This window comes from Kribbella sp. CWNU-51 (genome assembly GCF_054073265.1).
In genome coordinates, this window is the sequence record NZ_JBSXMZ010000059.1 from 55,716 (window position 1) to 165,960 (window position 110,245).

Annotated in this window: 116 protein-coding genes and 1 pseudogene (2 of these 117 only partly in view); 52 read left to right on the top strand and 65 right to left on the bottom strand. The window is 68.4% G+C overall.

The features are described from left to right. Both mshA and ACXC9Q_RS39995 read right to left on the bottom strand, forming a co-directional pair. Nucleotides 1-805: the 5' portion of a D-inositol-3-phosphate glycosyltransferase gene (gene mshA, locus ACXC9Q_RS39990; RefSeq protein WP_457062080.1), read on the bottom strand. The gene continues 488 nt to the left of window position 1, outside the view; the window shows 805 of its 1,293 coding nt (coding positions 1-805); it begins with the start codon at nucleotides 803-805; its stop codon lies beyond the left edge, outside the window. Nucleotides 806-809: 4 nt separating this feature from the next. After that, on the bottom strand, nucleotides 810-1,715 hold the full coding sequence (locus tag ACXC9Q_RS39995) for a helix-turn-helix domain-containing protein (RefSeq protein ID WP_457062082.1): 906 nt from the start codon (nucleotides 1,713-1,715) through the stop codon (nucleotides 810-812). 131 nt (nucleotides 1,716-1,846) lie between these two features. On the opposite strand from ACXC9Q_RS39995, the gene ACXC9Q_RS40000 reads away from it, so the two are divergent. Next, nucleotides 1,847-2,596: an SDR family oxidoreductase gene (locus ACXC9Q_RS40000; protein ID WP_457062083.1), complete on the top strand. Its 750-nt coding sequence runs from the start codon at nucleotides 1,847-1,849 to the stop codon at nucleotides 2,594-2,596. On the opposite strand, the gene ACXC9Q_RS40005 is transcribed toward ACXC9Q_RS40000, so the two are convergent. Continuing rightward, complete coding sequence (locus tag ACXC9Q_RS40005; protein ID WP_457062085.1) at nucleotides 2,593-3,762, bottom strand: amidohydrolase family protein; 1,170 nt, start codon at nucleotides 3,760-3,762, stop codon at nucleotides 2,593-2,595. The two genes, ACXC9Q_RS40000 and ACXC9Q_RS40005, sit on opposite strands and share 4 nt — an antisense overlap. Nucleotides 3,763-3,823: 61 nt before the next feature. Here ACXC9Q_RS40005 and ACXC9Q_RS40010 point away from each other — a divergent pair, with 61 nt between their 5' ends. Beyond that, nucleotides 3,824-4,570 (top strand): SDR family NAD(P)-dependent oxidoreductase, encoded by a 747-nt coding sequence (locus ACXC9Q_RS40010; RefSeq protein WP_328524184.1) that lies wholly within the window; start codon nucleotides 3,824-3,826, stop codon nucleotides 4,568-4,570. Nucleotides 4,571-4,760: 190 nt separating this feature from the next. On the opposite strand, the gene ACXC9Q_RS40015 is transcribed toward ACXC9Q_RS40010, so the two are convergent. Then, nucleotides 4,761-5,396, bottom strand: coding sequence for a TetR/AcrR family transcriptional regulator (locus tag ACXC9Q_RS40015; RefSeq protein WP_457062086.1), 636 nt, complete (start codon nucleotides 5,394-5,396; stop codon nucleotides 4,761-4,763). A gap of 280 nt (nucleotides 5,397-5,676) precedes the next feature. Between ACXC9Q_RS40015 and typA the strand changes: the two genes are divergently transcribed. Continuing rightward, nucleotides 5,677-7,539, top strand: a complete 1,863-nt coding sequence (gene typA, locus ACXC9Q_RS40020; RefSeq protein ID WP_457062087.1) for a translational GTPase TypA — start codon at nucleotides 5,677-5,679, stop codon at nucleotides 7,537-7,539. Between the two features lie 200 nt (nucleotides 7,540-7,739). Then, nucleotides 7,740-8,300, top strand: a complete 561-nt coding sequence (locus ACXC9Q_RS40025) for a L,D-transpeptidase (RefSeq protein ID WP_457062089.1) — start codon at nucleotides 7,740-7,742, stop codon at nucleotides 8,298-8,300. A 29-nt stretch (nucleotides 8,301-8,329) separates the two neighbouring features. Here the strand turns inward: ACXC9Q_RS40025 and ACXC9Q_RS40030 are convergent, their stop codons facing one another. Then, the gene (locus ACXC9Q_RS40030; protein WP_457062090.1) at nucleotides 8,330-8,833 is read right to left on the bottom strand and encodes a macro domain-containing protein; all 504 of its coding nucleotides are present in this window, start codon (nucleotides 8,831-8,833) and stop codon (nucleotides 8,330-8,332) included. Nucleotides 8,834-8,921: 88 nt separating this feature from the next. On the opposite strand from ACXC9Q_RS40030, the gene ACXC9Q_RS40035 reads away from it, so the two are divergent. Next, nucleotides 8,922-9,713, top strand: a complete 792-nt coding sequence (locus tag ACXC9Q_RS40035; protein WP_457062091.1) for a L,D-transpeptidase family protein — start codon at nucleotides 8,922-8,924, stop codon at nucleotides 9,711-9,713. Between the two features lie 27 nt (nucleotides 9,714-9,740). Here ACXC9Q_RS40035 and ACXC9Q_RS40040 read toward each other — a convergent pair whose 3' ends face one another. The 5 genes from ACXC9Q_RS40040 to ygfZ form a co-directional block, all read right to left on the bottom strand. Next, nucleotides 9,741-10,091, bottom strand: coding sequence for a DUF2516 family protein (locus tag ACXC9Q_RS40040; RefSeq protein WP_405071045.1), 351 nt, complete (start codon nucleotides 10,089-10,091; stop codon nucleotides 9,741-9,743). A gap of 103 nt (nucleotides 10,092-10,194) precedes the next feature. Continuing rightward, complete coding sequence (locus ACXC9Q_RS40045; protein ID WP_457062092.1) at nucleotides 10,195-10,716, bottom strand: hypothetical protein; 522 nt, start codon at nucleotides 10,714-10,716, stop codon at nucleotides 10,195-10,197. 33 nt (nucleotides 10,717-10,749) lie between these two features. After that, a complete protein-coding gene (locus tag ACXC9Q_RS40050; protein WP_457062094.1) occupies nucleotides 10,750-11,214 on the bottom strand; it encodes a helix-turn-helix domain-containing protein in 465 nt (154 codons plus the stop codon). Nucleotides 11,215-11,287: 73 nt separating this feature from the next. Continuing rightward, on the bottom strand, nucleotides 11,288-12,244 hold the full coding sequence (locus ACXC9Q_RS40055) for an asparaginase (protein WP_457062095.1): 957 nt from the start codon (nucleotides 12,242-12,244) through the stop codon (nucleotides 11,288-11,290). Between the two features lie 46 nt (nucleotides 12,245-12,290). Beyond that, nucleotides 12,291-13,286, bottom strand: a complete 996-nt coding sequence (ygfZ, locus tag ACXC9Q_RS40060) for a CAF17-like 4Fe-4S cluster assembly/insertion protein YgfZ (RefSeq protein WP_457062097.1) — start codon at nucleotides 13,284-13,286, stop codon at nucleotides 12,291-12,293. 110 nt (nucleotides 13,287-13,396) lie between these two features. Between ygfZ and ACXC9Q_RS40065 the strand changes: the two genes are divergently transcribed. Next, nucleotides 13,397-14,218, top strand: a complete 822-nt coding sequence (locus ACXC9Q_RS40065; protein ID WP_457062099.1) for an LLM class flavin-dependent oxidoreductase — start codon at nucleotides 13,397-13,399, stop codon at nucleotides 14,216-14,218. Between the two features lie 204 nt (nucleotides 14,219-14,422). Here the strand turns inward: ACXC9Q_RS40065 and ACXC9Q_RS40070 are convergent. Then, nucleotides 14,423-15,789, bottom strand: a pseudogene (locus tag ACXC9Q_RS40070) (cation:dicarboxylate symporter family transporter). 109 nt (nucleotides 15,790-15,898) lie between these two features. On the opposite strand from ACXC9Q_RS40070, the gene ACXC9Q_RS40075 reads away from it, so the two are divergent. Further along, nucleotides 15,899-17,155, top strand: coding sequence for a sensor histidine kinase (locus ACXC9Q_RS40075; RefSeq protein WP_457062101.1), 1,257 nt, complete (start codon nucleotides 15,899-15,901; stop codon nucleotides 17,153-17,155). Next, nucleotides 17,148-17,825, top strand: coding sequence for a response regulator (locus tag ACXC9Q_RS40080; protein WP_457062102.1), 678 nt, complete (start codon nucleotides 17,148-17,150; stop codon nucleotides 17,823-17,825). The genes ACXC9Q_RS40075 and ACXC9Q_RS40080 overlap by 8 nt, the downstream gene beginning before the upstream one ends. A gap of 4 nt (nucleotides 17,826-17,829) precedes the next feature. Here the strand turns inward: ACXC9Q_RS40080 and ACXC9Q_RS40085 are convergent, their stop codons facing one another. Beyond that, nucleotides 17,830-18,324, bottom strand: a complete 495-nt coding sequence (locus ACXC9Q_RS40085) for an FABP family protein (RefSeq protein WP_329484047.1) — start codon at nucleotides 18,322-18,324, stop codon at nucleotides 17,830-17,832. A gap of 166 nt (nucleotides 18,325-18,490) precedes the next feature. Between ACXC9Q_RS40085 and ACXC9Q_RS40090 the strand changes: the two genes are divergently transcribed. After that, nucleotides 18,491-18,853: a DsrE family protein gene (locus ACXC9Q_RS40090; RefSeq protein ID WP_457062104.1), complete on the top strand. Its 363-nt coding sequence runs from the start codon at nucleotides 18,491-18,493 to the stop codon at nucleotides 18,851-18,853. A gap of 73 nt (nucleotides 18,854-18,926) precedes the next feature. Here ACXC9Q_RS40090 and ACXC9Q_RS40095 read toward each other — a convergent pair whose 3' ends face one another. Then, nucleotides 18,927-20,459, bottom strand: a complete 1,533-nt coding sequence (locus ACXC9Q_RS40095) for a hypothetical protein (protein WP_457062106.1) — start codon at nucleotides 20,457-20,459, stop codon at nucleotides 18,927-18,929. Next, a complete protein-coding gene (locus ACXC9Q_RS40100) occupies nucleotides 20,459-21,016 on the bottom strand; it encodes a hypothetical protein (protein WP_329484044.1) in 558 nt (185 codons plus the stop codon). The genes ACXC9Q_RS40095 and ACXC9Q_RS40100 overlap by 1 nt, the downstream gene beginning before the upstream one ends. Before the next feature lie 279 nt (nucleotides 21,017-21,295). On the opposite strand from ACXC9Q_RS40100, the gene ACXC9Q_RS40105 reads away from it, so the two are divergent. After that, a complete protein-coding gene (locus tag ACXC9Q_RS40105; RefSeq protein WP_457062108.1) occupies nucleotides 21,296-21,436 on the top strand; it encodes a hypothetical protein in 141 nt (46 codons plus the stop codon). Between the two features lie 104 nt (nucleotides 21,437-21,540). Here ACXC9Q_RS40105 and ACXC9Q_RS40110 read toward each other — a convergent pair whose 3' ends face one another. Further along, nucleotides 21,541-22,371, bottom strand: a complete 831-nt coding sequence (locus tag ACXC9Q_RS40110; protein WP_405071031.1) for a BKACE family enzyme — start codon at nucleotides 22,369-22,371, stop codon at nucleotides 21,541-21,543. Nucleotides 22,372-22,465: 94 nt separating this feature from the next. On the opposite strand from ACXC9Q_RS40110, the gene dtd reads away from it, so the two are divergent. Further along, complete coding sequence (gene dtd / locus ACXC9Q_RS40115; RefSeq protein ID WP_457062110.1) at nucleotides 22,466-22,891, top strand: D-aminoacyl-tRNA deacylase; 426 nt, start codon at nucleotides 22,466-22,468, stop codon at nucleotides 22,889-22,891. Nucleotides 22,892-22,986: 95 nt separating this feature from the next. Here the strand turns inward: dtd and ACXC9Q_RS40120 are convergent, their stop codons facing one another. The 6 genes from ACXC9Q_RS40120 to ACXC9Q_RS40145 all read right to left on the bottom strand — a co-directional run bounded on the left by ACXC9Q_RS40120 (nucleotide 22,987) and on the right by ACXC9Q_RS40145 (nucleotide 27,819). Then, the gene (locus tag ACXC9Q_RS40120) at nucleotides 22,987-24,213 is read right to left on the bottom strand and encodes a choice-of-anchor P family protein (RefSeq protein WP_457062112.1); all 1,227 of its coding nucleotides are present in this window, start codon (nucleotides 24,211-24,213) and stop codon (nucleotides 22,987-22,989) included. 302 nt (nucleotides 24,214-24,515) lie between these two features. Then, a complete protein-coding gene (locus ACXC9Q_RS40125) occupies nucleotides 24,516-24,812 on the bottom strand; it encodes a DUF1416 domain-containing protein (RefSeq protein WP_329484038.1) in 297 nt (98 codons plus the stop codon). A gap of 1 nt (nucleotide 24,813) precedes the next feature. After that, the gene (locus ACXC9Q_RS40130; RefSeq protein WP_457062114.1) at nucleotides 24,814-25,662 is read right to left on the bottom strand and encodes a sulfurtransferase; all 849 of its coding nucleotides are present in this window, start codon (nucleotides 25,660-25,662) and stop codon (nucleotides 24,814-24,816) included. A gap of 12 nt (nucleotides 25,663-25,674) precedes the next feature. Next, nucleotides 25,675-26,139 (bottom strand): DUF4395 domain-containing protein, encoded by a 465-nt coding sequence (locus tag ACXC9Q_RS40135; RefSeq protein WP_457062116.1) that lies wholly within the window; start codon nucleotides 26,137-26,139, stop codon nucleotides 25,675-25,677. 273 nt (nucleotides 26,140-26,412) lie between these two features. After that, the gene (locus ACXC9Q_RS40140) at nucleotides 26,413-27,309 is read right to left on the bottom strand and encodes an RDD family protein (protein ID WP_457062117.1); all 897 of its coding nucleotides are present in this window, start codon (nucleotides 27,307-27,309) and stop codon (nucleotides 26,413-26,415) included. Nucleotides 27,310-27,390: 81 nt separating this feature from the next. Continuing rightward, complete coding sequence (locus ACXC9Q_RS40145) at nucleotides 27,391-27,819, bottom strand: TlpA family protein disulfide reductase (protein WP_328524213.1); 429 nt, start codon at nucleotides 27,817-27,819, stop codon at nucleotides 27,391-27,393. 64 nt (nucleotides 27,820-27,883) lie between these two features. Between ACXC9Q_RS40145 and arfB the strand changes: the two genes are divergently transcribed. Continuing rightward, complete coding sequence (gene arfB, locus ACXC9Q_RS40150) at nucleotides 27,884-28,318, top strand: alternative ribosome rescue aminoacyl-tRNA hydrolase ArfB (protein WP_457062119.1); 435 nt, start codon at nucleotides 27,884-27,886, stop codon at nucleotides 28,316-28,318. Nucleotides 28,319-28,388: 70 nt separating this feature from the next. Here arfB and ACXC9Q_RS40155 read toward each other — a convergent pair whose 3' ends face one another. Continuing rightward, nucleotides 28,389-29,099 carry a winged helix-turn-helix domain-containing protein gene (locus ACXC9Q_RS40155; RefSeq protein ID WP_457062121.1) on the bottom strand — a complete coding sequence of 237 codons (711 nt, stop codon included), beginning with the start codon at nucleotides 29,097-29,099 and terminating at the stop codon, nucleotides 28,389-28,391. A gap of 163 nt (nucleotides 29,100-29,262) precedes the next feature. Here ACXC9Q_RS40155 and ACXC9Q_RS40160 point away from each other — a divergent pair, with 163 nt between their 5' ends. After that, on the top strand, nucleotides 29,263-29,502 hold the full coding sequence (locus ACXC9Q_RS40160) for a MoaD/ThiS family protein (RefSeq protein ID WP_328524216.1): 240 nt from the start codon (nucleotides 29,263-29,265) through the stop codon (nucleotides 29,500-29,502). Between the two features lie 43 nt (nucleotides 29,503-29,545). On the opposite strand, the gene ACXC9Q_RS40165 is transcribed toward ACXC9Q_RS40160, so the two are convergent. Together ACXC9Q_RS40165 and ACXC9Q_RS40170 are read right to left on the bottom strand one after the other, a co-directional pair. After that, nucleotides 29,546-29,854 carry a hypothetical protein gene (locus ACXC9Q_RS40165; protein ID WP_328524217.1) on the bottom strand — a complete coding sequence of 103 codons (309 nt, stop codon included), beginning with the start codon at nucleotides 29,852-29,854 and terminating at the stop codon, nucleotides 29,546-29,548. A gap of 252 nt (nucleotides 29,855-30,106) precedes the next feature. Further along, complete coding sequence (locus ACXC9Q_RS40170; RefSeq protein WP_457062123.1) at nucleotides 30,107-31,885, bottom strand: bifunctional metallophosphatase/5'-nucleotidase; 1,779 nt, start codon at nucleotides 31,883-31,885, stop codon at nucleotides 30,107-30,109. Nucleotides 31,886-32,023: 138 nt separating this feature from the next. Here ACXC9Q_RS40170 and mshD point away from each other — a divergent pair, with 138 nt between their 5' ends. From mshD to ACXC9Q_RS40185, 3 genes are all read left to right on the top strand, one after another. Further along, nucleotides 32,024-32,941 (top strand): mycothiol synthase, encoded by a 918-nt coding sequence (gene mshD / locus ACXC9Q_RS40175; protein WP_457062125.1) that lies wholly within the window; start codon nucleotides 32,024-32,026, stop codon nucleotides 32,939-32,941. A gap of 206 nt (nucleotides 32,942-33,147) precedes the next feature. Further along, the gene (locus ACXC9Q_RS40180; protein ID WP_457062268.1) at nucleotides 33,148-33,759 is read left to right on the top strand and encodes a DUF6318 family protein; all 612 of its coding nucleotides are present in this window, start codon (nucleotides 33,148-33,150) and stop codon (nucleotides 33,757-33,759) included. Next, nucleotides 33,756-34,688, top strand: a complete 933-nt coding sequence (locus ACXC9Q_RS40185; protein ID WP_457062127.1) for a PKD domain-containing protein — start codon at nucleotides 33,756-33,758, stop codon at nucleotides 34,686-34,688. The genes ACXC9Q_RS40180 and ACXC9Q_RS40185 overlap by 4 nt, the downstream gene beginning before the upstream one ends. Before the next feature lie 165 nt (nucleotides 34,689-34,853). Here ACXC9Q_RS40185 and ACXC9Q_RS40190 read toward each other — a convergent pair whose 3' ends face one another. Together ACXC9Q_RS40190 and ACXC9Q_RS40195 are read right to left on the bottom strand one after the other, a co-directional pair. Continuing rightward, nucleotides 34,854-36,263, bottom strand: a complete 1,410-nt coding sequence (locus tag ACXC9Q_RS40190) for an IS1380 family transposase (RefSeq protein WP_457062129.1) — start codon at nucleotides 36,261-36,263, stop codon at nucleotides 34,854-34,856. A gap of 110 nt (nucleotides 36,264-36,373) precedes the next feature. After that, complete coding sequence (locus ACXC9Q_RS40195; RefSeq protein WP_457062131.1) at nucleotides 36,374-37,429, bottom strand: alpha/beta hydrolase; 1,056 nt, start codon at nucleotides 37,427-37,429, stop codon at nucleotides 36,374-36,376. Nucleotides 37,430-37,536: 107 nt separating this feature from the next. Between ACXC9Q_RS40195 and ACXC9Q_RS40200 the strand changes: the two genes are divergently transcribed. From ACXC9Q_RS40200 to ACXC9Q_RS40240, 9 genes are all read left to right on the top strand, one after another. Next, entirely contained in the window at nucleotides 37,537-39,696 is a 2,160-nt protein-coding gene (locus tag ACXC9Q_RS40200; RefSeq protein WP_457062133.1) for an RNA degradosome polyphosphate kinase, read from the top strand. 9 nt (nucleotides 39,697-39,705) lie between these two features. Further along, the gene (locus ACXC9Q_RS40205) at nucleotides 39,706-40,584 is read left to right on the top strand and encodes an NUDIX hydrolase (protein ID WP_457062135.1); all 879 of its coding nucleotides are present in this window, start codon (nucleotides 39,706-39,708) and stop codon (nucleotides 40,582-40,584) included. Between the two features lie 128 nt (nucleotides 40,585-40,712). Beyond that, nucleotides 40,713-41,186: a bifunctional nuclease family protein gene (locus ACXC9Q_RS40210; protein ID WP_457062137.1), complete on the top strand. Its 474-nt coding sequence runs from the start codon at nucleotides 40,713-40,715 to the stop codon at nucleotides 41,184-41,186. Between the two features lie 280 nt (nucleotides 41,187-41,466). Further along, the gene (locus tag ACXC9Q_RS40215; protein ID WP_457062139.1) at nucleotides 41,467-41,712 is read left to right on the top strand and encodes a hypothetical protein; all 246 of its coding nucleotides are present in this window, start codon (nucleotides 41,467-41,469) and stop codon (nucleotides 41,710-41,712) included. A gap of 218 nt (nucleotides 41,713-41,930) precedes the next feature. Beyond that, nucleotides 41,931-43,067, top strand: coding sequence for a phosphate ABC transporter substrate-binding protein PstS (pstS, locus tag ACXC9Q_RS40220; protein ID WP_457062140.1), 1,137 nt, complete (start codon nucleotides 41,931-41,933; stop codon nucleotides 43,065-43,067). A 413-nt stretch (nucleotides 43,068-43,480) separates the two neighbouring features. After that, on the top strand, nucleotides 43,481-44,548 hold the full coding sequence (gene pstC, locus ACXC9Q_RS40225) for a phosphate ABC transporter permease subunit PstC (RefSeq protein ID WP_457062270.1): 1,068 nt from the start codon (nucleotides 43,481-43,483) through the stop codon (nucleotides 44,546-44,548). After that, complete coding sequence (pstA, locus tag ACXC9Q_RS40230; protein ID WP_457062141.1) at nucleotides 44,545-45,465, top strand: phosphate ABC transporter permease PstA; 921 nt, start codon at nucleotides 44,545-44,547, stop codon at nucleotides 45,463-45,465. Before pstC ends, pstA begins: the two co-directional genes overlap by 4 nt. Before the next feature lie 22 nt (nucleotides 45,466-45,487). Then, nucleotides 45,488-46,264, top strand: a complete 777-nt coding sequence (gene pstB, locus ACXC9Q_RS40235; protein ID WP_457062143.1) for a phosphate ABC transporter ATP-binding protein PstB — start codon at nucleotides 45,488-45,490, stop codon at nucleotides 46,262-46,264. Nucleotides 46,265-46,446: 182 nt separating this feature from the next. Then, nucleotides 46,447-47,058 carry a DUF4190 domain-containing protein gene (locus ACXC9Q_RS40240; RefSeq protein ID WP_457062145.1) on the top strand — a complete coding sequence of 204 codons (612 nt, stop codon included), beginning with the start codon at nucleotides 46,447-46,449 and terminating at the stop codon, nucleotides 47,056-47,058. A 1-nt stretch (nucleotide 47,059) separates the two neighbouring features. Here ACXC9Q_RS40240 and ACXC9Q_RS40245 read toward each other — a convergent pair whose 3' ends face one another. Then, a complete protein-coding gene (locus ACXC9Q_RS40245; RefSeq protein ID WP_405071013.1) occupies nucleotides 47,060-47,500 on the bottom strand; it encodes a DUF2752 domain-containing protein in 441 nt (146 codons plus the stop codon). Between the two features lie 103 nt (nucleotides 47,501-47,603). On the opposite strand from ACXC9Q_RS40245, the gene ACXC9Q_RS40250 reads away from it, so the two are divergent. Beyond that, complete coding sequence (locus tag ACXC9Q_RS40250) at nucleotides 47,604-48,374, top strand: RDD family protein (protein WP_457062147.1); 771 nt, start codon at nucleotides 47,604-47,606, stop codon at nucleotides 48,372-48,374. An 81-nt stretch (nucleotides 48,375-48,455) separates the two neighbouring features. Continuing rightward, nucleotides 48,456-49,007: an RDD family protein gene (locus ACXC9Q_RS40255; protein WP_457062149.1), complete on the top strand. Its 552-nt coding sequence runs from the start codon at nucleotides 48,456-48,458 to the stop codon at nucleotides 49,005-49,007. On the opposite strand, the gene ACXC9Q_RS40260 is transcribed toward ACXC9Q_RS40255, so the two are convergent. From ACXC9Q_RS40260 to thiC, 3 genes are all read right to left on the bottom strand, one after another. Continuing rightward, nucleotides 49,004-49,558: a hypothetical protein gene (locus ACXC9Q_RS40260; protein WP_457062150.1), complete on the bottom strand. Its 555-nt coding sequence runs from the start codon at nucleotides 49,556-49,558 to the stop codon at nucleotides 49,004-49,006. The genes ACXC9Q_RS40255 and ACXC9Q_RS40260 overlap by 4 nt on opposite strands. Then, nucleotides 49,555-50,112, bottom strand: coding sequence for a transposase (locus tag ACXC9Q_RS40265; protein ID WP_329484013.1), 558 nt, complete (start codon nucleotides 50,110-50,112; stop codon nucleotides 49,555-49,557). Before ACXC9Q_RS40265 ends, ACXC9Q_RS40260 begins: the two co-directional genes overlap by 4 nt. 276 nt (nucleotides 50,113-50,388) lie before the next feature. Continuing rightward, a complete protein-coding gene (gene thiC / locus ACXC9Q_RS40270) occupies nucleotides 50,389-52,005 on the bottom strand; it encodes a phosphomethylpyrimidine synthase ThiC (protein ID WP_457062151.1) in 1,617 nt (538 codons plus the stop codon). Nucleotides 52,006-52,170: 165 nt separating this feature from the next. Between thiC and ACXC9Q_RS40275 the strand changes: the two genes are divergently transcribed. Next, on the top strand, nucleotides 52,171-52,929 hold the full coding sequence (locus ACXC9Q_RS40275; RefSeq protein WP_457062153.1) for a lysophospholipid acyltransferase family protein: 759 nt from the start codon (nucleotides 52,171-52,173) through the stop codon (nucleotides 52,927-52,929). Nucleotides 52,930-53,136: 207 nt separating this feature from the next. Then, the gene (locus ACXC9Q_RS40280; protein WP_457062155.1) at nucleotides 53,137-53,598 is read left to right on the top strand and encodes a hypothetical protein; all 462 of its coding nucleotides are present in this window, start codon (nucleotides 53,137-53,139) and stop codon (nucleotides 53,596-53,598) included. 49 nt (nucleotides 53,599-53,647) lie between these two features. Here ACXC9Q_RS40280 and ACXC9Q_RS40285 read toward each other — a convergent pair whose 3' ends face one another. The 9 genes from ACXC9Q_RS40285 to ACXC9Q_RS40325 all read right to left on the bottom strand — a co-directional run bounded on the left by ACXC9Q_RS40285 (nucleotide 53,648) and on the right by ACXC9Q_RS40325 (nucleotide 60,155). Further along, on the bottom strand, nucleotides 53,648-53,881 hold the full coding sequence (locus tag ACXC9Q_RS40285; RefSeq protein WP_457062156.1) for a hypothetical protein: 234 nt from the start codon (nucleotides 53,879-53,881) through the stop codon (nucleotides 53,648-53,650). A 13-nt stretch (nucleotides 53,882-53,894) separates the two neighbouring features. Next, complete coding sequence (locus ACXC9Q_RS40290) at nucleotides 53,895-55,028, bottom strand: anion permease (protein ID WP_457062158.1); 1,134 nt, start codon at nucleotides 55,026-55,028, stop codon at nucleotides 53,895-53,897. Nucleotides 55,029-55,118: 90 nt separating this feature from the next. After that, nucleotides 55,119-56,117, bottom strand: coding sequence for an anion permease (locus tag ACXC9Q_RS40295; RefSeq protein WP_457062160.1), 999 nt, complete (start codon nucleotides 56,115-56,117; stop codon nucleotides 55,119-55,121). A 2-nt stretch (nucleotides 56,118-56,119) separates the two neighbouring features. Beyond that, complete coding sequence (locus tag ACXC9Q_RS40300; protein ID WP_457062161.1) at nucleotides 56,120-56,752, bottom strand: DUF47 domain-containing protein; 633 nt, start codon at nucleotides 56,750-56,752, stop codon at nucleotides 56,120-56,122. Between the two features lie 139 nt (nucleotides 56,753-56,891). Beyond that, nucleotides 56,892-57,200, bottom strand: coding sequence for a DUF202 domain-containing protein (locus ACXC9Q_RS40305; protein ID WP_457062162.1), 309 nt, complete (start codon nucleotides 57,198-57,200; stop codon nucleotides 56,892-56,894). After that, on the bottom strand, nucleotides 57,197-57,532 hold the full coding sequence (locus ACXC9Q_RS40310; RefSeq protein ID WP_457062163.1) for a YidH family protein: 336 nt from the start codon (nucleotides 57,530-57,532) through the stop codon (nucleotides 57,197-57,199). Before ACXC9Q_RS40310 ends, ACXC9Q_RS40305 begins: the two co-directional genes overlap by 4 nt. Next, a complete protein-coding gene (locus ACXC9Q_RS40315) occupies nucleotides 57,529-58,764 on the bottom strand; it encodes a glycoside hydrolase family 3 N-terminal domain-containing protein (protein ID WP_457062164.1) in 1,236 nt (411 codons plus the stop codon). Before ACXC9Q_RS40315 ends, ACXC9Q_RS40310 begins: the two co-directional genes overlap by 4 nt. A 1-nt stretch (nucleotide 58,765) precedes the next feature. Further along, complete coding sequence (locus tag ACXC9Q_RS40320; RefSeq protein WP_457062165.1) at nucleotides 58,766-59,179, bottom strand: MarR family winged helix-turn-helix transcriptional regulator; 414 nt, start codon at nucleotides 59,177-59,179, stop codon at nucleotides 58,766-58,768. Then, nucleotides 59,067-60,155, bottom strand: a complete 1,089-nt coding sequence (locus tag ACXC9Q_RS40325; protein ID WP_457062166.1) for a DMT family transporter — start codon at nucleotides 60,153-60,155, stop codon at nucleotides 59,067-59,069. Before ACXC9Q_RS40325 ends, ACXC9Q_RS40320 begins: the two co-directional genes overlap by 113 nt. Before the next feature lie 37 nt (nucleotides 60,156-60,192). Here ACXC9Q_RS40325 and ACXC9Q_RS40330 point away from each other — a divergent pair, with 37 nt between their 5' ends. Then, nucleotides 60,193-60,813, top strand: a complete 621-nt coding sequence (locus ACXC9Q_RS40330) for a TetR/AcrR family transcriptional regulator (RefSeq protein WP_457062167.1) — start codon at nucleotides 60,193-60,195, stop codon at nucleotides 60,811-60,813. On the opposite strand, the gene ACXC9Q_RS40335 is transcribed toward ACXC9Q_RS40330, so the two are convergent. Together ACXC9Q_RS40335 and ACXC9Q_RS40340 are read right to left on the bottom strand one after the other, a co-directional pair. Next, the gene (locus ACXC9Q_RS40335) at nucleotides 60,810-61,475 is read right to left on the bottom strand and encodes a potassium channel family protein (protein WP_457062168.1); all 666 of its coding nucleotides are present in this window, start codon (nucleotides 61,473-61,475) and stop codon (nucleotides 60,810-60,812) included. The genes ACXC9Q_RS40330 and ACXC9Q_RS40335 overlap by 4 nt on opposite strands. Next, nucleotides 61,472-62,068, bottom strand: coding sequence for an acyl-CoA thioesterase (locus ACXC9Q_RS40340; protein WP_457062170.1), 597 nt, complete (start codon nucleotides 62,066-62,068; stop codon nucleotides 61,472-61,474). The genes ACXC9Q_RS40335 and ACXC9Q_RS40340 overlap by 4 nt, the downstream gene beginning before the upstream one ends. Before the next feature lie 127 nt (nucleotides 62,069-62,195). Between ACXC9Q_RS40340 and ACXC9Q_RS40345 the strand changes: the two genes are divergently transcribed. Then, nucleotides 62,196-63,188, top strand: coding sequence for a hypothetical protein (locus tag ACXC9Q_RS40345; protein WP_457062172.1), 993 nt, complete (start codon nucleotides 62,196-62,198; stop codon nucleotides 63,186-63,188). Nucleotides 63,189-63,612: 424 nt separating this feature from the next. Beyond that, nucleotides 63,613-64,479 carry a phosphotransferase family protein gene (locus ACXC9Q_RS40350; RefSeq protein ID WP_457062174.1) on the top strand — a complete coding sequence of 289 codons (867 nt, stop codon included), beginning with the start codon at nucleotides 63,613-63,615 and terminating at the stop codon, nucleotides 64,477-64,479. Nucleotides 64,480-64,619: 140 nt separating this feature from the next. Here the strand turns inward: ACXC9Q_RS40350 and ACXC9Q_RS40355 are convergent, their stop codons facing one another. Then, nucleotides 64,620-65,243 (bottom strand): flavin reductase family protein, encoded by a 624-nt coding sequence (locus ACXC9Q_RS40355; protein WP_329483997.1) that lies wholly within the window; start codon nucleotides 65,241-65,243, stop codon nucleotides 64,620-64,622. An 88-nt stretch (nucleotides 65,244-65,331) separates the two neighbouring features. On the opposite strand from ACXC9Q_RS40355, the gene ACXC9Q_RS40360 reads away from it, so the two are divergent. Continuing rightward, a complete protein-coding gene (locus tag ACXC9Q_RS40360; RefSeq protein WP_457062176.1) occupies nucleotides 65,332-66,297 on the top strand; it encodes a phosphotransferase family protein in 966 nt (321 codons plus the stop codon). A 99-nt stretch (nucleotides 66,298-66,396) separates the two neighbouring features. Continuing rightward, nucleotides 66,397-67,431, top strand: a complete 1,035-nt coding sequence (gene mgrA / locus ACXC9Q_RS40365) for an L-glyceraldehyde 3-phosphate reductase (RefSeq protein WP_457062177.1) — start codon at nucleotides 66,397-66,399, stop codon at nucleotides 67,429-67,431. Between the two features lie 3 nt (nucleotides 67,432-67,434). On the opposite strand, the gene ACXC9Q_RS40370 is transcribed toward mgrA, so the two are convergent. The 3 genes from ACXC9Q_RS40370 to ACXC9Q_RS40380 form a co-directional block, all read right to left on the bottom strand. After that, entirely contained in the window at nucleotides 67,435-67,614 is a 180-nt protein-coding gene (locus tag ACXC9Q_RS40370) for a hypothetical protein (protein ID WP_457062179.1), read from the bottom strand. 322 nt (nucleotides 67,615-67,936) lie between these two features. Next, nucleotides 67,937-68,914, bottom strand: coding sequence for a TAXI family TRAP transporter solute-binding subunit (locus ACXC9Q_RS40375; protein WP_457062180.1), 978 nt, complete (start codon nucleotides 68,912-68,914; stop codon nucleotides 67,937-67,939). After that, nucleotides 68,911-70,950 carry a TRAP transporter permease gene (locus ACXC9Q_RS40380; RefSeq protein WP_457062181.1) on the bottom strand — a complete coding sequence of 680 codons (2,040 nt, stop codon included), beginning with the start codon at nucleotides 70,948-70,950 and terminating at the stop codon, nucleotides 68,911-68,913. The genes ACXC9Q_RS40375 and ACXC9Q_RS40380 overlap by 4 nt, the downstream gene beginning before the upstream one ends. A 118-nt stretch (nucleotides 70,951-71,068) precedes the next feature. Between ACXC9Q_RS40380 and ACXC9Q_RS40385 the strand changes: the two genes are divergently transcribed. Together ACXC9Q_RS40385 and ACXC9Q_RS40390 are read left to right on the top strand one after the other, a co-directional pair. Then, on the top strand, nucleotides 71,069-71,734 hold the full coding sequence (locus ACXC9Q_RS40385; protein ID WP_012918592.1) for a response regulator transcription factor: 666 nt from the start codon (nucleotides 71,069-71,071) through the stop codon (nucleotides 71,732-71,734). A 36-nt stretch (nucleotides 71,735-71,770) separates the two neighbouring features. Next, the gene (locus ACXC9Q_RS40390; protein WP_457062182.1) at nucleotides 71,771-73,111 is read left to right on the top strand and encodes a sensor histidine kinase; all 1,341 of its coding nucleotides are present in this window, start codon (nucleotides 71,771-71,773) and stop codon (nucleotides 73,109-73,111) included. A gap of 35 nt (nucleotides 73,112-73,146) precedes the next feature. Here ACXC9Q_RS40390 and ACXC9Q_RS40395 read toward each other — a convergent pair whose 3' ends face one another. Then, nucleotides 73,147-74,193, bottom strand: coding sequence for a TAXI family TRAP transporter solute-binding subunit (locus ACXC9Q_RS40395; protein WP_457062183.1), 1,047 nt, complete (start codon nucleotides 74,191-74,193; stop codon nucleotides 73,147-73,149). 304 nt (nucleotides 74,194-74,497) lie between these two features. Here ACXC9Q_RS40395 and ACXC9Q_RS40400 point away from each other — a divergent pair, with 304 nt between their 5' ends. Continuing rightward, nucleotides 74,498-77,512, top strand: a complete 3,015-nt coding sequence (locus ACXC9Q_RS40400; protein ID WP_457062184.1) for an alpha-mannosidase — start codon at nucleotides 74,498-74,500, stop codon at nucleotides 77,510-77,512. Nucleotides 77,513-77,596: 84 nt separating this feature from the next. Beyond that, nucleotides 77,597-78,922, top strand: coding sequence for a cytochrome P450 (locus ACXC9Q_RS40405; protein ID WP_457062185.1), 1,326 nt, complete (start codon nucleotides 77,597-77,599; stop codon nucleotides 78,920-78,922). Between the two features lie 3 nt (nucleotides 78,923-78,925). On the opposite strand, the gene ACXC9Q_RS40410 is transcribed toward ACXC9Q_RS40405, so the two are convergent. After that, nucleotides 78,926-79,429: a DUF5709 domain-containing protein gene (locus ACXC9Q_RS40410; RefSeq protein WP_328524265.1), complete on the bottom strand. Its 504-nt coding sequence runs from the start codon at nucleotides 79,427-79,429 to the stop codon at nucleotides 78,926-78,928. 57 nt (nucleotides 79,430-79,486) lie between these two features. Between ACXC9Q_RS40410 and ACXC9Q_RS40415 the strand changes: the two genes are divergently transcribed. After that, nucleotides 79,487-80,650: an FUSC family protein gene (locus ACXC9Q_RS40415; protein ID WP_457062187.1), complete on the top strand. Its 1,164-nt coding sequence runs from the start codon at nucleotides 79,487-79,489 to the stop codon at nucleotides 80,648-80,650. 61 nt (nucleotides 80,651-80,711) lie between these two features. Then, nucleotides 80,712-80,837: a hypothetical protein gene (locus ACXC9Q_RS40420; protein WP_329483986.1), complete on the top strand. Its 126-nt coding sequence runs from the start codon at nucleotides 80,712-80,714 to the stop codon at nucleotides 80,835-80,837. A 229-nt stretch (nucleotides 80,838-81,066) separates the two neighbouring features. On the opposite strand, the gene ACXC9Q_RS40425 is transcribed toward ACXC9Q_RS40420, so the two are convergent. Together ACXC9Q_RS40425 and ACXC9Q_RS40430 are read right to left on the bottom strand one after the other, a co-directional pair. Beyond that, nucleotides 81,067-81,516, bottom strand: coding sequence for an OsmC family protein (locus tag ACXC9Q_RS40425; RefSeq protein ID WP_457062189.1), 450 nt, complete (start codon nucleotides 81,514-81,516; stop codon nucleotides 81,067-81,069). A 7-nt stretch (nucleotides 81,517-81,523) separates the two neighbouring features. Further along, nucleotides 81,524-82,672, bottom strand: coding sequence for a phosphatidylinositol-specific phospholipase C1-like protein (locus ACXC9Q_RS40430; protein WP_457062190.1), 1,149 nt, complete (start codon nucleotides 82,670-82,672; stop codon nucleotides 81,524-81,526). 92 nt (nucleotides 82,673-82,764) lie between these two features. Between ACXC9Q_RS40430 and ACXC9Q_RS40435 the strand changes: the two genes are divergently transcribed. Beyond that, nucleotides 82,765-83,382, top strand: coding sequence for a TetR/AcrR family transcriptional regulator (locus ACXC9Q_RS40435; protein ID WP_457062191.1), 618 nt, complete (start codon nucleotides 82,765-82,767; stop codon nucleotides 83,380-83,382). An 80-nt stretch (nucleotides 83,383-83,462) separates the two neighbouring features. On the opposite strand, the gene ACXC9Q_RS40440 is transcribed toward ACXC9Q_RS40435, so the two are convergent. Both ACXC9Q_RS40440 and ACXC9Q_RS40445 read right to left on the bottom strand, forming a co-directional pair. After that, nucleotides 83,463-83,870, bottom strand: coding sequence for a DUF3592 domain-containing protein (locus tag ACXC9Q_RS40440; RefSeq protein ID WP_329483982.1), 408 nt, complete (start codon nucleotides 83,868-83,870; stop codon nucleotides 83,463-83,465). Between the two features lie 135 nt (nucleotides 83,871-84,005). Beyond that, nucleotides 84,006-85,889 carry a DUF5107 domain-containing protein gene (locus tag ACXC9Q_RS40445; protein ID WP_457062192.1) on the bottom strand — a complete coding sequence of 628 codons (1,884 nt, stop codon included), beginning with the start codon at nucleotides 85,887-85,889 and terminating at the stop codon, nucleotides 84,006-84,008. A gap of 28 nt (nucleotides 85,890-85,917) precedes the next feature. On the opposite strand from ACXC9Q_RS40445, the gene ACXC9Q_RS40450 reads away from it, so the two are divergent. Both ACXC9Q_RS40450 and ACXC9Q_RS40455 read left to right on the top strand, forming a co-directional pair. Next, the gene (locus ACXC9Q_RS40450) at nucleotides 85,918-87,573 is read left to right on the top strand and encodes an FAD-binding dehydrogenase (protein WP_457062193.1); all 1,656 of its coding nucleotides are present in this window, start codon (nucleotides 85,918-85,920) and stop codon (nucleotides 87,571-87,573) included. Then, entirely contained in the window at nucleotides 87,570-88,661 is a 1,092-nt protein-coding gene (locus ACXC9Q_RS40455; protein ID WP_457062194.1) for an alpha/beta hydrolase family protein, read from the top strand. Before ACXC9Q_RS40450 ends, ACXC9Q_RS40455 begins: the two co-directional genes overlap by 4 nt. On the opposite strand, the gene ACXC9Q_RS40460 is transcribed toward ACXC9Q_RS40455, so the two are convergent. The 3 genes from ACXC9Q_RS40460 to ACXC9Q_RS40470 all read right to left on the bottom strand — a co-directional run bounded on the left by ACXC9Q_RS40460 (nucleotide 88,645) and on the right by ACXC9Q_RS40470 (nucleotide 91,920). After that, nucleotides 88,645-89,580 carry a serine protein kinase RIO gene (locus tag ACXC9Q_RS40460; RefSeq protein WP_329483978.1) on the bottom strand — a complete coding sequence of 312 codons (936 nt, stop codon included), beginning with the start codon at nucleotides 89,578-89,580 and terminating at the stop codon, nucleotides 88,645-88,647. The genes ACXC9Q_RS40455 and ACXC9Q_RS40460 overlap by 17 nt on opposite strands. Nucleotides 89,581-89,729: 149 nt before the next feature. Continuing rightward, on the bottom strand, nucleotides 89,730-90,455 hold the full coding sequence (locus ACXC9Q_RS40465) for an NIPSNAP family protein (protein WP_457062195.1): 726 nt from the start codon (nucleotides 90,453-90,455) through the stop codon (nucleotides 89,730-89,732). 43 nt (nucleotides 90,456-90,498) lie between these two features. Further along, complete coding sequence (locus ACXC9Q_RS40470) at nucleotides 90,499-91,920, bottom strand: aminotransferase-like domain-containing protein (RefSeq protein WP_457062196.1); 1,422 nt, start codon at nucleotides 91,918-91,920, stop codon at nucleotides 90,499-90,501. Here ACXC9Q_RS40470 and ACXC9Q_RS40475 point away from each other — a divergent pair. The 4 genes from ACXC9Q_RS40475 (at nucleotide 91,919) to ku (ending at nucleotide 95,544) form a co-directional block, all read left to right on the top strand. Further along, a complete protein-coding gene (locus ACXC9Q_RS40475) occupies nucleotides 91,919-92,833 on the top strand; it encodes a DMT family transporter (RefSeq protein WP_457062197.1) in 915 nt (304 codons plus the stop codon). The two genes, ACXC9Q_RS40470 and ACXC9Q_RS40475, sit on opposite strands and share 2 nt — an antisense overlap. Nucleotides 92,834-92,934: 101 nt before the next feature. Then, entirely contained in the window at nucleotides 92,935-93,738 is an 804-nt protein-coding gene (locus ACXC9Q_RS40480; protein WP_457062198.1) for a sigma-70 family RNA polymerase sigma factor, read from the top strand. A gap of 45 nt (nucleotides 93,739-93,783) precedes the next feature. Next, entirely contained in the window at nucleotides 93,784-94,650 is an 867-nt protein-coding gene (locus tag ACXC9Q_RS40485; RefSeq protein WP_457062199.1) for a hypothetical protein, read from the top strand. Nucleotides 94,651-94,689: 39 nt separating this feature from the next. After that, complete coding sequence (ku, locus tag ACXC9Q_RS40490) at nucleotides 94,690-95,544, top strand: non-homologous end joining protein Ku (protein ID WP_457062201.1); 855 nt, start codon at nucleotides 94,690-94,692, stop codon at nucleotides 95,542-95,544. A gap of 8 nt (nucleotides 95,545-95,552) precedes the next feature. Here ku and ACXC9Q_RS40495 read toward each other — a convergent pair whose 3' ends face one another. Further along, complete coding sequence (locus ACXC9Q_RS40495; RefSeq protein WP_457062203.1) at nucleotides 95,553-96,215, bottom strand: hypothetical protein; 663 nt, start codon at nucleotides 96,213-96,215, stop codon at nucleotides 95,553-95,555. 140 nt (nucleotides 96,216-96,355) lie between these two features. On the opposite strand from ACXC9Q_RS40495, the gene ACXC9Q_RS40500 reads away from it, so the two are divergent. Further along, nucleotides 96,356-98,527 (top strand): thiamine pyrophosphate-dependent enzyme, encoded by a 2,172-nt coding sequence (locus ACXC9Q_RS40500; RefSeq protein WP_457062205.1) that lies wholly within the window; start codon nucleotides 96,356-96,358, stop codon nucleotides 98,525-98,527. On the opposite strand, the gene ACXC9Q_RS40505 is transcribed toward ACXC9Q_RS40500, so the two are convergent. Continuing rightward, the gene (locus ACXC9Q_RS40505) at nucleotides 98,520-98,999 is read right to left on the bottom strand and encodes a DnaJ family domain-containing protein (RefSeq protein ID WP_457062206.1); all 480 of its coding nucleotides are present in this window, start codon (nucleotides 98,997-98,999) and stop codon (nucleotides 98,520-98,522) included. The two genes, ACXC9Q_RS40500 and ACXC9Q_RS40505, sit on opposite strands and share 8 nt — an antisense overlap. A gap of 88 nt (nucleotides 99,000-99,087) precedes the next feature. On the opposite strand from ACXC9Q_RS40505, the gene ACXC9Q_RS40510 reads away from it, so the two are divergent. The 3 genes from ACXC9Q_RS40510 to ACXC9Q_RS40520 are packed head-to-tail and all read left to right on the top strand — an operon-like array spanning nucleotide 99,088 to nucleotide 102,429. Beyond that, nucleotides 99,088-99,669, top strand: a complete 582-nt coding sequence (locus ACXC9Q_RS40510) for a hypothetical protein (protein WP_457062207.1) — start codon at nucleotides 99,088-99,090, stop codon at nucleotides 99,667-99,669. A gap of 32 nt (nucleotides 99,670-99,701) precedes the next feature. Further along, entirely contained in the window at nucleotides 99,702-101,246 is a 1,545-nt protein-coding gene (locus ACXC9Q_RS40515) for an aldehyde dehydrogenase family protein (RefSeq protein WP_457062209.1), read from the top strand. Between the two features lie 25 nt (nucleotides 101,247-101,271). After that, nucleotides 101,272-102,429, top strand: a complete 1,158-nt coding sequence (locus tag ACXC9Q_RS40520; protein ID WP_457062210.1) for an NAD(P)/FAD-dependent oxidoreductase — start codon at nucleotides 101,272-101,274, stop codon at nucleotides 102,427-102,429. Between the two features lie 61 nt (nucleotides 102,430-102,490). Here the strand turns inward: ACXC9Q_RS40520 and ACXC9Q_RS40525 are convergent, their stop codons facing one another. From ACXC9Q_RS40525 to ACXC9Q_RS40565, 9 genes are all read right to left on the bottom strand, one after another. Then, on the bottom strand, nucleotides 102,491-103,246 hold the full coding sequence (locus ACXC9Q_RS40525; protein WP_457062211.1) for an SDR family NAD(P)-dependent oxidoreductase: 756 nt from the start codon (nucleotides 103,244-103,246) through the stop codon (nucleotides 102,491-102,493). Further along, the gene (locus ACXC9Q_RS40530) at nucleotides 103,243-103,731 is read right to left on the bottom strand and encodes an SRPBCC domain-containing protein (RefSeq protein WP_457062213.1); all 489 of its coding nucleotides are present in this window, start codon (nucleotides 103,729-103,731) and stop codon (nucleotides 103,243-103,245) included. The genes ACXC9Q_RS40525 and ACXC9Q_RS40530 overlap by 4 nt, the downstream gene beginning before the upstream one ends. Continuing rightward, complete coding sequence (locus tag ACXC9Q_RS40535) at nucleotides 103,728-104,072, bottom strand: ArsR/SmtB family transcription factor (protein WP_457062215.1); 345 nt, start codon at nucleotides 104,070-104,072, stop codon at nucleotides 103,728-103,730. Before ACXC9Q_RS40535 ends, ACXC9Q_RS40530 begins: the two co-directional genes overlap by 4 nt. Nucleotides 104,073-104,124: 52 nt before the next feature. Continuing rightward, on the bottom strand, nucleotides 104,125-104,778 hold the full coding sequence (locus tag ACXC9Q_RS40540) for a hypothetical protein (protein ID WP_457062217.1): 654 nt from the start codon (nucleotides 104,776-104,778) through the stop codon (nucleotides 104,125-104,127). 189 nt (nucleotides 104,779-104,967) lie between these two features. Beyond that, nucleotides 104,968-106,323 (bottom strand): aromatic amino acid lyase, encoded by a 1,356-nt coding sequence (locus ACXC9Q_RS40545; RefSeq protein WP_457062219.1) that lies wholly within the window; start codon nucleotides 106,321-106,323, stop codon nucleotides 104,968-104,970. Beyond that, complete coding sequence (locus tag ACXC9Q_RS40550) at nucleotides 106,323-107,336, bottom strand: ornithine cyclodeaminase family protein (protein WP_457062221.1); 1,014 nt, start codon at nucleotides 107,334-107,336, stop codon at nucleotides 106,323-106,325. The genes ACXC9Q_RS40545 and ACXC9Q_RS40550 overlap by 1 nt, the downstream gene beginning before the upstream one ends. A 138-nt stretch (nucleotides 107,337-107,474) precedes the next feature. Continuing rightward, nucleotides 107,475-107,861 (bottom strand): pilus assembly protein CpaE, encoded by a 387-nt coding sequence (locus ACXC9Q_RS40555; protein WP_329483959.1) that lies wholly within the window; start codon nucleotides 107,859-107,861, stop codon nucleotides 107,475-107,477. A gap of 74 nt (nucleotides 107,862-107,935) precedes the next feature. Beyond that, entirely contained in the window at nucleotides 107,936-108,307 is a 372-nt protein-coding gene (locus ACXC9Q_RS40560; RefSeq protein ID WP_457062224.1) for a hypothetical protein, read from the bottom strand. A gap of 24 nt (nucleotides 108,308-108,331) precedes the next feature. Beyond that, a complete protein-coding gene (locus ACXC9Q_RS40565; RefSeq protein WP_457062226.1) occupies nucleotides 108,332-109,027 on the bottom strand; it encodes a M15 family metallopeptidase in 696 nt (231 codons plus the stop codon). A gap of 180 nt (nucleotides 109,028-109,207) precedes the next feature. Between ACXC9Q_RS40565 and ACXC9Q_RS40570 the strand changes: the two genes are divergently transcribed. After that, nucleotides 109,208-110,245, top strand: the 5' portion of a protein-coding gene (locus ACXC9Q_RS40570; protein WP_457062272.1) for a sensor histidine kinase. Its footprint extends 321 nt past the window's final position; 1,038 of the gene's 1,359 nt are visible here — the first part of the coding sequence; its start codon is at nucleotides 109,208-109,210; its stop codon lies off the right edge, out of view.

The following is a 110,245-nucleotide window of genomic DNA, read 5'->3' on the forward strand; positions in this document are numbered from 1 at the left end:
CGATCAACCGCTCCCGCAGCGACGGGTCGCGCTCGAGCATCCGCGCGGCCGCCCGGATCAGCAGATCGGGCGCCTTCAACGGCTGGATCCGCCCGACGAACGCCAGTACGACGGCGTCCGCCGGCACCCCGAGCGTGTGCCGGGCCGAGGCCTGATCACCGGGGCTGAACATGTCCAGATCCACGCCGGGGTTGACCACCTCGACCTTCGCGGGCTGAGCGCCGTACAGCGTGATCAGCTCCTGCGCCTCGTCGTCGGTGTTGGCCAGGAGGCGATCCGCGGACTCGACCACCTGCTCCTCGCCGATCAGGCGCGCCGGCGGCTCGGGTACGTCGTCCTCGGCCAGGCTGGCGTTCTTCACCTTGGCCATCGTGTGCATGGTGTGGACGAGCGGGACGGCCCAGCGGTCGCGGGCGAGCAGACCGACCTGCCCCGACAACCAATAGTGCGAGTGGATCACGTCGTACCAGCCGGGCTCGTGGATCGCCTCGGCCCGCAGGACAGCCCGGGCGAACGTGCACAGCTGGGCGGGCAGTTCGTGCTTGGTGAGTCCCTCGTACGGCCCGGCCGCGACGTTGCGAACCATCACTCCAGGCATCAGCTCGACCCGGGCGGGCAGCGCGGACGACGTCGCCCGGGTGAAGATGTCGACCTCGATCCCCAGGCCGGCGAGCCGCTTGGACAGCTCCACCACGTAGACGTTCATGCCGCCCGCGTCCCCGGTGCCCGGCTGGTCGAGCGGTGAGGTGTGCAGGCTGATCATCGCGACCCGCCGCGGTGGACGGTCTGCGGACGATTCGGTCACGTGGTCAGGGTAGCTCCGGCGTCTGCGTCGGGAATCGGGACTTCTCCCTATCCGCCGGGCCGCCCACCTCGTGCTCCGGCGCCGCCCAGCTCGCGAGCAGCCGCAGATTCTGCTCGGACGCCGACGCGGGCTCGACGGTGTAGGTGACCAGCAGCTGATCCGGGTCGCCGGGCAGTTGCAGGGTCTCGTACCGCACGCTGATCTCGCCGACCAGCTGATGGTGCAGGACCTTCGTCCCGAAGCTCTTGTCCTTCACGTCGTGCCGGGCCCAGTGCTCGCGGAACTCGGGGCTGTGGATCGACAGCTCACCGACCAGTTCGGCCAGCTCCGGGTCGTCCGGGTAGCGGCCGGCGTACATCCGCAGGTAGTCGACGCTCTCGGCCGCGACCGCGTCCCACTCCGGGTAGAAGTCGCGCGAGGCCGGATCCAGGAACACCATCCGCGGCACGTTCCGCTCCTTCGGAGACAGGCTCGCGAAGTCCGCGATCAGGGCAGCGGCCAGCCGGTTCCACCCGAGCACGTCCATCCGGCGGCCGAGCACGAACGCGGGTACGTCGTCCATCGAGTCCAGCAGCCGCTGCATTCCGGGCCTGATCCGTTGCGTCGCCGCACGGCGCCTCGTCGTACGACGGACCGGTTTCGCCAGCCGGGCCAGGTGCTTGCGCTCGTCCACGGTCAGGCCGAGCACGTCCGCGACCGCGTCGAGGATCTCCTGCGAGACGTTGTCGGTGCGGCCCTGCTCGAGCCGGACGTAGTAGTCGGCGCTGACCCCGGCCGCCTGGGCGAGCTCCTCACGACGCAGCCCCGGCACGCGGCGACGGCCGCCGAACACCTTGAGTCCGAGGTCCTCGGGCTGCACCCGGGCCCTCCGTGACTTCAGGAACTCGGTCAGCTCCACACGGCGATCCATGACTCCAGTATCCAGATCGGCCGGGTCCGGAGCCTGGTCCTGCCAGAACCAGGTTCAGCAGACATCTGGGTAGCGTCCGGCGATCGCCACAGGATCGTGTCATCAACCTTCGCAACCACTTGGAGAACACGATGACGAACCTTCCGCTGGCCGGCCGTAACGCTGTCGTCACGGGCGCCGCGAGCGGTATCGGCGCCGCGATCGCCGAGCGGCTGGCGGCCGACGGCGCCGCGGTCGCACTGGTGTCGCGGCGGCAGGACCGGCTGGACGACCTGGCCGGCAAGCTCGGCCCGCAGGCCTTCGGAGTCGGGCTGGACGTGACCTCACAGGACTCGGTCGATGCCGGGGTGGGCCGGATCCACGAGCGGCTGGGCCAGGTCGACCTGCTGGTGAACGCCGCCGGGGTGATGCTCGCGGCCCCGGTCGAGCAGGTCCGGCTGGACGACTGGACCCGGATGATCGACACCAACCTGACCGGTGCGCTGCGCTTGATCGGCGCGTTCACGCCGGACCTGATCGCGGCCGGTTCTCAGGGCCGGACCGCCGACCTGGTGAACATCTCGTCGATCGGCGCACACCTGGTCTTCCCCGGGTACGGCGTCTACAGCGCGACCAAGGCCGCCCTGACCCATCTGTCCACGTCCCTGCGGGCGGACCTTTCGCCGTACGACGTGCGCGTCACCAACATCGAGCCCGGGCTGACGGACACGGAACTGGCCACTCACCTCGACGCCGACGGTCAGGACCTGATCGCCGAGATGAACGACCAGATCGGCGCACTTACCGCGACCGACATCGCCGACGTCGTCACGTTCGCGGTCAGCCGCCGTCGCGAGCTCAACCTCCGCCAGATCATCGCCCTCCCGACCCGCCAGGCCTAAGCCTCGCGACCACCCAGATAAACCGCGACCGGGCCGGCCAACGCCGTGATGTCCTCGGTCGGGTCACCATCGACGAGCAGGAGGTCCGCGTCGGCCCCGGGCCGGATCCGCCCTTTGCGAGCGCCGAGACCGAGCACGTCGGCGGCGACGGCCGTGGCGGTGGTGAGTGCCACGATCGCCGGAAGGCCCGACTGCACGTACTCGGCGAGGGTCGCCGGCAGGAGCCCGTGGGGTTTGGCCCGCCCGATGCCGCCGTCTGACCCGGCGACCAGGCGGACTCCGCCGTCGTACAAGCGGTGAACGACCTGCTGCAACGCGGCCTCGGTGATTCCGGCCCGGGCGGACACGGCCAGGATCTCCGGCGGTACGACGACCGATCTGTCCGACCCGAGCGTTCCGCAGACCGCGATCCCGGAGGCGGCGAGTGCGGCGAGTAGGTCGTCATCGATCGTCACGCCGCCGGCCGCCAGACAGGTGCAGTGCTCGATCCCGTCCACACCGGCGGTCACAGCCTGACGTACGGCGGCCAGCGCGTGTGCGTGTGCGGTGATCGGAAGGCCGACCGCGTGGGCCTCCGACACGGCTGCCGCCAGCTCGATCGGGGTGAATTGCGGGCTCAGCGCGTCGCTGCCGGGCGTCACCGGACCGCCGCTGCCCATGATCTTGATGACATCGGCACCCTTCTCGGCGCGACGGCGTACGGCCGCGCGGATCTGCTCCGGGCCGGCCACCTCACCACCCAGCCACCAGCAGTGCCCGCCCACGCTGGTGAGTGGGGCGCCGGCCGCGATGACCGTCGGCAGCCCGCTGACGCCGCGGTTCCGCCAGTCCAGGACGGCGTCGTTCGAGTCACCGAGGTCACGGACAGTGGTGACCCCGGCGTCGAGGTGGATCCGCAACGACTGCTCGATGGTGGCGAAGATCGTGCCTTCGGTCGCGTCGCGCAGCCGGTCGAGGGCGCCCGGGCCACTGTCGCCGGTGAGGTGCACGTGGGCGTCGAGCAGTCCGGGCAGGATGGTGCCGCCCGGCAGTTCGCGGATCGGCCAGTCGCGCGGCGCCTCCCGGTCGGTGTCCGTGATCCGGCCGTCCTCGACGAGAACGACCCGGTCGTCCAGCATCCGCTCGCCGTCGAAGATCCGGTCTGCCCACAGCGCGATCCTGGTCATGTCGGCAGTTTGTCCTGAGACGCGGTTCAGCGTCAGGTCACGTGAGTGGAAGACTTGGCGCATGACTTCCGACCGTCCTCTTGCCGTGGTGACCGGAGCGAGCAGTGGGATCGGGGCCGCGTCGGCGCGGTACCTGGCCCGCGAGGGTTTCGAGGTGATCTGCGCCGCGCGGCGGCTGGATCGGATCGAGGCGCTGGCCAAGGAGATCGACGGGCGCGCGGTGCGGTGCGACGTCACGTCGGCCGACGACGTGGCCGCGCTGGCCGCCGCCGTCGGTGACCGGCTGGCGGTGCTGGTGAACAACGCCGGCGGCGCCTTCGGGTTCGAGCCCGTCGCCGAGGCGGATCTGGACGCCTGGCGGCAGATGTTCGAGGTGAACGTGATCGGCGTCGCGGCCGTCACCAAGTCGTTGCTCCCGGCCCTCATCGCCGGCCACGGCACGATCATCGTGATGGGCTCGACCGCCGGCCAGGTCGCCTACGAGGGCGGCGGCGGGTACGTCGCCGCCAAGCACGGCGCCAAGGCGGTCGTCGACACGCTGCGGCTGGAGCTGTTCGACCAGCCGGTGCGGGTCTGCGAGATCGCGCCCGGCATGGTCCGCAGCGAAGGCTTCGCGCTGACCCGGTTCGACGGCGACCAGGCCAAGGCCGACGCCGTGTACGCCGGAGTCGCCGAGCCCCTCACCGCCGACGACATCGCCGACATCGTCGCCTGGATCGCCACCCGCCCGTCCCACGTCAACATCGACCGCCTGACCGTCCGCCCCCGAGCCCAAGCCGCCCAGCACAAGGTCCACCGCGTTCAGTAGGGCCGCACTCCGACCTGGATAGAGGTGTCACACAATCGGGGTCGTCGTACGAGCCGGATGGAGTGGAGTGCACCGGGGAGCCTCCAAGCCGCCGTCCGGGACTGCCGAGCGCGCTTCGCCCACGTCGGCCCTCGCGCTCGAAGTTGCGGGGAAACAAATGTGCACCAGGTGACGATTAGTTTCCCCGCTACTACTTCGCACGGAGTCGGTCCACCGGCGGGGACGAGACGGGGAGTGGACTGGTGGGCTCCGGCAGGTTGTAGCCGGCGTACAGGCGGCGGCGGATGTCTTCGACGGGGAAGGTCTCGCAGTAGATCGCGAGCTTGACCGTCACGCCCTCCAAGGTTGCTCTGAGCAACATTTCCTCGACGGCGGGGTCGGCCGCGCCGCGGGCGGTGAAGATGGCACGGATCGCGTCCTCGACCAGGGCCAGGCGGTCCGACTTGGCGGTCTCGACCCGGGCGAACACGTCGTGCGTGCCAGGCTGCATCATCAAGCTGATCGCGAGCCGCTGGATCGGGAGCGTGGTGGCGGCCGCCATCAAGCCGCCGTCGATGATGCCGGCGAGGCGTTCGTCAGGCGTCCCCGGAATGGTGAGGATCGCGGCGATGCCGTCCAGCCAGCGGTCGAGCAACTCGGCGGCGAGTTCTTCCTTGGTGGCGAAGTAGTACGCGACCAGGCCGCGGGAAACGCCTGCCCGGGCGGTGATCTCCGAGATGGACGCGGCCTCGTAGCCCTTGGCCGCGAAGACCTCCAGCGCGGCGGCCAGGATGCGCTCCCGGGAGCGCTCTCGCAGCTCCTGGTTGACGGTGGCCGACCGCGGCACGATCCCTTTCCTTCGGTCAAGGCCCTGAAGCGCCGGACAATCCCCGTCTTTAGCCCGGCGCTCCCGGGCTGACCCCCCGTTATTTCAGGCCCCTCCCCAGGCGCCTTCTATAGACTGGACGTCCGGTCAACAAAAGTCAAAGGGGCTTCCGATTCGTGGACACGAACGGTCACCGGTAGGATGAAGGGGCTGCGCCCTGCGTCGAGTGGCCTTCTCGAGCGACACAACACGCCGTAGCCACCGCCTGACACTCAGTCCTATCTGCTTGGAGCGCTTCCCCATGCCTGTCCGTAACGACCTGCGCAATGTCGCGATCGTGGCCCACGTCGACCACGGGAAGACGACCCTCGTCGACGCGATGCTCTGGCAGTCCGGCGCGTTCGGCGCACACCAGCACGTGGACGAGCGAGCGATGGACTCCGGCGACCTGGAACGTGAGAAGGGCATCACGATCCTCGCCAAGAACACCGCCGTACGGCACAAGATGGCCAACGGCGAGCAGATGACGCTGAACATCATCGACACCCCCGGCCACGCCGACTTCGGTGGTGAGGTCGAGCGCGGCCTGTCGATGGTGGACGCGATCGTGCTGCTGGTGGACGCCTCCGAGGGTCCGCTGCCGCAGACCCGGTTCGTGCTGCGCAAGGCGCTGGCGCGGCAGATGCCCGTCATCCTGGTGGTGAACAAGGTGGACCGCCCGGACGCGCGGATCGCCGAGGTCGTCGACGAGACCTACGAACTGTTCCTCGACCTGCTCGACCACGACGCCGACCAGTCCGCCCTCGACTTCCCGATCGTCTACGCCTCGGCCCGGGCCGGCCGCGCCTCGCTGAACGCGCCGGCCGACGGCGGGCTGCCGGACTCCGAGGACCTCGAGCCGCTGTTCGAGGCGATCCTGGCCAACGTGCCGGCCCCGGAGTACACCGAGGGCGCGCCGCTGCAGGCGCACGTCACCAACCTGGACGCCTCGCCGTTCCTCGGCCGGCTCGCGCTGGTCCGGGTGCACGAAGGCACCCTGAAGAAGGGCGCCCAGGTCGCGTGGTGCAAGCACGACGGCACGATCCAGAAGGTCAAGATCACCGAACTGCTGATCACCGAGGCGCTCGAGCGGGTGCCCGGCGACTCGGCCGGACCGGGTGACATCGTCGCGATCGCCGGTATCCCGGAGATCATGATCGGCGACACCCTGGCCGACCCGGACGATCCCAAGCCGCTGCCGTTCATCACCGTGGACGAGCCGGCCATCTCGATGACCATCGGTACGAACAGCTCGCCGCTGGCCGGACGGGTCAAGGGCACCAAGGTCACCGCCCGCCTGGTCAAGGACCGGCTCGACCGCGAGCTCGTCGGCAACGTGTCGCTCAAGGTGCTGCCGACCGAGCGTCCCGACACCTGGGAGGTGCAGGGCCGTGGTGAGCTGGCGCTGGCCATCCTGGTCGAGCAGATGCGCCGCGAGGGGTACGAGCTGACCGTCGGCAAGCCGCAGGTCGTCACCCGCGAGATCGACGGCAAGCGGCACGAGCCGGTCGAGCGGCTGACGATCGACTGCCCCGAGGAGTACCTCGGCACGGTCACCCAGCTCCTCGCGGTCCGCAAGGGCCGGATGGAGCAGATGACCAACCACGGCACCGGCTGGGTCCGGATGGAGTTCCTGGTGCCGGCCCGCGGCCTGATCGGCTTCCGCACCGAGTTCCTCACCGACACCCGCGGTACGGGCATCGCGCACCACGTGTTCGAGGGATACGAGCCGTGGTTCGGCGAGCTCCGCACCCGGCCGTCCGGGTCGCTGGTGTCGGACCGGTCCGGCGCCGCCACGTCGTACGCGATGATCAACCTGCAGGAGCGCGGCACCATGTTCGTGGAGCCGACCACCGAGGTTTACGAGGGCATGATCGTCGGCGAGAACTCGCGCTCCGACGACATGGACGTCAACATCACCAAGGAAAAGAAGATGACGAACGTCCGCTCCAACGCGGACGAGTTCGAGAAGCTGGTCCCGGCCCGCAAGCTGTCCCTCGAGCAGTCGCTGGAGTTCTGCCGCGAGGACGAGTGCGTCGAGGTCACCCCCGACGCGATCCGGATGCGCAAGGTCGCCCTCACCCAGCTCGAGCGGTCGAAGCTCGGGCGCAAGAGCAAGAGCTGAAGGGCTGCTAGAGCACGAACTGGAAACGGTCGCCGGAACAGCGCGAACCGAAAGACATCGGTGTGATACACCATTCTTCGGCCGGTCGCGGGGGCTGCGTCGGTCGCGGGTGAGGAAGTTCCGGATCGTTACCAACCAGACGTCAGTCGATGACGTCTGTCTTTGTGCAAGCAACTCTGTTGGGGGAAGGACAAGGAAACATGGGCATTCTGCGTAAGCTCGGCGCTACTCTGACGGCCGCCGCGTTCGTGGGCGTCGGCGCACTTTCCGCCACCACGACGGCCGATGCCGTCACGGTCGCACCGAAGGTTGCGCCCCAGGTCGTGGTCGCGCCGCAGAAGGCGGCCACGGCGGCGTCGTCCAGCGCGGTGGTGGGCAAGTACCGCCTGGACAAGCGTTGTCTGACGAAGGGCCGGGTGCTCTGCATCAACAAGAAGACCCGGAAACTGGTGTACGTCGTGAACGGCAAGGCGGTCCAGGTCGCGGACGCCCGCTTCGGCGCCCGCAAGACGCCGACCCGCAACGGCGTCTTCAAGGTCTACCGCAAGTCGAAGAACCACGTGTCGTCCCTGTACCACTCGAAGATGCCGTACGCGATGTTCTTCAGCGGTGGCCAGGCAGTGCACTACTCCTCGGACTTCAAGGCCCGTGGCTACAACGGCGCCTCGCACGGCTGCGTGAACATCCGGGACAAGAAGAAGATCGCCTGGATCTTCGCCCGCATCAAGGTCGGCGACAAGGTCGTCGTCTACAGCGGCTGATCAGCAAGCGCTCGACAGCGGCCGGGGAGTCACTCCCCGGCCGCTGTCGCGTTCTGGAAGGCCTTGTAGAGCCGCGGTTCCACCAGACAGAAGGTCGCTGTGGCAACGCCGGTCGCCGTCCGGCGCAGCGTCTGTACGGCGATGTCCGCGGCGAACCCGGCCGGCCAGCCGTAGATCCCGGCCGACACCGCCGGCAGGGTGAGCGTCTTCACGTCGAGCTCGTCCGCGACCCGCAAGGCGTTGCGGTAGCAGGACTCGAGCAGCGCCGGATCCCGTTGGCCCGCGGTGTAGTTCGGCCCGACCACGTGGATCACGTACGACGCGGGCAGCGAGCCGGCTGTGGTCCAGACCGCCGTACCGGTCGGGGTGCCGTTCGGGTACCGCTCGATCAGCTCCGCGAGGATCTCCGGACCGCCCGCGTGATGGATCGCGCCGTCCACGCCACCACCGCCGCGCAGGGCGTGATGGGCCGCGTTCACGATCGCATCGGCCGGCACCGTGGTGATGTCGTTGGTGCTGAGAACGATCTCCATGCGGAGTTCCTCCGGTACGCTGAGCCAACCGAAAGACCGGTGAGGACGTCCCACAAGTGTAGGGACGGGTCGATCAGAGGGGTGTCCGATGCGTGGGCTGATCATTCGCAACGTACTGACCGGACTGGTCACGGGCGCCATCTTTGCTGCCCTCCTCAGTTCCGGAACGAGTGCGACGGCGAGCCCGAACGACCTCAAGACGGTGCCGTTCGAGGTCAGCGGTGAGCTGCCGATCTACCCGAAGGCGCTGTGGAAGAACGGCTCCACCGGGACCAACGTGCGCAAGGTCGAGGCGCGGCTGGTGCAGCTCAAGCTGCTGGAGAAGCGCTATCAGGACGACGAGTTCGGGACGATGACCCGGTCCGCGGTGAAGAAGTTCCAGCAGTCCAAGGGCATTCCCCAGCTCGGATACATCGACCAGAACACGTTGACCAAGCTGGCCGCGGTCACCCACGAGCCGACGCAGACCGAGCTCTTCCCGCCGGCGCCGGTGGTGAGCGGCAAGAAGCTCGACCCGCGCTGCGCGACCGGCGCGGTGATGTGCATCGACAAGTCCACCCGCAAGCTGCGGTACGTCGTCGACGGTGTCGTGAAGATGCAGCTGGACGTGCGGTTCGGGGCGGTGAAGACGGCAACCCGCGAGGGCAGCTTCACGGTCGGCTGGAAGAGCCGGAACCACGTCTCCAAGCTGTACGACTCGGCGATGCCGTTCGCGATGTTCTTCAGCGGCGGCCAGGCGGTGCACTACTCGTCCGACTTCGCGGCCCGCGGCTACAACGGCGCCTCGCACGGCTGCGTGAACGTCCGTGACCTGGGCAAGATCAAGGTCCTGTTCAGCGAGATCAAGGTTGGCGACAAGGTGATCGTCTACCGGTCGTAGTACGGCGTCGCCGTACGGCGGGGTGGGTCAGAGTGGGCGTGGGCCCCGGCGGCGGCGGATGCCCCAGCCGCCTCGGCCGCGGCCGGCGGCGGCACGCAGGGCCGGGCGGGCGTCGACCAGGTAGACGGCGGACGCGACGATGCCGATCAGGCCGAAGAAGCTGAGCCAGCCCTGGAAGATCTGACTGAGCGTGAACACGATCAGGATCAGCATCCACCCGGGCTTGGTGAGCTTGTCCGCAGCGACGAACACCGCCCGTGGCCGGAAGCCGGCGTCGATCAGGGCGACCAGCTTGAGGCCGAGCAGCACCCACCAGATGATCTCGAGCGGACCTGCGAACCCGGGAAAGAGGTTCGGGAACGTAGCGAGTGGGAGCATGCCTACGAGCCTAACCGAAAGACCGGGTGGCCCACCTCTGCTCGGTCGCAGATCGGGGCCACCCGGCCGGAGGATTCACCCACAGGTGGGCTGATCGTTACCGTCAGTCGCCAAGCTTGGCGGCGCCGTCGGCGGCGGCCTTGGACGCGGTCTTCGCGGTCTTGCGGGCGCTGGTCGCGGTCGCCTTGACGTTGCGGGTCGCGCTGTCCGCGGTCTTCTTGGCGGTGGTCCGGGTCGCCTTGGCCTTGCTCACCGTGGTCTTGGCCTGGGTGACGAAGTCCTCGGTGGCCTTCTGGGTGCGGATCCGCTCCACCAGGTCCTTGCCGCGGCCGGCCAGGTCCTCGTAGGTCTCCTCGGCCTGGCCGAGCACGGTGGTGAAACCGTGCTGCGCGACGGCCGGCAGCTCACGCAGCTTGGCCGGGGCGGTCCGCGCGTCGGCGACGAGGGTCTCGAAGCGCTTGGCGAACTCGGTCTGAGCCTTGGTCAGCTCGGTCTGCAGGGTCTTCTGGTCCAGCTTGGCGAACCGGGCGGTGACGTCCTCGCTGACCGCGCGGAACTTCTCCACCGCGAGGTCGCCGGCGCCGGCGATCGCGTAGAACGGGGTGACAGGCGTACGGGTAGCCATCAGGCTTCTCCTCGGATTTTCAGCAGGAAACAGTTACTTGGTGGTGCGCTTGCTTGCAGGGGTCTTCTTGGCCGTGGTCTTCGCAGCCGGTCTGGCAGGAGCCGGCTCGTCGGTCTCGTCAGGGGACGTGTTCTCACGGACGAAGGACGCGTAGACGTCCAGCAGGACACGCTTCTGCCGCTCGTTCAGCGCGGGGTCGAGCAGGACGGCGTCGACCACGCCCGCGGCCCGCCGGCTGTCCGAGCTGTCGTCCGGATCGAGGATGCCGGCCCGTACGTACAGGGTCTCCGCGGAGATCCGCAACGCCTTCGCGAGCTGCTGCAGCACATCGGCCGACGGTTTCCGCAGGCCGCGCTCGATCTGGCTCAGATACGGGTTCGACACACCGGCCAGGTCCGACAGCTGCCGCAACGACAACTGCGCATGCCGCCGCTGCTCGGCGAGGTACTCCCCGAGGGAGCCCACCGCCCCAGCCGCACGATCACTCAACTTGGCCATGCGTCCATTGTGCTAGCAACCTGCTTGCAATTGCAAGCAGGCCCACCGTGAGCCCGCTCACGCGGGCCGTGAACTAGCTGAAAGCCGAAGGGTGGGGCTGGACGGCGCCGACCTGGACGCCGCCGCCGAGGAGGGGGAAGTGGAGGTGGCGCTCGATGGTGTCGTTGGTGATGCCGAGGCGTTGCAGGGTCGCGGCCATGACGACCTTGCGAGCGCGGGCCTGGCCGTCCTCGAGTTTCAGGGCGATGCCACGGCCGTCCGCGAGGCCGACGGCGTACACGCCTTCGGCGCCGGCCTTGCAGAACAGGCCGTCGACGGCGCGCATCAGCTCGGCCTCGTCGCGCGTACTCCCGCTGGCGTACTCGGGGTGTGCGCGGAAGGCTTTGACGACGCGTGCCTCCAGGGTCTCCGGGGCCGCGGCGGCGAACAGGCCGAAGGAGCGGGCCAGGCCGGACAGCGTGAGGGCGAAGATCGGCGCACCACAGCCGTCGACGGCGATGTACGAGGCCTTCTCGCCCGCGGAGTCCTCGATCGCGGTCCGGATCTCCTTCTGCAGTGGGTGATCCGGCGAGCGGTAGTCGTCCAGCGGCCAGTCGTTGACGTGACAGGTCAGGATCATCGCGGCGTGCTTGCCCGAGCAGTTCATCGTGATCGGCTCGGGGCCGTGGCCCGCGCGTACCCAGGCGTCCCGGGCCGCGTCGTCCAGCGGATACTGCACCGGCGTCCGCAACGCCGACTCGTCCAGACCGGCCTTCGCCAGGATCCGGCGTACGCCGTCCAGGTGGAACTGCTCGCCGGAGTGCGACGCGCCCGCGAGCGCGAGCAGCTCGCCGTCCAGGTCCAGGCCGTTACGAAGCATGCCGAGCGCCTGCATCGGCTTGTTCGACGAGCGGGGGAACATCGGCTGGTCGACGATGCCGGCCGACCAGGCCACACTGCCGTCGGGGTTCGTCACCACGACGGAGCCACGATGATGGCCCTCGACGAAGTCGCTGCGGACGACGTCGGCCAGGATCACAGGTTCGGTCACGGCTGAACTGTACAGGTGCAAAACGCGGTGTTGCGAATGATCCGGCTCACAGCCGGGCGCGCACGTGCAGCCCTGCCTCGGGGTCGACCAGGATCTCCTGCGTCGCGGTCACGGTCGGCTGATCCTCGGCCACGACCTCCAGTACGGCGTCCGGGTCCACGTTCCGCTTCACCATCGCCAGTGCGATCGGGCCCAGCTCGTGATGCCGGGCCGCCGACCCCACGAACCCGACCTGCTTCTCCCCCGCGCGTACGGCGTACCCGTGCGCCGGCAGGTGGTCGACCGAACCGTCCAGATGCAGCCGCACCAGCCGCCGCGGCGGACGGCCGAGGTTGTGCACCCGGGCGACCGTCTCCTGACCGCGATAGCAGCCCTTGTTCAGGTGTACGCCGACTCCGAGCCAGCCCACCTCGTTCGGGATCGCGCGCTCGTCGGTGTCGAGGCCGAACCGCGGGTTGCCGGCCTCGATCCGGAGCGCCTCGTACGCCCAGATCCCGGCCGCCGGCCCCTCGAGTCCAGCCAGCTCCGCCCGCGGCAGGAACACCTCGTGGCCGCCGAGCGAATCCGCACCACTGCGGGTCAGATGCTCGTTGGCCGCGGCCGGTCCAGGCCGCCAGACGATCGCATAGTCGTCGGTCACGTCCGCGATCTCCACCCGGGACATGAACACCATCTTCTGCAGCCAGTCGACCATCGCCGCGGCCGCGCCCGGCTCGGTGTGCAGCCAGAACGTCTCGCCGTCGTCGACGCCGTACATCACGTGCTCGATGTGGCCGGTCGGCGACAGCAGCAGCGCGGTCGTCGACGTACCGGGCTTGAGGCCCTCGAAGTACTGCGTGGTCAGCGCGTGCAGCCAGGTCAGCCGGTCCGGGCCGGTGATCGTGACCACGTCGCGGTGCGACAGGTCGACGAACGCCTGGCCGGCGACCAGGGCCCGCTGCTCGCGCAGATCCGACCCGTAGTGGGCGGCGACGCCGGCGTCGAGTCCGTTGCCCTCGACTGCGCCGGGCCGGTCCAGCAGTGGGCTGCGGTTTCGTGACATGTCACCAGAGTACGTCGAGCGGCGTACGGCGATCGCCTCCCGGGGTGGGATGTGGACAACCTCGGGTCGCGGCCACCCTTGAGGTATCAGAATCCGAAGGGAGCATGGCGATGAGCGACCGGCGATTCCGGTTCGGTGTGGTGGGCAGCCCGACGACCGGCGACGAGTGGATCAAGACCGTCCGCCGAGCGGCGGACCTGGGATATTCGACCGTACTGATGCCCGACGGGCTCCAACTGCCGTCGCCGTTTCCTTCGCTGGCGATGGCCGCCGCGGTCGCGGACATCCGAGTCGGCACATTCGTGGCGGCGGCACCGCTCCGGACGCCGCGGGCAGCCGCGTGGGAGGCGCACACGCTGACCGTCCTGACCGACGGGCGGTTCGAGTTCGGCATCGGGACCGGGCGGCCGGCGGTCGAGCAGCAGGTGGAGGAGATCGGTCTGCGCTTCGGCTCGGCCAAGGAGCGACGTGACCAGGTCCGCGAGACCCTCGACCACCTGGTGCGGCTCGACGGCGACCGCCGTACGCCGATCATGCTCGCGGCCGGCGGACCACGGGCGCTCGCACTGGCCGCGTCCCGGGCCGACATCGTCTCGCTGGCGAAGGACGCGATGACGCCACGGGCCGAGATCACTCAGCTGGTCCGGGACCTGCGTGAGCTGGCCGGATCGCGCGCGGACGAGATCGAGCTGGCGATGAACCTGTTCGCGGCCGGGACGCGCGAGCTGCCGCCGTGGACGAAGCGGGCGGCCGGCGTCGAACCCGAGGAGCTGGAGGCCAGCGACTCGCTGATGATGCTCCGCGGTACGCCGCAACAGATGGCCGACGAGCTGCAACGACGGCGGGACGAGTTCGGTACGACGTACATCAGCGTCAACTCGACGTACCTCGAGGACCTCGCGCCTGTCGTCGAGATGCTGACCGGCCGATGACGCATCCGCCACCCCGGTCACACAACCGTTCCACTTCAGTCGCACAACCGCTTCATTTCAGGGGTTAACGCCCGAGTTGAAGGGTTGCCCCATCAAATTCCGTGGGGGCAACCCTCCACTTGAGGGGTTGACCCCTGAAGTGGAGACGCAGCACTGCCCGCCGGTCTGCGAGCCGGCGGGCAGTGCATGGGAGGGGGAAGGTGGCTAGCGGGCTGGGCTTTCGGAAGCGGTGACTTCGGGGACGTCGCCGGCGTGGGTGTCGCCGGCGGCGAACGCGGCCTCGTCGAACGGGTCCTCACCGGCGAAGACCTGCCGGGCCTGCGCCTTGTCGAACTCCCCGACCCAGTGCCCGACCAGGACGGTGGCGACCGCGTTGCCGGCGAAGTTCGTCAGCGCCCGGGCCTCGGACATGAACCGGTCGATGCCGACGATCAGGCCGACGCCGTCGACCAGGTCCGGGCGGTGCGACTGCAGACCGCCGGCCAGCGTGGCCAGGCCGGCGCCGGTGACTCCGGCGGCGCCCTTCGAGGCCACGATCATGAACAGCAGCAGGGAGATCTGCTGACCGATGGAGAACGGCTCGTTCATCGCCTCGGCGATGAACAGCGACGCCATCGTCAGATAGATCGCCGTACCGTCCAGGTTGAACGAGTAGCCGGTCGGAACGGTGATACCGACCACGGACTTGTCCACACCGAGGTGTTCCATCTTGCCGATCAGCCGGGGCAGGGCGGTCTCCGACGACGACGTCGACACGATCAGCAGGAACTCGCGACCCAGATAGCGCAGCAACTGGAAGATCGAGATCCCGGTCACCGCGCGGAGCAGGGTGCCGAGGACGACAATCACGAAGAGCAGGCAGGTGACGTAGAACGCGAGCATGATCTTGCCGAGGCTGACCAGCGCGTCCAGGCCGGTGGCGCCGACGACGGCCGCGATCGCGCCGAACGCGCCGATCGGGGCGGCCCACATGATCATCGACAGCACCTTAACACCAGCCGCTGGATGTGCCCGATGGCGCCGAGGATCGGCTGGCCCTTCGAGCCCATCGCCTGCAGCGCGAAGCCGATCAGCAGCGCGACGAAAACGGTCTGCAGCACTTCGCCCTCGGTCAGCGCGGACAGCATCGACTTCGGGATGATGCCGAGGAGGAAGTCCGTCGTACCCTCATGCGCCCCGGCGGCCTGCTTCTGGCCGGTCTCGCGGAGCTTGTCGGTCAGGTTCAGACCGGAGCCGGGCTGGACGAGGTTGCCGACCACCAGGCCGATGGCGAGTGCGACCGTCGACATCACCAGGAAGTAGACGAGCGCGAGACCGCCGACCTTGCCGACACTGGCGGCCTGGCGGACCGAGCCGATACCGAGTACCAGCGTGCAGAAGATGATCGGGCTGATCAGCATCTTGATCAGGTTCACGAACCCGGTGCCGAGCGGTTTCAGCTCGACCGCGAAGTCCGGGAACAGGAATCCGACACCGATGCCGAGCAGGACGGCGACGATGACGGCGATGTAGAGGAAATGGGTCCGGTCGTTGCGGACCGGCGTCGGTCGGGGTTCGGTCGGGCTCGACATGTGGGGACTCCCTGGATCGGCCGGGCGGGCTGGTCTGGAGTAACTGTGACGTGACGCACAGGCGAACTGCTCATTTCGTTCATATCGTTCTCAGTGCACACTGTCCGTTGTGAAACACCGGCCGTGGGAATTGCGCCGCCAGGTGCTCTGGCTGCAGACGGTCACGGTCACCGTCCTGATCGCGATGGCCTGGATCACGCTGATCAGCCGGTCCCGGGCCCAGGCCGCGCGGGACGCGGCGGCTGCGGGCATCGCCACGCCGGGCTGGTGGGAGCTGATCCGGCTCGATGTCCGCTCGATGCTCGGCATCGCCAGTCTGATGCTCGGCGTCGCGATCGCCGGCAACGCTCTCGTCTCCTGGCGGGTACGGCGGGCCACGCGTGGCATGGGCACCCAGTCACTGGCCCGGATGCTCGACTTCTACGAAGGCGTCCTGCACGCCGCCCGGGAGGGCCTGATCCTTTTGGACGCGGACGGTCGCGTCCAGCTCGCCAACGATGAGGCGCTGCAACTCCTCGGCCTGCACGAGGTGACCCCGGGCACACCGATCGACGAGCTGCACCTCGGGTCGACTCTCGCGGAGTTGCTCCAGGGCGGGAGAACGGCGTACGACGAACTGCATCTCGGGGCGCACGGGGTCGTGGTGGTGAACCAGCAGCCGGCCTCGTCCGGACGGATCGTGACACTGCGGGACCACACCCAACTGCAACGGTTGCTCGGCGAACTGGACGCCGTACGCAGCCTGGCCGAGTCGCTGGAGGCGCAGAACCACGAGGCGTCGAACCGTTTGCACACGGTCGTCAGCCTGATCGAGATCGGCAAGCCGGAACGTGCTCGTGAGTTCGCGGTGTCCGAATTGCAGTTCGCCCAGGCGATGACGGACCGGGTGGTCGGGACGGTCGGCGATCCGGTGCTGGCGTCCCTGCTGCTCGCGAAGCTGTCGCAGGCTCAGGAGCGTGGCGTCGTACTGACGCTGGAGCTTGGTTCCGAGGCTTTGAACACGCGGCTCCCGGCCCAGGACGTCGTGACCGTCGTAGGCAACCTGCTCGACAACGCGATCGAGGCCGCGCGCGGCGGACCGGCTCCGCGCCGGGTCGAGCTGCGCGCCGGTACGACGCCGGACGCGATCGACCTGATCGTCACGAACACCGGTGCCGAGTTGGGCGCGGCGGAGCTGGCGCACATGTTCGAGCGCGGCTGGTCGACGAAGGCCGAACCGGGGCACGGCCTCGGTCTCGTGCTGGTGCGGAGCACGGTCGAGCGGTGGCAGGGCACGCTGATGGTCGACCCGGATTCCGAGCTCGATGACGTACCGGCGCTGACCGTCCGGGTCCGGCTGCCGCGGGCGGTGAGCGCCAGTGCCTGAGCTGCGGGTGCTGGTCGTCGAGGACGACCCGGTCGCCGCCGAGGCGCATCGCACGTACGTCGAACGCCTGCCAGGCTTCACGTGTCTCGGTGTCGCGGGTACGGCGGCTCGCGCGCTGCAGGTGCTCGCCCGTGGTGACGTGGATCTGGTGCTGCTGGACATGCACCTACCGGACGGGCACGGGCTGGAGGTGGTCCGCCGGATGCGGGCCTTGGGCAACCAAACCGATGTGGTCGCGGTGACGTCGGCGCGGGAGGTGGCGGCGGTGCAGGAGGCCGCGCGGATCGGCGTGGTGCAGTACGTCCTGAAACCCTTTGCCTTCGAGACGTTACGGGACCGGTTGACGGCGTACGCGCGGCAACGGCGGGCAGCCTCGCTGGGTGAAGTGGTCGCGGATCAGGACGAGGTGGACCGGTTGTTGCATCCGGCAACCGTCTCGTCGGTGCCGAAGGGGCTGGCCGGAGCCGTGCTCGACCGCGTCGTCCAGCTGCTCGGGAACCGCGAGGGCTGGACCGCGGAGGAGGTCGTGGCGTCGCTGGGCACGTCCAGAATCACGGCCCGCCGGTATCTGGAGCACCTCGCCGATCAGGGCCAGGCGCTACGCACTCAACGCTACGACGGCCGCAGCGGCCGCCCCAAAGTCGAGTACTCCTGGGTCGCGGAGAGCTAACGGATCAGGTGCGGACGAGGGTTGCCCAGAGGTGGGGCTGGAGGGCCTGGCCCTCGGCGGCCATGTCGTAGGCCCAGAGCAGCTCGCCGTTGACCAGGCCGTACAGGCGGTGGCCGGCGGTGACCTCCTTGGCGGTCACGGTGCGGGCGACGACGTCGGTTCGCAGCTCGATCTTGGCGCCGTCGATCTCGCCGTACCAGATCTCCGCGATGCCGGTCGGGTGGGCGAGGATGACCTCGACCTTGTTGTCCGGCTTCGGACGCCAGAAGCCGGTCTCGACGGCCAGTGGGCGCTCCTTGGTGCCGTCCTCCCCGACCACGTAGGTCTGGCTGACGTAGTGCAGGTAGGGCTTGCCGTTGTGGCTGAAGTCGATCTGCTGGCCGAACTCGAACTTCTCGATCGTCGGGTAGTCGCCGTGCCCGCGACCTTCCCAGCGGCCCAGCAGCCAGGCCAGCGGCACCAGGTCGGGGTGCAGGTCCTGCGGGATCTCGAACGCCATCTGTCACTCAGCTCGCGTTGCGGCCGCGGTACAGCCGATAGACGACGAACGCCGAGAACCAGGCCATGAACACACAGACCAGGATCAGCAGCGTGGTGAAGATGACGTGCAGCACGTTGGCCAGTCTAGGGGATGCGCCTGCCGAGGCTTCGGCTACCGTGGCGTGATGTCCCGCACGCTGGTGATCAAGCTGACCGCAGGCGCCGAGGAACCCGAGCGCGCCAACCAAGCCTTCACCGTCGCCGCCACCGCGATCGCCGCCGGCGCCGACGTCTCCCTCTGGCTCACCGGCGAAGCCGTCTGGTTCGCCGTCCCCGGCCGGGCCGAGTCCTTCGATCTGCCCCACGCGGCGCCATTGGCCGATCTGCTGGCGGCGGTGCTCGAGGGTGGACGCCTCACGGTCTGCACCCAATGCGCCAAACGCCGCGACCTCACGGAGACCGAGCTGTTGCCCGGTACACGCGTCGCCGGCGCCCCCGCCTTCACCGAAGAGATCCTTACCGACAACGCCCAGGCCATCGTGTACTGACAGCCCTGCCCGCCCGGGTCGTCGTGTCTTGGGTAACCAGGGCGGGGTCGTTGCCCGCAGGCGCAGTCAGTGATCAGCCGCCCAGAGCGGGGCCGTCGTTGCTCGGGCCGGTGCGGCCGGCGCTCTGCTTGTGCAGCTCGCCAGGAGTCCGTCCACCGCGACCATTGCCTGCCAGCTGAGCCGGGTCGGGCGGACTGGCGGCACCCGCCGCGGGCGGGTTTCCGTCGGTGTACACCGAGTGGCTCTTGGCCATCTCGTCCTGGGACATCGTGCTCTGGCCCGTGCCCTGCCGCTGACCGGCCTGCTGGTTCTGAGCCCGGGTCTGGGCCAGCACCTGGTTCACCGACCGGTCTCGGTTCGCAGCATCCTGCCTGACCTGCTGCCCGTTCTGCCCCTCCTGCTGCCCGTCCTGGCCGTTCTGTCCGAACTGCGCGCTCTGGTCCACGGCCGGCTGGGCATCCTGGCCAACCTGCTCGGCATTCGCACCGTTCTGCTGCGCCGCACGGTTGGCATCCGCCCGATCCTGGGCCGTAGGCAACGCCGGCTGCGCCCCGGCATCGCCTTGCTCCTGCTCAGCCCGTAGACCTTGCTCCTGCCCCTGCTCAGCCTGCAGACCTTGCTGCTGCCTTTGCTCAGGTCCCTGCTCCCCAGCCGCCCGAATCACACCATCGTCACCGATCTCCGGCGCCTGCTCGCCCTCTGGCGAATCCAGATCCCGATCCTGCCGCTCCGGTGACTCTTCACCAGCCGCCCGGATCACACCATCGTCACCAAGCTCCGGCCCCCGCTCAACCTCCGGCCCATCCTGATCAACCTCGGGCGCTCCCTCATCCAAACCCCGCCCAGGCTCCTCACCAGCCGCCCGAACCACACCGTCATCACCAAGCTCCGGCCCCTGCTCAACCTCCGGCGCGTCTTGATCAACCTCCGGCGCACCCTGCCCCTGAGCATCCTCGGCGCGCTCTTCCAGCCGCTCGGCTTCTTCGGCCGCGCCCAGCGCCGCACCAGCGGCAGCGCCCTCCACCACACCGGCGTCGACGCCGGGATCAGCAGCCTCGCGCTGGTCCGCCCTCGCCCGCTCTTCCCGCCGCGTCTCGGCCTCGGCATCCTCGCGCTGCTGATCCCGGCGGGCGTCATCCGTCTCCGCCTGCTGTGCCCGTTCACCGGCGTCGTCCACCTCGGCCTCTGCGCGGTCGAGCCGGCCGTCGTGGTCGACGTCGCCGTCGAACTCCCGGACCTCCGGGATTCCATTGTCGTTGGGGTCGGTGAGCCGCTGCTCGGTGTCCTGCTCCTGCTGCGCCTCCCGCAGATCCACTTCGGCCGCGTCGACCTGCTGCTGGAGCTGGTCGCGGAGCCGGCGTTGCTCCTCGACCTGCTGCTCCAGCATGGCCGTCCGTTCGGCGGGGTCCATCCCCCGCACCTGCTCGTCGAAATCCTGGTCGAACCTCTGCCGGTTCAGGAGCTGCTCCATCGCGGCCCGCCGCTCCCTGTTCGCCCCCATCCGCTGGAGGGAGTTGTAGAGCTGACGCAGCCGCGTGTACAGACGCTGGATCTCGGCGACCACCGACTGCACGACCTCGTGCGCCGGGTCATCGTGAATCGCCATCACGCCACCTCACTTGCATAGACGGAGTAGGCAAAGCCGGCCGCGGTGTCCTCGGGCCCGGGTTGGGTCGCGTACAGGTGGAACTCGGCGCCCGGCTTCAGCCAGACGGCCAGGTGACGTCGGCGGCCCCGCCACTCCGGCGGAATGCGCGCATCCGATCCCGGCCCGACGAAGACCGGTGCGCCCCAGTGCTGGCGAGCCAACTGGAGCTGAGCGGGCCAGTGCGCATCCAGCCCTTCCTCGGCGTCAGGCAACTCGGCCGGTCCGATCTCGTACGCCGACCAGCCACTGCGCGGGCTCTCCGGCAGTACGGCGTCCGGCAGCACGAGCATCACGGTCTCGCGCGGGGTGACCAGCCCCCAGGTGTAGCGGTCTGGGTCGATGTTGCCTGGGGCCCACGGACGCCAGCCGGTGGCGGCGGTGACGCGGGAGACCAGCGCGCGGATGGCATCCACGCCGGTGCCCTGCGGTCCCCAGATCGATCTCCAGTCGGAGACCTCGGCCAGATCCGCCATGGCACGCTCGTCATCGCTCGACGACCGCTGCTGCGTCTTCACCCCGCCACACTCCTCTCCTCAGTCCGCCCAGCCTAAGCCTCCGCCGGTGCCACCACCTCCCGGATGACGCACACCTGTGGACAACGGATCCCTCGCCCCTCGCGTACCGAAGGACGGGAGGTAGTCGACCTTCCCCGGGGACCCACCGCCCGCCGCCGACCAGTCTTGTGTCACTACCTCCCGTCCTCAGGTACGTCGTTCGCGAGCAGCAAGCGATGGACAACGTACGCACGTCTCGAACTGGGTTGTAGTGGAAACAAGAAGCTCCCGGCCCCGCCGATGCCGCTGACGCTGACCGTCGGCTGGCTCGTCACTCGGTGGTCCACCGGGCCGGATCGGCATCGGGCCGTCGGCGCCGTACGGACCACCTTGTTGTACGTCGGTCTCACTACGCTGATCGCGATCCCGCTGCTCGTGTGACAGGGCAAAGGCGTCAACCCGACCGTGCTCCCGCGGGACTACCTCCGCGACTGGCTATTGCTTGAGGCAACGATTGTGGCGGCCGGTGCGGTGGTCTTCGTGGTTCAGCGGTCCCGCTTCACGTTCAGCAGGTCGCGGGCCTCGTCCGGCGACATCGGCGGGCGCTGAGCCAGCGTCGCGAGTGCGGCGGCCCGCTCGACCAGCTCGGCGTTGTGGTTCACCGGCTGACCCTTCGCCAGCGTGAGCGTGTCCTCCATGCCGACGCGCAGGTTCCCGCCCTTCGACAACGCGGCCAGCGCGACCGGGAGCGCCGTACGCCCGATGCCCGTTGCCGACCACGAGGTCACCGCGGCGGGGAGCGCGTTGACGGCTGCCACCAGGGCGTCGGCCGTACCAGGCATGCCGCCCGGGACGCCCATCACCAGGTCGCAGTGCACGCGTCCGCCGTACGGCAGGCCGAACTTGTCCAGCAACCGGTGCAGCGCGGCCACATGCCCGAGGTCGAACAGCTCGAACTCCGGCACCACCTCGCGCTCCTGCGTCAGCTGGTAGAGCTCGGTGACGAACGGCCACGGGTTCATGAACACGTCGTCGCCGAAGTTGACTGTGCCCATCGTCAGCGAACACGAGTCGGGTACGGCGTCGAGCACGCGGAGCCGGTGGTCGTACGGATCGGTGACCGCGCCGCCCGTGGACAGCTGCACGATCAGCGCCGTGTTCGCCCGGATCGCGGCGACCGTGTCGGTCAGCCGGCCGAGGTCCAGTGTCGGCTTGTGCTCGCCGTCGCGGATGTGGATGTGGATCATCGCCGCCCCCGCGGCCTCGCACCGCTTCGCGGTCTCGACCAGCTCGTCGAGCGTGGTCGGCAGCGCCGGGCAGTCCGCCTTCGCGGTCTCCGCACCGGTGGGAGCAACTGTGATCAGAGTCGACGCCATGGACGAATCCTGCCAGATGTCCGCCCGCAACGAGATATTTGCCGGTGAACGGGTTCGATCACCGGACGATCTCCGGCACGGCAGGATGTTCTCCATGAGAGCCGTCGTACAGCGAGTCAGCCAGGCATCGGTCACCGTCGAGGGCGAGGTGGTCGGCGCGATCGACGGCCCCGGCCTGCTGGTCCTCCTCGGCGTCACCCACGACGACACCCCCGAGAAGGCCGCCGCCCTGGCCGCGAAGATCTGGACCCTCCGCATCCTCCACGACGAACGCTCCGCCGCCGACGAACAGGCCCCGATCCTCGCGATCAGCCAGTTCACCCTGTACGCCGACACCCGCAAAGGCCGCCGCCCGTCCTGGAACGCCGCCGCTCCCGGTCCCGTCTCCGAACCCCTCTACAACTCCTTCTGCACCGCCCTCGAATCCCTCGGCGCCAAAGTGGAACGAGGCCGCTTCGGAGCCCACATGGACGTCTCCCTGACCAACGACGGCCCAGTAACCCTCATCCTCGACGCCTGACCACAACAAACCGGCCCCCGGATCCATCGGATCCGGGGGCCGGTGTTTGGTTCTGGGTCGGTGAGGTTCGACTCAGAGGGGCGCGTCGAGCTGGATCAGCTGACGACGCCGGCGGCCGAGTGGCCGACGATGACCTTGGTGTTCAGGCTGTAGACGTCGATCACCAGAGCGTTCACCGAGATGTAGCGGTACTGCTTCAGGACCTGGTTGAAGGTCAGCCGGGCGACACCCGGGATGTCCAGGGTCTGGTTCACACCGGTCTTGACCGGGTAGGTCTTGTTGCCGACCTTGATCGAGGCGATGCTCGAGGACGAGCTCACGCCACCCTTGCCGTCCTTGGTCTTCCACGCGGAGGCGGAGGACTCGATGGCGCCGATGGACAGGTTGCCCACCTTCACACCCGCGACGTGCGAGGTGAAGTTGATGTAGGACTTGTTCTCGCCGATGGCGCCGTTCTTGGTGGTGTAGACCCCACCGACGTAGGCGACCTTCGGGATGTTCACCTCGCCGACCGCGACCTTGACCGTCTTGCCCTCAGTCCCCTGGCAGGTGGTCTGAAGCGACGTCGGACCGGACACGACCAGCTTGTCGGCGTTGGCCTTGGTGCCGTACGCGTCACCGATCACCAGCGCGGTGGCCGGCTTCGAGATCTCCGCGCGGGTCTTCAGCACCGCGACGTCGACGCCCTCCGGAACGAACTGGTTCTTCACGTTCGCGTGGATCACGACGGCCTGCGCGTACGAGTAGATGCCGGAGCTGGTCTTCACGCCACCGACACGGTTCAGCACGATGTAGCCGAGGCCCGGTACGGCGACCTTGGTGTTCCACTTCGGCGCGAGCAGCGACGGCACCGAGACGGCGCCGATCTTCACACCGGCGAACGTGGTGTTGCCCGTGTAGGACAGCTTGCCCTTGTAGTACCGCGCCGTGGTGGTGGTCTTCACACCCGTCAGCGTCAGCAGGTTGCCGACCTTGATGTCGACCGCGGTGGCGTTGCTGGTCACGCCGGTGCCGCTCTTGTCGTTGAACGCGTGCGTGTCGGTGCGCACCGTGCGCGCGATCGCCTGGTTGTTCACGTTCGCCGTGGCGATGTCGTTCTTGTCGGCCTTGGTCGGGTCCGTGGTGCAACCGAACTTGCTGACGACCTGCGGGCCGCTGTTCGCCAGCCCGGATTCAACGTCGGTCCCGTACGAGTAGCCGCTGTATCCGAAAACCGGCGAGGCGGACGCAGAACCCGAAGTCAGCGCGATCGTAGAAGCCACGCCGACAACCGCCGCAACACCGACGGCAGCGAGCTTCTTGTATCCGATGCGGGGTCGCATTGACCCCTCCTCCCTGAGTGATGACGTGACCCGAAGTGCGGGTCAGGACACAGACACAACTCAGCCGATTGCGGTAGGTGACGAGCAGAATGCGCTCCGAGACCAAACCGTTACATTCGTGCTCGTTCCGCAAGATTCGGCCGCCGGCCCGTAACTCCGAAGCGATGACCGCAAACCCCAGTCCCGCAGGCGTTTCCGGACATGCCGAAGGGCCCGGACGCGCAAGGTCCGGGCCCTTCGGGGCTACCTTCAGGGTGGGCCACCTTCGGGTGGTGGTGGCACCATCAGTAACGAACGACAGGTCAGACGGTGACGGCCACTTCCGCGACCTCGCCGTACTGCGCGACCACCTGGCGGTCGACCGGGTCGGCCTTCGGCGCCAGCGTGCGCAGCGTCCAGCTGCCCGGCGCCGCGAAGAACCGGAAGTGCCCGGTCGCCGACGTCGGCACCTCGGCGGTGAACTCACCCGTTGCGTCGAGCAACCGCACGTACGCGCCGCCGACCGGCTCCTCGCCGCGCAGCACCTGGCCCTGGATCACTGCTTCCTTGTCGACGTCGACGCCCTTGAGGTCGAGGCCGCCCTTCTTGGCTCCGCACATGTCAGGCCTCCCCGGGCTCGTCGCCGAGTGCCACGGGTACGCCGACCAGCGAACCCCACTCGGTCCAGGAACCGTCGTAGTTCTTCACGTTCGGCTGGCCGAGGATCTCGTGCAGCACGAACCAGGTGTGCGCCGAACGCTCGCCGATCCGGCAGTACGCGATGGTGTCCTTACCGAAATCCACGCCGGCGTCGGCGTACAGCGTCTTCAGCTCGTCGTCGGAGCGGAACGTGCCGTCGTCGTTGGCCGCCTTGCTCCACGGGATGTTCGCCGCGGTCGGGATGTGACCCGCGCGCTGCGCCTGCTCCTGCGGGAGGTGGGCCGGGGCGAGCAGCCGGCCGGCGTACTCGTCGGGGCTGCGAACGTCGACCAGGTTCTTCACGCCGATCGCGTCGCCCACCTCGTCGCGGAAGGCGCGGATGGCCAGGTCCGGCTCCTGCGCGGTGTACTCGGTGGCCTCGCGCTTGACGACCTCGTCGGTCAGCTCGCGACTGTCCAGCTCCCAGCGCTTGCGGCCGCCGTCGAGCAGCCGGACGTCGCCGTGCCCGTACAGCTTGAAGTACCAGTACGCGTACGCCGCGAACCAGTTGTTGTTGCCGCCGTACAGCACGACCGTGTCGTCGGTCTTCACCCCGCGGTCGGACAGCAGCGCCTCGAACTGCTGCTTGTTGACGAAGTCCCGCCGGACCGGGTCCTGCAGGTCGTCCTTCCAGTCCAGCTTGATCGCGCCGGCGATGTGGCCGGCGTCGTACGCCGAGACGTCTTCGTCGACCTCGATCAGGACGACCCCGGCGTCGGTCTTGTGCTCCTCGACCCAGTCGGCCGAGACGAGCGCGGATTCCCTGCTCATGTGTGCTGCCTCTCAGTTGGTAGCGGTGCTGGTGTCACGGGTTGGCGTACGAATGCGGTGGATCAGCAGATAGGCCTCGCAGCCGAGGCAGAGCCCGACGGCGGCGTTCACGAACGCCGCCACCAGGGCGAATCCGGTGGCGACCACGCCCAGCACGGTCGCGCCGGTCAGGTACCCGATCAGACCGGCGACCGCGAAGACGAGGCCGACCAGCTGGGCGAACCGCGGCGGGGCCGCGTCCTCCAGCTCCTTGGGGGGACCCAGCCGGGGGCGGATCAGCCGCTTGAACAACAGCCCGTACGGCGACGCCTGGACGCCGAACGCGACCGAGATCGCGAACACCACGGCTTGCACCGCGAGCGGCCAGGGGCTGTTCAGTACGAGCGTCAACGCCAGGACGACCGTGGTTACACCGGCCGCGAACCGGAGTCCCCTCGGATCAACCTGGAGGCTTTGTTTCGCCGTCTGATCGGACATGACGACTCCCGGAGGAGAGAAGATTCGAGCCGGACCCGCCCGGGTCTGCGGGAGGCGACGTACGCGAAACCGTGCTCAGCGACCGGTCTCGCAGCGCTCGGGACGCCGCCTGGTCAGCGGCGACGACACAGTGACGAGCGCATCCGGCAGTTGTCCACTGCCCTGCGCTTGGTCAGCCATGTCGTGTACGCCACGCATCCGAGAGTACGGAAACCGGGCGGACTCGCCAGCCGTGGTCCCACTGAGTGAGACAATTGATCAGATTGCGGACAATCAGGTCCGGACCACGTTCGTGTGGGCGACCTTGTCGTGCAGCGCCTGCTTCTTGTCGTCCCAGAGCGGCCAGAGGTAGTTGATCAGAGCAATAAAGCTGAACAGCGTCCCGACCAGCGGGACTGTGGCCAGCAGGCTGAGTCCGATGATGAAGCCGTACCGCTTCGCCACCGCCGACCCGGGCGGATTGCCCGGCACGTCCCGGAGCCGGACGCCGATTCCGAGCGCCTTCTTGCCGGGCGTGGCGCCCTTCTTGGTCAGGAACAGGTACTCGTAGACGAACGACACCAGGAGCCCGAGCAGCACTGCCGGGATCATCCACTTGTACGCCTCGGGCGGCAGCGCGGTGCTGGTCGTCGGGGTGCCGGCCTCCGCTGCATCCAGCGTGTCCTCGAAGTACTTCCAGATCACCTGGGAGTACTGGTAGTAGAAGTAGCCGGTCAGCGGCAGGCCGATGATGCCGACGATGATCGAGTCGATGATGAGGGCGAACACCCGGCGCCACCAGCCCGACAGCGGCTGCCCGTCCGGTGTCGTGGCTACCCGCTGTCCGGGGTAGCCGTAGCCCTGCTGCTGAAAGCCCTGCCCGTACTGCGGCTGGCCGTGTTGGGGCTGCCCGTGTTGCGGTTGCCCGTACGGCGCTTGACCGGTCTGTTGCGGCTGCGCGCCGTACTGGCCGTACTGCGCCGGCGCTTGCTGGCCGCCGCCGTACACCTGACCGTGCTGGGCGGGCTGGCCGTACTGCGGTTGGCCGGTGGCCGTGGGCTGGCCGAACTGGCCCTGGAACGGCGGCGGGCCCTCCTGGGCACGGCGCTGGTCCGTCCAGGCCTCGCCGTCCCAGTAGCGCTGCTGGGTCGGGTCCTGGGGGTCGTCGTACCAACCGGCTGGGAAGCTCACTGCCATAGCATCGCCTAAGTCCGAGGGCATCCGCCATTTAGTTGCAGTAATCCGTCAATCAGTTGCAGCCAGCGGACGGACTCAGTTGGGCTGGCGCTCGATCGCGGTGGCCAGCGCGGCGATCACGTCAGGCTTGCGCGGCGCACCACTGGCCCGCTTGACCACGGCACCGGTGCTGTCGAGCACCAGCGTCGTCGGGGTCCGCAGGATGTCGAGCCGCCGGACCAGCTCCAGATGCGACTCCGCGTCGAGCTCGACGTGCCGCACTCCCTCGACCATGCCCTCGACCTCAGCCAGCGTCCGCCGCGTCACCCGGCACGGCGCACAGAACGCCGACGAGAACTGCAGCAAGGTGGCCCGCTCGCCGAGCTCGCCACCGACCTCGGCCGCCGACACCCGCTCCACGTCCTCGACCTTCCCCCGGAATCGTCCGTCAACCCACGTTTTGAGCGCACTGAGCAGCACACCGGCGCCTACCGCGCCGACCAGCACCCAGATACCCAAGCTCACAGCAATCCACAGTACGTGGGTGTGTTTACGATTCAACCGCGCGTTTCACTCCTCGGACTGGACAATGGGGTCCGTGGAGAACGGGTTGACGGTCCGAGGCGGGGTAGTGATTCCCGAGGCCGAGCTGGAGTGGCGGTTCTCGCGGTCCGGCGGGCCGGGTGGGCAGTCCGTCAACACCACGGACAGCCGGGTCGAGCTGAGCTTCGACGTGGCCGGTACGACGGCGTTGAGCGACGTACTGAAGACCCGGGCGCTCGAGCGGCTGCAGTCGCGGCTGGTCGGGGGCGTGGTGACCATCGCGGCGTCGGAGTACAAGTCGCAGTGGCGCAACCGGGAGGCCGCCCGGGAGCGGCTGGCCGTGCTGCTGCGGGAGGCGATCGCGCCACCGCCCCGGCCGCGGCGGCCGACCAAGCCGAGCAAGGCCTCGGTCCGGCGCCGCCTCGACGCCAAGAAGCGCCGAGGCCAGACCAAACGCCTCCGCGGCCGCCCGGACGACTGACGAGGACGTCGCGTCCATCTGGAAGTTGCCGAAGGCCCCTAACCTGCTCACGCAGGTCGAGTGCGAGGGGTCAGGCGTTGGCGTCCGCGGTCTCGCGGGTTGCGGTCGGCGGGATGACGAAGCGGTACCCGACGTTTCGTACGGTGCCGATCAGCGACTCGTGCTCCGGGCCGAGCTTCGCGCGCAACCGCCGTACGTGAACGTCCACCGTGCGCGTGCCGCCGAAGTAGTCGTAGCCCCAGACTTCCTGCAGCAACTGCTCCCGGGTGAATACCCGTCCCGGATGCTGCGCGAGGAACTTGAACAGCTCGAACTCCTTGTACGTCAGGTCGAGCGCCCGCCCGTTGAGCTTCGCCGTGTACGACGCCTCGTCGATCACGACATCGCCGCTGCGGATCAGCGTGGAGTCGGGCTCCTCGTTCCGCACCGCGGCGAGCCGGCCGATGACGAGGCGCAGCCGCGCCTCGATCTCCGCCGGACCGGCCGTGTCGAGCAGTACGTCGTCCGCACCCCAGTCCGCGTTCACCGCGGTCAGGCCGCCCTCGGTGACGACCAGGATCAGCGGTACGTCGATGCCCGTCGTACGGATCAGGCGGGACACCCCGCGGACGGCGACCAGGTCACGCCGGGCGTCGAGCAGGACAGCGTCCGCGTCCGGAGCATCGACCAGGGCGGCGACCTCGGCGGGTAGGATCCGGATCTGGTGCGGCAGCAGGGCGAGCGACGGCAGGACCTCTGTGGAGGCCTGCAACGCGTTCGTCAGCAGAAGCAACGTGCTCACGCTGTCTCCTTGCGCTGATCATCGGATCCTTCGTGAGCGACCCGGTCCAAGGGCGGTGTCAAGCCCCTGCGGCGTCATTGCCGGGGGCCCGAGACACACTGGAAGCAACAGCAAGCTGACATAATAGCGGAAGACTTAACCGATTAGTGAGGCCTGCGACCACATGCCGGAAGTGACCATCAGGTACTTCGCCGCCGCGCGCTCCGCCGCCGGCCGGTCCACCGCGACCGCCGAAGCCACCTCGATCCGCGACCTCGTCACCACCGTCTCGGCCGACCGCCCCGAGTTGGCCCGCGTCCTCTCGATCTGCACCTTCCTCCTCAACGGCGAACGCGCAGACCCCACCACCGCCCTCTCCGCCGGCGCCCAAGTAGACGCCCTCCCACCCTTCGCCGGCGGCTAACCCGACCTCATAGCCAGCGGCTGACCCCTGCTCGACGGCTGAATCAGAGGAAGAACTTCAGCAGCACGAAGGCGAGTGCTACAGCGGTCGTCAGCGCCGCCTTCCCCGACCCGAACCCCCGCCGGAACGCGGTCACGAACACAGCTACCGTCAGCGGAACCAGCATCACCAGCAACGTGATGCCCGCCGCGTGAACCCCCACATGCGCCCGCCCGGTCAGCACCAGTCCCACCACGAACGCGAACGTCAACCCGAGCCAGGTAGTGACCTGGATCGGCCCATCCTCACTGCGATGCCCGCGATGCGACGCCCGGGCCGCACGGCGATGCGAAGTCGGAGCAACGTGCGACATCGGTCACCTTCCGAAAAGAACCGAATACGCAAGGTAGCAGCAACCTCACACGAACGTAAAAGCCACAACCTGCGCCCACCGGACAACGCGACTCACAAACCCCAGGAGCCTCAGAAGCCCCACCTGCAACGGGACTCGCGGACCAACTGAGCCGCCTGACGCAGCCGCCCCCGCTCGAGGCCGGTACGCCGCGCACAACGGCGTACCGGCCGGGTCACGGCGTACCGACTGATGCGGCGTACCGGCTGGTTGTCAGGAGCCGATGGAAATGCGATCCGTGGCGACCGGGGTGTAGGGGTCGTGAGCGGTCAGGTAGTTGGCGAAGGCGTCGATGTCGAGGCCGCCGAAGAACTTGTTCGTCGCGGTGGTGAAGGCGGGGAAGCCGTCGCCACCGTCGGAGAGGAAGTTGTTCGTGACGATGCGGTACGACGTTCCGTCCACCAGCGGCTGGCCGGCGATCTTGATCGAGTCCGCGACCACCTTCGAGCCCGCCGCGGCGGCCGGGTTCCAGGTGTAGGTGATGCCCGCGACCTGGAGCACCTTGAACTTCGGCGCCTCCGGACCGTTCACCCCGGAGAACTGCTGCTCCAGCAACGCCTTGATCTGCGTCCCGGTCATGTCCATCGACACCAGGAAGTTGTTGAACGGCTGCACGGTGAACGCCTGCCCGAAGGTGACCTGGCCGTTGGTCGACGCCAGGTCGGCACGGATGCCGCCCGGGTTCATGAACGCGACCACCGGCGTCTTCCCGCCCGTCACGACCGACGGATCGGCGAGCTGAGCGTCCGCGATCAAGTTGCCCAGTGGCGACTCGAGCGAGTCGTCGTTCGTCCGCACCACCGACGGCGTGGTGATGTGGCCGATCACCTTGTTCGCGATCGGGTCGACCAGCGTCTTGTACTTCGCGAGCAGCTCGGCCGTCTTGCGGTCCTGCACCACGTCCTGGGTGACGATCTGGTTGTTGGCCAGCGTGTTCACCCGGTCGACGTCACCGGTCGCGTTGTTGATGCTCAGCCGGACCTCGGTCACGAGCCGGCCGAACGACGAGGCACTGGTGACGAGCCGCGGCTGCTTGGCGCTGTCCAGCAGGGAGCAGTTGTACGCCTGGTGGGTGTGGCCGGAGATGATCGCGTCGATCTCAGGGTCCAGTCCCGCGTTGATGTCGACCACCGGACCCGAGATGCCCGGGCAGCTGTTGTACGCCTTCGGGTCGGCCGGGAAGCCGCCCTCGTGCAGCAGCACGACGATCGACTTCACACCCTTCTTCTTCAGGATCGGGACCAGCGCGTTCGCCGTCTCGACCTCGTCCTTGAAGGTCAGCCCCTCGACACCGGACTTGGTGACGATGTTCGGCGTGTTCTCCAGCGTCATGCCGATGAACGCGACCTTCTGACCGTCATCGAAGGTCTTGATCGTGTACGGCGCGAACAGCGTCTGCTGCGTGTTCTCGAAGAACACGTTCGCGGACAGGTACTTGAACTTGGCGCCCTTGAACGGGTGCTTCGCGTCCGGGCAGGAGTTCTGGTTGTTCTGCCCGTCGCCGTCCGGCAGGCAGCCGCCGGTCTGCATCCGGAGCAGCTCGTGCCAGCCCTCGTCGAACTCGTGGTTGCCGACCGAGGCCGCCTCGAGGCCCATTCCGTTCAGCGCCTCGATCGTCGGCTCGTCGTGGAACGCGGCCGACAGCAGCGGCGAGGCGCCGATCAGGTCACCGGCGGCGACCGTGACGGAGTCCTGCCCCTTGGCCTCAGCGGCAGCGCGCAGGTCCTTCAGGTGGGTCGCGAGGTACGCCGCGCCGCCCGCCGGGATGCCGTTGATGTTGCCGCTCGAGCCCGTCGCCGGCTCCAGGTTGCCGTGGAAGTCGTTGATGGCGAGCAGTTGGATCTGGGTGTGCGTCGGCTTGGGTTTCGCCGGCGCCGCCTGGGTCACGGTTCCCCCCGTGGCCATGGCGAGCACCGCGACCGTCCCGGCGGCGAGCAGGCCAACGGCCCGTCGTCCCCCCAACCGCGTCTTGTCTCGTCCTGTCAGGGCCATGTCTACTCCGTCGTCGTGGCGGTCACCGCGGGTGGCGGTCCCGCGAAAAGCTCCGCGGTGCCGCGAAAATTACCCGGCCCGGCGTGACCCCGCCAAGGACTTGAGCATGAACTGACCAGGACCTTTTACGGTATTCCCGTGACTCTCGAAGCCGTACCCTCACCGTTGCCCTCGGCTACTGCCGCCGCCGTCACGGAACTCGCCCGCTCAGCAGCACAGAGCGACGGCGTCCACCCACTCTCCGAGCGCACCCTGCTCCACCTCGACGGCGAACACCCAGGCGACCTGCACGTACTCGCGTACGAGGGCGAGCCGGGCACGATCGAGGTCACCGGCCTGCAGAGCGCCCGAAACCTCATTGGGTACGGCGCTCTCGCACCAGATGGCTCGGCCGAGTTGGTGGTCACCCCAACAGCCAGACGCCATGGCACCGGTACGGCGCTACTCCGCATGCTGCTCGATCACGGCGGCGACCGGATCCGCGTGTGGGCACACGGACGACTGCCTGGCTCCGACGAGTTGGCGAATCGACTCGGTCTGGAGGTCACACGAGAGCTGTACTTCCTTCGCCGTACCAGGGCATCTCTCCCCGACCCGGTGTGGCCGGACGGGATCGCCGTACGGACGTTTGTGCCCGGACAGGACGACGCGGCCTGGCTGAAGGTGAACAGCGAGGCCTTTGCGGACCACCCCGAGCAGGGCAGCTGGACGGCGGCTGACTTGGCAGAACGCCTGCAGCAGCCGTGGTTCGACCCGAACGGCTTCTTCCTGGCCGTGGACTCCAGCACCGGAGCTCTGGCCGGCTTCCACTGGTCGAAGGTCGAGGACGGCGTCGGCGAGGTCTACGTGGTAGGCGTCTCCCCCACCCACCAGGGCAGCGGCCTGGGAAAGGCCCTCACCCTCCAAGGCCTCCACCACCTCCAGGAAGACCGCGACCTCGACACCGTCGTCCTCTACGTAGACGGCACCAACACCGCAGCACGGTCCCTCTACAACGCCCTCGGCTTCACCACAGCCGCCCTGGATGTCCAGTACGCCCCCTCCAGCGCCCTGTGAACGACATCACAGCGAAACCACTCCCTCACTTCACGTCATAATCCGCCGGCCGGCCCGTCCCATCACCAACCAGGAGCCGTCCGCGCCTCTAACCCCCCAGCCGGACGGCTCCTGGCCCCCACCACTTATCCACACCTGCACCTTTGACATCCCCACCCGCTCCCACCCCCGACTACGATCAGGTCGACTACGGAGAGGTGACGAAGGTGACTAACCGCAACAGGCCAGCCGCCCCGCTACTGACCTGCCTGGCAACAGCCCTGCTCCTAACCGCCTGCACCTCCAAAAGCCCCGAAGCCGGCCGCCCCAACACGAGTCCGCCGACCGGGTCGAACTCTCAGACAGCCACGTCTGCGCCGTCTGCCAGCGGACAACCGAGCTCGCCCACGGGTCCTCCGGGGCGACCTGCCACCGCAAACGGTCTCTCGCTGGCCGCTGCTGAATCGTTCGTCCGGCACTACATCGACCTCATGAACTACGCGTCGCGGACCGGCGACGGCGCTCCACTCCTCGCAGCGAGCGAGGCCGGCTGTGAGGGCTGCAAGCAGTACGCCGACTTCGCAGCGAAGGTCAACGCTGCCAATGGGGGCCTCAGCGGTGACTACGTCGAACGTGTGACCGAGGTGAGCGAGCTGATCCGCAGAGAGAGCGGTCGCCTCGCCGGCTCCGCAAACGTGACCGTTGGTTCGTACACGACGAAGGATTCGCCATCGGCGAAGGCGGTCACAAGCAAGCCTGGGAGCTACGCAGAACAGATCGCATTGTCGCCCAATGGGGGCAACTGGATCATGTACGAGATCAAGCTCGCAGCCCGATGATTACCAAGATCCGAAGGGCGCTGATTGCCGGATTGGCCGTCGGGCCACTGATCTTGCTCGGAGACCCGGCGCATGCCGCGCCCGGAGTAGAGGCGGCGCCGGCGAGCGCTGTAACAGCCAAGCCTTCGCCGAAGCCGAAGAAGCCGAAACCACCGGCTACAACTGGGACGCCCGAGCGCGAGGGGTTGCGCCTCAAAGGCACGACTAAGCACCAGAGTTCCCGGCTGGACGAAGACCCGCCGCCGAAACCCAAGGGTGCGAACCAACCGAACCGAGTATCGAACTCTGCTCCACCGAGGGAGCGGAGGGCTGGAACCTCTGAAACAAGCCGCCGCGATTTTCGCCTCAACATCGGGATTTGTGGGCGGGTGCAGCCGGATGGGACCGTGCCTGGGCCGAACTGGTGTCAGCCGGTGGTGCCTCAGGAGACGACGGCTGCTCGGCGGAGGTTGCCTGTGGTTGTGCGGGCTCGGCCTCAGGATGTGACTTGGGGGCAGGTATTGGCGGAGTCGAAGGTGGTGTTGTTTCCGGAGTTGGCGGTGAAGGTGCAGCCGCGGGGGCGGACGTTGGTGAATCTTGACACCATCGTTTACACCGATGAGAGCAAGGTGTCGACGACCACCATTACTTTGCTGGGGTTCCCCGTTGCGGTTGAAGCCACGCCGATCAGCTATACCTGGAATTTCGGTGACGGTACGCCGGCGTTGACGACCAGTACGCCTGGTCAGCCCTACCCGTCGAAGGAGATCACGCACAAGTACATGAGGCGCGGCGCAGTCAGTCTGACCCTGACGACCAACTATGCGGCCCGTTTCAACGTCGCCAATACCGGGTGGCAGTACGTCGACGGCACCGTCCCGGTCACCGGCCCCGCCACTCCATTGCAGGTCCGTGAGGCGGTCCCGGTATTGGTGGATCCGCCTAACTAGCCCGGATCTTTCGTGACTCCGTCGTGCGCTGCGGTGTCGGCTTGGGAGCGCGGTGTGCGGGGTTGATTCTTACAGTCGGGTAGGACGGGGACCCGAGTGTCGTCTCGGGTGGGCGCCGGTTCCACGGGCCGGGTTGTGCGATCGCAGTGATGGGTGGGGGTGTGGCTAGCCGGGTGTGGTGAGGGCGCGGAGCTGGGTGAGGCCGGTGTGCAGCAGGGTGGTCCAGGCTGCGTTGCGGGCGAGGTGCACGATGGTGCGGCGGCCGGTCCGGGCGAGCCTTGCGGCGGTCGAGAACAGCCGCAGGCGTAGGCGTTTGGGTTCCCACCGGCGCGCCTCATGGGTGGTGCCGTCGGTATCGGTGAACGCGAGTAGCTGCATCCAGGTGGTGAGTTCGCAGGCCAGGGCGACGATCGCGCACCAGATCTGGTTCTGAGCGAAGTCGTGCAGTGGCAGGTTCCTGAGTCCGGTGTCTTTGGCGCAGCGGATCCGGTCTTCGGCGCGGGCCCGGCGGCGGTGGCGTAGTTCGAGATCGGCGAGTTGCCCGCGGGGCGTGTTGGTCGCGAACGCGGTGATCCGGTGCCCGTCCACGTCGGTGAGGCGCAGTTGGGCACCGGGGTGGGGGCGTTCCTTGCGGACGATGACCCGCATCCCGGCCGGCCATTTCGACAAGTTGAGCAGGGCGGTGACGTCGGCGACCCAGGCACCGTCGCGGACCCGGCCGTCGCTGTCGATCGCCGGTGTCCAGGCCTGCTTCGGGATCCGCGGCAGCGCCTGGGCGAAGTCGTCGGGCAGGGTGAACCCGACCGAGTACGACAACCGCTGGGTGACGAGCCAGTCGAGGAACTCGTGGGTGCAGCCGGCCGCGTCGGTACGGATCAGCACCTTGCGTCCGGGCCGGGTCCCGGCCCGATAGGACGGTAGCTGTTTGAGGGCGTCGCGGACGACGGTGATGTGGTCGGCGGCGGTGTTCGATCCGGCATTGCCGGGCCGCAACATGACCGCCAGTGGTTCACCGGATCCGTCGGGTCCGTGGTCGACGAACGCGCACAAGGGGTGGAATCCGTAACCCCGCTTGAAGGTTGGCGCCGCACCCTGCTTGTCGCTGTGCGCACCCACCAAGGTCGCGTCGAGGTCGACGATCAGCGGATCACCGCCATCGCGACCGGCGTCGGGTGCGTGGCCACCGGCCAGCGCCCACACCCGCGCCCGAGCCACGGCCCTCGCAGCGTTGATCGCTTTCAGCGCCCCCTCGACGCCGCCGGCCAGCGCATCGACTGTCCGCGACACCGTCGGATCCGAAGCGACCGGACCGAACAGGCTCGCCTCGCCACGCAGTACCGCGATATCGGCAAGGCAGTCCCCACCCAACCCGAGCATGATCGTGAGATCGGTGACGACCTTGGCCGGATCGTGCCTCGCCAACGGTTTGCGCCACGGCGCCAACTCCCGCGACAACTCCGCGACCAGGCCGCTGACCCGGACCGCCTCGATGAGCAACAGGCCACCAGCCTGCGACACCACACCCGAACCGGCCGCATCAACGCGGACACACGGATACAACCCGGTACTCTTCACCTCGAAGGTGCTCCTCGATTGCGTACGACATGGTCCTAGACAAACCACATCGTCGCTGGTCAGGAGCACCTTTCAGTTCAAGGACACGACATCACCATGAAAGCCCCGGGCTAGTGCAAGGCGGATTTCAGGTGGTTTGCGAGGTGGGTGTGGGCTTCTCGGGTTGTGCCGGGGATGTTCAGGAGGTTGGCGTAACCGTGGGTCAGGGAGGGGTGGGGGACGTGGGTGAGGTGGTTGCCGGCGGACATGAGGGCTTGGGCGTAGTCGTTGCCTTCGTCGCGGAGGGGGTCGAAGCCGGCGGTGGTGAGGTATGTGGGGGGTAGGCCGGTGAGGTCCTCGGCCAGCATCGGGGAGACCAACGGGTTCGGGCGGATCAAGGGGTCCGGCGTGTAGTGGTCGCGGTACCAGATGATGTCGTCCTCGGTGAGGATGAAGCCCTCGGGGAAGAGGTCCCGGCTGGGGCGGCGGCCGACCAGGTCGAGGCCTGGGTAGAGGAGGACCTGCAGGGCGGGCTGCGGGAGGTTGCGGCGCACGGTCTGCTGGGCGACGACCGCGGCCAGGTTGCCGCCGGCGCTGTCGCCGCCGACCGCGACCAGGGACGGATCGACGCCGAGGTCCTCGGCATGCTCGACGGCCCAGGTGAAGGCGGCGATCGCGTCCTCTGCGGCGGTCGGGGCCGGCGCCTCGGGAGCGAGGCGGTAGTCGACCGCCAGGACCCTGATGCCGGCATCGGAGGCCAGCGCCCGGCAGAGCGGGTCGTGGGTTTCGAGGTCGCCGACGACCCAGCCGCCGCCGTGGAAGAAGACCAAGAGCCCGCGGCCGGCGTCGCGCGGGACGTACAGCCGGGCGCCCAGCTGGCCGTCGGCGCCGCGAACGGTCAGCTCGGTCACGCGCTGTAGTCCGACCGGCCGTCCGGCAACGAGCATGCACAGGTACTTCAGGTGCGCTCGGGCCACGGCCGCGTCGGATTTCGTTGTATTCGGCAACAAGCCTTTTACCCGGAGGAGCAGCTGCAGCTCGGGGTCGAGCGTGTTGCCGTCGATCTGGATCGGCGGGCCGGCCAGCCGGCGCCGGACGGCGGTCGGCAGCGCGAACAGCGGGGTCAGGGCGTTCGCCTGTACGGCGGCCACCGCGCCTCGGAGCGCCGAGTCCAGTCGTGGGTTCACAAGGAGTGACGCTAGCAACAGCGACCACGGACACGGGCGTCGAGGCAACGGAAACGTCACATCCAGGGACCCGCGAGACGGCTACCCCTTGTTCACCAAAGGATGGGATGCTGGTTGATGTGGCTGGAGACTTGCTGGCGTCGCATAACCGGGAGTACGACGTCGAGCCGCCGTACGACATCGCGGCGGCCGGCGACCTTCCGGCTGACCGTTTTTCCGATCGCGAGCTGAGCTGGCTCGCGTTCAACCAGCGAGTCCTCGAACTGGCCGAGAACGACCGGATTCCGCTGCTCGAGCGGGCCAAGTTCCTGGCCATCTTCGCCAGCAACCTGGACGAGTTCTACATGGTCCGGATCGCCGGTCTGAAGCGCCGGATCGCGGCCGGTGTCGCGGTGCGGGCGGCCAGCGGGCTGCTGCCGCGCGAGGTGCTCGACCGGAGCCTGAGCCGCAGCCGCGAGCTGATGGACCGGCAGGCGGAGACCTGGCGGAAGGTGGTCCAGCCGGCGCTGACCGAGCAGGGCATCGACATCCTGCGGTGGGACGAGCTCGAGCACAGCGAGCGCGAGGAGATGACCCGGTTCTTCCGGGACCGCGTCTTCCCGGTGCTGACGCCGCTGGCGGTCGACCCGTCGCACCCGTTCCCCTACATCTCCGGCCTGAGCCTGAACCTGGCTGTCGTGGTCCGCAACCCCGACAGCGGCGGCGAGCATTTCGCCAGGGTCAAGGTGCCGCCGCTGCTGCCGCGGTTCGTGCGGGTCGCCGAGGGCCGGTTCGTCCCACTTGAGGACGTCATCGCCACGCACCTGGGCCAGCTGTTCCCGGGCATGGAGGTCACCCAACACCACACCTTCCGGGTCACTCGCAACGAGGATCTCGAGGTCGAGGAGGACGACGCCGAGAACCTGCTGGCCGCGCTCGAGAAGGAGCTGCTGCGCCGCCGGTTCGGTCCGCCGGTCCGGCTCGAGGTCGAGGAGTCGATCGACCCCCAGGTGCGGGCGCTGCTGCTGTCCGAGCTGGGTGTCACCGAAGCCGAGGTGTTCGAGCTGCCCGGCCCGCTGGACCTCCGCGGCCTGTTCACGATCGCGAGCCTGGACCGGGCCGAGCTGAAGTACCCGGGCTTCGTGCCGTCGACCCATCCGCACCTGTCGGAGGTCGAGACGGCCAACCCGGCGGACATGTTCTACGCCCTGAAGCAGCGCGACGTCCTCGTGCACCACCCGTACGACTCCTTCTCGACGAGTGTGCAGCGGTTCATCGAGCAGGCCGCCGCCGACCCGCATGTGCTCGCAATCAAGCAAACGCTCTACCGGACCTCCGGTGACTCACCGATCGTGGACGCGCTGATCGACGCCGCCGAGTCCGGCAAGCAGGTGCTGGTGCTGGTGGAGATCCAGGCCCGCTTCGACGAGCAGGCGAACATCAAGTGGGCCCGTCAGCTGGAGCACGCCGGCTGCCATGTCGTGTACGGCGTGATCGGCCTCAAGACGCACTGCAAGCTGTCGCTGGTCGTGCGCGACGAGCCGGACGGCCTGCGCCGCTACGCTCACATCGGCACCGGCAACTACCACCCCAAGACCGCCAGGCTGTACGAGGATCTCGGTCTGCTCACCAGCGACAAGGTCGTCACCGAGGACATCGCGCATCTGTTCAACCACCTGTCCGGCTTCGGTCGCAGCGCCGGCTACCGGCGGATCCTGGTCGCACCCCAGTCGGTACGGCGGGGGCTCGTGGAGCGGATCGAGCGAGAGATCCAGCACCACCTGGCCGGCCGGCCGGCGAGGGTCCGGATCAAAGTGAACAGCCTGGTCGACGAGGCCCTGAGTGACGCGCTCTACCGGGCGTCACAGGCCGGCGTACCCGTGGAGCTGTGGATCCGTGGCATCTGCACGATCCGGCCCGAAATCCCGGGCCTGTCCGAGAACATCAAGGTCCGCAGCATCCTGGGCCGGTTCCTCGAGCACAGCCGCGTGTTCCTGTTCGAGAACGGCGGTGAGCCGGAGGTGTGGATCGGCTCGGCCGACCTGATGCACCGCAACCTGGACCGCCGGGTCGAGGTGCTCGTGCAACTGAAGGAGCCCGATCACGTCACCGAGCTCGACGAGATGTTCAACCTGGCCATGGACGAGGGCACTGGCTCGTGGTGGCTGCACTCCGACGACACCTGGCAGCCCAGGCTCACCGGGCCGGACGGCGAACCACTGCGCGACCTTCAGGAAAGACTCATCGCCACGCGTGGGCGACGGCGAACAGCAGACCCCATTCCGTAGGGTGAATTCATGAGCAACCCGGCGACCGTCATCGCCGCGGGTGGTGTCGTCTGGCGCGAGAGCCGCGGCACCAGGCAGGTGCTGCTGGTGCACCGGCCGCGGTACGACGACTGGTCCCTCCCGAAAGGCAAGCTGACCGCGCACGAGCACGTACTGCTCGCCGCACGACGTGAGATCGAGGAAGAGACCGGCCTGAAAGTCATACTCGGCCCACCGCTCGGTGTGCAGCGCTATGTGGTCCGGAAGAACGGCAGCACCGCGCAGAAGCTGGTGCACTACTGGTCTGCCACAGCGGCCGACGACAGCGCCTTCGAGCCGAACGACGAGGTGGACGAGATCACCTGGCTCCCGGAGGACAAGGCCCGCGGCAAACTCAGCTATCCGCGCGACGTCGAGATCCTGGATGAGCTCGACCGGGTGATCCCAGTCGTCGCCACGTTGGTGGTGGTCCGTCATGCCGAGGCCGTGAAACGGAAGGACTGGAACGGCAAGGACAACGCTCGTCCGCTCACCCACTCCGGTGCGGCGGTCGCCGATCGGCTCAGCGACGTTCTGGCCGCTATCGGGGCCGACCGGTTGATCAGCAGTGACGCGGATCGGTGTGCCGCGACCCTGACGCCGTACGCCGTCTCGATCGATCGGCACATCCACTTGTGGCCGGAGATCTCCGAGCGTGGGTACGACGCCGATCCGGACGGCCTGCGTGGACTGGGCGAACGGGCGTGGAAGCCGGGCAAGGTGACGGTGGTGTGCTCACATCGGCCCGTGCTCCCCGCGCTGGCCCGCGAGCTCGGGCTCAAGGTCGGAAAGTTCGCCACCGGGGCCTTTCTGGCGGCGCACCGACTGGCCGACGGCAGCGTGGTTCACGAGCGATTCGGTGCACCGTGACACGGGTCGGTGACGATCCAGGCACAGGAGATGGTGTCTCCGGGTGACACTGGAACTGACGGGTATGTTCCTGTTCGAGGAGCCGGCGCCCTACCGGGTGCCGGTCTGAGGAGAGGTTCGGGCGCACCATGACGATGATGCGAGAACTGACACTGATCGGGATCCGGATGGAATCGCCCAACCGGGCCCCGGTGATGATGCTGCGCGAGACCGAGGGCTACCGCTACCTGCCGATCTCGATCGGCTCGGTCGAGGCGACTGCGATCGCGTACGAGGAGCAGGGCCTGCGTCCGTCGCGGCCGCTCACCCATGACCTGATGCGCGATCTGATCCAGGCGTTCGGCGTACACATCGAGGCGGTCGAGATCGTCGAGCTGCGCGACGCCGTCTTCTACGCCGAACTCGTGCTCGCCAACGGCGCCCGGGTCTCGGCCCGGCCGAGCGATTCGGTCGCCCTGGCCGTCCGTCTCGGTACGCCGATCCGCTGCACCGAACGGGTACTCCGCGAAGCCGGTGTCGCCACCCCCGAGGAGGAACAGGCCGAGCTGGAACGCTTCCGCAAGTTCCTCGACGGCGTCGCCCCAGAGGACTTCTCCAGCTGATTGCAGGAAGCTGCAACGAAGGTGAGGAAACTCGTTGCGACTGCCCCGGATGCGCTATTTTCTAGCGCGCTGACGGCAGGGGTGACCGCCAGGCGTCCAGACCTGGGGATCCCCGCATGCGAAAAGCCGTCCTGGCGACGTCGATCGTCGCCGCCCTGCTCGCGTCGACCAGCTCGAGATCATCCTGACCCCGGCTTCCTCGACCACCGCACGCTCCTCCAAGACCCTGGCCAACTTCGCTGTGGCCGGGTTCAACCTGACGAGTGCGCAGGTCGGGCAGATGGTGAAGCTGACCGTTGATGTGCGGCCCACGGGCACGGTGAAGGGTGCGTTGCAGCGGTGGGACGGGAAGTACTGGCGGAGTGTGCTGACGGTGCCGGTGACGAAGGGGAAGGCGGTCATGTACGTGCGAGCCGCCGGGCGCGGCACGAAGACGTACTACCGTGTGGCTGTTCCGAAGATGTCGTACTACGGGTTGCCGATCGAGACCACCGGGAGCCGGTCGTTCACGTTGGCGGTGCGCTGAGCGTTACCGAAACGTGAGCCAACAGGCGATTGGATCGACGGAGAGTCACAGCACCTAACTCAGTTCACCTGTTGGCCGCCTGGCGGCACGCCAAGCGTCGCACACCCTACCGGAACCGTTCACCACTCGTTCACCGACGACGGACCGGTCGGTCACTTCCTCTCTTTAGCGTCTGTGGAAGTTCAGAAGTCTGATTCCCGCAGAAGGGCAACACTCTCGTGTCCGTCAATCGCCTGTTCCGCGTCGGCTCCGTCGCGGTGGCATCCCTCGGCGTCCTCGCTCTGAGCGCCTGTGGCAGTGACCCGACGCCGTCCGGCTCCTCCAGCCCCGGAGGTTCGTCCTCCAGTGCCGGAGCCGAGTGCCCGCAAGGCACCCTGAACGGCGAGGGCTCCTCGGCGCAGAAGAACGCCATCGAGGAAGTCATCAGCAACTACAACGCGAAGTGCGCCGACGTCACGGTGAACTACAACCCAACCGGTTCCGGTGCGGGTATCAAGCAGTTCAACGCGGCCCAGGTCGACTTCGCCGGATCGGACTCGGCTCTCAAGACCGCGGGCGCCGACGGTGCCCAGTCTGAGGCGGCGCAGGCCGCGAAGCGCTGCCAGAACAACCCGGCGCTGAACCTGCCGATGGTGATCGGCCCGATCGCGATCTCCTACAACGTCGACGGCGTGGACAAGCTGATCCTGGACGGCCCGACCGCCGCCAAGATCTTCCAGGGCACCATCAAGACCTGGAACGACCCGGCGATCGCCGCGCTGAACCCGGGCGTCACGCTGCCGTCGGCTCCGATCTCGGTGTTCTTCCGCTCCGACGAGTCCGGCACCACCGAGAACTTCACCAAGTACCTGGCTGCCTCCGGCGGTGGCGCCTGGAAGGGCACGCCGGCCAAGAAGTGGACCGGCACCGGCGCCGGCAAGGAGAAGTCCGCGGGTGTCGCCGAGGCCGTGAAGAGCACCAAGAACTCGATCACGTACGTCGAGTGGTCGTACGCGGTCGACAACAAGCTCGGCACCGCGCTGATCGACAACGGCTCGGGCACCCCGATCGAGCTGTCCGCCGACTCCGCCGGCAAGGCGCTTGCCGCGGCCAAGCCGGCCAGCCAGGGCGGCCAGGACCAGGCCCTGAAGCTCGACTACGCGACCAAGGCTCCGGGTGCGTACCCGATCATCCTGGTCACCTACGAGATCGCCTGCAGCAAGGGTCTGCCGGCCGAGAAGACCGCGCTGGTGAAGTCCTTCCTGACCTACTTCGCCAGCAAGGACGGCCAGGCCGCGCTGACCGATCTGAACTACGCGCCGCTCCCGGAGGACATCCGGACCAAGGTCGACGCGGCCATCCAGTCGATCAGCTGAGTCAGCCGATCAGCTGACGACGAAGCAGCAGTGATGCGAGCCCCGGCCGGTCCGAGTCATCGGAGGACGGCCGGGGCTTCGCCTCGTCGGACCCGGAGCAGTTCGGACGAACTGGGCCAGACCGCAACGGACGAGACCGTGGCGGACCTCGACCCGGCCGGCGCAGACCGTGCAGCAGACCTGACCACCCGACCCAGGCGCTTGGAGCACCATCGATGAGTAGTCCAGACGGCACGGAACCGCCCGACCGGCCCGACGGCACCGCCGCCGACCAGGCGGCCGCCGACACCCCGGAGCAGGCGGCCGGCACGGACGAACCCAGGATCGAGGATCTCGTCCACGAGCCCGCGACGCCGACCCCGCGGTTCGAGGGCCTGGCCGACGAGCACGCCGAGCACGAAGCCGCCGAGACCATGACCCAATCCGGAGTCGAGTCGGCGGCCGGGACTGCGGCGGCCGACGCCGGCGCGACGGGAGCGAAGCTCGACCTCGGCCCGGTCGGTCACCTCGGCGACCGGCTGTTCGGCGGACTGGCCCGCGGGTCCGGCGGCCTGGTGGTCGCGATCGTCGCGTTCGTCGGTATCTTCCTGCTGGCGCTGGCGATTCCGGCGCTGGCGAAGAACAACAGCAGCTTCCTGTTCTCCCGGATCTGGGAGCCGGGTGGCGACGACCCCCGGTTCGGTATCGCCGCGCTCTTCTACACCACCGTGATCAGCTCGATCATCGCGATGCTGATCGCCGTCCCGATCGCGATCGGGGTCGCTCTGTTCGTCACCTACTACGCGCCGAAACGGCTGGCCCAGCCGGTCGCGTACGCGGTCGATTTGCTGGCCGCCGTTCCGTCGATCATCTACGGCCTGTGGGGCATCCTGTTCTTCGCCCCGCTCCTGCGCCCGGTGATCAACGGCCTGTCCGACGCGCTCGGCTGGATTCCGTTGTTCGAGAAGCCGGAGGGCGACGACGTCGGCGTGGTGTTCACCGCGTCGGTGGTGCTGGCGATCATGATCCTGCCGGTCGTCACCGCGATCAGCCGAGAGATCTTCCAGCAGACCCCGATCGAGCATCGCGAGGGCGCCCTCGCCCTCGGTTCGACCAAGTGGGAGATGATCCGGATGGCCGTCCTGCCGTACGGGCGTTCCGGTGTCGTCAGCGCGTCGATGCTCGGCCTCGGCCGCGCGCTCGGTGAGACCATCGCGGTCCTGATCATCTTGTCGGTGCCGAACGGCAACGACCCGTGGAACTCGTCGATCTTCGCCGGTGGCGAGACGTTCGCGTCGAAGATCGCCAACAACGCCGCCGAGTTCGACTCGCCGGAGAAGACCGGTGCCTACATCGCGGCCGGTCTGGTCCTGTTCGTGGTCACGTTCCTGGTCAACTCCGCGGCCCGGATCATCGTCGACCGCAGCGGACCCGGTGGCCGCCGCCCCCGGCGCAAGCGCGCCACGAACGCACCCGCCGCAGCCGAAGGAGCCAAGTCATGACCGCGATCGCTGAGAACAAGCCGGCGTTCGACGGCCAGGCTCTGGACCTGTCCGGGAAGTCGGGCGCTCGGGCCTTCAAGAACACGCTGGCCACGGTGCTCATCGGACTGGCCTTCATCCTCGCGATGATCCCGCTGGTCTGGATCCTCGTCACCACCATCAGCAAGGGCTACCACCTCCTGCTGAGTGCGGACTGGTGGACCCAGTCGCAGCGCGGTATCACGGTCCGGCGCGAGGGCGGCGGCGCGTACCATGCGATTATGGGCACGCTGATCATGGCCCTGATCACCGCCCTCATCGCGGTCCCGATCGCGGTCATGGGCGCGATCTTCCTGGTCGAGTACGGCAAGGGGACCAAGGCCGCCCGCGTGGTCAGCTTCATGATCGACATCCTCACCGGTGTCCCGTCGATCGTCGCCGCGCTGTTCATCTACGCGGTCTGGATCACGGTGTTCGGCTTCAACCGGGTCGGGTTTGCGGTGTCGCTCGCGCTGGTGCTGCTGATGCTCCCCGTCGTACTTCGCTCGACGGAGGAGATGCTGAAGCTCGTCCCCGACGAGTTACGCGAGGCGTCGTACGCACTCGGCGTCCCGAAGTGGAAGACGATCATGAAGGTGGTCGTGCCGACCGCGTTCGGCGGCATCGTCACCGGCGTGATGCTCGGCCTGGCCCGCGTGATGGGTGAGACCGCGCCGCTGCTGATCCTGGTCGGCTACTCCAAGAACATCAATCTGAACCCGTTCAACGGGTTCATGGGCGCGCTGCCGACGATGATCAACCAGGACCGGACCGAGCTGGCGCTGCAGCCGGCGGCGGACCGGGTCTGGGCGGCCGCGCTGACGCTGATCCTGCTTGTCCTTGTCCTCAACGTGCTGGCCCGGGTCATCGCCCGGTTCAGCGCGGTCAAGTCGAAATAGTCACGAGAGGTACTGAGTCGATATGGCTAAGCGCATCGAGGTCAGCGGCCTCAACGTCTACTACGGCGACTTCAAGGCTGTGGAGGACGTGTCGATGACGATCGAGCCCCGCTCGGTCACGGCGTTCATCGGTCCGTCCGGCTGCGGCAAGTCCACCTTCCTGCGCACTCTGAACCGGATGCACGAGGTGATCCCCGGCGCCCGGGTCGAGGGGAAGGTGCTGCTGGACCAGCAGGACCTCTACGGCACCGGCATCGACCCGGTCGCCGTCCGCCGGGTCGTCGGCATGGTGTTCCAGCGGCCGAACCCGTTCCCGACCATGTCGATCTTCGACAACGTCGCGTCCGGCCTGAAGCTGAACGGTGTCAAGGAGCGCAAGAAGCTCACCGAGGTGGTCGAGCAGTCCCTGCACGGCGCCAACCTCTGGAACGAGGTCAAGGACCGGCTGGACAAGCCCGGCGCCGGGCTGTCCGGTGGGCAGCAGCAGCGGCTGTGCATCGCCCGGGCGATCGCGGTCGAGCCCGAGGTGATCCTGATGGACGAGCCGTGCTCGGCCCTGGACCCGATCTCGACGCTCGCGATCGAGGACCTGATCGAGAAGCTGAAGGACAAGTTCACCGTCGTCATCGTCACCCACAACATGCAGCAGGCGGCCCGGGTGTCGGACCAAACCGGATTCTTCAACCTGGCCGCGACCGGTAAGCCGGGCCGGCTGATCGAGATGGGTTCGACCAAGATGATCTTCTCGAACCCGAACGAGAAGGCGACCGAGGACTACATCACCGGCCGCTTCGGCTGATCCGCCGTACGACGGAAGCCCTCGGGCGGACCGTTGGGCCTGGTACCTCTCCGGCCGCCGCGACAGCACGTCGCGGCGGCCGGACCTGTTCGAGGCGTTCGGGATCCGGAGAGGGTGCGTGACCGAGAACCTCTGGAAAAGATAGCCTTCGGAGATCCTCGACGTTCTCAGAAGGGACCGCGGTGAGCACTCCGACGCCTCCGGGCGACGACCAGAACGACCCGAACCGGCCGCAGGACACCCCCGAGACCCCGGGGCAGCAACCGCCGAGCCAGTACGGCCAGCCGAACCCGTATAACCAGCCGAACCCGTACAACCAGCCCGGCCAGGAGCAGCCTGACCAGTACGGTCAGCCGGGCCAGTACGGGCAGCAGCCCGGCTACGGGCAACAGCAGCAGCCTGGTCAGTACGGTCAGGGCGGCTACCCGGGACAGCCGGGTCAGTACGGGCAGCAGCCGGACTACGGTCAGCAGCAGCCTGGTCCCTACGGCCAGTATGGTCAGCAGCCCGGGTCGTACGGTCAGCAGCCTGGCGCCTACGGGCAGTACGGCCAGCCCGGCGGCTACGGATACGGCGCCGCCCCGCAGAGCAGCACTCCGCAGGTGCTCGCCATCATCGGCATCGTCTGCTGGTTCTGTTGTGGCATTGTTTCGATCGCATTAGGCCTGCTTGCCCAGAGCAAGTTCCGGGAGCAGGGCAGGTCGGACACGCTGGCCAAGGTTGCCTGGATCGGTGGCATCGTTTCGCTGGGCTTGCAGATCGTCGGCGGGTTCGTGAACTACTACAGCAGCTGATTCAGTTCAGGTTGCGGGCGACGCCGTACACGACCAGTAGCGCGATCACGCCCTTGATCAGCCAGTCGGCCACCCGCGGGCTCATCGTCAGCCGCGGCAGCCGGACCAGCCGGAGCGATTCGAGCGACCAGGCAAGCAACTGGTAGCCGACGGCAACACCAACGAGCGGGCCGAGGACAAGCACCACCGGGTTGAAGTGCCAGGCGGCGTCCAGATCGCCGCGCAGCAGAGCCGCCGCCATCCTGGTCGACCCACAGAGCGGGCAGTTCAGCCCCGTGGTCGCGTGCAGAATGCACGGAATACCGATCTGCCCGCCGGACAGCTGGTAGACGGCCGCCAGCCCGAACCCGCCCACTCCCACCGCGGTCAGGCCCCACACGCGCCGGTCCAGTGGCTGGACCGGACCGGTCGGCCGGAGTACGACGCTCAGCGAAAGGCTCACCGGACAACGGTAACTCTGATCTCGTGGGATCCGTTGCCCGGTCTGAGCCGTCCGACGACTAACCTGCAAGTCCCCTCAACAGCAATCAGGAGAAAGGACCGTCGTGAGCAATCCGACGCCGCCGCCGGGTTACGGCCCTCAAGACTCACAGCAGCCGGGTCAGTACGGCCAGCCTGGCCAGTACGGACAGCCCGCGCAGCAGCCGGGCCAGTACGGGCAGCAGCCCGGCTATGGCGGCCAGCCGCAGCCGGCCAACACGCAGCAGCCGGGTTACGGGCAGCCGCAGCCGGGGCAGTACGGACAACAGCCTGGCGGCTATCCGCAGCAGCCCGGTCAGCCTGGTCAGTACGGTCAACCTGGTCAGTACGGTCAGCCTGGTCAGTACGGTCAGCAGCCGGGCTATGGGCAGCCGTATGGCCAGCCCGGCTACCCGCAGGCCTACGGACAGCAGGGTGGTTTCGGTGGGATCCCGGGCAACCTGGCGGCCTGGCCGAACCGGGTCGGCGCTTGGCTCGTCGACGGCCTGATCATCGGTATCCCGTACGGGATCGCGAGCGCGCTGTCCAACGCCCACAACTCGGCCGTGACCATCGTGGCCCTGGTCTTCTACCTGGCCAGCATCGGTCTGGCGATCTGGGACATCGTGATCCGTCAGGGCAACACCGGACAGACCGTGGGCAAGCAGGTCCTCGGTCTGAAGCTGGTCGGCGCCGACACCGGCCAGCCGATCGGCGCGGGCAAGACGTTCCTGCGCCAGATCACCCACTTCCTGGACAGCCTCGCCTGCTACATCGGCTACCTGTGGCCGCTGTGGGACGAGAAGCGGCAGACGTTCGCGGACAAGATCAACAACACCTACGTCATCAAGCTCTGACGTCGGATCGCGATCTCCCGGACGCCGTGGCCCCTCGAGGCTGCGGCGTTCGGCGTCTCGGCCGCAGAAAGGATCCCGCAGGTGACCACCCCTCCGTACAACCCGCAGTACCCGCCGGGACAACCGGGCCAGTACCACCAGCAGGGCTACAACCCTTACGGACCAGGCAGTCACGGGCCGGCGGGCTACGGGTACGGCTACGCGCCGCCCGGGCAGCCGGCCGGATGGCCGATCCGTGTCGGCGCCTCGATCCTCGACTCGCTGATCGTTTCGATCCCGGCGATCGTCGGCGCGATCCTGTCCCTGGTCATCGACGGCGACAAGGAACAGCTCGGCCCCGGCGGCGGGATCGCCATCGGCGCCGGCTTCCTTCTCGCGTTCCTGGTGTGGGTCTGGAACCGCGTCATCCAGCAGGGGCGCACCGGTCAGTCCTTCGGGAAGAAGCTGACCGGCTTGAGGGTCGTGCACTCGCAGACCGGTCAGCTGATCGGCGTCGGTCCGAATCTCGGCCGCGAGATCCTCGCCCAGATCTTCAACCAGCTCTGCATTCTGAACGTGCTCTGGCCGCTCTGGGACGACAAGCAGCAGACCTGGCACGACAAAGTGGTCAACGACATCGTGATCCGCACTTAGTGGGACAACAGGAAGCCGGCGCAGGTCACTGCCCACAGGACGCTGGTGAACGTGCCGATGATGAAGCGCTCGGCGACCGCCTGTGGGGTGACCGAGGCCGGCTGGTCCGGGCTACGCAGTTCGGGGTAGCGGGCCAGTCCCTTGATCGCCAGCACGACCGCAATGCCCTCCGGCCAGCCTGCCACCAGCGACGCGAAGATGGCGGCCCGCTCGAGCGAGCCGATCAGCGCGCCACCACGCAGTACCTCGCCGGCCTTCTGTGTGGACTGGGCTCGGGTGTTCCCCCGGTCCACCAGAGACAACACTGACGTCGTCAGCGGCCCACCACCGGTCACCGCGAGTCCCCCGGCCAGCAGGAGCAGCACGTCCCACCAGCGCTCGCGCCAGCCCTCCACACCGTTGCCTGCCAGCAGTAGGAGACCGACCGCGACCAAACAGGCCAGCATGACCCCGCTGATCACGATCTCGAGGGTCGAGCCGGCCTTGGGCACCCACGCCAGTACGGCGAGGATCAGGGCGGTGCCGGTCAACGACAAGACGAGTGCCGTCACGCAGCGACCCCAGCGTCGAGCAACTCGGCCGCCAGCACCCGTCCGCGCTGCTCCTCGGCGAATCCGGCGGCCTGCGCCCGCTGCGTCACCGCCGACTGGCTGATCCCCAGCTTCACGCCGATCTCCCGCCTCGTGAGTCCTTCAGCCAGCAGGTCGGCCACTGCCCAGCCACGGTCGCTCCGGCGCCGCAGTACGGACGCCATCAGCCACAGCACGGTCTCCACCTGCTCCGCCCGGTGTGGATCCGGACCGACCACGTTGACGTGGTGAGGGCTCGACTTGGCCCGGTTGACCGCCTCCCGCGCGTACACGAACGCGTCGCCGCTGCCCGCCCTGGTGCTGCGCGGCAAGGGCTGGGTGACCTCGCCGACACCGAGTCCGACGTACCAGGTGTCGGTGCGGAGCAGTTCGACGATCACGTCGATGGTGGCGCGGGCCTCCGAGAGGATGCCCTGCACTTCGTCGCCGGCGGTCCGCTCGAACTTCCGGAGCAACCCGGTCCGTCGCGGCCGGCGGTTCAGGGAGTTCAGTAGCTCGGGTACGAGATCGCTCATGCTTCGGCTGCCGCGCTGATCTACCGTGAGAACGAAGACCATTGCCCTGCACCTCCTTCCGAACGCATTAAGGCTACAGTCTTATTCACGTAGAGTGAAGGAAGAAACCTGAATCGGTTCACCCGATCACTCCCAGTGATCGGCCTGTCGATCCACCGATTCCCCCAATTCTCCGCTCAATCCGGCGACCTCGGCATCTCGACTCGCCCCCGCACTTCACCCGCAGTCAACACGCTTCCGGCCCGGAGTACGGCGTACTCCGGGCCGGATCGCGGCTCAGTCGGCGCGCGGCAGATAGAGCTTCTGGTCGTTCGCCTTGAACGTGCCGGACATCTCGGCCAGGCCGGCCTCGATGGCCTCGGCGGAGGTCAGGCCGTGCTCTTCGGCGTACGCGCGGATGTCGGCGGTGATCCGCATCGAGCAGAACTTCGGCCCGCACATCGAGCAGAAGTGGGCGGTCTTGGCCGGCTCGGCGGGCAGGGTCTCGTCGTGGAACGAGCGGGCCGTGTCGGGATCCAGCGAGAGGTTGAACTGATCTTCCCAGCGGAACTCGAACCTTGCCTTGGACAACGTGTCGTCCCAGGCCTGCGCACCCGGATGCCCCTTGGCCAGATCGGCCGCATGAGCGGCGATCTTGTAGGTGATCACGCCGGTCTTGACGTCGTCGCGATCCGGCAACCCGAGATGTTCCTTCGGCGTGACGTAGCAGAGCATCGCCGTACCCAGCCAGCCGATCTGAGCCGCACCGATCGCGGACGTGATGTGGTCGTAGGCCGGCGCCACATCAGTTGCCAACGGCCCCAATGTGTAGAACGGCGCCTCGCCGCAGAGCTCCTCCTCGAGCCGCACGTTCTCGGCGATCTTGTGCATCGGCACGTGGCCCGGGCCCTCGATCATCACCTGGACGTCGTGCTCCCAGGCGATCCGGGTCAGCTCCCCGAGCGTCCGCAGTTCGGCGAACTGCGCCGCGTCGTTGGCGTCCGCGATACACCCCGGCCGCAACCCGTCGCCCAGTGAGAACGTCACGTCATAGGTGCGCAGGATCTCGCACAGCTCCGCGAAATGCGTGTACAGGAAGGACTCCTGGTGATGCGCCAGGCACCACGCGGCCATGATCGAGCCACCCCGGGACACGATGCCCGTGATCCGTCCGGCGGTCAGCGGCACATACCGCAGCAGTACGCCGGCATGCACCGTCATGTAGTCCACACCCTGCTCGCATTGCTCGATCACCGTGTCGCGGTACACCTCCCACGACAGCGCGGCCGGATCGCCCTTCACCTTCTCGAGTGCCTGATACAGCGGGACCGTCCCGATCGGCACGGGTGAGTTCCGCAGGATCCACTCCCGCGTCTCGTGGATGTTCTTGCCGGTGGACAGATCCATCACCGTGTCCGCGCCCCACCGGGTCGCCCAGACGAGCTTCTCGACCTCTTGCTCGACCGAGCTGCTGACGGCCGAGTTGCCGATGTTCGCGTTCACCTTCACCAGGAACTTCTTCCCGATGATCATCGGCTCGCTCTCCGCGTGCCGCCGGTTCGCCGGGATCACGGCCCGGCCGCGGGCCACCTCGGACCGGACGAACTCCGGATCGAGGCCCTCCCGGACGGCGACGTACCTCATCTCCTCGGTGATCGTGCCGGCCCGCGCGTGCCCGAGCTGGGTCAGCGGTGCGCGCCCGGCGATCCAGTCCCGCCGGAGTGCCGGCAGTCCGGCCTGTACGTCGATCCGCGCCGACGCGTCGGTGTATGGACCCGACGTGTCGTAGAGGTCGAAGTGCTCGCCATTGGTGAGGTGGACGCGGCGGCCCGGGACTCCCAGCTCACCGCGGTAGATCCTTCTCCGACCCCGAGATCGGGCCGGTGGTGACAGTCGGTCGAATCGTGCTGACATTCACCTTGCTGCTCCCTACGCCGGAATTACCCGGACAGGTTCGGCGGTCGGCGGCGCCGGTTCACCCAGCCGCCCTCTCAGCCCACTACGGTGCGAGCTCCCGCGATCTCCAATTGTCACCGTCACCTTAACCCGCCGTCTTGACCGGGCGGGTAGCGTCGGGGGATGCGTGACCTCGTGTACCCACCGGTGATCGGCTTCGCGAAGACGGCGTTCAAGGTGCTGGACCTGAAGTTCCAGCTGACCGGGACGGAGAACGTGCCGCGGACCGGTGGCGCGGTGATCGCGCTCAACCACATCAGCTACGTCGACTTCGTGCTCGGCGGCTTCGGCGCGGTGCCGAGCAAGCGGCTGGTCCGGTTCATGGCCAAGGAGGTCCTGTTCCGCAACCGGTACTCCGGGCCGCTGATGCGCGGGATGCACCACATCCCGGTGGATCGCGCGGCCGGGATGGCGTCGTACCGCGAAGCGCTCCGGTATCTCGGCCAGGGTGAGATCGTCGGCGTGTTCCCGGAGGCCACGATCAGCCGGTCGTTCGAGCTCAAGGAGTTCAAGTCCGGCACGGTCCGGATGGCCGCCGCGGCCGGCGTACCGATCATTCCGATGATCCTGTGGGGCACGCAGCGGATGCTGACCAAGGACCATCCGCGCGACTTCTCCCGGCACCGCACGATCGCGATCACCGTCGGCGCACCGATGACCGTGACCCGGGGCGACGACGCGGCCGACGCGACCGCGCGCCTGCACTCGACCATGGCCGGGATGCTCGACCAGACCATCCGCGCGTACCCCGAGCAACCGGCCGGTGCCTGGTGGTTGCCGGCGTCGTACGGCGGTGCCGCGCCGACTCCGGCCGAGGCCGAGCGGCTGGATCAGGAGGAGCTCGCCCGCCGGGCCGCGCGGCGGACCAAGGAGGACCGGTAACGCGGACAAGACCTTGACCCTCGGGCGGGAACGAGGGTACGAAGACTTGTCGTAGTTGACGGAACAGGAACCTGGGGGGTCCCTGTGCGGCGGGCCGGGCCAGTGGTACGCGCGGCCGCGGTACTCAGGCGGGCGGGGAAGGTTTTGTTCGAATCACCGGAAGAGCTTCATCTGTTCGAACCGGGGCAGATGACTCCAGCGCCGCACGTGGCTGAGCACATCCCGGACGCCGGGACGTTCTTCGTCGACTGGGCGACCCGGGGCCTGTCCGCGGACCGCGCCCGGGAGATCGAATCCGCGGTGAACGGACGCCGTTGCCAGAACGGCTGGTTCCCGCTGGAAAGCCTGGACAGCATCGGCAGCCGGGGCTTCTGGCGCGGTCCGCTGACCTATCTGGCCCGGATGACGTCCGACGACGCGGCGATCATGCAACGCTGGGCCACTGAAGGCCTCAGAGGCGAGAACAAGAGCCGGATCGAGGCGACCGTAGACCACCTGCTCCACCAGCAAGGCCACGCGGCCGCCGCCACCTGGGCCGTTGCGGTGCGCCCGAGGATCTATCTGGACGCGAGCATCCTCGGCGGCAAGCTGGCCGCCGCATGGGAGTACAACCTCGGCTCCATCCGCTCCAAGGACGTAGCCAAGTCGGTACGGCGCTGGAACCGCTGACGACCCGTACGACAGACAGCCCTCGAGCGGATCGTACGTCGTACCCGCGTCAGTGGAACTGCGGAATGATCAGATACAGCCCGTAGAACACCGCTGCCAGGCAGGCCACGAAGCAGAGCGCGGCCACCGAGGTGTCCACGATCGACGGCGGCTTCTTCTCCTCGATCGCCACCGCCCGCCGCGACATCGCGGTCACGCCGAACGCGAACACGATCGCCAGCCCAACCCCGAAGAGCAGGCTGACCAGGGCCACCTGGCCGAGTGCATTCCAGTGGATGTGCATCGCCGTACTCCTCTCAGCTCACCGCGGCCGTGGTGGCCGGGGCGGAGGCCGGGTCGTCGTTGACGTTCTCCGGCGTCACCGGCCGGCGCCGGGAGGCGGCGTAGATGCCGGCGCTGGCCACGACCGCGAGAACCGCGACGATGACGACGCCGAAGGTGCCGGAGCTGGCCAGCTGGCCGGCCAGCGCGCCGACGACCGCGGCGGCCGGGAGCGTGAACAGCCAGGCCATCGCCATCCGCCGGGCAACCGTCCAGTGCACCTCCGCGAGCCGCTTGCCGAGGCCGGTGCCGAGGATGCTGCCGGAGCAGACCTGGGTGGTGGACAGCGGGAAGCCCAGGTGGGACGAGGCCAGTAGCACCGCGGTCGAGCTGCTCTCGGCGGTGAACCCCTGCGGCGACTCGATCTCGGTCAGGCCCTTGCCCATCGTCCGGATGATCCGCCAGCCACCGAAATAGGTGCCCAGGGCGATCGCCAAGCCGGCCGAGAAGATCACCCAGGTCGGCGGGGGCGAGCCCTCCGCGAGGCTGCCAGACGTGATCAGCACCAGCGTGATGACGCCCATCGTCTTCTGCGCGTCACCGGTGCCATGGGCGAGCGAGAGCATCGACGCGGACGCGATCTGCCCCTTGTTGTACCCGGCCTCGACCGACTTCTTCCGGGCCCGCCGGGTGATCAGGTAGGCGAGGAAGGTGCCCACCAGCGCGACCGCGCCGGCCACGATCGGCGCGGCGATCGCGGGGAGGATGATCTTCTGCACCACTGTGCCGAAGTTGATCGCGCCGCTGCCGGCCGCGATCCAGGTGGCGCCGATCAAGCCGCCGAACAGGGCGTGCGACGAGGAGCTCGGCAGGCCGAAGTACCAGGTCACCAGGTTCCACAGGATCGCGCCGACCAGGCCGCCGAAGATGATCGGCACGGTCATCTTCGAGTCGTCGACGAGGCCGCTGGAGATCGTCGTGGCCACCGCGGTGGAGATGAACGCGCCGACCAGATTGAGCACCGCGGACACGGTGACCGCGACCTTGGGTCTGAGCGCGCCGGTGGCGATGGACGTCGCCATCGCGTTGGCGGTGTCGTGGAAACCGTTGGTGAAGTCGAACACCAACGCGGTGATGATCACCACGACGACAAGGAAGGACAGGTCCATCGCGATCACTTCCCCCCTGGGCCGGCGATGTACAGCGTGGGTCGACGGTAGGGCCGGTGAGTGAATTCGAAGTGAACAGATCGAAGGAACTCACTCCGCGATCAGATGGGCCACCCCGTAAAAGAGCGCCGCGATGATGCCGGCCGCCGGAATGGTCAGCACCCACGCGATGACGATGCTCCTCGCGACTCCCCAGCGAACCGCCGACAGCCGCTTGGTTGCACCGGCGCCGATCACCGCCGACGTGATCGTCTGTGTCGTGGAGACCGGCGCGTGCAGACCGATCGCCATCACGTACAGCGCGGTCGCGGCGACCGCCTCGGCGGCGAAGCCGCGGGCCGGATCGAGATGGATGATCCGGCGACCCAGGGTGCGCATGATCCGCCAGCCGCCGGAGTAGGTGCCGAGCGAGATCGCCGTCGCGGCGGAGAGCTTGACCCACAGTGGGATGCCGTCGTCCGCGTCGACATAACCGGAGGTGAGCAGCGCGAGGAAGATGACGCCCATCGTCTTCTGCGCGTCCTGCAGGCCGTGCCCGAGCGCCACCGCCGCCGCCGACAGCGATTGCGACATCCGGAATCCGCGGGTGGTCTTGGCGGGGTTGCTGCGCCGGAACGTCCACAGGATCGCGATCATCAGCGCGAACGCGCCGAAGAAGCCGATCGCGGGTGACAGCACCATCGGGATGACGACCTTGTCGAGGATGCCCGACCACAGCACGACGCTCGACGAGGCGACCCCGGCGCCGATCAGTCCGCCGATCAGCGCGTGCGACGAGGAGCTGGGCAGGCCGAAGTACCAGGTGATCAGATTCCAGGTGATCGCGCCGAGCAGGGCCGCGATCACGACCACCAGGCCCTTCTCGCCACTCGGGGCGCTGATGATGCCCTTGCCGACTGTCTCGGCCACCTCGGTGCCGAGGAATGCGCCGACGAAGTTCATCACTGCCGCCATCGCCAGCGCCACCCGCGGTGTGAGCGCGCGGGTGGAGACCGAGGTCGCGATCGCGTTGGAGGCGTCGTGGAAGCCGTTGGTGTAGTCGAATCCGAGGGCGATGACGACGAGGGCGACGATGAGCGCGAGCTCCACGCTCAGCTCTCCTTGACGGCGATCTGCTCGACCGTGTGGGCGACGTGCTCGAACGCGTCGATCGCGGCCTCCAGCAGGTCCACCACGGTCTTGAACTTCATCACGGTCAGGGCTTCGTACTCGCCGCTGAAAAGCTTGGCGATGATCCGGCGGTGCACCGCGTCACCGGTGTTCTCCAGCCGGTTGATCTCGATCCAGTACTCGGCCAGGTCCTTCATCGTCCGCAGCCGGGGCATCGTCTCGGCGGTCAGCTGCGCCATCCGCTGGAGCACCTCGATCTGCTCGGCGATCTCCTCCGGCAACTTCTCCAGATTGAACAGGTGGACGGCGTCGACCGCCTCCTCCATGAAATCCATCACATCGTCGAGAACGGAGGCCAGCCGGTAGATGTCCTCGCGGTCGAACGGGGTGACGAAGGTGGAGTTGACCCGGCGGATGATCGAGTGGGTGGTCTCGTCGGCCGCGTGCTCGGCGTCCTTCATCTCGGCGGCGATCTGGTGACTCGAGGAGAGGCCGGTTCCCGCCGTACTGCCGAGCAGCTCGGCCAGGATCCGGGCTCCGTCCACGAGGTGATTGGCGGACTCGGTGAAAAGGTCGTAGAACGTCGGGTCGTTCGGACGCAGACGTAACGGCACTTCAAGCTCCGGATGAACGAGGGACAAACCGTGAACATGCTAGGGGGAACGTGCGGTTGACGCGGCATCCGCCCGATCAACGTATCGCGTCGGAATGAACTCGCCAGGGGTGATACGGACGGTGGGTGATGGATCGGTTTCAGCGGGTGATCACGGCGTACAGGTCGAAGAGGCCGACGACCAGGACCAGACCGGCGGCGACGCGGACCACTCGGTCGTGGCCGAGGGCATGCACCGCGGACCCGCCGGTACGGCGATACACCGCGCTGACCGCAGCCCAGCAGGACAGCGCGAGCACGAGTACGACGATGCCGAGGCCGGTGCGGACGTCGGAGGAACCGTGGCCGGAGGCAATCAGGAGGATGCCGTTCGCGATCAGGCCCAGCGCGGTCCGGCGCCAGGCGAGCAGGGTGCGCTCGGGCTGGAGACCGGGATCGGGTGCGCTCATCGCCACAGTGAGAAGAGCAGGGCGATCAGGCCGACCGTCGCGATTGTTGCCCCGAGCATCAACGGCAGCCGGGTGACCGGGAGGCTGGCACCGGTGCGCATCGCGGTCAGGTTCAGCTGCCAGCGACGGAAGGCGCCCGCGGTGGTGACGATTCCGGCAGCGACCAGAACCACACCGATGATCCGGGCCGGCCAGCGATCCGGACCGAGGTCGAGGAACTGCACCGCCGACAGACCGCCCGCGTAGCAGGCCAGCGAGGTCCGCAAGTAGGCCAGATAGGTCCGCTCGTTCGCCAGGGTGAAGCGGTAGTCGGGCTCCTGCTCGTCCGTCATCCGCAGCTCACCAAACCGTGGTCCTGCTTCAGCGTCAGCACACGCCTCACGCTACTGGTCAGCTTCGCGGCGAATGCCTTGTCCTGCTGGGCCTTGACGACCAGTGCGTTCACCATGGTGGCGGTCAGCCCTGCTTTGGCATTGATGACGACGTCGCCGCCCGCCGCGACGAACCGGGTCGCCCGCTGGCCCACCGGCACCGACGCGACCTCGGCGGCGGCCCCGACGTCGTCGGTGATCACGACGCCGTTCCAGCCCAGATCGCCGCGCACCATGCCTTGGATGACGGTCGGTGAGAACACAGCGCGGTTCTTGGGATCGATCTTGGTGTAGGTGACGGTCGAGATCATCACCATGGCGGCGCCGGCCTTGGTCCCGTCGGCGTACGGCTGCAGGTCGGCATCACCGCGAACCGTGACGTTGTCGACCACACCGGACGAGAAGTCGGTGTTGCCGCGCACTCGGCCGAGTCCTGGGAAGTGCTTGACCGTCGTCATCACATCGGCCTTCTGCATTCCCCTGACGAACGCCTGCACCGGCGGCCCGACTTCCTCCGGTGTGTTGCCGTACTCGCGGTCGAGACTGCCGATGGGCGCGTTCTGGGACTTCAGCGACGTGGGTACGACGTCGGCCACCGGCGCGAGGTCGACGTTCACCCCCGCCTGCTTGAGTTGGCCGCCCCACTGCTGGGCACGCGCGGTGAGCTTGTCGGTGGACCAGCTGCCTTGCACGGTCGCGGCCGGGATCCGGTCGAAGCCGGGGCCCTTCAGGCGCTGGATCTGGCCGCCCTCCTGGTCAGCGGCGATCAGCGGGCGGACGCCCTTCACCGTGGCGGCCGTGTTCGCTGCGGCCATCGCCGTACGCGTGTGGGACAGGCTTCCGCTGTTTCCGAGCAGGAAGACGCTGCCGGGCTTCTCCTTCTGCACGATGGGACGTTGTGCAGAAGTCATGCCGCTGGCGCTGATGCCGGTCATGATCAGCTGGGCCGCTCGCTCCCGGAGGGTGAGAGTCTGGAGCTTCTGATCGATGCAGCTCGGCGTTGACGTCGGGGTTGGTGTCGGCGTCGGTGTCTCGGCCGGAGTGCTGGGCTGCTCGGTGGTGGGCTGGGTCGTCGGCAGCGGCACCGACGATGACGGCACTGTGCTCGGGCCTGCGGTCGGCGGGGACTGATTGTCGCTGCAGCCGGCGACGACGAGTGCCGTCATCGCGACCAAGGCGACCGGACGCCTCATCTCAGCGACGCCCCCAGACGGCGCGGTCGACGGTGTCGCCGGAGTGCCGGGCCAGCGTGGCGCAGACGTCGTACAGATGCTCGACCTGCTCCTCGGTCAGCGCGTCGAAGATCGACTTGCGCACCTCCTCGACGTGTCCGGGCGCAGTCTCCACGAGCTTCTGCCGGCCGAGGTCGGTGAGGATCGCCACCTGGCCGCGACGGTCGGACTCGATGCCCTCCCGCCTGACCCATCCGTTCTGCTCCAGCCGATTCACCGCGTGCGACAACCGGCTGCGGGAGCCGAGAGTGGCGACGGCGAGCTCACTCATCCGCAGGCGGCCGTCCGGCGCTTCGGACAGCCGGACCAGGATTTCGTAGTACGTGTGCGGGATTCCGGCATCGCGCTGCAACTGCTGCTCGATCCGGCTGTTCACGACTCGCTGTGCCGCGATGAACGCGCGCCAGGCCTGTGCTTCCGTCTGGTCCAGCCACCGGGGTTCCGCCATCCCCGCAGCGTACTGGTTGCCGGACCCTGATCAGGAGTACGGCGATCGCACATCCGAGCATGCCGATCACGGCCAGCAGGCCGATTGTCTCGCCGAACATCAGATAGGCGAAGACCATCGTCGTCGGGGGAACGAGGTACAGCAGTGAGCTGACGCGAGTCGCGCCGGAAAGCTTGAGGTTGACCAGGTATAGACCCCAACCGCCACCTGTTGCCAGGAGCACCAGCCAGACGACGGCGCCATAGAAGCCTGGCTGAGTTGGAACGGTCAGCTGATGGGTCGAAGCAGCCAGTGCGGTGAACAGGATCGCGGACACGAGGCTCTGCACGCAGAGCGCGTCGAGAGAGTTCGTAGTCGGCCTTCGCTGCCGGTCCAGACAGGTGCCGATCACCAGGCCGAGCAGACCGCCGAGAGGGACCAGGAACAACAGCAACGAGCCATGGCCTGCGTTGAGGTCATCGGCGACGACCAGTCCGACCCCGGCGAGGCCCAGGATCAATCCGATCCACTGACGCCGGCTGACGCGTTCCCCGAGCAGCGGGCCGGCCACGGTGGCGATCAGGAGCGGTTGCAGCGAGCCGATGAGTGCGGTGACGCCCGCGGTGATGCCGTGGTCGATGCCGGTGAAGATCAGGCTCAGGTAGACGAACTGGGTCAGGACCGCCATCCATACCTGGGTCACGAGGTCTCTGCGGGAGATCGCCGGTCGTCTGATCAGCAGGACCACTGCGGCAAGCGCACCGGCCAGGAGGAAGCGCCAGGCGAGCAGGTCGAACGCATTCGTGTACTGCGTGCCCCACCGGGCGCCGATGAATCCGCAGCTCCAGAACACGACGAACCCGGCTCCCGCTCCGGCGGCGGCGAGGCGGTGGCGCGGCGTACGTCGTACCTGGAGAATGGTCATGGAGGACAGTAACCACACCGGTCGGTATACTGTCAGTATGCTCGATCAGCAGATGAGACTGTTGGTGGATCGGCAGCTGCCTGAGGCCACCACCCTGACACCGGCCGGTGAGCGCATCCTGACGGCTGCGTCGACGCTGTTCTACGAGCAGGGGATCCGGACGGTCGGTGTGGACACGATCGCGTCGGTGGCCGACGTGACGAAGAAGACGCTGTACGACCGGTTCGGCTCGAAGGATCGGCTGATCGCGGCGTACCTGGAGCGGCGGAACCTTGTCTGGCACGCGTTCCTCGACGAACAGTTGGCAACCCGCGCGCCGAGCACTCCGGAAGAGGTGATCCTCGCGCTGTTCGATGCGCTGACGGATTGGCTCGCGGGGTCGCGGAACGGGTGCGGCTTCATCAATGCGAGCGTGGAGCTGGCAGCGCCGGACCACCCGGCGATGCCGGTGATCGTCGGGCAGAAGCAGTGGATGCGGTCCGAGTTCGAGGCGCAGGCCAGACTGGCGGGGATGGCCGATCCGGGTGAGCTCGCCGACCGGTTGCTTCTGCTGCACGAGGGTGCCCTCGTCAGCTATCGCGTGGCCGCGATGGAGCGCGCACCCCAGGTGGCCGCTCGGGCGGCGGCCGATCTGCTGGCCGGGTGGCCGCGGGTCTAGGTGTTGCTGCTGCGTCTCGCGATGGTGAGTCCGACCAGGCGTGACACGACCATGGCGACGTACCCGAGACCTGCCAACTGCTCGAGCATGACCACTGATCGGGCCCATGAGGTGATCGGGATGATGTCGCTCAGGCCGGTGCTGGAGAGCGTGGTGAAGCTGAGGAACAGCAGCTCCATCCAGGTGCGATCGTCGCCTGGGTCAACGGCCGCGGTGAAGCTGCCGGGCACCAGCACCTGGACGAAGACGTACAGGTAGGCGAAACCCCAAGCCACCAAGGTGAAAGTCGCGCCGGTGGCGTAGAGCTCGTCGGCGCTGACGTCGTGGTCGGAGAGCATGTAGCGGAGGAGACTGTACGCCGCGTAGAAGTAGAAGGCGGCGTGCAGCGCACCGGAGATCGCGATCACGGGCTCGGTCGGGTTGAACGCGTCGACCAAGGAGAGCGCTACTGCCGGCAGGCCGAGGCAGATGCTGACCCAGGTGAGGCCTGGGGTGGCGCGGACGGAGAAGACGGCGAGCGCGAGTACGACGATCCCTAGGATCTCGAACGCGACGCGGCCGCCTCGCGAGCCTTCCATCGCCGGGTAGACGAGTACGCCGAGCAACTGCACGACCAGGAGGATGGCCGACGGGTGCCGACGGGCGCTGCCGAACAGGCTCACCGGGTGTTCTCCTGAAGGGCTGCTTCCTCGGTTCCCGCATGCTCGGCTTGCTCACGCGCGGCCTCTTCGCGGGCAGCCTCTTCGCGGGCGGTCTCGTCGCGGGAGGCGATGATGGCGGCGCGGCGGGCCAGGCGGTGGCTTCGGCGGATCTCGGCCTCGCGCATCCGCCGGCGTTCCTCATCCGTCTGCGGGACGACCTGCGGCACCTCCCGCGGCTGGCCGTCCGCATCGACTGCGACGAACACCAGGTACGCCGACGCCACATGGACCTGAGGCCCGACGGAATCCCACCGATCAGCGGTGATCCGTACGCCGACCTCCATCGAACTTCGCCCGGTCCAGTTCACCTGCCCGCTGAAGTGCACGACGTCGCCGACCCGCACCGGTACCAGGAACACCATCTCGTCCATCGACGCCGTGACCGCCGGCCCACCGGAGTGCCGCGCGGCGACCACTCCCGCGACCGAGTCGACCAGCGTCATGATCACGCCACCGTGCACGGTGCCGAGCAGGTTGGTCTCGTTCTGCGCGGTGATGTGCGACAACGACAGCCGTGTCTCGGAGGTCGGCCGCGACGACGGACTGCTGGACATGCTGACTCCTTCGGACTCACCTGGTGGGATCTGCGCAGACTATCCCGGCGAGTTGTCCACAGGTTCGAAATCGCAGGCTGCGGCGGGTGCCGATCCTCGTACTTTCTCTGGCGAGGAGGTGGCCCCGATGACCATCGACAGCGTCACCGAATATGCCCACAGCAACCACTCCGACTGGGCCGACCCAGTCCTGACCCCCCTGACCCGCAGTCAGGCCGCGCGCTTGGTGCACCTCGGCCTGACCGTCGCGACCCGGCTCGGGCTCGACGTCGCCTACGAGGGCGGCGCGGCTCTCGTCCCGGTCGAGGCGTCTGCCGAAGGCCCGGTCCTCGGCCTGAGCAACCTCGCACGGACCCTGTCGCGCTACGAGGAGCAACGCTGGCCGGCTCTGGTCGAGGAGCACTTCGTCCAACTCCTCGACTGCCTCCGCAACGGCCCGCCGCCTCCACCCAAAGACCCAGAGCGAGAGTTACTCCAACGCCTCGTCCCTCGCGAAGCGCTCCCCATCCACTGGAGCGAGGACCGCTCCGACTTCATACCCGGCCTGATATCCGTCCCCGCCACCATCAACGACGGCACGGTCACCATGTACCTCGAACCGCCCGACCTCGGCCTCACCTGGCCCGAAGCCGAACGCTTCGGCCTGGCCAACCTCCGCCGCCTCACCGACCACGTCGAGTACCTAGACCACGACGACATCCGCATCGCCTTCGTCACCGGCACCCCCTTCGCCGCCTCCCGAGCCCTGGTTCTGGACACCGTCCTCCGCGATTCCCTCCACCTGGACCACCACCCGCCCCACGGCCTCCTCGCCGCTGTCCCTGCCCGAGACCTCCTCCTACTCCACGTCATCAAAGACCTCTCCGTCATCCCCGCCCTAGGCCTCCTCATCAACCTCGCCGCCCGCTCCCACACCCACGACCCCGGCCCCCTGTCCCCCGAAGTCCACCTGGTAACCCCCACCATCCCGACCCCGGAAGCCAGCCCCAGCCATCCGCCCTTCACCTGGCACCCAGCCACCACCACGTCCCCCGACAGCACCCCCCTCCGGCTCTCCCCCCACCTCGAATCCCTAACCAAACTCCTAGCCACCTACGAACCCCCACCACCCCGGCACTAACCGGCTCTCCCGAGCCCACCACCTCCGAAGGCTTTCGACACGTACTCACGCAACCCAGCAGACCCGCGGTTTGCCGAAAGGTGCCCTTGGCAACCATGCGACACATGAGCTGGGCCTAGTAAGGAACACGAAGGGCCCGAGTCGCACGGCGGAAGCAGGTGGGGATCGAGTCGTCGGAACAGATCAGGAGGAACTGTTGGGCACGGTCGAACCGGACGCGTGTCGGGACGGGCAAAGCCGACGTACGCCCGGACCGGACATAGCTGGGCCTGACCCGCGCAGCCCGGTATCCGCGGCACTTCGCCCAGGCGGTGGCGCAACACCACCATCCCTGACCCGGCCGCCGCGCACTCTCGGCTACCGCGGCACCGCCGCCGAAAATACGAGGGACAGAACAAGATCACGAATGTAGTCTCACCAAGTCATGGAGATGTCCGAGGTCACGCGTGCGGTCGCGGCTGCGACTTCGATCGCCGCATCGCTCGACCTGCCAGTCAACGACGCAATCGTTCTTCACAACTCGAACAAGCTGGCGCTGCGGCTGACGCCGTACGGCGTCTTTGCCCGGGTCGCCCTTGTCGGGCAAGAGGTTGCACAGCTCGAAGTCGAGCTCGCTCAACGGCTCGCCGAGGTCGACTGCCCGGTGAGCGCCTTGGAGCCTCGGGTGGACCCGCTTGTGTACACGCGCGATGGCTTCGCGGTGACGCTGTGGACCTACTACGAGCCCGTGACACCTACCGTCTCACCAGTCGACTACGCCAAGGCGCTGGAGCGGCTGCACGCCGGCATGCGCAAGGTCGACGTGGCGAGCCCGCGGTTCACGGATCGAATCGCGGAGGCGGAAGAAATCGTTGCCAACCCGGATCTCTCGCCGGAGCTCGCCGACGCAGACCGCGTGTTCCTCAGCAGCAGACTAGGAAGCCTGCGACGGGCGATCGACGACCGCGGCGCCGCGGAGCAGCTGCTCCACGGCGAGCCCCATCCAGGCAATCTGCTCAGCACGAAGAACGGCCCGTTGTTCATCGACTTCGAGACGTCCTGCCGTGGACCCGTCGAGTTCGATCTCGCCCATGTTCCCGAGGCGGTCTGCGAGCACTACCCGGGCGTTGACCAAGGACTGCTGGACGACTGCCGGCAGCTCGTTCTCGCGATGGTCGCAGCGTGGCGTTGGGATGTTGGCGATCAGTTTCCGAACGGGAGACGATTCGGAGCGGAATTCCTGCGTGCGCTGCGCGAGGGTCCTCCTTGGCCGACACTCGACACGATGTCCAGGCGACTGGATGGTCTGTAGAAATCGCCGAAGGTCACCTGAAAGCAGCACTCTGGGCTACCGCGGCCCCGCCGAATACCAGGAACAGAACAAGATCGCGAATGTAGCCTGACCGAGTCATCAGACCTGTCCGTCAGGGCGGGGCAACCCCACAGCCGGGGTCAGCTGGTGGGCGGTGTGAAGTGGCCTGGCCAGTCGGAGTGGCGGATTCGGGTGATGGAGCGGACCTCGCCCAGGGTCGACCACTCGTTCTTGCCGAGGCGGGCCAGTGGGCGGAGCCGCTGGATCTCCGGGTGATCGCCGACCATGACTGACGCGTCGATGGCCAGGTGGCGGACGCGGCCGATGACGAGGGTGCAGTCGCCGAGTTCGAGCGTGGTGTGGAGCGTGCATTCGATCGCCACCGGCGACTCCGCGACCCGTGGTACGGCGACTGTCCGCGACGGCTCGGTGTGTACGCCGACCGCCTCGAACTCAGACACCTCGGGCGGGAAGTTCGTCCCCGACGCGTTCACCTGTTCGTACAAGGGTTCCGCGGCGAAGTTCACCACGAACTCGCCGGTTGCCTCGACGTTGTTGAGGCTGTCCTTCCGCCCGACCGACGTGAACTGGACCATCGGCGGCTGTACGCACGACACCGTGAAGAACGAGTGTGGCGCGAGGTTCAGCACCCCGTCGGCCGAGCGGCTCGACACCCACGCGATCGGCCGTGGGACCACCACGGAATTCAGCAGGGCGTAGAACTCCCGCCGGCCCACGACATCCGGATCCACATCGACACGCACGGTCGCAGTACATCAAATCCGGTGGACGCCACCGCACCCCGGCACAAGGATCGAACAGACGGATCGCCGCGAACCACGGAGGCACAGCTTGGACGAACACAACAAACCCCCAGCCGATGAACTCCTGAACCAGACGCCGAAGAACCTCGCCGACCAGGTGGCGGAGGTCGATCCGGAGGAGGTGGGGGATGTGGTTCTGGGGCGGGTGGGGGTGGTGGGGCGGCGGTTTGGAGTGGGGGCTGCTGAGGTGGTGGAGGTTGTGGGTGGGGTTGCCAATCGGGGGTTTGTGGTCGGGGAGGGGTTGTTCTTGCGGGTGGCGCGGCCGGGGTTCGAGGGGGATCTGCGGAAGGAGATCGCGGTGATCCCGGTGGCCCGGGCAGCGGGTGTGTTGACGCCGGCCATCGTTGAGTACGACGAGAGCCGGACGGTGATCGATGCGCCGTACGTCGTGATGGAGCGGGTTCACGGCAGCGAGCCGATCGACGTACCGACCGGGCTGGGGGAGCAACTGGCGCGGTTGCATCGGGCTCAGGGGGTCCAGGTGCCGGGCCTTCCGGAGGATGGGTGGGGTGATCCGTGGCGGACGGTCGACGACTTGACGGACCGCGGCTACTTGGATCTGGGGACGGCGAAGTGGCTGGCAGGGTGGTTCACGCGATTGGCGGGTCGGTTCGATCGGGATCGGCCGAAGGTGCTGATCCATGGAGATGTTGCCACGCACAACCTTCTCGTCACCCCGGACGGGCGGCTGACAGGCCTGATCGACTGGGGTGACGCGGCGCTGGCTCCGGCGGAGGTGGACTTCGCCAAGCTGCCGCTCGAGCACGTCGCCGTGATCCTTCCCGACTACGTTCACCACACGGAGTCCGCCGTACCGGAGGACGAACTGGCAGCGGCAACCGTTTGGTTGCACCTCGAGTGGGCGCTGGGGAAGTTGCCCGCCGACCCCTGGCCGGGGCAACGACACTGGACTGCACCACCCGCGAGTCGCGTCCTCGGAATTCTCAGGTTCTTCGCGTCCGCTCCGCCCGCACCATGGTCCGCCCTCACTTGAACGGATCAAGAAGATGGGGTTCTGGGTGTCAGCGATGGGATTTCTGTTGTAAAACAAGGGGGTTTGCACTTGTTGTGACATGGGGCAGACTGGGGTTCCGTGACTGATTATGTGGCGGCCGAGGGCCGGTATGACGACCAGATGGCTTATCGGCGGACGGGGCGGAGCGGGTTGGAGCTGCCCGCGATCTCGCTGGGGCTGTGGCACAACTTCGGCGACGACAAGCCGTTCACCACGCAGCGCGACATCCTGCGGCGGGCGTTCGACCTCGGCGTCACGCACTTCGACCTGGCCAACAACTACGGTCCGCCGTACGGCTCGGCGGAGACGAACTTCGGGGCGCACTTCGCGCGTGACTTCAAGAAGTACCGCGACGAGCTGATCCTGTCGACCAAGGCCGGCTACGACATGTGGCCAGGGCCCTACGGTCAGGGCGGCGGCTCGCGGAAGTACCTGCTCGCCTCGCTGGACCAGTCGCTCAGCCGGATGGGCGTCGAGTACGTCGACATCTTCTACTCGCACCGGTTCGACCCGGACACGCCGCTCGAGGAGACGATGGGCGCGCTCGACACCGCAGTCCGCTCTGGCAAGGCGCTGTACGCCGGAATCTCGTCGTACTCGGCGGATCGGACCCGGGAGGCGGCGCGGATCCTTGGCGAGTTGGGGACGCCGCTGCTGATCCACCAGCCGTCGTACTCGATGCTGAACCGCTGGATCGAGGAGGACCTCCTGGATGCCGTTGGTGAGCTCGGCGTCGGCGTGATCGCGTTCTCGCCGCTGGCCCAAGGTGTGCTGACCGACCGATACCTGGACGGCGTCCCGGCGGACTCCCGCGCCGCGCAGGGCAAGTCGCTGAACCCGGACTCGCTCACCGAGGACACGCTGAAGCACGTCCGCGCGCTGAACGAGATCGCCAAGGAGCGCGGCCAGTCCGTGGCTCAGCTCGCACTCGCCTGGACTCTGCGCGACGACCGCGTCACCAGCGCCCTGATCGGCGCCTCCAGCGTCGCGCAACTCGAGGACAACCTCGCCGCGGTCCGCAACCTGAAGTTCTCCGCCGACGAGCTCGAGGCCATCGACGCCGACGCCGTCGAGGCCGGCATCAACCTCTGGAAGAAGAGCTCCGACTCCTGACCCTCAGCCCCGCCCGGCCTGCTCGCGCAGGCCGGGCGCAGGCGTCAGACCGACTGGTTCTACGCGATCGCGGCCCAGCATCTGGCCGCCGCCGAAGACGTCCTCCTCCCCCACGTACGGCGCCTGCCCGACGGCGAGGACCTGGTCACCAGGTACGTCGGCAACGCGAAGGAGCTGGAGCACTCACTGCGTTTCCTGAAGGGAAGTCAGTACGGCGACAGCCGGTTCATGGACCTGCACCCCGACGAGCTCTGGCCCGAAGCGCGACTCCGCGCTCTCGCACTACCTGTACCGCACTCCGATGTCCCAGGAGGACGACCAGAAGTAGGTGACCGGGCCCGGCCCTCGGATGCCTCCGAAGGGCCGGGCCCGATCTGCCGGCACTCACTGCGCCTGGTTGTGGGGCCGGCATGGTCCCACCTCCGCTGCGCCTGGTGTGCGAAGGTGGGTCCCTTTGCGTCCTCCCCCGCTGCGCCTGGTGTGCGGGAGAGGACGGTCCGTGGGGCTACTTCAGTCCGTCGATCGCCTTCTTCGCGCCAGGGTGCAGCGGCACGGGGTCGGTCTGGTCGGCGTTCTCCAGTGTGATGCCCTTGGCCGCTACGTTCACCGCGACCAGCGCGTCCTTGTTGTCGTAGATGACCTTGGTGAGCTGCTCGGCCAGGTCGGCCTTCATGTCCTTGCGCACCAGCAGCACGTTCGGCACGACGATCGTCGCCACGTCGGCCGGCTGCTTGTACGTCGCCGCCGGGATCGGCGCCTGGACGTAGACGGTCCCGTACTTCTCCTGCATTGTCGGCAGCAGATCCACGATCGGCAAGAGCTTCACGTCCTTGCCCAGGCTGGTGGTCAGGTCGGTGATGCCGCCGGTCGGCAGGCCGCCGGACCAGACCAGCGCGTCGATCGATCCGGACTTCATCGCGTCGACCGACTCCGGCAGGCCGAGCCGCTGCGCGGTGACGTCCTTGGCCGGGTCCAGGCCGGCGGCCTCCAGCAGCCGGCGCGCGATCACCTCGGTGCCGGAGTTCGGCGAGCCGGTCGAGACGCGCTTGCCCTTCAGGTCGGCGATCGAGGTGATCCCGGCCGAGGTGCGGACGGCGACCTGCGTGTAGTTGTTGTACAGCCGGGTCAGTGCGGCCACGTCCTGCGGCGCCTTGAAGCTGTTCACGCCCTTGACCGCGTCGGCCGCGGTGTCACCGAGGGAGAACGCGATGTCGTAGTTGCCCGCCACCAGGCCCTGGACGTTCTGCACCGAGGCTCCCGTCTCGCTGGCGGTCGCCCGGTAGCCGGAGACCTTCTGCGAGATCACCGACGCCAGCGCACCGCCGAGCTGGTAGTAGACACCAGTGGTGTTGCCGGTGGCAATGGTCAGCCGGCCGCCGGCCGCCGTACCGGATCCAGTGGGTTCGCGCTGACCGCCGCAGGCGACCAGCGAGACGACAGCGGCGAGCGCCACCACGGCCGCGGGGAGGCGACGGATTCTCATGAAGCGACGGATCCTTCCGGGCGGGCGGCCTGGCGTTGCCGCCGGACCAGATTGATGACGACGGCAACAAGTAGCAAACAGATTCCGGCCGCGATGGTTACGGGCGCGAGGTAAAGCAGCAGAAGCGCGGCCGGCACGCTCACCAGGCGTTCGAGCCAGCCCGCCGCGACCACGATCCAGCCTCCGGTCACCACCGCGAGCGCGGCAACGGCCAGCATGGACACCAGCGTTGTCCACACCATGCCGGCGAACGATCCCTGACCGAGCAGGTGTGCGCCGTTCTCGGTGAGCACGAATGCGAACGGCACCAGGAACGCCGGCAGCGTGTACTTCCACGCCTGCCACATCGTCGGCATCACCTTGCCGCCGGTGATCGCGGCTGTCGCCACCGCGGCCAGCGCGGTCGGCGGCGAGACCTCGGACAGGACAGCGTAGTAGAAGATGAACATATACGCCTCGGGCTGTGTCACCCCGAGCTGTACCAGCGCCGGCGCGATGATCACCGCGGCGATGATGAACGACGCGGTCACCGGCACCGCGAGTCCGAGGATCAGTACGGCGAGCCCCGACAGCACCACGGTCAGGATCAGTACGACGGTGTGGTTGTCGGTCAGTCCACGGGCCGCGCCGACGATGATCTCGGCCAGATTCAGCCCGAGGCCGGTCTGGGTGGTGACCGCGACGATCACCCCGGCGGTCGCGCAGGTCGCCGCCACCGGCAGCACCGAGCGGGTGCCTTGGGCAAGCGCCTTGAACAGCCGCCCGGCGGTGAGCCGGTGCTCGCGATCCAGGAACGACAGCGCGAACTGGATGATCACCGCGTAGACCACGGCCTTGAACGGCGGTACGTCGACCGCCATGAAGCCGATGATCACGAACAGCGAGAGGAAGTGGTACCCGAACCGCACCAGCAACCGGAACGCCGAATCCGAGGAGGTCTCCGCCGACGTGGTCCCGTGCCGGCGGGCGTCGATCTCGATCGCGAGCAGGATGCCCAGGTAGTACAGGATCGTCGGGATGACGGCGTACCCGAGGACGGTCAGGTATGAGACCTGCAGGAACTCGGCGATGATGAACGCGGCCGCGCCGAGCGTCGGCGGCGACAGGATCGCGCCGATGCCGGAGGCGGCGAGCATTCCGCCGGCCGGTTCGGCCGGGTAGCCGGCCCGGCGCAGGATCGGCCACGACACCGTGCCGAGCGACACGGCGGTCGCCGTACCGGAACCGGAGACGCTGCCGAGCAGGAAGCCGGCCAGGGTGACCGTGCGGCCGGGCGCCGTACGGCTGCGCTTGAAGGCGGCGAAGGACAGGTCGATGAAGAACTTGCCGGCGCCGGAGTAGTCGAGCACGGCGCCGTAGATCGTGAACAGCACGATGTAGCTGGCCGCCACACTCAACGGCGTGCCGTAGAACCCGGCCGTGCCCATGGTGAACTGCGCGATGATCGCGTCGAAGTTGAAACCCTGGTGCGCGAGCGACCACGTGTAGGGCAGATAGCCGCCGTAGTACGCGTAGGCGATGAACAGCAGGCTGAACACCGGCAGCACCCAGCCAGTGGTACGGCGACACGCCTCGAGCAGCAGGATCAGCAGTACGGCGCCCGCCACCACATCCAGTCCGGTCGGCGTCTGCCGTCGTTCCAGATAGCCGTCGAAGTCGAACAGCGGGTAGATGCACACCGCGAACGCGACGGCGGCCAGGATCCAGTCCGTGATCCCGGGGTCGTCATGCGACCGCCCACGCAACGGATTCAGGCGGTGCTCTCTAAGACTGCCAGGCACCTTCCAACCGCGGTAACACAGCAGCGTGATCGGCAGGACCGCTGCGAGAAAGATCACCAAGTAAAACTGCGTGCCTTGTGGTAATGGGAAGAACACCTGCGCGAGCACGCCGACGCTGATGACCGCGCACCAGACCGCGATCGCGAGGTCGAGGGCAGGCCGAAGCCGCCGAGCAGGCCGTTCTTGCTCGTACTCGGCGAGCTCTTCCTCGGAGGGCGTGGTCAAGCCACCCCCCGTGCCGATACCGACAGTCATCGATCGGTTCCCTCCTGTGTCCGGAAGGCTAGTGTCGGCGAACACGGTGTGGAGTCACGTGATTACGTCTTTACCAAGATCTGACACACATGAGCGTCTCCTGGCCTACGATCACCGCATGAGTGGCGCGGTACGGATTCTGTTGGTCGAGGACGATCTCGATATCGCCAATGCCCTGATACCTGCGCTGCGGCGCTACGGCCTGATGGTGACGCATGTCCGGACGGCCGCGGACGCCCTCGCGGCGGACCCCGGCGACCTGGTCCTGCTGGACCTCGGGCTGCCGGACGGGGACGGTATCAACGTGTGCCGGCAGATCCGGACGGTCTCCGACGTCCCGGTGATCGCGGTGACCGCGCGGGGCGAGGCGGCGGACCGGGTCCGCGGGTTGCGCAGCGGCGCGGACGACTATGTGGTGAAACCGTTCGCGATTTCCGAGCTGCTGGCCCGCATCGATGCTGTACTTCGTCGTACCGGCCTCCTGCAGCCCCGCCCCCGGGTGACCGTCGGAGACCTGACCGTGGACATCGAGGCCCGGACGGTACAGGTGGCGGACAAGCCCATCAGTCTGACCCGCAAGGAGTTCGACGTGCTCGCTGTGCTGGCCGCTCACCACGGCCGGGTGGTCCCCCGGGAACAGGTGGCGCTGTACGCCTGGCAGTCCGTGTTCGAGGCGTCGTCGCGGACCATGGACGTGCACGTGGCCAGCCTGCGTGCCAAGCTCGGCCGGCCCGAGCTGGTGCAGACGATCCGCGGTGTCGGTTACCGCCTGGGTTCGGACTGACCGTTGCGCCGTCGTCTGCTGCAGTCCCTCGTTCCGATGGTGATCGCACTCGCCATCGTCGCCGTCGTACCGCTGGCCAACTACATCGCCACGAGTACGTCGCGCACCCTGTTCCTGTCGCGCAGCAACGACGCGGACTGGTTCGCCACGATGGCGGAGTCCCCGCTGCAGACCGGTGACATCGCGAACCTGCGGGAGCTGGCGGTCCGCTACCACGAGCTCTACAACACCCCGGTGTTCGTCGTCGACGTCGACTCGCGCGTCGTCGCCACCTCGGTGTCCGGTGTGAACGTGAAGGAGCCGGACATCGCGGCCGCGCTGCACAGCACGCTGGCCGGCCGCCTGCCGGCCGAGCCGCCGCCGCTGTGGCCGTGGCGCTCCGGCGAGATGGTGGTGGCCCGCCCGGTCGTCAACAACGGCAGCGTGCTGGGTGCCGCCGTACTGCGGGTGCCGACCGAGAAGGCCCGCGACCAGGTGCAGAGCGGCCTGCTGCTGCTCCTCGGCGGCCTGCTGATCAGCATCGGCGCGATCATCATCGGCATCGTCCGGCCGATCACCCGCTGGGTGCTGCGGCCGCTGAAGGACCTCGACAACGCGACCCACCAGATCACCCGCGGCGCGCTCGACACCCGGGTGTCGACCGACGGACGCGCCCCCGAGCTGCGCCGGCTCGGCGACAGCTTCAACTCGATGGCGCTGAGCCTGCACCAGGCCCGGCAGCGCGAGCGCGAGTTCGTCGCGGACGCGTCGCACCAGCTGCGGACGCCGCTGACCTCGGCCCGGATCCACATCGAGGGTCTGTCCCGGCTGTCGCCGACCGCGCGGTTCGCGCTCAGCGACATCGACCGGCTCGGCCGGATCGTCCAGCGGCTGTCCCGGCTGGCCGGCTCGGACCGCCCGGGGGCCGATGCCGAGGGCAACGAAGAGCCGCTGGACCTGGCCCAGGCGGTGAAGGAGCGGCTGGTCGGCTGGAAGGCCGTGTACGCCGCCGACGACCTGGAGCTGATCATCGGCGAGATGGTGCCGGGTGGGGTCGCGCCGGAGCTCGAGGTGGACGACATCCTCGACGTACTGCTCGACAACGCCTCCAAGTACGGCGCTCCGCCGGTGGAGGTCTCGGTCACCCGGGACGGCACCGAAGTGGTGATGTCGGTGCGCGACCACGGGCTCGGGCTCGGGTCGCGAGACCTGAAGAAGGTCGGCGAGCGGTTCTGGCGCAGCGCGCACCACCGGGAGATGCCGGGCACCGGTCTGGGGCTGGCGATCGTCCGCTCCGAGGCTGCCCGGGTCGGCGGCCGCGTGGTCGCCCGTCCGCCGATCGGCGGCGGCCTGGTGATCGAGGTCCGCGTCCCCCTGATCGACGACTACGAGGCCTGAGCGCGCCGCGCCGCAGGCGCGGCAATGTGTAGAGCTTAGATATGGTTGTTGCGGTACCAGCGCTCGGCGGCGGGGTGCAGCGGGATCGGCATCGTCGCGATCGCCGAGCGCGGGTCCAGCGAACCGGCCTCGGGGTGGTCGCTGTTGACCAGGTCGTTCTGCCGGCGGAACAGCGTGTTGACCGTCCACCAGGCCCACGAGTCGGACAGCCTCGGCGTGGCCACCAGGTAGTTCGGGATCGCCAGTGTCGGCACCGAACTGGCCAGCCCGTACTGCGACGGCGGGATCGACGACACCACGTAGCCACCGAACCGCGTGAGCGCGATCTCCTCGGCCACTGCGCCGATGTCGAGCAACCGGAACCCGACGGACGTCTGCAGGGCCTTGATCGGGTCGGTCGGCACGCCACCGCTCCAGATCATCGCGTCGATCCCGTTGGGGTTCTTGCCCTCGGCCTTCTCCTTCAACTGCTTGACCGACTCCTCCAGCGTCAGGTACCGCTTCGTCACCGTGATGCCGGCGGTGGCCAGGATCAGGTCCGCGACCACCCTGGTGCCGGAGGTGGACGGGCCGACGCTGACCACCATGGGTTTCTTGCGCGGCTTCTTCGGGTCCTGCTTCAAATCGTCGAGCTTCGACGCGGACGAGGCCATCGGGACGACGAAGTGGACGTAGTTGTCGTACACCCGGGCCAGCGCGGTGAACTTCAGCCGGCCGCTGTCGAACATGCCGGTGCCCTCGTAGGCGGCCAGCGCGGCGTCCGAGGTGCAGAAGCCCAGGTCCGCCTTGCCGCTGTCGATCTTCATCAGGTTGTCCACCGACCCGTTGGTGATGATCGGCTTGAGCTCCATGCCGGTGACCTCGCTGATCAGCCCGCTCAGGGCGGTGCCGAACGTCGCGTAGACACCGCCCTCGTTGCCGGTCGCGAATGTCGCCGACCCGGCCGGGGCCGGCTCGTCGGCCCGGCCGCGGGAGCATCCGGGCAGCAGCAGGGACGACGCGGCGGCGGCACCGAGACCGAGCACGCTGCGCCGGGTCATCCCAGTCGGCCTGGCAGGGGTCAGCAGGCGGGGGCGATCCATGCAGGACAACCTAGACAACAAGAGGTGCTCCGGGGTAGCCGAGCCGCGGCCTGCAACCGAACCGCTACCCGCAGATACGGCGCCGGGCCCGTGGCGACCCGACCGGGCCGGTGGTCGGGGAAGGTAGATGACCCGACCTGGACGGTGGGGTGGGGAAGGTAGGTGGCCCGACCGGGGCGGTGGGGGGTGCGGACGGTAGTTGAACTGCGTCTGGACGGGCCAGGGGTGGGTGTGACAGCGTTGTCATGCAGCGGCCGCGTGGGTCGCGCGACAAGGCACGGCCCAACCCCCGGAGGATGATTTCGTGCACGACGACCGTCAACTCATCGAGGAGCGGCTCCAGCGCGCCCTGCGGGAGCGGATCCGCCCCGCGATCTACGGCGCGGCGGTCCCGCTGGACATCGAGGTGTGGCACGCCCCCGGTGAGCCGGTGTCCCCCGCCGAGGCCCTCACCCAGACCTTCGAGCGGGCCGCGATCGGCCTGCCGTGGGGTCCGGCCTGGGGGACCGCGTGGTTCAGGTTCAGCGGGCAGGTGCCGGCCGAGTGGGCCGGCAGCGAGATCGAGGCCGTCATCGACCTCGGCTTCAGCGGCGGCCCCGGGTTCTCCGCGGAGGGCCTCGTTCACACCACGTCCGGCGTACCGCTGAAGGGTCTGCACCCGCGGCAGACCTACGCCCCGCTGTCGATCCTCGGCCCCGACGGTACGGCGGCCTCGCCCGGCGACACCATCGAGTTCTACGTCGAGGCGGCCGCCAACCCGGAGATCCCGCTCGACAACGCCTACGCGAAGACCGACATCGGCGCGAAGCTCGGCGAGACGCCGATCTACGCGCTGGCTCGGGCCGACCTGGCCGTGTTCAACGCCGAGGTGTGGGACCTGATCCTCGACCTCGAGGCGCTGGACAGCCTGCAGAAGGAGCTGTCCCTGCAGGAGCCGCGCCGCCGGGAGATCCTGCGAGCACTGAGCCGCGCGCTGGACGCCCTGGACTACGAGGACGTCGCCGCCACCGCGGCGGACGCCCGCGCACAGCTGACCGACGTACTGAGCCGGCCGGCGCACGCCAGCGCGCACCAGCTGTCCGCGGTCGGGCACGCGCACATCGACTCGGCCTGGCTCTGGCCGCTGCGGGAGACCCGGCGCAAGGTGGCCCGGACGGTCTCGAACGTCGCCACCCTGGCGCAGGAGTATCCGGAGCTGGTCTTCGCGTTCTCGCAGGCCCAGCAGCACGCCTGGGTGAAGGACAACTACCCGGCGGTGTGGGAGCGGCTGAAGAAGGCCGTTGCCGACGGCACCATTGTTCCGGTGGGCGGCATGTGGGTCGAGTCCGACACCAACCTGCCCGGCGGCGAGGCGCTGGCCCGGCAGTTCGTGCACGGCAAGCGGTTCTTCCTGGACGAGTACGGGATCGACACCCAGGAGGTCTGGCTGCCGGACTCGTTCGGCTACACCGCGGCGCTGCCGCAGCTGGTGAAGCTGTCCGGGTCGAAGTGGTTCCTGACCCAGAAGATCTCCTGGAACAAGGAGAACAAGTTCCCGCACCACACCTTCTGGTGGGAGGGCCTGGACGGGACCCGGGTGTTCACCCACTTCCCGCCGATCGACACCTACAACTCCGACCTGTCCGGCCGCGAGCTCGCACACGCGCAGCGCAACTTCGCCGAGAACGGCGCGGCGACCCGGTCGCTGGTCCCGTTCGGGTACGGCGACGGCGGTGGCGGCCCGACCCGCGAGTTCGTCGCCACGGCTCGCCGGGTGGCGAACCTGGAGTCCTCGCCGCGGGTGACGATCGAGTCCCCGACCGAGTTCTTCGCGGCCGCACAAGACGAATACAGCACCCACGCGCCGGTCTGGTCGGGTGAGCTCTACCTGGAGATCCACCGGGCGACGTACACCTCGCAGGCCAAGACCAAGCAGGGCAACCGGCGCAGCGAGCACCTGCTCCGCGAGGCCGAGCTGTGGTCCGCGGCGGCCGTGGTGGCGGGCAAGCTGGACGCGTACCCGTACGAGGACCTGGACCGGATCTGGAAGGCCGTGCTGCTGAACCAGTTCCACGACATCCTCCCGGGCTCGTCGATCTCCTGGGTGCACCGCGAGGCCGAGGCGACGTATGCGAAGCTGGCCGCCGAGTTGGAGGCGATCATCGCGACCGCCCAGCAGGCGCTGGCCGGCTCCGGCGACGCGCAGATCGTCTTCAACGCGGCACCGCACTCCCGCAGTGGCGTCGCCGGTCTGGGCGCGGGCATCGCCGTCGGCGAGGGCCAGGCGGTGTCGGTCGAGAACGGGGTCCTGGACAACGGGGTCATCCGGGTCACCATCGACGAGCGGGGTCTGATCACCTCGCTGTACGACGTCGAGACCCAGCGCGAGGTGATCGCGCCAGGTGCCGCGGGCAACCTTCTGCAGCTGCATGTGGACACCCCGAACCACTGGGACGCCTGGGACGTCGACTCGTTCTACAAGAACAACGTCCGCGACGTGACCGAGGTCGACAGCGTCGACTTCAGCACCGTCGAGGGTGTCGCGACCGTGGTGGTGACACGGTCGTTCGGCCGGTCCAGCGTGACGCAGACGCTGCGGCTCCGGCCGGGCGCGAAGCGGGTCGACATCGAGACCACGGTCGACTGGCACGAGGCCGAGAAGTTCCTCAAGGCGGCGTACCCGGTCGACGTGCACGCCGACCGGTCGGCGTCGGAGACCCAGTTCGGGCACATCTTCCGGCCGACCCACCAGAACACCTCGTGGGACGCGGCGAAGTTCGAGATCGCGGCGCACCGCTGGGTGCACGTCGGCGAGCCCGGGTATGGCGTTGCCGTGGTCAACGACTCGACGTACGGCCACGACATCAACCGGACCGCCCGCGAGGACGGTGGGACCACGACCACGATCCGGACCTCGCTGATCCGGGCGCCCCGGTTCCCCGACCCGAAGACCGACCAGGGCGTGCACACCGTGAACCACGCGCTGGTGGCAGGCGCCGGGATCCCCGAGGCGATCGAGGAGGGCTACCGGATCAACCTGCCCGAGCGGGTCGTCACCGGGGCCGGCGGGGTCGAGCCACTCGTTGCCGTTGACAACGACAACGTGATCGTCGAGGCGATCAAGCTGGCCGACGACCGGTCCGGCGACGTCGTGGTCCGCCTGTACGAGTCCTCCGGCGGCCGCTCGCGCGCCACCGTCACGCCGTCCTTCGGCGCGGCGTCGGTGACCGAGGTCGACCTGCTCGAGCGCCACCTGGCGGACCGGGACCTGCGGGACAACGGAGTCTCCTTCGAGCTCCGCCCGTTCCAGATCCTGACGCTGCGCTTCACCCGCTCCTGACCCACCCCGCGAAGGGCCGCCCTCCGGGGCGGCCCTTCCGCAGTTCGACGCCCGGTGTTCACCGACCTGACGTAGCGTGAAGTCATGGCTCCGACACCTTTGCTCGGTTCCCGGACGCTCGACCGGCAGACGGCGCGCACGCTGCCGCCAGGTCCGCGCTGGCCCACGCTGGCCCAGACCGTCCTGTTCGCGAGTCATCGCCGGACGTTCTTCCCCCGCATGCGGGCCAAGTACGGCGACGTGTTCACGATCCGTCTGGTCCCGTCCAGCCGCGTGTGCGTCGTACTGAGCCGGCCGGACCACATCCGAGAGGTGTTCGGCAGCCCGCCGTCGGTGATGCATGCGGGCGAGGGCAACACGGTCCTCGAACCGATCATGGGCTCGCACTCGCTCCTGCTCCTGGACGACGAGGACCACGTCCGGATGCGCCGGCAACTGATGCCGGCCTTCTCCGGCCAGGCACTGCGCGGGTACGCCGCGATGGTGCACGAGCTGGCTCGCGCCGACGTCGCCAAGTGGCCGGTCGGCACGCCGTTCAAGGTGCACGAGCGGATGCGGAACCTGACCCTGGAGATCATCCTCCAGGTCATCTTCGGCGTGACGGACACCGACCGGCTGAACACCCTCCGGCCGCTGCTGGACAAGATCGTCTCGGTGTCGCCGGTGATCATGCTCGGCGGGTTCTACCCGGCGCTGCTCCGGATCCGGCCGTGGCGGACCTACCTGACCACCCAGCAGCAGGTCGACGAGATCCTGTCCGACGAGATCGCCAGGCGCCGCGGGCACTTGGCCGGACGCAACGACGTACTGTCCCGGCTGCTTGCCGCCGGCAACTGGACCGACGAGGAGCTGCGGGACCAGCTGGTCACGCTGCTGCTGGCCGGGCACGAGACGACCGCGACCGCGCTGGCCTGGACGTTCCACGAGCTGGCCCGCCGCCCGGAGGAGCTGGCCTTCGGTCAGCGGGCCGCGGACGCCGATGCCGACGAGGAGCTGGAGGCGATCGTCAAGGAGGCGATGCGGCTGCACCCGGTCGTGTACCAGGTCGGCCGCCGGCTGACCGCGACCGCGGACGTCGCCGGCTACCGGCTGCCGCGCGGTACGACGATCATGGCCGCGATCGGACTCGTGCACCGCGACGGGGAACACTTCCCGCTGCCGATGGACTTCCGGCCGCAGCGCTTCCTGTCCGACGATCCGCCGGCGCCGGGGACGTGGATGCCGTTCGGCGGCGGAGCCCGGCGGTGCATCGGGGCCGGCTTCTCCCTGATGGAAGGCACCGAGATCCTTCGCGCCGCGCTCGCCACCTACGACTTCCAGGCTCCCGACCCGAAGCCCGAGCCGGCTCAGGCCAAGAACGTCACTCTGGTCCCGCGCCGCGGGTCCGTCGTGCGGGTCACGCCCAGGTAGGACTCAGTCCTCGGGGTCGCCGACGTCGCCCAGGTCGACGTTCTCGTAGGACTCGAGGTCCTCCTCGTCGTCGTCCTCGAGCTCGAAGGAGTCCTCGTCGTCGACGACGTGGACGGCCGCCTCCTCGGCCGAGGCCGCGGCGCCGTCGAAGCCGACGTCCTCGGCGACCAGTTCGTCGTCGGCGTCGTCGTGCGCGCCCTCGTCCGGGGCGACCAGGCGGCCGGAGCGCTGCACCCCGACCTCGGGACCGCCGACGTCCTCACCGTCCTCGGCGTACGGGTCGACGTCCGGCTCCTCCTGGGCGATCCGCTGGTCCAGCGTCTCCCCCTCCAGCGCCTCGTCGGCCGTCGTACCGAATCCTTCGCCCGCGGACCACTTCTCCGGCGGCGAGTAGCCCTCGTCGAGCAGATCGTCCACACCCCGGTCGTTCAGGGTGTCCTCTGCCTGCAGCTGGTCCTCGTCGTCGACGCTGTAGCTGCCGTAGTCCTCACGGTTGTTCTCGGTCATGCAGCAACCTTGACCTCCGGGCGCGGCCGAAGCAAGCCGGAGGGCTCGTGCCGCAGAATGGGGCAGGTGGATCCGGTCAGGTTGACATTGGACCAGTTGCGGGAACTGCGCGACGACATCGCGCCGTCCGCCGCCCGCCGTTCGCGCGACTCGATCCGCCGCCGGGTGGACCGCCTGCGGAGCCGGTCCTTCTTCATCGGCCAGTGCGCCCTCGCCGCCGGCGTGGCGTGGGCCATCGCCCGGTACGTCGTCGGCCACCCGCAACCGTTCTTCGCGCCGGTCGCGGCGATGGTCTGCCTCGGGTTCAGCTTCGGTCAGCGACTGAGCCGGGTCGCCGAGTTGATGGTCGGGGTGGCGGTCGGAGTCGGGGTCGGGGACGGGTTCGTCCGCATCTTCGGCACCGGGGTCCCCCAGATCGTGTTCGTGGTCGCGCTGGCCATGAGCGTCGCCCTCCTGCTGGGCGCGGGCACGCTGATGAGCACCCAGGCCGGCGTTCAGGCCGCGCTCGTCGCCACCCTGCTGCCGAACCCGAGCGCCGGCTTCAGCCGCTGGATCGACGCGGTCGTCGGCGGGCTGGTCGCACTGGCCGCCGCCACGATCGCCCCGGCCGCGCCGATCAGCCGCCCGCGGCAGCAGGCCTCCGGGGTGCTGAACGAGCTGTCCGAGATCTTGGTCGAGACCGCCGACGGACTCCGGTCCCGCAACGAGGAGGCGGTCAGCGACGCGCTGCGCCGGGCCCGCGCCAGTGAGTCACTGCTGGACGACCTGCGCAGCGCGGCCGCCGAGGGCGTCGCGGTGGTCCGGCTGTCGCCATTCCGTCGGCGGCACCGTGGCCGGGTCCAGGAGATCGCCGAACTCCTCGAGCCGCTGGATCGCGCGAGGGGGAACATCCGGGTCCTGGTACGACGCTGCGCGGTGTCCATCTGGCGCGACGAGCCGATGCCGGCCGAGTACCCGGCGCTGCTCGAGCGCCTCGCCGACGGCATTCGGCTGATCGGCGAGTCGCTGTTCGAACCGCACGCCGACGTCGCCGCGCACCGCGTGCTCGGCGAGCTCGGCCGCCGTACGGCGGAGATGCCGCTGCCGACCGGACTGTCCGCGGTCGTGGTGCTCGCCCAGATCCGGTCTACCGTGGTCGACCTGCTCGAGCTGACCGGGACGACGTACGACGAAGCCCGCAAACTCGTCCCCCTCCGCCTCGACGGGCTGGATGAGAAGTAGCTCACACCAAAAGATCTGCCGGATTCCCGTCATAGCCGGGGCCGGGGCGCGTCTCACAGGCATGACGATCCACCGACTGATGACCACGATGGCCACCGAGCAGGGCCGCCTGCACGGTGACGAGCAGGTCGTCGAGACGACCACTCGGACCACGGACGACCGGAGCGACGCCGCCGCCGAGCAGTAACTGGCGCGAACCGGACGAACGGATCCCGGCAGCGCACCCGGACGGTCTTGCCCACCGAGCTAGACCGCACGGATGTCGCACACCAACGCAGAGGCGCCCCGTGCGAGGCGCCGCCGGATCCGTCCGGTGCACCACCACAGGGGTGCACCCAACCACCCGCCGGCTGTCCTGACGCCGCTTGCGCGAGGCTCAGGCCGGACCGGCGGGTGGTTTCTGTTTGCAGAGAAGGTTAGTTGCCGTAGGCCACGGTGATCTCGGTGGTGACCGAGTTGGCGATGAAGCACTCCTGGTGGGCCAGGTGGTGCATCCGCTCCAGCACCTCCGCGTCCGGCTCCGGACTGCCCCAGACGATCTTCGGGTTCAGCGTCACCTGGGTGATCGCCAACCGGCCGGCGTCGTTCTTCGCCATCACGCCGACCGCGTGGTCGTCGTACGCGTCGACGACCAGGCGCTTGCGCGCCGCGATCGCGAGGAAGGTGAGCATGTGGCAGGACGACAGGGACGCCACGAACGCCTCCTCGGGATCGACCGGGCCCGGGTTGCCGAGGTACTTCGGGTTGGCCGAGCCGGGCACGGTGATCCCGCCGTCGAAGCGCCACTCGTGGTCGCGGTTGTAGACGTCGTAGGTGAACTCGTGCTCACCGCGGCTCCAACTGACGTCGACCACGTGCTCCGACATGCTCAGCTCATCCTTCCGATAGGGCCGCCTTGGCGGTTGCCGTGACGGGATTGCATCGTACGGGAGTGTGCCCGGGCAGCTTGGCGACGAAGTCGCTGTCGTAGCGGGCGGCCATCCCGGCGACCGGGAAGTCTGTGGTCACCCACTGCGCACCGCTGGCCAGCCCGATCCCGAGCCGGGTGTCGTCCTTGTCGCGGATCGTCGCCATCGGCTCGTCCGACCGGGTCCGGACCAGGTAGCCCTTCGTCACCAGCCGCTGGATCTCGGCCTGGTTCGCGCCACGCGGGTCGTTCACCTCGGTGACCGCGGCGTCCGGCGCGCCTTCCGGACCGCGGGTGAAGACCGCCCGGCCCTCCAGGTTCGGCTTGCCGGCGGTGTAGAGGTCGCGGATCTCACCGGGACCGCCGTTGTCGAAGTAGAACATCACCTGGCCGCGGACGCTGCTCAGCTTCGGCCAGCCCTTGGTCAGCACCGACTGCTCGAGCGTCAGGCCCGGCTTGCGTACGTCGTCCGGCGAGAGCAGCTCGTCCGCGGAGAACACCGAGCGGATCTCGGTGTCGACGCTGTCCAGGTTCGCCGCACCCCACGGCGGCGCCTCGACGCCACCGGCCGCGACCACGTTCGGGTCGGACTGCTTGAGTTCGAGGTTGATCGCGATCGGCACGTGGTTCGGGTGCTGGTCGGACCAGGTCTTCACCTGCTGCAGGCAGAGCACGAACGTGTCGCAGTTGGTGTTGTAGTCGAAGTCCGGGATGTGCATGACCTTGATCCCTGGCTGCGCCATCGCCGGGTCGGTCAGCGGACCTTGGCCGGTCAGCTTCCGGATCAGCGGGTAGGTGTAGAGCCCGCCCTGCGGGTCGGGGAACAGGTGGAGCTCGAGCGACCGGACGTTCTGATCCTCCAGTTGCTGGCTGATCGGGGCGTGCGAGTACCAGAGGTCGACCGAGCCCGGGTTCTGTTGCTGCTGGACCTTCTGCTCGTTCGGGCTGAGCTCACGGTGGTAGGAGTTGTGCGAGCCCACCACCTGCATCTGGTTGAGACGCAGGCTGCTCCCGGCGGCGTGCGGTTCGTTCCGGGTGATCGCCGTACCCGCGACTCCGGACGCCGCGACCGCGGCGGACGCGAGGCCGGCGACCAGTGTTCTGCTCAAGCGCATGTCGTTCCCCTCCTGTGGATGACACCGATTGACGGCAATCTGTCACAGGAAGGTGGCAACATTGTCCCCCCGAAGCATGGACAATGAGCAACATGGTGACATCGGGGGCATATCCCTTGCGCCGGACGCCGACCCAGGACCGGGCCAGCCGGCAGGTCGAGCGCATCCTGGACGCGGCCTGCGCCGAGGTGGTCGAGCGCGGGTACGACGCCGCGTCAACGAGCGGGATCGCGAAGCGGGCCGAGATCGCGGTCGGCAGCGTGTACCGGTACTTCCCGGACAAGCGGAGCCTGATCCAGGCCATCGAGCGGCGCAACCAGGCCCGCTACACCGAGGCGGTCCGCGACCGGCTGGCGTCGGTGACCAGCTGGCGTGCGGCGGTCGACGTCACCCTCGACACCTTCCGCGAGATGCACCGCACCGACCCGGGCTTCCGCGCCGTCGTCCTCAGCGGCCTCGGCGACCCCGACCTGGAAACCAAGCCCGGCGAGTTCGACGACCAGCACGCGGGCGAGTTCGCCGAACTCCTCACCGTCCGCTTCGGTGCCCGCAACACCCTCGAGTTCCGCCTGGCGGTCACCCTCAGCATCACCATGGGCGAGTCCCTTGCCCACCTGGCCGACCGGCTGCCCCTGGACGAGGCGGAGTACGTCCTGTCCCAAGGCCGTCCGGTCCTCTACAACCTGCTGTCACCGCACCTGCCTTCGTGACGGCAGGTGCGGCGGAGAACTGAAAGGCCCCCGCCACTCGGGCGAGGGATAGAGGATCAATGCCGACCGCGGTCTGTTCTCTAGGGCTGTGGGACCGGGTCCGCGCTGCGGGGGCCGAGGGTGGGCCAGTGGCTGACTCGGCCGGCGATGCGGGCCCGGCGGGGCGTGCGGACGTCGTAGCTGACGATGACGCGGTCGCCCTTGGTGTACGTAATGCGGCTCCCCGCGGGAAGTTTGCGAGTGACCTCGAACGGTCCCTCGCCCCGGCGGGTGTAGTACTCGACGGTGACCTCGGTGTATTCAGCCGGGGCCCCGCTGTCCAGCTGGCCGCGGACCGGGCCACGAACCCGGATCACCCGTCCAGCCGTCTTCTCCTCCGTGCCCGACGGAGTCTCGTTCCGCCGGAGACCGGCGATCACGTCCGCCGCGATGCATGCCGTGACCAGCAGCACCAGGCCGAACCCACCGAGCACAACGATCGTCAACATGGCACTCACCCCCGACGCGCCGCCCGCGAGCGACGCGGTCGTCGTAGTCGAACTGCCTGCGCGGCCCTTGCCGCACACTCGTGAGACGCCGCCCGGACCCCATCGGTTCCAGGTCAGGACAAAGAATTCGCCACGTCAGTTTCCGCCCATGCCGAACTGGTATTGCGGGGGCACCGGCCGGTTGGTTCCCAGCGCCTCCTCGGCCGCCCGCCAGTAGTCCGTGAGCGGGTTGGCACCCTCGCGAACGGTGGCCAGCTGGATACCTTCGGCCAGCAAGTCGTGGGCACTCTGCGGGTCGCCGGTCTGGACTGCGTGCCGGACGCGCAGCAGCCGGATCCGCGGGTCGTCGGGAGCACTCTCGAGCATGCGCTCAGCCCGCGCGACGTCCATGTCCAGCGCCGCGGCCACAGCCTCCGCGACCAGCGGCACCAGGTCGGGCCGCAACTCAACCGCCCGCTCGTAGTACGACAGGTCGCCGGTCACCAACCCCAGATTGCGCAGCGCCCACGGGTTGTCCCCGGACTGCAGCCACGCCGCGACCGCGCCGTCCACATCACCGTGATAGTGCCGCGCAACACCCCGGTGATACCAGACCAGCCAGTTGTCCTCGGCCTTCTCCAACAGCTCCCGCCACCCAACCAACGTCCCATCCGGTACGCCGTCAACCGCCGCCAATCGCCCGTCCAGCAACGGCAACCACGCCCGCTCCCGCGATGTCATCGTGTCCTCGGCGAACGGCGTACCCTCCGACACCGACCACCCCGTGCGAGCCAGCTCCAGCGCACCCCACCCCGACCCGACCGCGAGCCGCTCGACCGGCGCAGCATCCACGACCGCCAGCCACTCCCGCTCCCGCACCGGCAGCTCGTCGAGCACCGGACGCAGCGCCTCAGTCCCCGCACCACGCGCCGTCCGCCAGTCGTCCGAGTGCGCAGCCACCGGATCAACCGACATCCGCCCGTAAGCTTCCATCCAGTGCCAAGAAGTTGCCGCAGGCAACTTCAGGTGCTCCATCTGGGTCCGCGCCAAGCCTGCCTGGATCTCGGCGTACCCCGAACCCGTCAGCCCCGGCGCCAACCACTCCTGCCACCGCCGTCCACCGGCGCCTTCACCCCACACGAACAACTTCCGCCCCCGCAACCGCTCCGTCGACACCTGCGCCAGCCCATGGCCGGACGCGTCGACAGATGCGATCCACGGCCGCTCGCCCGCCAGCGGCTCGAAGAAGAAGTCGACCGCCCGCCCGTGCCGCATCGGATACGTCAGATCTGCATCCTCATAACGAGGTACGTCGATCAGGTCGAGCCGGCGGCTGTACCCGTATCGCCACGCCTGATCCGCCGGCACCAGCACCCGCGTCTCCGGAGACTGCTCGACCGCGATGTTCGACCACCAGTACGCCGGGACCTCGCTGTCGGACAGGTTCTGCAGCCGGACCCCGACGTACAGGAACTCCGATGTCTCCGGTAGCCAGAAGTCGAGCTGCGTGACGAGGTTCCGGGTCCGTTCCAGCTCCCAGAGGCGCAACACCGGCGTACCGTCCGGGCCCTCGACCTGGGCGGCGTGCATCGGGGCGCAGGTGCCGGTCCAGTGGCCGGTGCTGCCGACGTTCCACTCGACGCCGCCGGCGAACCACGCGTTGCGCAGCGCAAGGTTCGCGGGCTGGAAGACGGGGTTGCGGTAGAGCAACTCCTGCCCGCTGGCCTTGTGGACGAGCGAGTAGAGCCGGCCGCCGAGGCTCGGCAGGAGGGTCGCGCGGAGGTGATCGTTCTCCAGCACCAGGGCCGGGAACGTGGTGTCGACCAGCGAGCGGTCGTATCCGTCCTGGTTCGGGCACGGCAGCGTGCTGTGCAGGCGCCCGTACTGGATGTTCTCGCGCAGCTCGTCCGGCAGTCCGGCGAGGTTCTCGACCTGGTGGAGTTCCTGCTGGGTGCGCAGCGGGGCGAGCGGGTTCTCCGGTCCGAGGGAGGCAGCGGGCAGGACAAGCTCAGTTGCGGAAAGGATCGTCACATCCCTCATCCTTTCAATTGCGCTATACATGGACACCATGGACGCCGATGTGATCGTTGTCGGGGCGGGACTGGCCGGGCTGGCCGCGACGGCCGAGCTGGCCGACGCGGGCCGGAAGGTGCTGCTGCTGGACCAGGAGCCGGAGGCGTCCCTCGGCGGCCAGGCGTTCTGGTCGTTCGGCGGACTGATGTTCGTCAACTCCCCCGAGCAGCGCCGGATGGGGATCAAGGACTCGCGCGACCTCGCGCTGCAGGACTGGCTCGGCTCGGCCGGGTTCGACCGGCTGGACGACGAGGACAGGTGGGCCCGGCAGTGGGCCGAGGCGTACGTCGATTTCGCGGCCGGTGAGAAGCGCCCGTGGCTGCATGCCCAGGGCGTGCGGTTCTTCCCTGTGGTCGGCTGGGCCGAGCGCGGTGGCTACAACGCCGATGGTCACGGCAACTCGGTCCCCCGCTTCCACATCACCTGGGGCACCGGGCCGGGGCTGGTCGCGCCGTTCGAACGGCGGGTCCGGGAGGCGGTCGCGAAGGGGCTCGTCGAGTTCCGGTTCCGGCATCGGGTGGACGAGCTGACGGTCACCGGCGGTGTGGTCGACGGCGTCGCGGGCAAGGTGCTGGAGCCGAGCGACGTCGAGCGCGGGGTCTCGAGTTCGCGCGTCGAGGTGGGCGACTTCAGCCTCACCGCCCAGGCGGTGATCGTCACGTCCGGCGGCATCGGCGGCAACCACGATCTGGTCCGCGCGCAGTGGCCGCAGCGGATGGGCGAGCCGCCGAAGCGGATGATCTCCGGCGTCCCCGCGCACGTCGACGGGCGGATGCTCGCGATCACCGAGAACGCCGGCGGGCGGTATGTGAACCGCGACCGGATGTGGCACTACACCGAAGGCATCCAGAACTGGGACCCGATCTGGCCGATGCACGGGATCCGGATCCTGCCCGGTCCGTCCTCGCTCTGGTTCGATGCCACCGGCAAGCGACTGCCGGTGCCGCTGTTCCCCGGCTTCGACACCTTGGGGACGCTCGAGCACATCATGACGACCGGGTACGACTACACCTGGTTCGTGCTCACCCAGAAGATCATCGAGAAGGAGTTCGCCCTCTCCGGCCAGGAGCAGAACCCGGACCTGACCGGCAAGGACATCAAGGGTGTGCTCGGCCGAGCGCGCGGTGGTGCGACCGCGCCGGTGCAGGCGTTCATGGACAAGGGTGCCGACTTCGTCGTCCGCGGCAACCTTCCGGACCTGGTCCGCGGGATGAACGACCTGACCGGTGACAACCTGATCAACCTGGACGATCTGGAGCGGCAGATCGTCGCCCGTGACCGCGAGCTGACCAACACGTTCACCAAGGACCTGCAGATCACCGCGCTGCGCGGTGCCCGGAACTACCGCGGCGACAAGCTGATCCGGGTCGCGTCACCGCATCGCATCCTCGATCCCAAGGCCGGCCCGCTGATCGCCGTACGGCTGAACATCCTCACCCGCAAGTCTCTCGGCGGCCTGCAGACCGACCTGGACTCCCGCGTGCTGCGCGCCGACGGTACGCCGCTGCCCGGTGTCTACGCGGCCGGCGAGGTGGCCGGCTTCGGCGGTGGCGGCATCCACGGCTACCGATCGCTCGAAGGCACCTTCGTCGGCGGTTGCCTCTTCACCGGACGTACGGCGGGACGCGCGGCAGCGAAGGCCATCTCTTGACTCGCGTCCCGGGCGCCGAGCACCAGGAGCTCGCCGAGCTGGACGACCTGACCACGACCGGCACCGTCGCGTCCGGCCACACGAACCCGGCGGACTATGTAGGCACCACCCACGCCGGTCTGCCCACGCACTCGGGTGTGCCGGGCATCCAGCTCGACGGCTACTTCCCGTCCGGCACGCACACGAACACCAACCACGGCTGGAACCACGACGCCCAGTTCGTCATCCGGCTGCCGGAGACGTGGAACGGCAGCGTGGTCGTCTCCGGTGCGCCCGGCGTACGAGCGCAGTACGCGAACGACACGGCGATCTCCGACTACGTCCTCTCGCTGGGTTACGCGTACGCCGCCACCGACAAGGGCAACACCGGCGCCGAGTTCTCCGCCGGCAGCCGCGAACCGGGCGACGCCATCGTCGAGTGGAACGCCCGGATGACCGAGCTCACCCTGGCCGCCAAGGAGACCGTCGCGCAGCACTACGGCCGGCCGGCCGACGAAGTGATCGCGGCCGGTGTCTCGAACGGCGGCTACCTGGTCCGTTGGCAACTCGAGAATCATCCGGAGCTCTACACCCGCGGGGTCGACCTGGAAGGGACGTTGTGGACGGTGGACGGGCCCAACCCGTTCAGATCTCTGCCGTTGGCAATCAGGGGCTATGAGCAACAATCCCCGGAGCTGATCACCGCGGCCGGATTCGATCCGCGGTCGGATTTCCTCTGGGAGTACCACTACACGGTCTACTGGCCGTTGACCCAACGGATCTACACCGCCGAACTCGATCCGTCGTACTCGGGCAGCGAAGCCGACTACGACTACAGGCAACGGCCCGAGGCGCACCAGGCGATCGAGCGCTTCGCGCTGACCGGGAAGATCGGTAAGCCGCTGCACACGATCCACGGGACGTACGACTGCCTGCTCCCGATTACGCAGAACTCCGATGCCTACGCGGAGCTGGCAGCCCCGACCGGCCTGCACACGTACCAGCGGGTCGAGGCGGGCAACCATCTCGACGGTCTCGTCGACGCCTACCCCGACCAGCTGGTACCGCTCGTCCCCCTGCTGCAGCAGGCGATCAGAACACCATGCTGAGCAGATCGGCGAACAGCTCCTGTTCGTCGATCTCCAACCCGCGGTTGGTGAACCAGGTCGCCATGTTGTGGCAGTCCCGGAGCAGGAAGTCCATGCCCTTCGGATTGCCGACGATGTCGACGACCTGCGGCAGGTCGATCATCACGATCCGGTCCCCCTGGGCGAGGACGTTGTACGGCGACAGGTCCCCGTGGGCCAACCCCGCCCTGGCCAACTCGCGCATCCCGTGCCGGACCTGCTCGAAGTACTGACCGAGCAGCTCCTTCGACGGCCGGACCTGGGCGAGCCGCGGCGCGGCCCCGCCCTCACCGTCGTCGATGAACTCCATCAGCAACTCGGTGCCGTCGACCTGCACCGGGTACGGCACCGGGACGCCGGCCTTCCACAGCTGGCACAGCGCACCCCACTCGGCACCCGCCCATTGCCCGGCGGCGACGCTGCGGCCGTGCGAGGTCTTCTTCGCCATCGCGCGGGTGTCCCGGCTGTTGCGGGTACGGCGCCCTTCGACGTACGACGTACTGCGATGGAAGGACCGGTGTTCCTCGGTGCGGTACCGCTTGGCGGCGAGCAGCGAGGAACGGGCCGGGTTGCCGCCGATGGCCTCGACGGCACGCTCGACCAGGAAGACGTCGGCTTCCTTGCCGGTTTTGAGGACGCCGAGCTCGGTGTCGATCGCGGCCTGTTCCGTCACGACCCAGTCGGGTCGTGGATCCGGGCCGCGAGAACCGCGCTCGACGTCCAGCCAGGTGGACCACCGCTGATCCGATCCCAGCGTCTCTTCCACTTCCTGGAAGTGAAAGACGAACGCGTCGGCGGGATCGGGTTCGGACTCGTCGCGGGTCAGATCGGCCCAGCGGGAGTCGAAGTCGGGAAAGTTGTCAGAAAGGTCGTGCTCGGTACGAAAGACGTCGGAAGACATCTGGTGTGCTCCTGAACCTTGAGGTGAGACTGACGCGGACATGCCGCAGCACAGTGATGGCCATCCGTCAGCCCTCCTTAGGTCCAGGCAGCGCTCGTCGCCGCTCGGCTGAACCAGCATGCACGCCCGCTCCCGGGCGCGCAACGCATTTATCGCAGCTGCGAACGCGCGGTCGGCCGGAGCCGGAGCTCCTGGGCTGGTGAGACCGACCGGCAGACGAGTTCCGGCAGCACCTGCCGCTGCCACACCTCCGACGCCGCGAGCCGCCGGCGATGCTCGTCGTACGCCGCCTCGTCGTCGAACCGGGCGAACCACGCGAGCACGACCTCGTCCCGCAGCGGCAGCGCCGGAAAGTTGTTCTCGGCAACCAAAGTCTCGAAGGCCGCGACCGGCTCGGCACCGGTGGCCGTCAGCGCCGGTACGACGTGATCGGTGAAGAACTCGACGAAGCCGTCGTCCGGCGAACCACGGTGGTACACGGCTCCGGCGATGATCGAGCCGGGGACGTCCGTCGTACCTCTTGGTGGGCGGGGTGAATCCAGGCGCGGGTAGGCCGGGCCGAGGTGGAGGGGTTCGAGGAGGAGCGCGTTGTCGGAGTCGATCATCGTCTTGTTCGCGGTCGCGGCATGCTCACGCCAGACCGGGCCGTAGTAGAACGCGTTCAGCGCCTCGGCCCGAGTGGGCAGGTCGGCGAAGCCGCGGATCCAGACGAACCGGTCGGGATCGTCTAGATCGCGGAACTGGCCGACGATGTGCATCCCGGCCGCTTCCTGCCCCTCGACGAAGTGGTCGTCGAAGACCTCGATCAAGGTGTCACGCTGTCCGGGATGCAGCGTGTACTGACGCAGGTCGACCACGGCGCAGCACTCGTCCATGGGCGTGAGTCAATCAGGGAAACCTGACAGAAGCTGTCAGGCTTCAGCGCAACTTGCGCACCACCTGGTCGAGCCGTTCGACGCCACGGACGATCTCGTCGGCGGACGCCGCGGCCGCGTAGCTGAATCGCAGGTGCCGGGTCGGACCGCCGGGCAGGTAAAAGTTCCTCCCCGGGCTGACCGAGACGCCTTGGCGAACTGCTTCCGCGACGACCTGATCGTCGACCATTCCGTCGGGCAGTGTGGTCCAGAGGTGATAGCCGCCGGGCCGGACCGCATCGATCGTCAGGTGCGGACTCCGCTCCGCCAGGCTCTGCGTCAACGCCTGCCGTCGCTCCCGTAATGCCGCCGCCAGCCGGCGCAGGTGCGTCGCGTAGGACGGTGACGTCATCAACTCCAGTGCGGTCTCCTGCATCGGCCTGGGTACGAAGAAGCTGTTGATCACATGGGTGTCGCGGAGCCGCGCGTACGCCGCTCCGTGCGCGGTGAGACCGGAGATGCGCAGGCTCGGCGAGGTGGGTTTGGTCAGCGACCGGATGTGGACGACGTGACCATCGGGGTCGTCCGCGGCCAGCGGTTGGGGCAGGTCGGGCGCGTCGTCGTGGACCAGGCGGCGGGTGAAGTCGTCCTCGATGACGAAGGCACCGGCTGCGCGGACCGCTTCCATCAGGCGCGCTCTTCGCGGCGGCGCGAGTACGGCACCGGTCGGGTTCTGGAACAGTGGTTGGCAGACCAGCACGCGGGCGCCTGAGGTTGCGAAGGCCTCCTCCAGGAGTTCGACCCGGAGGCCGTCCGCGTCGACCGGCACGGGGACGGTCCGCAGGCCGGCCGCGGCGGCGGCCGCGAGCGTTCCCGGGTACGTCGGGACCTCGACCAGCACTGCTTGACCAGGATCGGTCAAGGCTCGCAACGCGGTCACCAGCGCGGTCTGGCCGCCGGAACTGATCAGCACGTCGTTCGCACCGAGAGGGCCCTCACGTCCACCGATGTCGGCGGCGAACCAGGCCCGCAGTTCGGGAAGCCCATCAGCCGGCGCACGCGTCCAGGTCCCGGGCCGGCGTCCCGCCCGTCCGATCGCGTCCGCCAGCGCCTTGCTCGGCTGAAGCGACTCGTGCAGGTAACCGGTCGACAGATCGACGACCCCTTCGACGGGAGCCGCCAGCATCAGCATCATCGGCCCGATGTCGGGCCGGCTCATCCTGAGCGCCTCCTCCTGCCAGGACAGGTCAGCCGACGTCGCCGGTCGGCGCTGTGCACGCTCGCTGACGAACACGCCCGCCCCGGGCCGCGAGCTGACAACCCCTTCAGCCATCAGCACGGTGACCGCCCGCGACAACGTGACCGGACTGATCCCCCACCGCCGCACCAACGCACGGCTGGACGGCAACCGCCCACCCGGCCCGGCAGTCGTCACCTCCGCCCGCAACCTGCCGACCACCACACCCAGACTGCTATCGTGGTCCATGACAGGTCACGATAGCGCTACTGTCACCCAGCGGAAAGCGATACCGCCCATCGGGGCCGGGACGTTTGCGGCCTTGGCCGGGGTGGCTTCTTTCTCGCTCAGCTTTCCGGCGACTGTTTGGGCGACTCGGGGGATGGGGCCATGGACCGCGACCGGGGCGCGGGGGCTGTTGGCGGGGGTGCTCGCGGCCGGGCTGCTGGGTGTGCTTCGGGTCAGGTGGCCGGAGCGGCGGGATCTGGCCGGGCTGCTGGTTGTTGCGGGTGGGTGTGTGATCGGGTTTCCGCTGCTGACCACGTTAGCGTTGCAGACGTCGACGACCGCGCACTCGGCGGTGGTGGTCGGGCTGCTGCCGATCGCGACAGCCTCCGCTTCGGCGGTGATGACGCGGAAGCGGCTGCCCGGGATGTTCTGGGGTGCGGCCGGCGTAGGCGCGGCGGCGGTCGTCGTGTTCACGCTGACCCAGCACCACGGCAGCGTGTCGATCGCCGACCTGTATCTCGTGGCGGCGCTGCTGGTTTGTGCGCTCGGATACGCCGAGGGCGGCCGGCTCGCCGGGCATCTGCCGGGATGGCATGTGATCGCCTGGGCCGTGGTGCTCGCTCTGCCGATCAGCCTCGCCATCACGCTGATCGCCGTACCGCACGAACGCTTCGCTCCGACACCATCGAGTCTCGTCGGCCTTGCTTACATCGCTGGGATTTCGCAACTTGGCGGGTTCGTCGTCTGGTATCGCGGCATGGGGATCATCGGCGTCGCGAAGGCCAGTCAGCTGCAGCTCGCCCAGCCCCTGCTCACCCTGGTGTGGTCGGTGCTGCTGATGAACGAGCACCTCCCGCTGACCGCTCCGATCACCGCGGTCGTCGTACTTCTTTGCATCGTCGTCACACAACGCACTCGTTTCAAACACGTGTAACACCTGAGTACTTGCAAGCGGCGGCCGAGTTTGATCTGGTGGAGGTAGTGGCTCAGCCGTGATGCCACCGACCTGCACGACGACACGACGAGGTTTCTCCCGTGACGACCGCAGCTCCCAGCGCTGAGGACTCCAAACAGCGCATCGCCGACACCACCCACGAACTCCTGCTCGAAGCCGACTACACACCGGATCCGCGCCACCAGCAACTCCTGGACGAGGTCGTGATCCTGAACGCCCCCGTGGCCCGCTCGATCGCGTCGCGGTATCGCAGCAAGGGCGTTGACTCCGACGACCTCGAGCAGGTCGCCTACCTCGGCCTGGTCAAGGCCGCCAACGGCTACAAGATCGACGCATCCACAGCCTTCCTGTCGTACGCCGTACCGACGATCAGAGGCGAGCTGAAACGGTACTTCCGCGACTGTGCGTGGACCGTCCGGCCGCCGCGCCGGGTCCAGGAGATGCAGGGCAGCATCGCCGCCGCCGAGCCCGAACTCATCCAGCGCCTCGGGCATGTCCCCACCGACGAGGAGACCGCCGCGGCACTCGGCACTGATCCGGCCGAGATCGCCGAGGCCAGCTCGGTCCGCGGCTGCTTCAGCACGCTGTCGCTGGACGCGCCCGGTGCGCCCGAGGGCGGCACCAACCTGCTCGACACAGTCGCCGACGCCGAGGACGGGTACGACCTGGTCGAGAACGTGCACACCCTGACGCCGGCCGTCGCCGGTCTCGGCGACCGGGACAAGCGCATCCTCGAGCTGCGGTTCCGCAACGGCTTCACCCAGGAAGAGATCGGCCACGAGCTCGGAGTCAGCCAGATGCAGGTGTCCCGCCTGCTGCGCGGCATCCTCGACCGGCTCCGCACCGACCTGGCCGCACCGGACGGCGTACCGAAGAACGGGTAGTCGAGCCGACGACTACCCGCTCGTCGGTGCGGTAGCGTCGGCAGCGTGGACTTCGAGGAGGCGGCGGATGCGCTCTACGCGGCGCCGGCTGCCGATTTCATTGCTACTCGCAACGAGCTGGCCAAGCAGCTGAAGGCTGACGGCGATCAGCTCGGGTCGACCCGGCTGAAGGCGATGCGCAAGCCGACGGTCGCCGCCTGGGTGGCGAACCTGGTCGCCCGGAGCCTGCCGGACGAGCTGGACGACCTGCTCGCGCTCGGCGACGAGTTCCGCGAGGCGACCGCCGATCTCGACGGCGAACGGCTCCGGGACCTGACGCCGAAACGCCACCAGCTGCTGGACAAGCTGTCCAAAGAGGCTGTCCGGCTGGCCTCGGACGAAGGCCAGAAGGTCAGCGCCGACGTCGGTCAGAAGCTGCGCGAGACACTCGACGCCGCCTTGATCGATCCGGCCGCCGGTGACGCGCTGCGCGAAGGCCGGTTGAGCAGCGCGCTGCGGCACGTCGGTTTCGGCGTCGTCGACGAGAACGGCGAACCCTCCAACGTCACCCTGCTCACCGACGAACGCCGGCAGGCTGCCCGCGATCGCCGCAAGGCGCAGCAGGCCGAGGCCGACAAGGAGTCGGCCGCCACGCGCGGCAAGCGGGAGGCCGCGGAGCGCGAAGCGGAAGAACGCGAGGCCGCCGAGAAGGCGAAGGCCAAGCAGGCGTTCGAGGACGCGGTGACCGCGGCCCAGAAAGCCGAAGCGACGGTCGAGGACCTCGACAACCAGCTCGACGCCGCCCGCGAAGCGCTGGCCGAGGCCCAGGAGCAGGTCAAACGACTCGGCGCCGAGCTGGACGAAGCCCGGCGAGCCGCCCGCGACGCCCAGAAACACAGCCGCGAGGCACGGAAGCGATACAACCGGCTCTGACCTGGGTACCGGCCGGGGCGGCATGGAGAGGAGCCTCCGATGGCGCGGTCGATCTGGAGCGGGTACATCACCTTCGGGCTGGTCACGGTACCGGTCGGGCTGTACAGCGCGACCCAGGAGCACGAACTGGACTTCCACCAGTTCCAGAAGGGGACGTCGGACCGGATCCGGTACAAGCGGGTGAACGAGCGGACCGGTCGCGAGGTGGACTTCGACAAGATCGTCAAGGGGCACGACGTCGGCGGCGGCGAGTACGTCATCGTCGAGCCCGAGGAACTGGACAACATCGCCCCCGGCAAGTCGCGCTCGCTGGAGATCGACACCTTCGTCGACCTGGACGAGATCGACCCGATGCATTTCCAGAAGAGCTACTATCTGGGCCCGAAGGACTCCGAGAACGCCTCGTCGTACGGCCTGCTACGGGACGCGCTGGCGAAGACGAACCGGGCCGGGATCGCGAAGTTCGTGATGCGCGGCAAGGAGTACCTGGCCACGATCCGGGCCGACGGCAAGGTTCTGGTGCTGGAGACGATGTTCTTCGCCGACGAGATCCGCGACCCGGACAAGGAGGTCGGCGACCTGCCCCGCAAGTCGACCGCCGGGAAACAGCTGTCGATGGCCGTCGACCTGATCGAAGCGATGAGCGGTGAGTGGAAGCCGGCCGCCTACAAGGACACCTACACCGAGCGGGTCCGCAAGCTCGTGAACACCAAGCGCAAGGGCAAGGAGGTCGTCTTCACCGAGGAGGAGCCGGAGGCCACCACCCCGACCGACCTGGTCGCCGCCCTCCGCGCGAGCGTCGAGTCGGCCCGCAAGTCCCGGACCACCAAGAAGACAGCAGCGAAGAAGAAGAGCTCACCCAAGAAGTCATCGACAAAGAAGAAAGCAGCCTGACGCGCTGGTCAGAGGCTTGTGGGGCCTTCTCCCGGCGTAGGGAGCAGGTAGCTGCTCGGGTTGGCGGGGGCGCCGGCGTCGAGCCAGCGGTGGAAGCCGTCGGGGTTGAGGCGCTCGAATTCGTCCAGGCAGATCCGGCGTACTTCGGCGACCGCCTGGCGATCCCGTGGTCCCGCGCCCTGCGCTAGCTGGGTGGCGGTCTCGGCCCACACCCCGCAGAGCTCCTCGATGCTGAGCGGGCACTTGAGCGACGCGATCAGCGCCTCGTCCTCGAAGAACTGGGACTCACTCATCCGCGTGAGCTTCCGCTGCTGCCGTGACAGTCGCGGCCGCCGCTCCGGTACGACGAGGTCGATCAGTACGAACACCGCCGCGAGGACCAGCGCCGCCGCCAGCCCGAGCGCACCCCAGGCCAGCAACCGCACCAGCCCCGGCAGGCACAGCACGGCGGCCGCGGCCGCTGCCGCAACCGTCACCGGTGATTGGAACGGCGCATCGTCGTTCACGTGCCGGATCACCGCGGCGAGCGGCCACACCAGCGCGAACACCACGGCCAGCAGGATCGACGCGGCGAGCGGACCCAGCAGCAGAACGCCGGCCAGCACCCCGGTGGTCCCCACCCCCAGACCAGCCGCGATCGCCATCCGCCGCACCACCGGGGAAAGACGCATGACCACTACTCACTCACCGCCGACACGTTCACCTCACAGATACCCGGAGAACGAACCACCCCCCGTCACGGTTCCCTGAGCACGCCCCATCAATCCACTCCTGATGGACCCGGGCTGGGTCGAGCATGGGTGCTCAGTCCGTGGGCCAAGCTGTGGTCCGGGCGTTCTTCGCCGATCATGGAACTGATGAGGAGCTTGGAGTGGTGCGCGTGAACGCGGTGGACGAGCGGTTCGCCGAGCGGGTACGTGGGCTCGGGCCGGCCGCGTGGGACCAACCCACCGAGCTGCTGCGGAGCCTGTACGACGCTCAGCTCGGGAGTCGTCATGCCGACCTGGCGGCGCGCTGGATGCAGTCGCAGGGCAGCGGGTTCTACACGATCGGCTCGGCCGGCCACGAGGGGAACGCGGCCGTCGCCGCCGCTCTCCGACCGACCGATCCGGCGCTCCTGCACTACCGGTCCGGCGCCTTCTACCTCACCCGCGCCGACCAGTGCGGCTCGAAGGAAGGCCTCCGCGACATCCTCCTCGGCGTCGCGGCGGCGACGACGGAGCCGATCGCCGGCGGCCGGCACAAGGTGTTCGGCCGGCACGACCTGGCGATCATCCCGCAGACCTCGACGATCGCGTCCCACCTGCCACGGGCGATGGGCGTCGCGTTCTCGCTGAACCGGTCGGGGAAGCTCGGCGTTCCGTCGCCGTGGCCGGCCGACGCGATCGTGGTGACCAGCTTCGGCGACGCCTCCGCGAACCATTCGACCGCGACCGGCGCGATCAACGCCGCCTTGCACGCGTCGTACCAGGGGCTGCCGATGCCGCTGCTGCTGGTCTGCGAGGACAACGGCATCGGCATCAGCGTGCGCACCCCGGACGGATGGATCCGGCAGGCGTACGGACAGCGGCCCGGCCTGCGGTACTTCGACGCCGACGGCACAGACCTCGCGGCGACGCTGACCATCGCGACAGAGGCGGCCACCTTCGTCCGGCGCAACCGGCGACCGGCCTTCCTGCGGCTGCGCACCGTCCGCCTGCTCGGCCACGCCGGCTCCGACGTGGAAGCGGCGTACCGGAGTCCCGCCGAGCTGGCCGCGGACGAGGAGCTCGACCCACTCCTCGGTACGGCGCGCCTGCTCCTCGGCACCGGGCTGACAGCGGACGACATCATCGAGATTTACGAGGACAAGCGGTCCGAGGCGATGGGGATCGCGGCCGAGGTCGCGGGCCTACCGCAGCTTTCGTCGGCGGAGGCCGTCGCCGCGCCGCTGCGCTTCCCCGACCCGGAGGCCGTCGCGACCTCGTTGCCTCAGCGGTCGAAGCCGACGGAGCGGCTGACCCTGAGCCAGTCGATCAACCAAGCCTTGAGCGACGTACTCGCGTCCTACCCGGAGGCGATGGTCTTCGGCGAGGATGTCGGCCGCAAGGGCGGCGTGTACGGCGTGACGCGCGGGCTGCAGAAGTCATTCGGCCCGGCCCGGGTGTTCGACACCTTGCTGGACGAGCAGTCCATTCTCGGCCTGGGGTTGGGCGCGGGCGTCTCCGGACTGCTGCCGATCCCGGAGATCCAGTACCTGGCCTACCTGCACAACGCCGAGGACCAGCTCCGCGGCGAGGCGGCGTCGCTGAAGTTCTTCTCCCAGGAGCAGTACGCGAACCCGATGGTCCTGCGGGTCGCCGGCTACGGCTACCAGAAGGGGTTCGGCGGCCATTTCCACAACGACGACGCGATCGGCGTCCTCCGCGACATCCCCGGGATCGTGATCGCGTCGCCGTCCCGGCCGGACGACGCGGCCGCGATGCTGCATGCCTGCGCGGCGGCCGCGCGATCGTCGGGCACGGTCAGCGTGTTCCTCGAGCCGATCGCGCTCTACCACCGGCGCGATCTGTACGACGACGGGGACGACCAGTGGGTGGCGTCGTACCCGAAGGAGCCGGTGCCGATCGGACGCGGCCGGACGTACGGCGACGGGACGGAACTGACCGTCGTGACGTTCGGCAACGGCGTGCCGATGAGTCTGCGAGTGGCGGCCCGAGTGCCAGGCATCCGGGTCCTCGACCTGCGCTGGCTGGCGCCGCTGCCGGTCGACGATCTGTTGCGCGAGGCAACTACAACCGGCCGGGTGCTGGTCGTCGACGAGACCCGGCGGTCCGGCGGTGTCTCCGAAGGCGTCCTGGCGACCCTGATCGACCACGGCTACACCGGTCGGCTGGCCCGGGTGACGAGCCACGACTCCTACGTCCCGCTGGGCGCGGCCGCCCACCACGTCCTGCTCGGCGAGCAGACCATCGAGACCGCGGCCCGCGAACTACTCAGCTGAACAGCCGCTGCCAAAACGACTTCTTGGCCGGCCGTTCAGGCTCGGCGACCGACTGTTGGCGGGCCGGCTCCGGGCGCTCGGCCTTCCACTGCGCCAGGACCGCTTCCTCGTCGACCGTGCCGACCGGCACGACCGGGCCGGTGGTGTCGCGGATGCTGACCAGGATGCGCTTGTTCAGATCCGCGAGGTAGTCGCGCACCTCTGACTCGCGCCGCATCCGCGCGACGGTCTCCTGCACCTTCTGCTTCTCCTTGCGGAGCAGCACCGCCGGCGGCAGCAGCGCGTCGGTCTCGATCTGCTCGCGGCGGATGAAGTCCTTCACCCACCAGTCCGGGTCGTGCGGGGCGGCCAACTTGGTCAGCGGCTTGCCCGCCAACGCCAGGTTGTCGAACTCGCCCGCGTTCGCGGCCTGCTGGACCTGGGCCCGGACCCAATCCTGGGTACTCATGCCCGGCGGCTTGCGCTTGGTCATGCCGACACCTCACCTGTCCTCATCGACAGTTGCTTCGGGCGGCTCAGTTTATCGGCTTGTGAATGCAATCACAAGACATACTGGGGAGGTGGACCTGACCGACGAAGAGATCGCTGCGATGACGCCGGCCGAGCGACGGGACCTGATCCTGCGGCTGGCGCCCCGCCCGCCCGGGATGCCGTCGCGGCGCGCGTTCGACCGGATCCGCAAGTTCCGGACCGCGCTGATGCTGGTCTGCGTGGCCGCCCTGATCCCGTGGACCGTCTACCTGGCGATCACCCTGCCCAGCCACTACGTCGCCCGGAACTGGGTCGCGACCTGGGTCGGGTTCGACATCCTGCTGGTCGCCATGCTGACCCTGACCGCCCTCGCGGGCTGGAAGCGCAAGCAGTTCGTCTTCCCGGCCGCGTTCGCCTCCGGGGTGCTGCTGATCTGCGACGCCTGGTTCGACGTGATGACGAGTCAGCGCGGCGGCGACCTCACCCAGGCGCTGCTGAGTGCTTGCCTGGTCGAGCTCCCGCTGGCCTTCCTCCTGATCGCCGGCCCGCTCCGCCTGCTCCGGTACGTCGCTGTCCGCCACGGCATGATCCACCCCGAGTCCCGCCTCTGGCGGATGCCCATCCCGATCCCGGATCTCTACCCCGACCGCAAGGTGCCGCCCCGCGCATAAGGTGGAAGCTCCTACCAGGAAGGGGATGCCGCATGGCCGTCGAGGTGCTGTCCGTTGTCGGTGGCGAGCGAGTGGCGGAAGCGGTACGGCGTACTCCGTCGACCAACCCGGCTCAGCTCAGCGATGTCGTGGGGACGGTCGGCAGTGCGGGGCCTGAGGTGTTCGTGCGCGCGGCCGAGGCGGCCCGGGCCGCGCAGAGCGCGTGGGCGGCGACGCCGGCACCGCAACGTGGGCAGGTGATCGCGAACGTCGGCCGGCTGATGACCGCCAACAAGGAGCGACTCGCGGCACTCGTCACGCGGGAGATCGGGAAGCCGATCGCGGAGGCGCGCGGCGAGGTGCAGGAGATCATCGACACCTGCGACTTCTTCATCGGCGAGGGCCGCCGGCTCTACGGGCAGACCGTCCCGTCCGAGATGCCCGACAAGCAGTTGTTCACGTTCCGCCGCCCGGTCGGCACGGTCGCGGTGATCACGGCCGGCAACTTCCCGGTCGCCGTACCCTCCTGGTACATCGTCCCCGCGCTGCTCTGCGGCAACACGGTCGTCTGGAAGCCGGCGGAGTACTCCGCGGTGGTCTCCGACGCGTTCTACGAGATCTTCGCGCACTCCGGCGTACCTGCGGGCGTCTTCAACGTCGTGTACGCCGATGGGCCGGACACGTTCACCGGACTCGAACAGGCCTTGCGGGCCGGGCTGATCAACAAGGTCGGCTTCACCGGGTCGAGCGCGGTCGGCAGCCGGATCGGCGAACTCTGCGGCCGGCACCTGCAGACCCCGTGCCTCGAGCTCGGCGGCAAGAACCCGATGGTGATCACCGAGGACGCCGACCTCGACCTGGCCGTCGAGGGCGCCCTGTTCTCCGGCTTCGGTACGGCGGGTCAGCGGTGTACCTCGCTCGGTACGGCGATCGTCCACCGGTCGGTGCACGACGAGTTCCTCGACCGGTTCGGCCGGGCGGTCGCGAGTGCGGCGATGGGCGATCCGACGCGGGACGTGCTGTTCGGTCCGTTGCTGGACGAGAAGTTCGCGGCCGGGTTCGAGAAGTCACTGGGCTGGATCGCGGCCCACCACCGGGTGATCGGCGCGACCGGACGGGTCACCGCGGAGCACCCGCGGGCCGGTTTTGTCGGCGATCCGTCGGCCGGGTTGTTCTATCACCCGGTGATCGTGGCCGGAGTGCGGCCGGACGACGAGTTGTTCATGAACGAGACGTTCGGTCCCGTCGTCGGGGTCGCGACGTACACGACGCTCGACGAGGCGATTGCCCTCGGCAACAAGTCCGGGTACGGCCTGTCCAGCTCGATCTACACCACCGACCCGAACAAGGCGTTCCGGTTCGCGCAGGGGATCTCGGCCGGGATGGTGAGTGTGAACAACTCGACCTCCGGCGCCGAGGCGCACCTGCCCTTCGGCGGCAACGGCAAGTCCGGCAACGGCTCCCGGCAGAGCGGGATCTGGGTGCTCGACCAGTTCACCCGCTGGCAGTCGATGAACTGGGACTACTCCGGCAGGCTGCAGAAGGCGCAGATGGATGTCGAGACCGTCGAGGCCGACCTGACCTACCAACTGCCGTGATGGCGAGCGGCCGGACCGCGCTGTGATGACGGCCGACCTCCCCACCACCGCCGACGTGGTGATCGTCGGCGGTGGCGTGATGGGCACGAGCATCGCGTTCCACCTCGCCGAAGCCGGCGTGCCGAACGTGCTGCTGCTGGAACGGAACGCGCTCGGCTCGGGCTCGACCTCGAAGGCGGCCGGTGGAGTGCGGGCCAACTTCTCCGACGAGCTGAACATCGCGCTGGGCGCGCGCAGTCTGGAGGCGTTCGCGCGGTTCGGCGAACGGCCCGGCCAGGAGATCGACCTGCATCGTGTCGGGTATCTGTTCCTGCTCGAGACCGCCGACCAGCTCGAACTGTTCCGCGAGAGCACCCGCCTGCAGAACGCGGCCGGCCAGCCGACCCGGATGATCGATGTCGACGAAGCGGTTAGCCTCGCCCCGATCCTCGCGCCGGACGGCCTGGCCGGGGCCTGCTTCTCCCCGGCGGACGGGCATTGCACGCCGGAGTCCGTCGTACTCGGCTATGCGACCGCGGCCCGCCGGCTCGGCGCCACCTTGGTCACCAGATGCGAGGTCCTCGGTATCGATGCCCTCGGCAACCACATCACCGCGGTCCGGACCAGCCGCGGCGAGGTTCGCACCGGCACGGTCATCTGCGTGGCCGGCGCCTGGTCGGCGCCGCTCGCCGAGTTGGTCGGGGTCGAGTTGCCGGTCACGCCGTTGCGGCGGCAGATCGTTGTCACCGAGGCGATCCCGGACCTTCCCGCCCGCGTCCCGATGACGATCGACTTCAGCAGCACGTTCTACTTCCACCGCGAGGGTCCCGGCCTGCTGGTCGGGATGTCGGACCCCGACGAGCAACCCGGCTTCCACCTGAACCGGACCGACACCTGGCTCCCCCGGCTGACCGAGGCGATGACCAGGCGCGCGCCCTCGTTGCTCGACGTCGGCCTGACCGGCGGCTGGGCCGGCCTCTACGAGGTGACTCCGGATCACAACGCGCTCATCGGCGAGGCCGACGGAGTGTCCAGATTCCTTTATGCCACAGGGTTTTCCGGCCACGGCTTCCTGCAGGGACCGGCCGTCGGCGAGATCATCCGCGACCTCTACCTCGGCCGCGAGCCGTTCGTCGACATCACCCCACTCGACGCCCGCCGCTTCCACACGTCCGCGGCACGCGCCGAACGAAACATCGTCTGACACCTCGCAACGTCCGAAGAAGCGTGGCCCATAGCGCTCATTTCTTCGGACCTAACGGGCCTCAGTCGACGACTGCGCCGGCGGTGAGGTTGAGGGCGGTGGCTGTCATGGAGCGGGCCAGGTCGGAGGCGGCGAAGGCGGCCAGCGCGCCGACATCGGCGAGCGTTGCGGCCCGCTGGAGCATCGTGCGTGCGGCCGTGTCCTCGGCCAGGCTTTGTTTGACCTTCTCGCCATAGCTGTCCGGAATCGCCTCGGGGATGCCACCGGTCTGCAGCGTGAGCACCCGGATGCCGTGTGGTCCCAGCTCACAGGCGAGAGTGCGGCGGAGTGCTTCGACCGCGCCGAAGCCGACCTGGAACGCGCCGAGGTTCGCCGTCGGAGGGCCGTACCCGCCGAAGGTCAGGATGACGCCCGAGCCGCGGTCGGTCATGTGCCGGGCCGCCGCGCGCGAGGTGAGGTAGAAGGTGCGGACCATCGTCGACACCGGCAGCTCGACATCCGCGACGGACATCTCGATCAGCGGCGTCCCGAAGAACTGCCGGTGGCCGATCAGGTTGAACGAGATGTCGATGCAACCGGCCGCGGCCGCCACCGCGTCAGCGTGCTCGTCCACCGAACGCTCGTCGAGAGCATCGACGACTCCGGTCTCCGCGGTGCCGCCCGCGGCGCGGATCTCGTCCGCGACCAGGTCGAGCTTGTCCGCCGTACGCCCGGCGAGATACACCGTCGCGCCCTCGGCTGCGAAGGCCTTGGCGACCGCGCTGCCGATCGGGCCGGCCGCGCCGTACACGATCGCATTCTTTCCGGTGAGCATCATGAGTGGCCCTCCTTGGCCAGTTCGGTGACTAGGTCGTCGAGTTGTTGCATCGACGCACGGATGCCGCGCTCCATGCCGCCGGCGACGTACAGGTCGCGGTCCTCGACGGCGAAGAACACGGTGTTCTGCCGCAGCGTGGTGATGCCGTCGGCCTCGTCGAAGGTGATCAGATTCAGATAGACGGTCCCGGGCTGCTGGTCGAACTCGTACGTCTGCACGATCCGCTCCGGCGTGGGCGTCCCGTGGTACAGCCCGTGGAAGACATACCCCTTGCCGTCGGCGTCGTAGTGCGTCCAGCGCCACCTGCCGCCGTGCTGCGGATCCAGTTGGTTCACGATCAGCTCGAGACCGGCCGGGCCGAGCCAGCGCGCCACCAGGTCCGGCTCGGTGTACGCGCGGAACAGCAGCTCTCGCGGTGCTCTGAACTCCCTGGTGATGATGACCTGCGGTACGCCGGGCTCCGCGATCACCTGCATCTCGCTCATGACTCGTCCTTCAGTTCGTCGAGCAGTCCGTCCAGACGGTCGAAGCTCTCCGCCCAATAGGCGCGGTAGTCCATCAGCCAGCCGACGGCCTCCCGCAGCGGTTCGGCCTCGAGATGGCTCAGCCGGGCGGTCGCCCGCTGCGTGCGGCTGATCAGGCCGGCCAGCTCGAGCACCTTCAGGTGCTTGGAGACGGCCGGCTGCGACATCGTGAACGGCTTGGCGAGCTCGGCGACGGTCGCGTCACCGTCGCGGAGCTGCCGCAGGATCGCCCGCCGGGTGGGATCCGCCAGTGCCGCGAACACCCCGCTCAGCTGATCATAACCATCTGGTTTTGAAACCATGTGGTTAAGGATGCGGGCGGAACTCCCCGGGTGTCAACCGGCACGAGGGAACTCAGCGACCCTTGCGCGGAGTGCCGGTCGGGTCTTGGGGCCAGTTGTTCGGGTCGCACCACTTGGGATCCCAGCCCCGCTGGAGGCAGTACTGCCTCCAGATCTCTTCGCGTGTCGGTGGCGTGCTCGTGCGTGGCGGCGTGGGGGTCTTCTTCGCCGTGGTCGTCCTGGTCGGCGTCGGGTCGGGCCGCTCTTCGGTGCGGCGCTCGGTGGTCTTGGTCCTGGTCGGCTGCTGGGTCGGTCGCGGAGTGGGCTTCTGCGTCGGCGTCACGGTGGTCTCCGGCACCGGGGGCGGCGTGGTGGTCTGCAGCACGACGGGCGACGGGCTCGCGGACGGTGTCGGCGTACTGTCGTCGACGACCTGGACGGCCTGCGGGTCACCGGAGTCGCCGCCGAACAGGCCGAGCGCGGACACCGCCCAGATGTTGACTCCGAGGAAGAGGACCAATGCGCCGGCTCCGGCGTACATCACCCGGCGGGCCGGACCGCCGTACCGGCCGATCGGGCCGCGGACCGGTTTGCCCTTGCCGTCGACCCAGAACTGCCAGCCCTCGGGGGCCGGCGCCCAGGACGGATCGGGACGCCAGGTTTTCGGCGGGACCCAACTGCGGCGGGGCGGCGACGGCCAGGTCGGCGGGACCACGAACCGCTTCACGAAACTCCCCCATCTCCGCCTCGGACCCTGGTCAGGCTAGTGGATCGACTGAACACCCAGGCCAACGACACAGGCCCCACGCAAGCTACTTACGGCTTCTCGCCACCGGCGTGTCGCGCTGGCTTTTTCGATCAACCCATGAGTGGGACGGCCATCGAGTCAGGTCGGCCGTACCTGATCGCCGGGGGCCTAGAGCACCTGGTCCAGCAGTCTGGTCAGGTCCTCGCCGAAGGGGCGATCCGCTTCGATCGGAGGTACGACGGCATCGACTGCCCGCATGAGGTTGCGGAGGCCGGCCGGGATCGGGCGGTTCGACAGGGCGAACGCCTGGCGAACGGCCAGGAGTTCGCAGGCGGACGTCTCGCGGGTAAGGCGGATCGCCTCGGCGAGGACACCGACGGCCTCCCAGGAGAACGTCTGGACGTCCTCCTGGCCGTTCGAGGTCTCCGCCGTACTGATTGCCGTGGGCAACGTGAGGCGGCGGAGGTAGTGGGTGGTGGCGACGGCTCGCTTATGGACGGCGACGAGCCCGGCCTGCGGGCCGGGCTCACGGGCCAACTGGGCAGACAGGCCGGTCACTCGCGGGTCGAGCAAGCGGTGCAGCCGGGCGGTCGAGACCTCGGCGGCGTGGGCGAGCGAAGCGGTCAGGTGATCGCAGTGCGCGGCCAGGTCGATACCGTGAAAGCCAGCCGTACCGATGAACTCACCATCCAGGTACGCCGGTGAGTCCGTCACACCGTTGAACGTCCGCTCGACCGCCTCGTCCAAGGCCCGCAGGGTCCGCCGGACGTGCGCGATCACGTGACCCGCAACGCGAAACGACACAGGTGCTTGAAGGGCTCGCGGCTCGGCCTCGGGCCCGGCCAGCTCGCGAATCCGGATGAATTCAGCGGCCAGGAGGTCGTCACCCCGGGCAGCCGCCGGCTGGTACGGCGCGCGGTTGGCGCCGACCACAGCGATCGCCCCGGCAGCAACCGCACTCAGGTTGTCGGCGAGACGGCGTACCCGCGTGGTGTGGAGAGCCGCTCGTCCGGTGGCGCCGGGGATCCCGGCGAGCAAGGCGATGCCCTCCTTCGGGCCGAGCTCGAACGCGCCCGGCCCGGTCACCAACGGGGCGAACGCGTGGGCGAGGGGGATGATCTCGCCGGCTGAGCCTGCTCCTTCGGCGGGGATCTTCGGCACCCGTCCGCTGTTGATGTAGTCGACCACCTGTCCGATGAGCTCGACCGAGACCCCCGCGTCGCCGGTGAGGAAGGTCTTCAGGCGGCCGATCAGGACGGCTCGGGCTTCGTCGGCCGGGAGCCAGGGCGGCCCGCCGACCGCGCGGCCGAGCAGCAGGTTGCGCTGGTGGATGCGCTGCTCGTCCTCGGACAGCCGGACCTTGCTGAGGTTGCCCATTCCCGTGTTGACGCCGTAGACGGCATCGCCGGTCGAGAGCGCCTGCAGGACGCTGGAGCGGATCGCGGCCAGGCGATCCAGGACGGGCTGAGCGATGGTGATCGGCTCGGTGGAGGCCGGATCGAGGTCGGCGGGTTCGTTGATCATCAGTGGAAGCGCAGCATCGTGCCGACGTTCGCGGTCTCGGCCGTGCGCAGGATCAGGTGAGCGATCGCGACGTCGAGCAGCGACAGGCCGCGGTGCCAGAAAAGGTTGCGCTCGGCATCGTTCTCCCGGCCCGGCTTGCGGCCGGCCACGATCTCACCGAGCTCGGCGTACAACGTCGCCGGTGACAACCGCCCGGTGTCCACGTGCCGCCGCAACGACCCGAACCGCCCCGACTGCGCCTCCCGCCAGTCGTCGACGACCACCTTGTCCATCACGTCCAGCAGATCGAGCTCGACCGCGCTGATCGTCCCGTACGGTACGACGAACGCACCCGGCTTCACCGCCGCCGTACGCAACAGCGGCTCCGGCGCAGTCAACCGCGTCGCCTCGACCAGTACGTCGGCCCCGTCGAACGCCTCCTCCGCCGTCGCCACCACCCGCACCGGCGTGGACAACTCGGCGGACAGTTCGGCGGCGAACTTCTCCCGGGACTCCGGTCGCTTCGAGGTCACCCGGATCTCGTCCAGGTCGAGGAGGTCGTCCAGCATGGTCACGTTCCACCACGCCGTACCGCGAGCGCCCGCGTGGGCGAGGACCTTGCTGTCCCGCCGGGCCAGGTAGCGGGCGCCGACCGTGGTCATCGCGCCGGTCCGGGCCGCGGTGATCATGGTCGCGTCCAGCACCGCGAGCGGTACGCCGGTGGTCGGGTCGAATAGGGTCGCCATCGCCAGCTCGCTCGGCAGACCCTTCTGGTAGTTCGGCACGAAGTCGCCGACCACCTTGACCCCGCTGACGCCGTGCTCGCCGAGCCCGTCGAGGTGACCACGCAGGACGTTGAAATGGCCGATGCCGCCGTTGTCCGGCATCAGGTGCACCCGCGGTTCGAAGCTGGTTCGCCCTTCGCCGTGTTCACGCACCGCTTCCTCGGCCGCGTCCACGATCTCCAGCCGGGTCAGCCCCAGCGAGTCGATCTCCGGGCCACTCAGAAACCGCAACCAGATCCCGTCCGTCACCTTCAAGACGGTACATACGGACAGGAAGTAGTCCACCTACCTGCCACCAGATGGGACCGCCTGAGCGTGCCGAGGCGATCTACGTAGAGATGTACGTCCAGTTCTTCGGTCCGCCCAGGCTGTCCTGGCAACCCCGAGCTAGGCGCCGAGGAGGTGAATGACTGCCTTGGCGTAGGCCTGTTCGGCGTCTTCGGCGGTGTGGGTGGAGTCGGTGAGGTCTACCCGGAAGCCGCCGGGGACGGCCTCGAGGGTGTGGAAGTGGTTGCCGAGGAGGGCGCGGAGCTGCTCCTCGCGGGGGAGCCAGATGACCTCGCGCTGCTCGATGCTGTCCAGGGCCCACTCGGTGGTGCCGTTGAAACCGATCACCTTGCTGCCCTGGTAGTCGTGCACCTCGACGGTCATGTCGCTCACCACGAACACGTCCTCGTCCATGTCCCGGTCCGGTACGACGAAACGATCCCCTGCCGCGGGCGCCCACAGCACCCCGGCCTTGCGCAGTCGCCCGGCCTGCTCGATCGTGATCACCCCTCCATCCTCCCCGCGCCGTGCAACCCCCGCAGGTCCGGGCGAGCCGCGGGGGTGGTGGTGCCGGCCGCGCGTCAGTGGCGGAGTGCGGCCCGGAGCTCCTCGGCGCGGTGGGCGATCCGGTCCCGGCAGTCGTCGGTCAGCGGCAGGTCGACGAGTGCGGACGCCTGCAGCTGACTCAGCCCGAGCCGCAAGCGCAGCCCGCTGACCGCGGCCTGCCGGTCGGCAGCGGCGGCCACAACCGCGGCCACCTCGTCCCGCCGTTCGAACGCGGCCAGTACGCCGTCGTAGATGTCCAGCTGGGTGTGCGCCGAACGATCCGGCTCCGGCACGATCGTCTCGCCTCCCGTCTCACCGCCACGAATCACCTGTCGCCACAAGGCGGGGACAGCGAGCCGCGCACGCGGGTAGCGCCGGGGCAGCGGTTGGGCGTAGGTCATCGTCATCGTCAGCTCCCGTTGGGTGTCGGATCAGTCGGCCTTGGCCACCGCGTGGGGTTCACGCGGTGGGCACTTCGTGCCGGGCGCTGTCAGCGCCTCGAAGTGCCAGGGTTCGTTGTCGTAGCGGCGGCACACGCCGTACCGCCAGCCGTTCTTGTTCAGCCAGGTCATGGCGGCCGCCGGACCGATGTCAACGGCCTTGCCCAGCACGTGGGCGGAGTACTTCGGCGGCAGCACCCACCGGGTCGCCAGCTTGTACGAGCCGTACTTCTTGATCGCCTCGTTCAGCAGTCGCTGCTGCTTGGTCGCGCTCCGCCGGGCCGACGTGATCCGGATCGTGACGCCGTCGGCCCGCGCGGCTGTCATTGCCCGCTTCAACCGCGCCTTCAGCTTCGGCGACAACCCGTCGATGCTCTCCTCGGACGACACCTTCGTCGTCTTGACCGGCGGCTTCGGCGGCTTCGGCGTCCGGGTCGGCTTCGGCGGAGTGGACGGCGAGCGGGTCGGAGTGCGCGTCGGCTTCGTCGCGGGTGGCGCGCCGACGGCCGGCGCACTCACGCTCGACACCACAGGCTCCTTGTCTGCGGCGAGACCGAGCATGTCCCCCAGCTGCGCATGCCAGAGCAGCAGCGAACCGACTACCCCTACGGCGATCACACCACCGGTAACGGACAGCAACCGCGTCCGCACCGCGCCGGTCCGGCGCGGGCGCAGGTCGTTCCTCATGGGGTACAGCCTCTCGGATCGGGCGGGGTCGGCACATCGGTCCCAGGGACCGTCCTGACGTCCCATCCGTAGCCCCTGAGTATCAATTCGGACGCCGAGCCTCCTCCAAAAGTTGGAGAGCCTGCCCCTCCGGGCAGATGAAGCTTCGGCGAACGCCGGCTGACTACGCTGGGCGACGTGATGAGTATCTGGCGCCGGTTGACGCAGCCGCAGCAGGATCTGCTGCTCGCTGCGCTCATCGGGCTGGTCTGGTTCACGGCACTGAACCTCATCAACGGCAGCGGGCTGCGACCGCAGAACCCGGCCGTCTCGGTGGTGACCGGCGTCTTCCTGGTCGCCACCGTCGCCTTCGGCCGGCGGATCCCGCGCACGATGCTGGTGATCGTCTCGGTGCTCTACCCCTTCCTGTACGCCGCGGTCGGCACCGGCCTGGCCGCCCAGGTCGGGATCACGGTCTTCGGCCAGCCCGAGATCAGCGACGCCGCACTGCAGTCCGAGATCCACCTGGTCCCGCTCCTCGTCGTCGGATATCTGGCCGCATCGAGCGGCGTACGGCGCTTCACCTGTCTGTTCTTCACCATGGGCAGCCTGGCCGCACTGATGATCGGCCTGCCGACCGTGGTCGCGATCGTCCTCAGCCACGCGAACCGCGCGATCCTGTACGGCGATCGGTACCAGAAGCTGCCCAGGGATCTGTCGAGCCTCTACAGCTACATCGACGTCTCGCTGTTCGTGTTCGCCGAGGCGCTGATCTGCGGCATGGTGCTGCTCGGTGCGGACGCCCGGCGGCGGCGGAAGTCGGTCGCCCTGCTGGAGCAGCGGAACGCCGAACTGGTCCGGCTGCGCGCGGTCGAGGCCGAGCGGGCCGCCGTCGCGGAACGCACCCGGATCGCCCGCGACCTGCACGATGTCATCTCCCACCACGTCAGCGCGGTCGTGATCCGGGCCCAAGCCGCCGACCGGGTCGCCGACCAGCGGCCCGAGGTGCTGCGCGAGGCGATCCGCTGGATCATTGCCAGCGGCAAGGAAGCACTGACTGCGATGCGGGAGACGGTCCGGGTCCTCAACACCGCGTCGCCGGGCGTCGACGGAGCCTCGCCGGGCTCCGGCGGCGGGACCACACCGGTCCCGGATCTGTCCGACGTCGCGCGGATGGGCGACCGGCTGAAGGCCGTCGGCATCGACGTGAGTATGAACCTGCCGTCGCGGCAGCGGCAG

Bases quoted from the DNA above. Each gene is read 5' to 3' on its own strand.
- ACXC9Q_RS39995 (WP_457062082.1), bottom strand. From the start codon at position 1,715: ATGGATCGCCGTGTGGAGCTGACCGAGTTCCTGAAGTCACGGAGGGCC.
- ACXC9Q_RS40000 (WP_457062083.1), top strand. From the start codon at position 1,847: ATGACGAACCTTCCGCTGGCCGGCCGTAACGCTGTCGTCACGGGCGCC.
- ACXC9Q_RS40005 (WP_457062085.1), bottom strand. From the start codon at position 3,762: ATGACCAGGATCGCGCTGTGGGCAGACCGGATCTTCGACGGCGAGCGG.
- ACXC9Q_RS40010 (WP_328524184.1), top strand. From the start codon at position 3,824: ATGACTTCCGACCGTCCTCTTGCCGTGGTGACCGGAGCGAGCAGTGGG.
- typA (WP_457062087.1), top strand. From the start codon at position 5,677: ATGCCTGTCCGTAACGACCTGCGCAATGTCGCGATCGTGGCCCACGTC.
- ACXC9Q_RS40025 (WP_457062089.1), top strand. From the start codon at position 7,740: ATGGGCATTCTGCGTAAGCTCGGCGCTACTCTGACGGCCGCCGCGTTC.
- ACXC9Q_RS40030 (WP_457062090.1), bottom strand. From the start codon at position 8,833: ATGGAGATCGTTCTCAGCACCAACGACATCACCACGGTGCCGGCCGAT.
- ACXC9Q_RS40035 (WP_457062091.1), top strand. From the start codon at position 8,922: ATGCGTGGGCTGATCATTCGCAACGTACTGACCGGACTGGTCACGGGC.
- ACXC9Q_RS40040 (WP_405071045.1), bottom strand. From the start codon at position 10,091: ATGCTCCCACTCGCTACGTTCCCGAACCTCTTTCCCGGGTTCGCAGGT.
- ACXC9Q_RS40045 (WP_457062092.1), bottom strand. From the start codon at position 10,716: ATGGCTACCCGTACGCCTGTCACCCCGTTCTACGCGATCGCCGGCGCC.
- ACXC9Q_RS40050 (WP_457062094.1), bottom strand. From the start codon at position 11,214: ATGGCCAAGTTGAGTGATCGTGCGGCTGGGGCGGTGGGCTCCCTCGGG.
- ygfZ (WP_457062097.1), bottom strand. From the start codon at position 13,286: ATGTCACGAAACCGCAGCCCACTGCTGGACCGGCCCGGCGCAGTCGAG.
- ACXC9Q_RS40065 (WP_457062099.1), top strand. From the start codon at position 13,397: ATGAGCGACCGGCGATTCCGGTTCGGTGTGGTGGGCAGCCCGACGACC.
- ACXC9Q_RS40085 (WP_329484047.1), bottom strand. From the start codon at position 18,324: ATGGCGTTCGAGATCCCGCAGGACCTGCACCCCGACCTGGTGCCGCTG.
- ACXC9Q_RS40090 (WP_457062104.1), top strand. From the start codon at position 18,491: ATGTCCCGCACGCTGGTGATCAAGCTGACCGCAGGCGCCGAGGAACCC.
- ACXC9Q_RS40095 (WP_457062106.1), bottom strand. From the start codon at position 20,459: ATGGCGATTCACGATGACCCGGCGCACGAGGTCGTGCAGTCGGTGGTC.
- ACXC9Q_RS40105 (WP_457062108.1), top strand. From the start codon at position 21,296: ATGCCGCTGACGCTGACCGTCGGCTGGCTCGTCACTCGGTGGTCCACC.
- ACXC9Q_RS40110 (WP_405071031.1), bottom strand. From the start codon at position 22,371: ATGGCGTCGACTCTGATCACAGTTGCTCCCACCGGTGCGGAGACCGCG.
- dtd (WP_457062110.1), top strand. From the start codon at position 22,466: ATGAGAGCCGTCGTACAGCGAGTCAGCCAGGCATCGGTCACCGTCGAG.
- ACXC9Q_RS40120 (WP_457062112.1), bottom strand. From the start codon at position 24,213: ATGCGACCCCGCATCGGATACAAGAAGCTCGCTGCCGTCGGTGTTGCG.
- ACXC9Q_RS40125 (WP_329484038.1), bottom strand. From the start codon at position 24,812: ATGTGCGGAGCCAAGAAGGGCGGCCTCGACCTCAAGGGCGTCGACGTC.
- ACXC9Q_RS40130 (WP_457062114.1), bottom strand. From the start codon at position 25,662: ATGAGCAGGGAATCCGCGCTCGTCTCGGCCGACTGGGTCGAGGAGCAC.
- ACXC9Q_RS40135 (WP_457062116.1), bottom strand. From the start codon at position 26,139: ATGTCCGATCAGACGGCGAAACAAAGCCTCCAGGTTGATCCGAGGGGA.
- arfB (WP_457062119.1), top strand. From the start codon at position 27,884: ATGGGGTCCGTGGAGAACGGGTTGACGGTCCGAGGCGGGGTAGTGATT.
- ACXC9Q_RS40160 (WP_328524216.1), top strand. From the start codon at position 29,263: ATGCCGGAAGTGACCATCAGGTACTTCGCCGCCGCGCGCTCCGCCGCC.
- ACXC9Q_RS40165 (WP_328524217.1), bottom strand. From the start codon at position 29,854: ATGTCGCACGTTGCTCCGACTTCGCATCGCCGTGCGGCCCGGGCGTCG.
- ACXC9Q_RS40170 (WP_457062123.1), bottom strand. From the start codon at position 31,885: ATGGCCCTGACAGGACGAGACAAGACGCGGTTGGGGGGACGACGGGCC.
- ACXC9Q_RS40185 (WP_457062127.1), top strand. From the start codon at position 33,756: ATGATTACCAAGATCCGAAGGGCGCTGATTGCCGGATTGGCCGTCGGG.
- ACXC9Q_RS40200 (WP_457062133.1), top strand. From the start codon at position 37,537: ATGCTGGTTGATGTGGCTGGAGACTTGCTGGCGTCGCATAACCGGGAG.
- ACXC9Q_RS40205 (WP_457062135.1), top strand. From the start codon at position 39,706: ATGAGCAACCCGGCGACCGTCATCGCCGCGGGTGGTGTCGTCTGGCGC.
- ACXC9Q_RS40210 (WP_457062137.1), top strand. From the start codon at position 40,713: ATGACGATGATGCGAGAACTGACACTGATCGGGATCCGGATGGAATCG.
- ACXC9Q_RS40215 (WP_457062139.1), top strand. From the start codon at position 41,467: ATGGTGAAGCTGACCGTTGATGTGCGGCCCACGGGCACGGTGAAGGGT.
- pstC (WP_457062270.1), top strand. From the start codon at position 43,481: ATGACCCAATCCGGAGTCGAGTCGGCGGCCGGGACTGCGGCGGCCGAC.
- pstA (WP_457062141.1), top strand. From the start codon at position 44,545: ATGACCGCGATCGCTGAGAACAAGCCGGCGTTCGACGGCCAGGCTCTG.
- pstB (WP_457062143.1), top strand. From the start codon at position 45,488: ATGGCTAAGCGCATCGAGGTCAGCGGCCTCAACGTCTACTACGGCGAC.
- ACXC9Q_RS40265 (WP_329484013.1), bottom strand. From the start codon at position 50,112: ATGAGCGATCTCGTACCCGAGCTACTGAACTCCCTGAACCGCCGGCCG.
- thiC (WP_457062151.1), bottom strand. From the start codon at position 52,005: ATGTCAGCACGATTCGACCGACTGTCACCACCGGCCCGATCTCGGGGT.
- ACXC9Q_RS40275 (WP_457062153.1), top strand. From the start codon at position 52,171: ATGCGTGACCTCGTGTACCCACCGGTGATCGGCTTCGCGAAGACGGCG.
- ACXC9Q_RS40285 (WP_457062156.1), bottom strand. From the start codon at position 53,881: ATGCACATCCACTGGAATGCACTCGGCCAGGTGGCCCTGGTCAGCCTG.
- ACXC9Q_RS40290 (WP_457062158.1), bottom strand. From the start codon at position 55,028: ATGGACCTGTCCTTCCTTGTCGTCGTGGTGATCATCACCGCGTTGGTG.
- ACXC9Q_RS40305 (WP_457062162.1), bottom strand. From the start codon at position 57,200: ATGAGCGCACCCGATCCCGGTCTCCAGCCCGAGCGCACCCTGCTCGCC.
- ACXC9Q_RS40310 (WP_457062163.1), bottom strand. From the start codon at position 57,532: ATGACGGACGAGCAGGAGCCCGACTACCGCTTCACCCTGGCGAACGAG.
- ACXC9Q_RS40315 (WP_457062164.1), bottom strand. From the start codon at position 58,764: ATGAGGCGTCCGGTCGCCTTGGTCGCGATGACGGCACTCGTCGTCGCC.
- ACXC9Q_RS40325 (WP_457062166.1), bottom strand. From the start codon at position 60,155: ATGACCATTCTCCAGGTACGACGTACGCCGCGCCACCGCCTCGCCGCC.
- ACXC9Q_RS40330 (WP_457062167.1), top strand. From the start codon at position 60,193: ATGCTCGATCAGCAGATGAGACTGTTGGTGGATCGGCAGCTGCCTGAG.
- ACXC9Q_RS40340 (WP_457062170.1), bottom strand. From the start codon at position 62,068: ATGTCCAGCAGTCCGTCGTCGCGGCCGACCTCCGAGACACGGCTGTCG.
- ACXC9Q_RS40345 (WP_457062172.1), top strand. From the start codon at position 62,196: ATGACCATCGACAGCGTCACCGAATATGCCCACAGCAACCACTCCGAC.
- ACXC9Q_RS40350 (WP_457062174.1), top strand. From the start codon at position 63,613: ATGGAGATGTCCGAGGTCACGCGTGCGGTCGCGGCTGCGACTTCGATC.
- ACXC9Q_RS40375 (WP_457062180.1), bottom strand. From the start codon at position 68,914: ATGAGAATCCGTCGCCTCCCCGCGGCCGTGGTGGCGCTCGCCGCTGTC.
- ACXC9Q_RS40380 (WP_457062181.1), bottom strand. From the start codon at position 70,950: ATGACTGTCGGTATCGGCACGGGGGGTGGCTTGACCACGCCCTCCGAG.
- ACXC9Q_RS40385 (WP_012918592.1), top strand. From the start codon at position 71,069: ATGAGTGGCGCGGTACGGATTCTGTTGGTCGAGGACGATCTCGATATC.
- ACXC9Q_RS40390 (WP_457062182.1), top strand. From the start codon at position 71,771: ATGGTGATCGCACTCGCCATCGTCGCCGTCGTACCGCTGGCCAACTAC.
- ACXC9Q_RS40395 (WP_457062183.1), bottom strand. From the start codon at position 74,193: ATGGATCGCCCCCGCCTGCTGACCCCTGCCAGGCCGACTGGGATGACC.
- ACXC9Q_RS40405 (WP_457062185.1), top strand. From the start codon at position 77,597: ATGGCTCCGACACCTTTGCTCGGTTCCCGGACGCTCGACCGGCAGACG.
- ACXC9Q_RS40410 (WP_328524265.1), bottom strand. From the start codon at position 79,429: ATGACCGAGAACAACCGTGAGGACTACGGCAGCTACAGCGTCGACGAC.
- ACXC9Q_RS40415 (WP_457062187.1), top strand. From the start codon at position 79,487: ATGGGGCAGGTGGATCCGGTCAGGTTGACATTGGACCAGTTGCGGGAA.
- ACXC9Q_RS40420 (WP_329483986.1), top strand. From the start codon at position 80,712: ATGACGATCCACCGACTGATGACCACGATGGCCACCGAGCAGGGCCGC.
- ACXC9Q_RS40425 (WP_457062189.1), bottom strand. From the start codon at position 81,516: ATGTCGGAGCACGTGGTCGACGTCAGTTGGAGCCGCGGTGAGCACGAG.
- ACXC9Q_RS40430 (WP_457062190.1), bottom strand. From the start codon at position 82,672: ATGCGCTTGAGCAGAACACTGGTCGCCGGCCTCGCGTCCGCCGCGGTC.
- ACXC9Q_RS40435 (WP_457062191.1), top strand. From the start codon at position 82,765: ATGGTGACATCGGGGGCATATCCCTTGCGCCGGACGCCGACCCAGGAC.
- ACXC9Q_RS40440 (WP_329483982.1), bottom strand. From the start codon at position 83,870: ATGTTGACGATCGTTGTGCTCGGTGGGTTCGGCCTGGTGCTGCTGGTC.
- ACXC9Q_RS40445 (WP_457062192.1), bottom strand. From the start codon at position 85,889: ATGAGGGATGTGACGATCCTTTCCGCAACTGAGCTTGTCCTGCCCGCT.
- ACXC9Q_RS40450 (WP_457062193.1), top strand. From the start codon at position 85,918: ATGGACGCCGATGTGATCGTTGTCGGGGCGGGACTGGCCGGGCTGGCC.
- ACXC9Q_RS40460 (WP_329483978.1), bottom strand. From the start codon at position 89,580: ATGTCTTCCGACGTCTTTCGTACCGAGCACGACCTTTCTGACAACTTT.
- ACXC9Q_RS40465 (WP_457062195.1), bottom strand. From the start codon at position 90,455: ATGGACGAGTGCTGCGCCGTGGTCGACCTGCGTCAGTACACGCTGCAT.
- ACXC9Q_RS40475 (WP_457062197.1), top strand. From the start codon at position 91,919: ATGACAGGTCACGATAGCGCTACTGTCACCCAGCGGAAAGCGATACCG.
- ACXC9Q_RS40470 (WP_457062196.1), bottom strand. From the start codon at position 91,920: ATGGACCACGATAGCAGTCTGGGTGTGGTGGTCGGCAGGTTGCGGGCG.
- ku (WP_457062201.1), top strand. From the start codon at position 94,690: ATGGCGCGGTCGATCTGGAGCGGGTACATCACCTTCGGGCTGGTCACG.
- ACXC9Q_RS40495 (WP_457062203.1), bottom strand. From the start codon at position 96,215: ATGCGTCTTTCCCCGGTGGTGCGGCGGATGGCGATCGCGGCTGGTCTG.
- ACXC9Q_RS40505 (WP_457062206.1), bottom strand. From the start codon at position 98,999: ATGACCAAGCGCAAGCCGCCGGGCATGAGTACCCAGGATTGGGTCCGG.
- ACXC9Q_RS40515 (WP_457062209.1), top strand. From the start codon at position 99,702: ATGGCCGTCGAGGTGCTGTCCGTTGTCGGTGGCGAGCGAGTGGCGGAA.
- ACXC9Q_RS40520 (WP_457062210.1), top strand. From the start codon at position 101,272: ATGACGGCCGACCTCCCCACCACCGCCGACGTGGTGATCGTCGGCGGT.
- ACXC9Q_RS40525 (WP_457062211.1), bottom strand. From the start codon at position 103,246: ATGATGCTCACCGGAAAGAATGCGATCGTGTACGGCGCGGCCGGCCCG.
- ACXC9Q_RS40530 (WP_457062213.1), bottom strand. From the start codon at position 103,731: ATGAGCGAGATGCAGGTGATCGCGGAGCCCGGCGTACCGCAGGTCATC.
- ACXC9Q_RS40535 (WP_457062215.1), bottom strand. From the start codon at position 104,072: ATGGTTTCAAAACCAGATGGTTATGATCAGCTGAGCGGGGTGTTCGCG.
- ACXC9Q_RS40545 (WP_457062219.1), bottom strand. From the start codon at position 106,323: ATGATCAACGAACCCGCCGACCTCGATCCGGCCTCCACCGAGCCGATC.
- ACXC9Q_RS40560 (WP_457062224.1), bottom strand. From the start codon at position 108,307: ATGACGATGACCTACGCCCAACCGCTGCCCCGGCGCTACCCGCGTGCG.
- ACXC9Q_RS40565 (WP_457062226.1), bottom strand. From the start codon at position 109,027: ATGAGGAACGACCTGCGCCCGCGCCGGACCGGCGCGGTGCGGACGCGG.